The sequence below is a fragment of the Solibacillus merdavium genome (assembly GCF_014836935.1).
Taxonomy (GTDB): domain Bacteria; phylum Bacillota; class Bacilli; order Bacillales_A; family Planococcaceae; genus Solibacillus; species Solibacillus ferritrahens.
Map to the genome: position 1 here is coordinate 1 of NZ_JACSPW010000006.1, position 115,343 is coordinate 115,343.

Consider the following 115,343-nt stretch of genomic DNA (forward strand, 5'->3'; position numbering starts at 1 on the left):
TGGTTGACACTCAAGCATCATACAAGAGGGCTTTTTTGTTTTCAAGTCCCCGAAAATCCTTCTAACAGGAATGCTCCTGTTTACATTTATTTTACCTTATATTGGGATTATATTTTTAAAACTTTCGTAATTTATTTGTGGGAAAATTGGATTTAATTTTATAATGGATAAAGCTGGTATTAAAAAACAAATTCGTTCGGGGGAAAAATACTTGAGAAAAATCACCTTATCAAATGGGGAAACAGTAGAAGTTGAGTGTCTAAGTTGTGCAATTACAAGCGGGTTAGTTGAACCTGAGGGCGGTGTGGTTGTTGAAACACCGTATTTTCATGCCCATCAAGATGTAGCTTATCCAATTAGAGGGTTAATAATTTTAGCTTCTAAAAGACATATTAAATGTTTAGATGAATTAACCGAGTCCGAAAGATTAGATTACATAAATATTTTATCAAGGATAAGAAAAGCACAAAGAGACGTTTTAGGAATCGAATATGTCTATTATTTTTATAACGAAGACACTACCCACCATTTCCATACATGGATGGTTCCGAGATATGAATGGATGTATGAATTCGGACGTTCAGTAGAGTCAGTTCGACCGGTATTACTTCACGCTAGAAATAAAATGAATGATAAAGGCAATGTTGAAAAAGTTATGGAAGCAATCCGCAATCTTACCGAGGAGTTAAATAAATAATTCAACTGCCTGATTCTTTTCATTCATTCGCAGTATTAGAAGGCTCTCATTTATTCTCGATCGAAAAGTTTTTCTAATATCTTACCGAAATGTTCTAATAAATTTTAAAATGTTCTAATAAAATGAGGATTTGCTAATATATTCTGGAGTTCTTCTAATATACTGCGAAATCCGCAAATAAAGTTACCTGATTTGCTAATAAGTTCATGCGATTTGCTAATAAAATGAAAAATCTTCTAATATCTTAGATCACCGCTGAAATGGGTTCAGCTATTTTTAATATCTGTTGCAATTGTTCTAATATATCCCTCCGATTTGCTAATAAAATGAAAAATCTTCTAATATCTCAGATCGCCATTGAAATGGGTACGGCTTTTTCTAATATCCGTTACAATTGTTCTAATATATCCCTTCAATTTGCTAATAAAACTAAAAATCTTCTAATATCTCAGATCTCCTATAAAATGGGTTCAGCTATTTCGAATATCTCCACCTGATTTTCTAAAAAAAACAAAAACCTTCTAATAACCGCGACCTTATCCCCTGCCCAGCCCCATACCCCGCTCAAAAACTACAAAAAAACTCACTAAAAGCACTTCCACCTTTAGTGAGCTCAAACTCAAACCTACGTTATTATTTTAACCGTTCTTTAATTAATGCTTCCATATCGCTGGCAATTGTCTCGTATTGAACACCGTCTGTTCCTTGGGCTGTGCCGGAATAGTTTTTAACGGCTACTCCTTTTTCATCGACTAGGAAAAATGTATCTGCGTGAATAACTTGATCATTGCCTTCAATTGCTCTAACCGGTGTTTTGAACGAATTGACTGCGAGCTGCTCGATAAATTTCTGGTCGTAGCCTGTAAGCATATGCCATTTCGATTCATTTGATGGATTGTGGCGGCTTAAGTATTCCGTTAAGCGCTCTGGTGTATCGTAGTCAGGGTCTACGGAGAAGGCGACAATTTTATATTGCTCAAGCCCCTTCTTTTCGATCTCATCCTGTACTAGTTTCATATTTTGCGTCATAGGTGAACAAATTGTCGTGCAGCTTGTAAAGATGAACATTGCAAGCCATGGTTCCCCTTTTAAGCTATCTAGCGATACTTCCTCATTACGATGGTCGGTTACTGTAAAATTAGAAATTTCGAAACTTGTCGTTGGTTTAAATTGATAATTACTGCAAGCAGAAAGTACTGTAGCGATTACGAGTACAAATGCTAATGCGATGTTTTTCTTTTTCATTTATCTCTCTCCACTTCCCAAACATTACCTTCATCTTATCGAATGTTGTCCACATTCTCAATAGTTATCGTGCGAAAGGTTATGTGTCAAAATTGTGAAACCGCGCTTCACAACTAATGGCGTTCTAACGGGTTACTAAGAGAGACGAGTGCAGTATGAATCGCTTCAAGCTTTGTTTCAATTCGATATAGCAAATAAAATGAAATAAAGATTGGAAACGTTACTTCCTGAATGATTGCAATCCACTGGTCCATCATAATCACTCCTTCCACTATATAAAAAGCCGGTAAAGCATTGCACTTCACCGGCCTTCCTTTTAGTTGATCAGTTCTATAGCTGTCACATGACGCTCGACAATTTTTGCGGACTTCTTCACGTTGAATAAAAATCCTTCTTTTGAGAATGCTGCCTGATCAATAATTGTTTGCATTGCTGCATTTACTTCAGCTTCCGTTAAATTTGGTTTTGGGTCATTAATATTAATAGTCATTGTACTTCCAGCAGCATTCGCAAATGTTAATTGTAATACTTGTGCCATATGCTCACCTCCGATCCATTAGTTTTTGTTTGTTTAGGCTGTTACACTTTCTTTTTGCGTCTTCACAGATTCGATATAATCATAATCTGTTAACCCAACGATTGTTGTTGCGACATTGTGAAGTTGCTGTGCTGTTGCATTCAACGCCACATTTCTGAAAGTTGAGCTTTTAATAACCGGCTCATTAAATTCATCGACGCCCGTTTGATAGAATACTGTCAATGTTGCGGAAAGGAATCCGAATTCATTCATGTTTATCACCTCCTTGCCCTATATATGTCACGATTTTTCGAAAAAAGGGACAATGACGATGAAAAAATTTACAAAACCTTATATAATAGACAATATTGAGTAAAATTGAGGTGAACATTGTGGGCTTAGAAGGCTGGTTTTTATGGTTTATATTATTTTGGGTTGTCGTGCTAGTTTCGCTTATGGGGATCGGTGGCTTCTTTATGTTCCGCAAATTTTTAAAGGCGCTTCCAAAACAGGATGGAAAATCGGATTTGGACTGGCAAGCCATTTATTTAGATAAAACGATCCATTTATGGGGTGATGAAGAAAAAGAGCTGCTTTCTGAACTTGTAAGTCCCGTACCTGAGCTATTTCGTCAAGTAGCTAAGGAGAAAATTGCAGGGAAAATCGGGGAAATTGCTATTGAGGAGCATGCTACGAAAATTGATTTGGATTTAATTATCCGTGGTTATATTATCGCCTCTCCTAAACGCGACCATAAATTTCTGCGTAAAAAACTGAAGGAAATGGAAATTGATACAACCCATTACGACCATTTATTTGAGGTTTAATGCGTAAAAAGGCTGCCCTTGAAAGTAAATAACTTTCATGGACAGCCTTTATTTATGCAATGATTCGAGACTTTTCAAGCTTTTTGTACTTGATGAGCATACCGATACGCCACGGTAAAATCATGGAGAACGCCAAAATGAAGAACATTCCCGCAAGCTCGCCTATATCAAAGCTTTCTGCAAACAATAATTTTAAAATAATCCGTAAAACCAATAATCCCACTAATATAAAAGGAAATGCCTTGGATTGCTTCATATATACTGAGTCATCCCGTATTTCAAATTTCGACGTAAGTATTAACACTACGGAAAACAATAAGCCTAGAGCCGCCGCTTCCGCTATTTGAATAGGCGCCACACGAAATTCCTCAAAAATAAACATCAATGCCCCTGTTGACATGGCAAATGGAGGAATGAGGATTTTTTTTGTAGATACCGGTTTTTTTTGTGCGCGCAGGCGTATAACCATGACAAACGAACCCATGATGACGGCCATAATCGTCGAACCAATTAATAAATAGTGAGAAGGTATACTGTCAAACATCATATTCCTCCTCTTATGCTGACAAATAAATATTATGTTAAGTTGAGAACATTTGATGCGACCTCTTTTAACTGCTCAGGCTGAAAAGGCTTTGTAATAAAATCTTTGGCACCACTTTCAATGGCGGATTTAATTTTACTCTGCTGACCAAGTGCCGTAATCATGATAATATTTGCATCCGAATGTTTAGCAGTTATTCTTCGGACCGCTTCGATGCCTGTCATAACCGGCATTGTAATATCCATCGTTACCAGATCAGGCAATAGCTGGTCATAAAGCAGAACTGCCTCTTTTCCATTGGCGGCCTCTCCCACCACTTCAAAGCCGTATTCCTTTAATATATTTCCGATTGTAACACGCATGAAAAGCGAATCATCCACAATCAAAACAGTCGGCATTTAACGATCACATCACTTTCCATAGTATAGCATGCTATTTCCAAGCATGGTACTGTTAGAATCCCTTAAAGCCATCGAAAATCGGCAAGAGAATATTAATAATGTACGTCAACCCATCAAAGAACAATAAAATTCCGACCGCTATCATAATATATCCGCCAATTTTAATAATTTTTTGACTATGTTTGCGAATCCAGTTTAATCGTGAAATAAAGAACGACAATGTAAAGAATGGAATAGCAAACCCTAAATAATATGCGAGCATATACCAAATCGCCGAATCGGGATTTGCTCCTCCGAGGGCAATAATTGATGCGAGTATTGGTCCTGTACATGGCGTCCAACCCGCTGCAAAAGCAAGGCCAATCAGCACGGAACCAAAATAGCCGGATGGTCGGTTTTTGAATTGGAACTTACGGTCTTTCATTAAAAAGTCAACTTGCAATAAGCCGACAATCATTAAACCAAACGCAACAATTAAAATCGCACCTACTTGACGCAGTAAATCCTGATACTGGAAGAAGAAGTCTTTTGCTAAAGACGTTCCAAACCCTATTGCAATGAATATGATCGAAAATCCGAGCAAGAAAAATAAAGTATGTAATATGGCACGCTTTTGCATCATTCCTTTTTCGGTTTTGAGCTCATCGAGTGTCATGCCGGTAATGTATGACAAAAACGCCGGGTAAAGCGGTAAGGTGCATGGTGAGATAAAACTTAGAAACCCAGCACCGAACGCTAAGAAGATATTTAAATCTGTATTCATGCTGCATTCAATCTCCTTCACATTGATGCCTCAATCGTACCAAATTTTCCAATACATTACTCACTTTTTTAATGTGAACTTTTTTTGACAGCTGTGTGAGGTATATGTGAAACGAAAAATGAAATGGTTTATCCCTACCGAATCATATCAATGACCAGCAAACTTGAATAAATGACTGATGTAAATAGTATAACGATGAAGATCGTAATTGTTTGAAATTTAATCGACCAACGCCAAACACATTCATGTGGATTTTCTTTTTTCCATCGAAGTGCCGCTTTAAAATTGATAAACCAGCAATGTAAAGTAACGATCAATGAAGGGAAAGTATATAACCCCATTAAAATCCCCACTTGCTGGAACGTTGTCGTCGTATATTTCCCGTAACTAATCACGAAATAAGGAAGTACAAACCAAAAAACGGATGTAAATAATAATACAATTGCTACTACTAAATGGAGCCATAAATATTCACTATGAACTTGCCTGTAATATTTTAATGCTGCTTCCACATTCATCACCAATCCTATTCTTTTTCATTTACTATTCCCACTAATATAGGCAAATGAAACGAGAAAAGTGATTGATTTTTATATTCATGTGAAAAATTACCTCTACAATTCATCGATGAGAGTTGAAAAGAACTAAAAAACTGAGGTTAATTCGTATAAATCTCTGTTAGAACGTAAATTCCATTCCGGCTCAAATCGATTAATAATTGCATTTTTCAAGCTATTCATTTCCTTTTCATCCTCCATTGGATAAATAGCAAAATGGACGTCATTGTCCGGCAGCATTAACGTAATATTCGCATTCACATGACAATGAGTAGCCGTGCCGTCTCTGAAGCAGCCTTTCGCATATATATTACCTATATGTTGATTAAAGCGCTCTTTAAAGGTCCGTGCGCAAACCCCGCAAAATTTAAGCTCATTATTGACGATAATTGTATATATCCCTTTCTGCTTCAGTAATTCATCTTCCCCGTTGACGATAAAGCGTGTATATGTAAGATCTCCATAATTGTTTAGAAATTGCTTATAAAAGATGTTCCCCTCATCTTTTAATTGCTTTAACGCCTTTCCAGCTGGCCAATCTATAACATGCTGTGCATGCCGGCTCGCTTCCTCCTGTAGATGTTCGTATTTTTTTTGCAAAGTAAGTTCATTCAACGTTTTTTTATCGAAACTTACGAATAAATTTTCAATCCCCTGTTCTAGTACAAGCAATTCAACTTTATTAAATTTAATCTTTTGCCCTTTTACTTGAATATGCATATTAGCTCCCCTTTCTATATAAATCCCCCATTTACTTTAATTTCTATATAAATTTACAAAATCCTCTAAATATTTAATTTCTACTGTATTAGTACAATAAAAAAGCGACTCGCTCTATTTGAACGAATCGCTTTTTCATTAAAAATTCTCTTTATCGAATATTTCAAGATCTATAATGCGCGCACCTTGCTTTGTAATAGCGGCTTCCAGCTCATCAACTGTAGACTGTTTAGCACCTTTAGTCAAAGTCATGATAACACGGCGCAAATAGGTAGTATCGTCATCCATCGAGAACACACAATGTAATGGCCATACCTTTTTAACTGCCGTTAGCACTTTAATTAATATGCCATCCGTATCCGGTAGCGCAACTGTAATCGCACAGCTGCCTGTTCTGTAACCCCATGCTTCTTCCAATAGCTCGAATACTTTAGAATGAGGTAAAATGCCTGAAAAATTGCCTTTTGTATCAACTACGGCTAGGTATGGTAGTTGCTTAATGGAGTGAAACACTTCAAAAAACGAACTGTTTTCATGAATGAAAGCATCGGCTTCTTCTGTTAGTACCTTTACCGGTGACTTCATATCGCCATCTTTTAATTTATGTTCGAGCAATTCTACTTTATAGATATTGCCGATAAATTTTTCGCCGGCTTCGTCCAGCACGGGAATGCATCGGTAGCCATTCTCATTTAATTGACCAAGTACATCTGAAATCAGGTCAGTTTCTTTAACATAGCTTACGTCTTTCTTTTTAACATACTTTTGTTTAACAAGCATTGTGTTACCTCCTTTGGTGTTCTATCTATTATTTTAATAGTAGATTCCTAATTACGAAAGTTATTTTTTGAATATTTTGTAAAATAAAACGATACGTTATTTATAAAGTTCATAATATATATACGCATATGCTAAATCGAGACATTTCTGATAGTTTGTCAGGTTGTTTTCCTTATTATTGACCGAGGCAAAATAGATGGCCTCCAATGCGCTGCCGTTCCTTGGATATTGCTCTCGGATTCTTGAAAACACCTTCGCACACAGCTCATCGGTAACCTGTTCAGATAATTGGATAATATAGCCGATTGTGGAGGCGTCAATTCTTGTGCTGGTAATAATCGCCTGTTTCATTTCCTTCATCATTTCTTCATTAATTAAATAAAGAATGTCATTAATGCTATCCTCTTCGCATGTTAGTATTTTGCAATCCACCAATACTAGTGTATGCCCATCATTGTCTATATTACTCAATAGACACTTTCCTGCAAGTTTAAATCGCGATAACGGAGAAAGGAAATGTTCATCCTGTTCATACTCATTGTTATAGGCAGCTTTAATATACTTTTCCATATAGCGCTTGTCAGTTTCGATTTTTCGGTAAAACCGCGCATGAAACTGCTCCATTTCCCGAGAGATGCTATCCTCATTCAGCATTCTATATGAGTCGGTAATGAACGTATAGCATTCCTGAACTAAATCTTTATTTCTTTTTAAATTCATGCAGACGACTAGCACTTCATGCAGCAACTCTATTGCTGTTTCATATTCACCTTTTTGATAATGTATTTTCCCCCGAAGTACACGGATATGTAAATCAATGCGGGAATCCTTTTCCACTTCATATCCGGTAAAATAGCTATTATATACACTTTCAGCATACTGAACTTTATTAAGATGGAGCGATATTTCAATATGAGCAATAAATCGTGTTATGAAGTATCGCTCATCATCTACTGATCCCATCTTAAAAAAGACTGCTGGGAGTTTACTCATTTGCCATAATATATCACTCGGCAAAACTTCCTTCTGTGCTGAAGTGTAGTTATTCATAGCAATTGACAGCAAGGAGTAATTTTCAGATTGGAGTGCATAGCTACTCGCAATTTTATAAAAGTTTTTCGCCTGTTCGAAATTCAGACTAAAATAATAGCAATGACCAATAACCAAATAGAATATGGTTAAACAATCTTTTAAGTTGTCCTTGAAATAAGGTTCCTGATCTATTAGACATTGTAGCAACTTCATATTATGGTTCGACAATATAAACGGCTGACTATCCAAGAGTATGAAGTCATTGATTGTTTCGATATCGCCCTCTTGAATGATGTATGTAAAAATTGACTCAAACGCCTCAAATTGGGCTTCACACGATGGAAATTGTTGTGATCGATAAAATTCAAGCTGATGTATTGTATTCAATCGTTCTACCATGGATTCGCGGACCTCCTACTCCTTTATAGCTACTAATTCAAATAGCTCTCTTTTTGTAATTGTAAATTGATCCATAAAACGTATTACTTTTAATTTCCGTTCTGTATAGGTCGCTTCATTCTGTTCCAAGTATTGGCGCATACTTTTAATAATCATTGTTTCGATTAGTACCAGTTTCTTAGGGTAATGTTCATAAGATGAAAACCGATCATTGAAAAGTTGCTTCGAGCTGTTTTCAAATTTCATGTATAAGTCGCATTCCTCTTTTGGCAGTACATCGAGCAACTCACTCAAAAAGTCCAAAAACAGATTCACTGTGAGAACAGCAGCCATTAAGGCATTTGTATATGACCCGATTGTCGTTTTCTTCAATCGTTTAAATTTTGAACTGATCAGGACTTCATTCATCATAAAATTCCGCAATAAAAAGAGTAGCGCATGCTCGGAATTTATAATAGGTACTTCCTCGAAATAATAGTAAACCCAAATGTCACTTAAACTAAAATTCGCGAATGATAATGAATGGAAGTCTGGATGGATTAAGTGATAAAAGTAATCATAGTATTCAAGTTTTGAAAATTGGTTATGCTGTTGCTCGTTTAAAAGAAATAAAGAGTTGGATGCTTCAAAATATTTCAACTATATATCACCTCATCAATCATTTTATTCCATTATAATAGTTTTTTAACAAAAATATAAAAAATATTCGAAAACAAAAGGACATACCAGAAAGTAATAAACTTTCTAGTATGCCCTATATAATTAATACGCTAAACCGAATAGCGCTTTAATATGCGTCATATAACGAACATTTGAAGCTTCTTTCATTAGTGAAGCAGGTAATCCTACTAATTGAGTATTGTTAGCACCAATTGTAGCGATACCGTCTTTACGTCCTAAAGAACCTAAAGTACCTGAGTTTGTGAATTTGAATTCTTTTAAATCCGCACCTTTAATTTGAGCGAAGATGTTATAGCCTGCTACTTCACCTTGCTGCCATGCTACTTGTGCAGTTGGTGCATAAGTTGGACGGTCGCCCGGGTTAGGAATGTGTGCTGATGCATCACCGATTACAAATACTTCTGGGTGAGAAGTTGATTGTAGGAAATCGTTGATTGTCGCTTTACCGCGGTCTGCCGCTAAACCAGATTCACCTACGATTGGAAGTGGTGCTACCCCACCTGTCCATACCAATGTGTTTGCCACGATTGGTTCACGGTCTTTTAACTGAATAACATTGCCTTCTACACCTGTAACAGGAGTTGATGTGATAAATTCAACACCACGTTTTTGTAATGAAGTTGTCGCACGCTCGATTAAGTTATCCGGGAATACTGGTAAAATTTTTGGACCTGCTTCAACTAGCTTGATTTTTAGGTCTTCGAATTTCACGCCGTATTTCTCAGCTACTTTCGGGAAGTGGTCAACGATTTCACCAACAAGCTCAACACCTGTTAAACCGCCACCGCCGATAACGATTGTCGCGTCTGCTTCATCTTTAGTTTTAGCGTATGCTTTAATACGAGCTTCGATATGCTCGCGAATAGCGTTTGCTTCATCTACTGATTTTAATACGAAAGAGTTTTCCTCTAAGCCTGGGATACCGAAGAATCCAGTTTGGCTACCTAAGGCAACTACTAACGTATCATATTGTAAAGTTTTGCCGTTAGAAAGTGCAACTTCTTTATTATCTACATTGAAGCTGTTAACTTTTGCGATTTCAAGGTTAATATCCAAGCCTTTGAAGATTTTTTCAAGTGATAAAGATACAGCACCTTCTTTAATTGTTCCACCAGCAAGACGGTGTAATTCTGTAATAATTTGATGTGTTGGGAATTGGTTTACGACTGTAATACGCGCTTCATTAGTTGTTAAAAATTTGCGAGCTGTTTGTGCAGCTAATACACCGGCAAACCCAGCACCTAAAATAACGATTTCTTTAGTTACCATGATCAATATCCTCCAATAAATAGATTATGCAATTTATTTTGTTTCTTTACGTTCAGCAGCTACTTGTAAAAATGCGTTTGCAAAACGTAATGCCCCTTGTACTTGAGGGTCTTTCAACATTTTTAATAAGCCAAAAACACCTACTGTTTCATTGCTTACTTCAGCACGGTCTTTCGCTTCAATTGCAGTTTGAGCAATAGATTTTGCCGTTCCTACTACTGGACTTGCCATTTCAGTAACTGCAGCTACTGTATCATTTTTCAGCGTTTCATCTGTTGCAACACTTGTTGCGAAGTCATACGCTTTTGTTAATAAAGTTGTCATTTCAGCTAATTTCGGTAAATTATCTACCAACGTAGTTAATGAAGCCTGTACCTCTGGCTTTAATAGTTGGTCTAATACGTCTAATTGTTCTTGCGTAACAGACACTTTTTCTACCTGCTGATTGTTCATTTCTGACATAATAACTCTCCTTTGCCAACACCAATATTTTTTCTAACGAAAGTTCATACTTAATTGTAATTACTTTCACATTCCCATTCATTAAGCAACGATAGCACAAAGAATCGCTTGTTACAATTAGAAAAATGAAATAAAATTAGGAAAAGTTAATTAATCGAATATTCTGTAATTTAATCCGATTAAAAAATTTTATTTTTATGTATTTTAAGAGATATTCTTGGTTTTTTCGGGTTGAATTATTCTTTTATATTTTATTTTCATGAAGTATTTTTTTGCGATAATTTTTTTGAGGTAAATAAATTTATGCTGTAATTAATAAGAAGAAACTTATAAATGCGGAGTGCAACAACTTAGAAATACTTGCGCAAAGATCTTAATCCAAACCGGAAATGAGGCGGAGCAATGTATTATAAAGAGTTATATGTAACCACTGAAAGTAAACCGTTTCCTGCGACGATTCGAAACTATCGGGAAGAGGATTTCGCTGAATTAATCCGCATTCAAAAGGAGTGTTTCCCCCCTCCATTCCCCGAAGAATTATGGTGGAATACGGAGCAATTAAAAAATCATACTGAACTATTTCCAGAAGGTGCATTGTGTATTGAAGTGGAAGGAAAACTGGTTGGCTCTATGACAGCCTTGCTTGTCGACTTTGATATGAATGAACCGCACCATACATGGGAGGAAATAACAGACAACGGTTATATTAGAACTCATAATCAAAACGGCAATACACTTTATGTAGTTGATATTTGTGTAAGTCCTGGCTATCGTAAGTTAGGCTTAGGAAAATGGCTCATGTTATCGATGTATGATATAGTCGTCCATCTCAAGTTGGAAAGATTATTAGGAGGAAGTCGGATGCCCGGCTACCATCGTTATGAAAAAGAGCTTACACCAGAATTATACGTTCAGTCAGTAGTTAACGGCGATATAAAGGACTCTGTCATCTCTTTTTTGCTGCACTGTGGACGTATACCTGTTCAGGTCATACCCAATTATTTGCAGGATGAAGAATCCTGTAATTACGGTGTTTTAATGGAATGGAGAAATCCGTTTAAATAGGTTTATTACTTGAGCTATTTTTGAGTGTTACTTATAATCTCTACTCTGTTTCCAAAAGGGTCTCTAAACTCAAAACGTTCAAAATTGGGAATAGGTACTGAATCTAATATTTTTATATCATTTTCAACTAATAATTCTTTCCAATAGGATACATCTTCTACCTCATATGCTAAATGGGCTTTCGTTGATAATCTGTTAAATCCATCTTCTGTTCCTACATGCACCTGTGTACTACCAACTTGTAACCAAAAGCCCCCTCTTCCTTGAAGTGAATCTGGCTTTTTAATTTCTTCTAACCGTAAGACATGGCAATAAAAATTTTTTCCTTCTTCTTCGGCACCTTTTGGTATCGTAATTTGAGCATGATGTAATCCAAGAATCATATATATCCCCCTAAATATTAAGACTGTAATTTTATTATATGTTATATGGTATATAAATAAAATTATGGGTTATTTATGAAAATCCATAAGTATTTCTTATTGAAGTATGAATGCCGTCCTAAAATAAGGGGAGATTGTTCCGTTATTTAAATGATGTAGCTCATTTTCAGGTTAAATAAGGGAACGTTTTACCGTTATTTCAAATAAAATCGTGGAATTTCTTGTTTTTTAGATCAATAACGGAAATCCCTTCCCTTATTTTTACTATTTTTTATTTTATTTTCGAAATAAGGGAAATTCATTCCGCTATTTATCTCATTACACAATTCAATCTCCCTACCCTATCACCAAGCAGTACAGACTTCATTAGAAAATCTTATTTTTATGCAAATTATATATAACTACTAATTCCTACTAAATAAAAAATAGACACATCTCCATTGAAGAAATGTGCCTGAAATGAATTTTCATATTTAATTTCGTAATCAATAAAATCTCTCGGAAGCTCTATACCTTGGAGGCTACTCCAATAAAAGTACCTATCCATATACCCGCTAAAATAATAAACGATATAATTCCAAGTCCCATTCCTTCCCAGCCACCAACGCCAATAATGCTATAAATAAATACTACAATACATATTAGACTTATTACAGTAGAGATAGAAAATATAGATTTTCTTGAAACTTTACGGGATGTAATAAATATCCCTATTGCAGCCACAATTCCGATTAGCAATAAAGGCGTCCATCCATCCAACATCAAAATATCCATTTAATTCCCCCTTATAGAAAATTATAACATTACAGTTTACCTTATTCATTTATTAGTTATATTTTCTATTTGATTTTCCCTTTAACTAGTCCTAGAAGTCGTTGGCTCGGAATAAAATGCAAGGAAATCATTTTCTTGGGGGGCTATTCATGAATTCTATTTTGACGTATGTCTTTTTAGGCATATCTATGGCTGCAACAATTGGACCTGTAAAAACCGTTTTATTAAATACGGGTTTGAAAAATGGCTTTTTTCATGCCTGGTTTTTCAGTCTCGGTGCCTTAACAACTGACGTCATTTATATGTTTGTTGTTTATTTCGGGATTGGACAATTTATTGATTCGGAATTATTGAAAACGATACTTTGGTCTTTCGGCTGTTTTGTCCTTTTGTATACAGGTATAGAAAATCTTCTATCGCTACATAAAATTGAGATGGATTCAAATACCAAAAAAAGAACACGTCTTAGACAATCGATTATGTCCGGTTTCTTCATGTCGCTGCTAAACCCGCTAACGATTCTTTTCTGGCTTGGGATATATGGCTCCATCCTTGCAAAAAATGCTGGTACAACTACAATCTATCAAATCATTATACTTAGTATCGCCATTTTAGTTGGTATTATTTTAGTGGATTTCCTTATGTCCTTTTTCTCCAGTTTCGCGCGAAAATTATTATCCACGAGGCTTTTGAAAATCGTTTCCTTCGTTTCAGCCATATTAATGATCGGATTTGGACTTTACTTCGGCAAAATGGCTTTTCATTTGTTATTTTAATGCATACGGACAACACTTAAATTGTTATATGAAAATCTTGTCAAATAATTAAGGCGCATAAAATGCCCGAAATGTAACCATACCTTAATAAATAATCAAATTAGTCGAGGTGTGGTAATGGACAAAAGTAAGGTTCAAGTAAGTGTCTGGTGCATTGTCAGTTTAACTTCAATTCCTCTAATCATGACGCTGGGAAATTCCATGCTTATACCAGTGCTCCCGATACTCGAAGACAAGGTCGGGATCACATCATTTCAGTCAAGCATGATTATTACAAGCTATTCTATTGCGGCAATTTTCCTTATACCTGTAGCAGGTTATTTATCAGACCGATTTGGAAGGAAAATGGTAATATTACCTAGTTTAATCCTCGCTTTAATCGGTGGTCTTATTGCCGGGTTTGCTTCCTGGAAAATGGATGACCCGTACATGATGATCATTATTGGTAGGGTTATTCAAGGAATAGGTGCGGCCGGAGCAATGCCGATCGTAATGCCACTTGTAGGTGACCTATACCAGGATGATGATGAAAAAATAAGCTCCACCTTAGGAATTATTGAAACGTCCAATACGTTCGGGAAAGTGTTAAGCCCCATTTTAGGTTCAATATTTGCAGCTATTTTATGGTTTCTGCCCTTCTTCTCTATTTCAGCGCTTAGTTTAATTTCTATTGCACTTATTTTTTTCTTTGTTAAAGTCCCTAAAGAAAAAGATGAACCCGTAAAATTCAAGAAATTTTTAAGTAATACGAAAGAAGTTTTCAAAGAGAAAGGCAAATGGTTGTATACCATATTTTTAAATGGTGTACTCGTTATGCTGATATTATTCAGTATGTTATTCTTCTTATCCGACAACCTCGAAAAAGTTCATGATATAAAAGGTGTTAAAAAGGGTTTTGTACTAGCTATCCCACTTTTACTATTGTGTATTTCTTCTTTTATTTCTGGTCGTAAAATTAAAGGCGACTTGAAAAGAATGAAAAAAATAATTATTATTTCGTTAATTGCTATGTCTACAAGCATTGTTTTCGTAGGTTATACAAGCAAAAACCTCATTCTTTTGCTCATAGTAACAAGTATAGTCGGCATCGCCATTGGAGCACTCTTGCCTGCACTTGATACAATTATTACAGATAACATCAGAAAAGAACTAAGAGGCACAGTTTCTTCTTTTTATAGCTCAGCGAGATTTATCGGTGTTGCAGCCGGTCCCCCTATTATGTCACTCGTCATGAAAGACTATCTCAATGTCAGTTATATTGTGGCAGGTGTATTAGGATTTATCCTATTATTTGTTGTATTTAAATGCATTAATGTCGAGGAAATTGAAAAATCCAAAGAAACAGCATAAAAAATAAGGACCTGACAGCTTTTGCGGCTGGAACGGTCCTTAAAATTATTGAGCTTTCAAACTGAACAGAATAAGGGAAATGCCGGCAAAAAGACATATTATTCTAGTCATTGAAATTTTCTCTGCCAGACCTAATAGAGCTAGTCCAGTTGTAACGATTAGAACAACCGGACCTACTAAGGCTAACATTGTATTGATATAAAAGGCCTTTTCCAAATCATTGAATTTAAACATTAAAGCGGCAGCCGTCAATTCAATACTTCCTGAAATAAGTCTTAAAATAATGATAATAAGAAGCGCCTTTTCAATAAATGGAACCACATCCCCTGCTATTATTCATTCATAACATATGCAGCTAACCACGAATTTATATTAGCTCGAGACCATTCTCTTTTAATCAGCAGATTCCCATACCTATAAGCATCACCATCACCCCACAATTACATATAATTCCTATATAACGTATAAATAATTCTCTTAAAACATAAAAATTCCTCGTTAATATAATAGAATAATTAGTTCATTTAATTCCAATTAATGTTAAAATATTAGCGGTTAAACCAATATTACCCATTGCTAGGATGCATTATAAATATTCGTTTTAGCCATTCATCATGGAGAAAGAAGGTACAGTAGTTATGTTCAAAAATTGGACGTTATTCGAAAAGGCTTGGTTAATCGTTTCAACAGCTATCATCCTCATTCTTAGTATATTATGGGACGATACGCTCCTAGGAACGATTTCATCTATAGCCGGCATTATTTGTGTTGTATTAGCAGCTAAAGGGAAAATCGGAACATATGTAGTCGGGGTAGTTCAATGTACGACATACGGTTACATTGCATATGGCTATGGATTATATGGTGAATCCATGCTGAATTTGTTATTCTATTTACCTATTCAATTTATCGGATTTTACTTATGGTTTAAAAATAAGAAATCCCCTGATGAAGCTGCTTACGGGGAAGAAATTTATGCAAAAAGACTAACAACGAAACAATGGCTATATACGGGTGCCGGAATACTAGTTGCATATATTTCATATTCGCTATTTTTATCAAGAATAGGCGCAAACTTGGCGGGGCTTGATGGTTTGGCCGTTGTTTTATCGGTAGTAGCTCAAATTTTAATGATTATGCGGTACGCTGAACAATGGATTTTATGGATTATTGTCAATGTCATTACGATTGCCTTATGGGCGATTATTTTAGTTCAGCAAGGCGGCAATGATTGGACAGTATTTGTCATGTGGTGTGCATTTTTAGTTAACTCAATTTACGGATATATTAACTGGATTAAAATTAGCAAGGCGCAAGGAGCTGTATAAAATTGAACTTTGGAGTACCAATCAGCGAATATAAAAATAAAAAAATCGGATTATATGGCGGTAAGTTCCTACCATTCCACAAAGGACATTTAAACTGTATTTTTGAAGCACAGTCTCTCGTAGATATTTTGTTCGTTGTCGTTGGTTATGATGATGTCTATGATAAAAGTTTATGTGAAAATACAGGCTTTGAATGGGTATCGAGTCGTGTCCGTGAACGCTGGATTACGAAGGAATTGAAGAATTTTAAGAATATACGTGTGCTTTCGCAATATGAAAAGCGCTCGGATGATTACATGAATGATGATTCCATTTTTGATTCGCACAAAGAGCTGCTATCTAAAATTGGCGGCAAAGTGGATGTAGTGTTCAGCAGTGAGCCCGAATATGAAGAATATTTCGCAAAATACTTACCGCAGGCAAAGCATCACATTATTGATACCGCAAGATCAGCATTCAACATTTCTGCAACAGAAATTAGAAAAAACGGTATTTTTCATTCTTGGAATTTCTTACCGCCCGCTGTTCGTGAACATTATGTAAAACGTATTGCTATTTGCGGCATAGAATCGGTCGGTAAGTCGCATCTTACTAAAATGTTAGCGAAGCACTTCGAAACTAACCATTTGGAAGAGTATGGTCGGTTATATTATGACGAAATCAATGGGTACGCCGATATATCGGAGCCATCGGACTATGCAGACATTGCAGCAGGTCATGTACATCTGATGAATGAGGCCAGCAAAAAATCCAACAAGGTGTTGATGGTAGATACCGATTTAGTTTATACACAATTTTTCCATTTCATGGAGACCGGTGAGTATCACGAATTGGTTGATACGATGCTGAACTTGAAAGTAGAGAAAATCGATGAATATATCTTTATCGAACCCCACAACTTCCATGAGCTGGACGGCACACGCAGACCGGTTACGGATGTTGAGAGACAGAAGCGTAATAATCTCCTGAAATCGATATATGAAATGTATGGCATTAAACTGAAAATTGTCGATGAAATAGATCGAAATAAACGGTTTAATCATTGTAAGGAGATCGTAAGCAGCAGTATAACTGGGCATTAATAAATTTACCGCGGATTTTTACATTTCAACAACGGCTACTCCCCTGTAGACGCTTGTTGAAATGTTTTTTAATTAAGCAAAATAAGCGGAGATTTTACCGTTATTTGTTGACTGGAGCCGTTATCTTGCAGAAATAAGGGGAGATTTTCCGTTTATTTGAATTAAAAGCTTTCATTTTTATGTTTTTTGAACGAATAACGGTAATTTCTACCGTTATTTTGGCCTTTTTTTAATTTATTTTCTGAATAAGGGAAATTTCTCCGTCTATTTCATCAGTTACCTGCCCTACCCGTAGATGCATCCGGGTCAGATCATCCCACTACCGCTTATAAATTATTTAACCGCTATCCAAATTGTCCATCTGTCTTTTTCCACGATGTTTTGATCAGACGAGATTGCTTCATCTATATACTCAATTAATAATTTTAATTCCTCATCCGTTAGCTCGTGTAATATACTTCTTCCTGTTCTCTCACTTAAATCTTTTAGTAATTGCGCTTTATTTGTATATTCTTTTCTAGTTTCCCATAACTTAATTTCCTGAATCTCTGTAAATCCAACATCAGTAAGTGTTTCTATGACAAATTCACTGCTGTATCTCCGTTTCGTCTCGCTCTCAATTAATTGTGGAAAGCGTTCAAAAAAATATCCCCTAATATGATTCGCATCACCTTTTAATAAACAATCTTCCGGTGTCCGGTCCTGGACGATATAAATTCCTTTTTCTAGCAACAGTCTATAGGCCTCTTTGAAGCACATTTGCAAATCCTGTATATGATGGATTAACGCTCTTTCCAAAATTAAATTGTATTCGTTACTTTCTAAATCAGTTTGTAGCGCATTCCCTAATTTGAATGATATGTTTGGATACTCGTTACAATTTTCTCTAGCAGCTTTCAGTATTTCCTCGGAATAGTCGACCCCTGTAACAGACATTACGCCCATGTCAGATAACGCTTTCGAGTAAATCCCCCCACCGCAGCCTATATCCAATGCTTTAGGAATATTGTTGAAATTTACTAACTCCTTCATAGCATGAATCCATGAACTATCTGCCTTTCGAGTTGAATAAGAATATCTGTTTTTTTCATTATGAAAATCAATTCCCACTATAAATCCCCCTTGTCTTTTATTTCTCCGCTCTGTTTGTATAATACTTCAACAAAAAAAGCGCTGAATCCTTTTTGGATCAACGCACTTAAAAGATTACTATAGGGGCTAAAAGAAATAATACCAAGTTCCGTCTCCTTACGTTATGGATAATTAAATTCTTAGTTATCGCTTATAGCCTGGCTGTTCCAAACTAATAGGATTTGGATTACTGAGTACCCATTGCACTGCCAGTTCGCAAAGTCTCGTAGGATCATTATTACCGTTATGCAGTTCTTTCACTAATGTTTTGACCTCCTGAAGAGTTGCGGGATGTAAAGGCGTACCCATGCTAAAGTATTGATCTAAGCTGTTAAGCATTTTACGAAATTGATTATCCCAGTTGACACCACCATTATCCAATATTTCATAGGATACTTTACCGGTAATACGAATCACTTCACCCTGTACAGTTTTCGCATGCCCTTGTGAAGGAATTAATAAATTCCATAGTTCATTATGTTGCGCCTGCCATCCTTTTGTTTTAACTGTTATTGGAGAGGAGTCATCGTGAGTTATCCGTTTCTCTACTGGAGGAACATCAAATAGTTCATATAGATGTAAAAGTGCCTCATCTGTTTGATTCAAAAATTCTGGATTAAAGCCTTCTCTGTAAAATTCAAACTCATTTCCAATTCGCTTAATAGAGTCTTTCATTTTCTGCGTTTTAGTTGCTCCAGCTTTAAGCAAGATGTCAGCAACTTTCGCCATATTGACGATATCTATGTTTCTACAAAACGACAAAGCTTTTTCTAAAGGCGTCTGTTTCTTTTTATTTTCTGCACTGATATTTGCACCTTTGGCAACTAATATGGATACTGCATTTGGATTAAATGAACCTGCTGCGGCAAATAAAGGTGTTTCGTTTTGATAATCATTTGCTTCTATATTTGCACCTAACTCAAGAAGCAATTCCGTATTACCGCGCCAACTTTTTGCATGATTATGTAGAGCTGTTTTTCCGTAACTGTCACTAGCATTTATATCCGCACCCTGTTCCACAAGCCAGCGAACAAATTCATCCGGTATATTGAAAAAGCTTAAAGCAGTTGATTTACTGTAACCGCCACGGGCATCTAATTCGCAATGCACAAATACTTCTTTTAATGCTGAAATATCACCCGCTTCAATTAGTTCACTGAAATTTTTCGGTAAAGTTTTTTTCTTCTTCCCCATCCCAGCATCTCCTCAGTTCAAATTTTTAAAATTACGTTAGTTAACACTTACATAATACTCCCAAAGAAAATGCTATAAATCGAATTTCAACTTTACTATCTTGGCAACTTCTTCAGCACTTAAGTTCGTATTGTTAATCTTGATGTAATTTTGGAATAAAATTTCATCTTCTAAAGAATTTAGTCTATGTTTCTCCATTGTGCTTCTCAAGTCATTTTCAGACCATTCAATATCTCTTTTTTTAGGTTTATGCTCCAGCCTATTTTGGGTTTTATTCCGCTCAAGTCTCTCGTCTAAGTCAGCTTCCAATTCTACATAATAAACAGTGCCTCCTCTGGACTCGAAAAGCTGGGAAAGTTGCTTTACATAATCCCAATCCGACTCCTGATCAAACATCCAGACGTAAGTAAAGATCATTCCATACAGATTACTTTTTGAAACCTCTTCAAAAATCTCCTGACGAAATAAATTTACTAATCTTTTCCCTTCTTTTGTACTGTAATCAAAAAAATGAGTAACTAAATCAATTGTCATATGGTTATGAAACAGTTTTAAATCTGTTATTTTAGCTAGCTCCTGCCCAACTGTCATTTTACCAACCGCCTGTGGTCCAAATATATGTATCAATTTCATAAACTTCCCCCTAATTCAATATAGTACAACTTCAGTACTCCAATTCTATAGCATTTTCCATATATTACAATTCTTTTTTATAAGGAAAATTCCTTCTTCCACTCATCTGCTGCATTAGTAGTAAAAAATCACCAACCCTCGTCATTATACAAATTTCGCTCTCATTTAAATGAAACAATAATTCTCCTAGTTATTTTGCCTTTTCTAAATTACAATATAACAAAATGGAAGATTTAAACATTTATAGAATGATGTAAAAAGGAGCGCGTTAATGCGAAAATTAACTTTAATAGTATTAGTACTTCTGTTTTGTTGTGCATCAGTTGTGTCTGCAAATGAGGATGTGTTAACACCTTCAGGAATTCCTTATTCTGAACTGAAGGACCGGGTGGATGAATATGTTTCTGAATATATTGGGACATCTTCTGCTGGAGCTAATGTATTAATTATTAAGGACGACGAAATTATCATGAACACGTCCTATGGCTTCGCAAATATTGAAAATCAAATTAAAGTTACACCAAATACTGTGTTTGAGTGGGGTTCTGTTACGAAGCTTCTTGTATGGACCAGTGTCATGCAGCTTGTAGAGCAGGGAAAATTAGAATTAAATGAAGATATTCGCACGTATTTACCAGAGGGATTTTTAACTAAACTACAATATAATGCACCTATTACGATGTTAAATCTTATGCACCATAATGCCGGGTGGGAGGATCGTTTTATCGATTTATTCTATAAATCAGCAGATGAAATAAAACCTTTGGAGGAAATGCTTCACATTGTTACGCCTTATCAAATTCATGAACCAGGAACTATAGTTGCCTATTCCAACTATGGTGTAGCACTGGCCGCTTTCATTGTCGAACACCTCACTGGACAGCCATTTTATGAATATGTAAATGAACATATATTTTCTATTTTAAATATGAACGACACATCGATTCACCCTAAACAGCAAGATAACCTAAATATAGCTACAAAAAGAGATGCAGTTCTTGGATATCGTAGTAGTGAAGGTGAGTTAAGTATTTCAAAAAACGAGCGTATCTTTATTGGTTTGTATCCAGCAGGTAGTGCAATTGGTACTATAGGGGATTTAGCTAAATTTATGATGGCCCTTATGCCAGGAGATGGTGAGAATAGCGCGTTATTTCAAAGTAACAGTACATTGGATGAAATGTTAACGACGAGTGATTTCTATAACAATGGTTTACCACGAAATGCCCATGGTTTTTGGAGAGGTCTTTATGCAGTAGATGTATTAGGGCATGCAGGAAATACTGATAGTTTTTCTAGCAATTTTATCTTTTCCAATGAAAACAACTTAGGTTTAATTATCATGACCAATCAACAGAATGAAGTAGAGCTTAGTTATGGCTTACCAACACTCCTATTTGGAGAATATTCACCAACAAACGTAACTCAATCCATGCCCAATGTAGAGAATCATAAGGAAGGTTACTATTGGGCGAGGCAACCTTATAAAGGTTTTGGCAAACTATATGGAGTATTCACCCTTAATAGATTTGAAGTACCAGGTCCAAACAAAATGAATGCTTTTGGAGGGACGTATAAACAAATTTCCCCTTCTCTCTATCAATCTACAGATGGTTCTAATGATTATCTTCATGTAACGTTGAACAGTGGTCAATTTGAAAAAATCTCAACGCTAACAAGTGATATGTTACCGATCTCTCAAAGTTCAAAAATCTTTAAGCTGCTCAGTATCGTAGCTATAACTTTTAGTATTCTTTATTCAGTTATTACACTCCTAATCAGTTTCATCCAATCCATAAAAAACAGAAATAAAACAGCTCACACTGCAATTTCGAAAAAATGGGAAACGATACTACTTTTAGCGAATATCATACCTGTTATAAATGTAATCATTTTATTTTATAGAACACTAAATTACACTCCTTATGCCCAACTAAGAATTCATTTTTTGATTAATTATGCATATGTGTTCGTAGTTGCAGTTTGTATAGCAGCACAGTTACTAGAGTGGCGAAAAAAGACGATACTACGTGGTCAAAAAATTCGCATTGCACTTTGTTGTTTCTCCTCACTGCTAATTATCATCTTAATTTTCGGCTGGGAGCTTTATTATTAAACTGAAAAGGATAGATAAAGTTGATTTCTATACTCTACTATCCTTTCTTACCTTTCCAACTCAATATATTCTCTTAGTAATTTCCACTCATTACTTTCTTTTCTCCATACAAACATACATTGAGCATAATAAGGCACTCCATTTATTAAATTGGTTTCCCTGCCCAAAACTAATATTTCATTTTCATTATTGCGTTTAGTAATTGACACAGCTTCAAAGCTTTTCTCGGCATTATCCATTTGTCTTAGTACGCTGTTAAGATCATAGTCATAGTAATATACATCCGGCTTATCTAAATTTGAATGTGCCCAATACCCTACAAAGCTCTTTGACATATAATCTCTAATCCCATCACTGTTCTTACTAACAAAACCATCATTCCAAGCCTTAAAATAACTATTTAACAAATCCTTCACGAAGTCCATTCTTATTCCCCTTTGCTTTGATTCCTCGATAGTAATAATTTCAACAAAATGAGCATTAATCCTTCTTTTATCAACACCCCATTTGCTTAAGTATACAATTTATCTCCCTATATAAAAGGCACTTTTAATGAAAAAAGAGCCGATTCTTGTAAGAGAATCGCGCCCTGTATCGACTACTAATTAATTTTATTTTCTTACTAGTTGAGGAAAAAACTTCATACAATTTTAAACAAAGGAGCATGAAATTATTATGTTCCTTTGTTTTCCACTTCACCCTTCGACCAAATAACCAGCCGCGAATAGGGCATTTAAATTCTCTTGGTGCTTTTGCTCATTTCCTTCTTTCGCTATTACTACTTCTCCGAAATACGGTTTTCGATACAGATAAACGAGTGTAGAACCACACTTACTAATATAAGCATTTTTATAAATATCTAATTGATACCCTAACTTATTCAACATCCGACTATCAACAAAATCATTTACTTGCAACATATTTAGTATCAACATGGCTAGTTCCCCCATTTCTTGTTCAGTTTCAACAATTACTTTCTTTAGCAGACTAGGCGTCTTCGCAAATGGTTCATAATAAAAACTACCGTAATCCTTATTACAGAATTGCATTTAAGGTATATCATATGCTTTTTAATAGCTCTGCAATACCTTTCAAAATTTGATGTTATTGCATTGTTAATTTGATAGAGCAATTATAAACCGTTTCTATACCATACCCAGTTTTTGAAGAAAATAGGCAATCCCTTATGAATAGTTGATCTAGCCCTATTGCTGAAAAAAACGCAATTTTGCTTCAAGAATCGTGCCAATTAGAGGCCTTAACAATTTTGTTGTTCTTTAATTAAATCTAAAAGACCTTTAGGAACAAGTCGTAGTTCATCGTTTTGAAACCTACTTATAGGTAATCGCATAATTTTGAAGGTGTTCCCGTCACTTTCCTTACCTTCAAACAATGCCTCTGTATAAAAAGTTGAATCAACAAAGTCGGCATCATATACTTGGACAATCTCATGACCTACTTCTTCGTTAAAAGTGAAAATATTTTCAACCGTCCCTAAATATGTAAGATTAAAAATTTCGGTTTCAATTTCTTCTCGTACCTCTCTCATTAATGCTTCTGTGCTTTTTTCTCCGTATTCAATTCCGCCTCCTATAGGACGGTAAAAATACTCACCTTTTACTGAATCATAGCCCTCTGCAACAAGAATGGAGTCGTCTTTTTGAAATATACAAATAACCAGTGCTCTTATTATTCCTTTTTTCATTGTAATCCTCCAAATTATTAATCAATAATCTTTAGTTGTTTCGATTCACTTACGAATAATTCCTTCTTTTATTCCACTTATTCGACCAATCATGAAAACGAGCGCGAGTCCTTGTTACAGAATCGCACCCGCATATTGGATAAGAATTATCATTCTGGAACCTTTAATTTCAGGCAAAAGCTACTTATTTAGGGGAAATACAATTGGGTCAATTTCGTATGGTGCCATTACAGGTACCAATGGTCTATTTCCATCGCTGTCTGATTTACCAACTGTTAAAACATGAACTGTTGGTGTAATAGTGATGGACTTTGCTCTATTATCAAAATCACCTAGAGTTAATCTAGGAAAGCTTACATTACCGAGAAAATCAGTACTATGACCAGTATCTCGATAGTGAATGAAGTTTTGTTTATTTCCTAAATCATCTGTTACATTATATTCAATAAGTACACCTCGGAATTCATCATCTTCCTTCGAAACCAGACGTTCGTCTACCAATTCCGATAAATAAAATGTACTCGAGATAGGCGTTTCAGTCTTTTTTATAAGTGTTATTGCTACCCCAGTGTCTTCAGTGTTGTAACCGGTTCCGATTAAATTTTCCGTTTCGCTTTCTAAAGCCTGTAAAGCGAATTGATAAGACCATTCTCCAGAATTTTGTTGTTTCCCATTATTCAAATTTCTAACTGAGTTCCCTTCCCATGAAACATTTATTTTACTAGGCTTAGGACCTTTGATTAATTCATTTACATAAAGAACGGCATACTCATTCTCACCAATTTTTTTAGTTAAATAGTTTTCAGAGTATCCATTATGTTCATACGCTCCATTAAATTCTTCTACTATGAAATCTCCTTCTAAAATTGGTCTTTCTCCTAGATCCTTTTCACTTTCAATTGTATATGCTATTGCAACATTTTCACCGTCATAAACTGCATCTGTTAAGGTAATATTTATACCATTACTTTCTTTTGAAATACCGATATCAGTCGAATAATTGCTATACTCTCCAAAAACATAACGATCATCTTCATTAAACAATTCAAAAACACTACCGATAATTGGCAACTTGGCAGCATAGGTTGGAAATGCAATACTTAAAGTGAAACTAGAAGCTAACAAAAGGGATGCAGCAACGGCTATATTTCTGAATAAGTTATTTTTCTTTTTGCCTTTCAGAACATTTTTTTTAATTCTAGCCTTTTCCAATTCGTCTACATCCATAGGTTCAATGTCCATTTCGATTTTTAAATCGTTTAATTTACGATAAAATTTTTTCAAGAGAAAACGCCTCCTAAACGTAATTGTTGAAGTCTTTTTTTACCACGATATAAGCGATTATCAACTGCTGCCTTTGTTAAGCCTAGTTGATGAGCAATTTCTTCATTTTTCATATTTAAAAAATATTTCATAATGAAAATGTCATGATCTATCTGATCCAATTTTTCCATGAGTATTAATAATTCATCCATCATGTACTTAGAGAAAAATTCATCCTCTGCCGATTTCACTTCGGAGCCATTCACGGTTAATTCGACAACCTTTGGTGAATTTACCGATCTCCTTTGTATATCAATCGCTTTAAATTTGGCAATCGTACAAATCCACTTACTGAAGTCCTCTTGGTTTCCTTGAAACTGCTTTGCATTTTCAAATGCTCCTAGAAACGTATCGCTTATACATTCCTCAATAAGCTGCGAGTCCTGGAAGGATATTAACGCATTATATATAATTGCTTTCACAATCCCAATATATTGGTCAATTACAAATACAAGTGCATCTTCTCTTCCCTTCTTAAAATACTTGATAAAGTTCTCACTCGTAATCTTCATACAATTAACTCCTTTGTCTTTGTAAGGGCCCTACACTTAATACATCGTATAAACCTAAAATAATTCTCATTATTCTAATTTTTTTATTTATGGAAACGCTAAAACATAAAAGATGAGAGATATCGAGCATAATATGAGCCTTTAATAAAAAAACACTTTCCTTATTTCAAGGAAAGCGCATGATTGTTGTTGAGTGATGTTCGAAAATGATTAACTAAATCAATCGTCATATGGATGCATTTTATTTAGTCAGCAAGTCTTATTGAAAACGTTTTTTTGAATACAATATTGTGGAAAAGCATTTCACCGACATCGAATGTAAATCTTTAAGATGATAGACTTCGTATTATACTCATAATCTGCAAATTAAACTGTAATATTTTCATCTGTGACGTAAATCACCTTTTCATTCGCCAAAGCAACACTTAAGATACGATAATCATCATTAACCCAATTCGCTTCAAACAATAGTACTACGTATCTTTCTTCTTCAATACCATCTAGTTCTTCTTTCATTACTTTATGATAGAGGTTTGAATCCGTAACTCCCCCATGAAGTTCTGTTTGAAGAGCAATTTCAAAAAGTTCGGTACTTTCTATGATATCATTAGTATTTTCGAAATATTTAAAACTCGCTGTATAGTCAGTGTCATCATGACATTCATTCTGATATTCAATGATAGAATGTATTATATCTGGGGTTATTCTATCTAAATTTTCTATAAAAGATTGATATGCTCGACAATGTTCCTCGTTGATTTCATCATCAAAAGTTATTTTCACTTTTTTTTCTAATCCTGAAAACTTTATAAGTCTAATTGCTTCGTATTCCTCAAATTCATTTAACTCTAACTCTCCGAATATAGGGTGCAATAAATCCATAAATAAGCTTCCTCCTTAAAACTAATAGATGTTTCTAAAATTCTATTCCACCACCGGGAAAAACATAATAAACAGAGCTATCTCTAATTCTTTTAATTAACCCAACTTTATCATTTTCTATTATTACTACTGAACCTCTATCCCGCATATCCGTAACCTCTTTTCATTCAATTCTAAAAAAATCCCTATCCTTAAATGAAAACAAGCGATGTTGCTCTCTATGTAATTACATAACTACTAATGTTTAATTTGGGGACGTTATTTTATTTTCATGATTAAATTTCTGTGCTGCCCATTCTTCTCGCAAGATGCCCATTTTAATCGAATCATAGTAATTTCCTTCATAATAACGAACTTTACGAATGCGCGCTTCTAATTGCATCCCTAATTTTTCACCTACGCGGATCATCCGTTCATTTCCTGACCATGTAGTAAAGCCAACGCGAACTAAAGGCATTGTGTTAAATAAATGATCAATCCATAGTTTTAAAGTACGGGTTCCCAGCCCCTTCCCCCAGTTTCCACCTTCGTAAAAAAGAATACCCATCTCTAGCCATTTTGATGGTTCATGTTCCCAGTAATATGACACCGTTCCGCACAACACATCATCAACTTCTACTACCCACACATTCGATTGATCTATCCAATCTCTACCGATGGGTAAAAATTTATCAAAAGATTGTGTTTCATGGGGATAATAAGGAGCATTCCATTTTTTCCACTCTGGCTTTTCTTCTTTGTATTCCAATTCCCAAATACGAGGTAAATCCATTTCTTCTATCGGTCGAATGATTAAGTTTTGATCTTTATACAAGTTAAATTTCCTCTTTTCTTATAAATTTGTTCTTACACTTATGAATTGAAGAGAAATCCCGCTACATTCCACATTATACCATTTATTATCTTTTCTTGGTCCAACACCATAAGTTGGGGAAGACAAATTTGAAAAATAAGATTTTCTTATGAAGTCCGCTCTGCTTTGATATAAAGTGAATTTCTGCAAAAATGAAGATATAAAATATATTAGTTCCGCTCTCTGCCTCCTCGAGATAGCGCAAGCGGCATAATAGAATGTTTTACTGTTAAAGTAATTATAGATTTTAACGTAGTGTATTACTTTGAGTTGGAGTGGTTGGGGAGGGCGATTGAATTACGTAATGAGATAAATAGAGGAATGAATTTCCGTTATTTTTAAAATAACATAAAATACAGTAAAAATAAGGGAAGGGATTTCCGTTATTGACCTAAAAAACATGAAAATTTATGATTTTATTTACAATAGCGGTAAAATGTTCCCTTATTTATCTTAAAATGAGCTACATCAATCAAATAACGGTAAAATCTCCCCTTATTTTATGTTGTCCTAAGCATCTTTTTGATCAAACGCCATCTAAAACAGTTAACAGCGCAATTGTTATACAGGACATCATTATTGTAAATGCTCCCGTCATTAAGTAGACATTTACCTGAAAATCCTTATCGTTACGGGATTTATCGATTATTAGGGCCAAGTTTAAGCAAAAAATAATCGCTAAAACTGGTGTACCATATACAGCCATAAAAATAAAAAACATTGTGACCTCCAAATTGCTATGTAATATTTTACAATTGTAGCATAATGGTTTTAATACTAAAACCAGTGTAATCACTTCTTAACGCTAAAAAACGCTCACCTGTTGATCAAGTGAGCGCTGTAAATTACGGGCTTTCTTTTACCTCAATTGGTTCATCTGTGCCTTCCTGTTCTCTCGTTTTATGATAAAGGATTGTTATAACGAGGATAATTCCCGAGGCAATCCATATTGCTTTGTATTCCAATGTCGTACTGAAGTAGGTTCCAATTAAGGCTCCACCGATAAAAGAAAGGATGATGGCTGAAAAACTTATAAATTTTTTCATGGCTTCTTTATTCTGATTGGCAAACGCCTCATAGGAAGCTGAAGATGCTGTTCGTAAATTCCCTGTCGTAATGGTTGAGTTATAGCTCCATTTCCCCAGTTTGTTAAATGTTGCAATCTGTAACGAAGACACAAATGCCACGCTTATTGTAATGATCATATTAGGAACACTTCCTGGTAACCAACCGACGATAAATAAAATCACACATTCTAAAGCCAAAACGAATCGTCTGTGCATATCCAGTCGATCTTTCATATGCTCGGCAACTAAAACGCCCGCTATAAAAGCCACGAATGGTGGGATATTTTGAAGTGCTCCGTTATATTCCGGACTCGCAGCCCGCACCGCAAACAAGACTGTATTTCCGGTCTGTGCTGTCGCAAATACCCCGTCTCTGGTGATATACGTATAAGCATCCAAATATCCCCCGACTAGAGCCAGTATCATACCCATAACTAAAGAATTAGGTGCTAATGAGTACCACCTTTTCGTTTTATCCTTCATTTACTTTATCTCCTCACACAAAATGCTCTAATAATATTGGGCAGGCTTGAAGAACATTATTATTTAATTGGCATTATTCCACATGCAGCTGCTAATTATTCGAAATAGAGTTATTAACTAAATCAAATAATTCTTAAGTGCAAACTATGCTGACGACAGTATTTAATACCCCGTTCATCGTGTGTTCATAATTAGTCTATATACTAACGCTATCAACAATATTAGGAGGCAATTTTATGAACTTAGCATGGAAAGAGATGAAGAAAAATAAAAGTAAATTTTTCATTTTTGGACTAATTGTCCTTTTAATTAGCTTACTGACATTTATGATAGCAGGGTTAGCAAACGGATTATCTCAAGATAATGCAGCACTAATTAAAGAGCTACCAGATGGACAGTTTTATATGACAACCGAGGCAGAAGATAACTACGCCCTATCAAGAATATCAAGTACACAGCAAAAGGAGCTTCTTCTAAAGTATCCAGATGCTACGGCCCTTTCTATTCAAATGGGTATGTTCCACAATGCTGAAGGTAATCAGCAGAGTGTGGCCTTTGTAACAACAACCGAATCCGATATCTTCCCTAAGGTCGCTGCAGGTGAAATGATTGTAGATATTTCTTTAAAAGAAGAAGGGTTTAAAATTGGTGATATTTTAACGAGTAATCAATTTAGCGGTCAGTGGGAAATTGTTGGTTTCTCCGATCAAACCAAATTTAATCACGCAGCTGTAGCCTTTATTCATCAAGAGGATTTCACAGAAATGTACCGAACAACTGATCTTCAACTACTGTATTTAGCAGATGAAGAGGTAAAAACAATTGATGGCTTAACTATGTATTCGAACAAAGATTTTTTAAATACGATTCCTAGTTATTCTGCTGAACAGCTTTCGCTTAACATGATTATTTGGTTTTTAGTTGTGATTAGTGGCATGCTATTTGCAATTTTCTTTTATATGATGAACGTGCAAAAAATAGGTTTATATGGAATTTTGAAAGCAATTGGAGTAAAAACAAGCACATTATTTATCATGATGTGGACGCAAATGCTCCTAATTTCAGCAATTGCTTTAAGCATTTCCCTTTTGTTAAGCCAACTATTTCAAAACTTTGCTCCACAAGGTATGCCCTTCCATTTAACACTGAATACGACCTTATTATTTGCTGCAATATTTTTAGTCATTGGCTTTTTCGGAGCAACATTATCAGGGCTTCAAATTAAAAAAGTTCAACCTTTACAAGCAATACAGCAAGGAGAGATATAATATGAGTTTTTTTACTATACAACAATTAGAAAAATCATTCACTGTCGGAGAAACAAATGAAATGATTTTAAAAGGCATTGACCTGCCCCTTCATAAAGGTGAAATCACAGCACTTGTCGGAGCTTCTGGGTCAGGGAAAAGTACTTTATTAACAATTGCCGCTGGGTTACAATCTGCGTCAAATGGACATATTTATTTTAATGAGCAAGACCTAACAAGCCTTTCCCAGGAACAGCTTCGCCAAATGCGGGCCGAGCAATTTGGCTTCGTTTTTCAGTTTGCACACTTAGTACCGTTTCTTACAGCAGAAGAGCAGTTATTATTAATGTTGGATGTTGCAAATAAGAAAAAAAATAAAAAGGATGTCGCTCGTGTACTAGAACTTGTAGGAATGACACATCGAAAAACTGCGTATCCTTCTTCACTTTCTGGTGGTGAAAAACAAAGAATAGCAATTGCTCGTGCCATCATTCATGAACCAAAAATATTATTTGCAGATGAACCGACAGCTAGTCTTGATTCAAAACGTTCCAGTGAAGTTATGATGCTTCTTCAAAGTTTAACAAAAACATTAAACTTAACAACCTTACTTGTAACACATGATGAAGAAATGCTTCGTTATGTTGATAAAACTGTACACATGAGAGATGGTAAAATTCTGGATGAACAGCTTTCATAAAATAGATTTCAAAAATACTGTAACTTATTTAAAATAGCGCAGCTTATGCTGGGCTATTTTAAATAGAGGTTAGGAGTTTAGACGATGACTACCATTTTAGTTGTTGATGATGATCCGCATGTACGCGACGTCATTACAATTTACTTTTCCAAGATAGGCTATCAAGTCCTGAATGCAAAGAATGGTATGGAGGCACTTCAGCGGTTGAAGACGCATACGATTACAATTGCAATTGTTGATGTGATGATGCCCTATTTAGACGGCTATGAGCTTACTAAAGCTATTCGTAATTACTATAATCTTCCTGTCATTTTATTAACAGCCAAGGGACAACTTGAGGATAAGGAAAAGGGGTATGTAGCTGGAACGGATGATTATGTCGTAAAGCCTGTTGATCCAAAAGAATTACAGTTTCGTGTAGAAGCGCTCCTTCGTCGTTACGAAGCAACTACACCTTCAGCTACTTACCATTTAGGTCCACTTACAATTTTATATAAAAGCTATGAAGTCATTATAAATGAACGGACATTATTGCTACCTTTAAAGGAATTTGAGCTATTGGCCTTTTTAGTCAAACATGCTACACAAGTGCTAACACGCGAACAAATAATTGAGGAAGTATGGGGTATTGATTATAGTGGTGATGAACGGACGGTTGATGTACATATTAAGCGATTACGTGCACGACTCTTAAAATTAACACCGCGAATTCAAATTAAAACCGTTCGTGGTATTGGCTACTCCATAGAGGAAATTCAATGAAATCATTATATGCAAAATTTGTCATAACAACGGTTGTCATTATGGTATTCAGCAGCATAGTGGCCTTCTTTTTTTCCAACCTGTATTATCAACAGTCCTTAAAGCCTCAAAATGATGAGAAGACAACACTACTTGCTGTTGAATTGGCAAATTATATTGAAACTCATCCAGAACTTGAGTTACACGAGTATTTACAGCACTCGGCATCACTCGGTTACCATATTATGGTTTTTAACCGTGAATTGCAATCTACTACATTTCAGGATCCATTTCGTGACACATCTATTGAAGATGCAACAATTCAGCAGGTTCTAGATGGTACTATTTATCATGGGATTTTACAATTTCCCCATCAAACATTTGTGACTGGTTTTTTTGCAAATGAATTAAAAAACTCAATAGGTGTTCCGCTTCAGTATCAAAGTGAGACTTACGCATTATTTGTAAGAACGAATATAAAGTTGTTATTTAATGAAATGCACTTTTTATTTGCCACAATATTATTATTAATGATTATCCTTAGCATATTACTTGTTTTATTATGTACGAAGTTAATTGTTAAACCTATTACAAAGTTAACCGAAGCTACCACTTGTATTGCAAAGGGAAAATACGATATTAAGCTAGATATTAAAAGACTTGATGAACTCGGACGATTATCACAAAGCTTTATGCAAATGTCAAAACAGCTTTCACAAGTTGAAGAGAAGCGTAAAGAATTCATCGCAAATATTTCGCATGATTTCCAATCACCTCTCTCAAATATTAAAGGCTATGTCACATTAATTGAAAAAGAGCATCCAATAAATCAAAAATATATTAATACAATCCATCATGAAATTACTCGACTGTCGACTATGACGAATCAACTTTTACAGCTCACAACGCTCGATCAGCAAGACCTGCCTTTAAAACCTAAATTATTTTCAGTAAGTAAACAAATCAAACAGCTGCTCCAGCATTATGAATGGCAAATTCAACAAAAAAATTTAATGCTTAGCTATTCTCTACCTGAAGTACAAATCTATGCAGATGCAGAATTGTTAAATGCGGTGTGGGATAATTTACTATCAAATGCGATAAAATATACAAATGAGTTTGGGTCCATTGATATTGAGCTTATTGAACAGCCAGAAACTGTTACTATTACATTTGAAGATAACGGCATTGGGATTAGTGAACACGACCAACAGCAAATTTTTGAACGCTTTTATCGGGCTGATTCATCGCGTACACGTACGATTGAAGGTATAGGATTAGGGTTATCAATAGTAAAGAGTGTATTAACACTGCATAATGGAACCATACATTTTACAAGTAAACCAGGAGTTGGGACAACCGTTACAGTGACAGTGACAAAAACCATCGAGTGAACACCGATGCTTTAAGATATTTTCACATTGTAAGTATTTATGAATCAGCCTCTTCCTAATCGTTGAGATTAAGAAGAGGCTGATTCCTTTATATAGAAAATTATCCAATCTCCTTAATGACTTAGAATTGCTAAAAAGGATAAGCCTATTACTTATGCTTATCCTCATACAATCCTTATTCAGTTAAATGTAGTTAACTCTTGTTTAACAGCTTGCAAAAAGTCTTCCTCAAATCTATAAATGTGTTTACCTACTGTCTTCCCTAATGGTATGACGTCCGAAAACATTCCTTCATTTAAAGGCAACGATTTTATAGAATTAATCTCTCTAGGATAATCTACTAAATGATCCAGGGGTGTATTGGTTTCTATTTGAGAAAACAACTCTTTTAATTTTGCTTTTGGAATTTCGTTTTCTGCCTTATTCATTACAGCGTTTATTAGATTTATTAAGTTTTCATGATCCAGGTATACCCCATCTGTCGCAGCCATCATTAATGATAACACCTGCTCCCCGTTAAAATAATGTGTACCCTTTTCGAAATCAAAAGCCGCCTGTGTTACTCCTCTTAATCGAATATCTTTTTGTATTTCATACTCAATCCCATTCATCGATTCAATTAACTCTGAAACGGTTTTTAAATCAAGCACTGCATAATAATCAATTGGTATATCAAAAAACTTTGAAGCCGTCTTTTTTACATTTTCAGCATCGCCAAAAGAATAGGCAAACAATAATTTATCATAATAAAATGTTCCATCCTCATTCTCCGATATCGGGGCATAAGTATCATTAGGAAGCGAGACAACTTTTATCAACTTTTTATCTTTACTATAAGTAAGTAAAAGATTAAGGTATATTCGATTATCCATAACTTCGGACTTTACCGTAATCAACGAGGTAGAAAACTCGGCTTCCAAGGCGTTTGATTCGCTTGCAACACCTTTGTTCGATTCTTGACTCAAATTGCTACTATTAGATCTTTCAATAAAATCCCCGGAAAGCATTGATGGAAAAAACAGAATCATACATAAACCGACTACCAATAAAGATACTGTTATGGGAACGAATTTTTTTGAAAAAACATTCTTTTGAGTATGAGAATTCTCGTCCTGTTTACGGATTTCTTCAAATACTGCATTACGTTCTTCCTTCGTAAATGTCAGGTGTTGATGAGACGAATTATGAATTTTTTCTCGTAATCGTTTATCTTCCATGAAGTTCTGCCTCCTTTAACATTGATTCTAATCGATGCTTCGCTCTTCTTAACCTGGTCTTTACGGTATTAACCGGAATATCTAATACATTGGCAATTTCCTCTGTCGATAAAGAATCATAATAATAAAGATAAACTACTTCCCGATACACCTTTGGAAGAGAATAAATCGTATCTTTTATTTCTTCATTATTGTATTTGTCGATTACCTTTTTTTCAGTTGATGGTAATATAGACTTCGCAGTTTCATTGATAAAGCTTTTTACCTGCACCATTTTATAATTCCAGCTTTTTAAATAATCCTTACATTCGTTAATCGTAATTCGATAGAGCCATGTTTTGATATGAGCATCGTACCGAAACGAATCAATGTTTTTATAGCATTTGATAAACGTATTTTGTACAAGATCCTTCGCAGTTTCTACATCCTTTACATAAGAAAATGCCAGCCGAACCAGCTCATTGCCATATTCAATCATTATTTTTTCTAATAGAAAATCCTTTTCCTCCCTGTCCAATTGACTCCCCCTCCCTTTACAACCTTCTTCAAATTCTGCTATTAGACGATTACCAATTTATATTAGGTTCAATTTCCCAAAAAATCTTTATAGTTATTTTAATATATATTTCCCACAAAAAAATCATCTCTCCTCTAAGAAAAGTTATAGAGGGAAGATGATTTAAACCTGTTATGAAAGGTCGATTTGTCAAATATATCGTTATTTTCATCGCTACACTGGGATTATATGTTAAAATTAATAAAAGGGGTGTCTGAATGAGCAACGTTTCTAACTATTTTAAAAAAATAATTTGGGTTATAGGATTAATAATATTAGTAAAATTAAGTTTCGATTTCAAAATTCATCTGCAACAAACGGCACAAATGGAGTTCAATATTGTACCTGTTCTTTGGTATGATGTAATGATTTCACTATTGTTGGGCTGGTATATTTCTATACTGCTAGTACAAAAGTGGTCAGTAAACGTTAATCATGCTTTATTATGGTGTGTAGCGGTTCCTTGTTTAATAATTTTATTAATCTATCCAACGGTTGTAACGCTGGCAGTAAATAAACTTATACCGGAAAGCTTTTCTTACAGCTTTATTACAGCTTGGTTCTTTAAAGTAGCGATGCCTTCCCCAAACGTAGTTGGCATTGTTGCAGGAATGACATTGGCAATAAGCATTTTCAGTAATGATTCCAAAGTGGCCAAATAGCGGTTTCAGTTTTATAGTTTACTTTTTCTTTGAGATTTAATAAACGTTTTAAATATTTCAATTCCTATATATAACGAAATGAAAAAAATGTTAGAGCAAATAATTTTGAGACAGTGTGTTCCCTCATTAAAAACTGTGAAAATGACAGGTACATAGCTAAGGATAAAAGAACAAATTCTAATAATTTCTTGAAATAATGCATGTGCTTAACGTTTCGTAATATGATTAGGTTCATAGTCGATATTCTTTTTAATTTTGTTAAGATCCTTTTCTATTTTAGAAATAAGCATATGTATCTCTTCATTTTCTGAAGCGGTAAAAGTTTCACCTCTTCGTATATTTAAAATCACCGTTTGATTGACCAGTCTCAAACAAGATTTAATAAAGGCCAAATCCATTTTGATTGCTTCTTTACTTGTATCAATCCCATCCATTTATACCACTCCCTTCCATAAATTATATAACATTATATAGTAGGAGTGTAAAATGTATGTCACAATAACAAATTTAAAAATCTATGGATAAACGAATCATATCTCTGCATTGTATACCGTTCTCAAAAATTTCTTCCTCGTAATGCTTAATAAAAAAATCAAAATCAATAGCGATAATTCGAAAACCACATTTCTGATATAAAGCTAATTGACTTAAACTTGAATTTCCTGTCCCGATTTCGATTGTTTTATATCCTTTACTCTTTGCAACACGTATTGCATCAGTGACCAATAATTTCCCCATACCTTTACCTTGATGTTCTTCAGCCACTGCTACATTTACTAATTCAACGGTTTTAGGTCTTGTTGGTAATAATACATATACTCCAACAACTTGTTTTTCGATTTCGGCTATATAACATTCGCCTCTCGTAACATATTCTTTAACTATACTTTCTGAAGGATCCGCCAATAACAGTAACTCCATTGGAATTATATCTTGTTTCTCCAGTTTTCTTATAATCAATGTCGATTCCCCCTTTTTCAACCATTATTCCATTTTCCGATTCCTACGTGAACATATTATTTATATTCCTCAATTTTATTGCGAAAAAATCTAATATAAAACTGTTTTAAACCTTTAGATTTGGTTAAGTTTATGTGGTAAGTTTAGAATTCTTAAGATATTCTTAAGAATTCTTATCAGTTTTTATTAAGTTTTATGCGCTATGCTTGGTTTAAAGGAGAATTATTATATGAAAAAACTAATTTTTGTACTTATAGTTGCCGTTATAGGCTATCAATTTTTTATGGGTAAACAAGTAGCTGCTCCAGATTTACCACAGCAGTTATCCCTAGAACCTTATGCAATTTCGAGCGGAAATCTTGTACTCGTCAATCGGGACATTCAGCTAAAGCAGGACCCGACCAATTTAGCGCCAATCCCAGCTGATATCGCGGAAAATGTTATTGTTAATTCAGAATTTCTACTCGAGAATCAGGCAATAAAGCCGCTCAAGCTACTTTTCGATGCAGCAACGAATGATCGAATTGAACATTTTATCATAAATAGTGCGTATCGCAGCGGTAAACTGCAGCAGCAGCTTTATGAAAAGCATGGAGCTGACTATGCGTTGCCATCCGGCTATAGTGAACATCAGACTGGCTTATCACTTGATATTGGTTCAACTGCCGGAAAAATGGAGAATGTCGATGAAGGTAAATGGTTGGAAGAACATGCAGCGGATTTTGGCTTCATCTTACGTTACCCGGAAGACAAAGTTGATGTGACTGGTATCAACTACGAACCATGGCATTTCCGCTATGTTGGCCTGCCCCATAGTTTGATCATGAAGAAGCAAAATTTCGTGCTGGAGGAATATATTACTTTTCTTAAAAAAGAGCAGTTTTTTACGACGGAAGTAAATGATACTACTTATTTCATCCAATATACCGACAATGAGACAACGGTTAACATACCCGATACTGCAAACTATAGAGTATCCGGCGATAATGAAAGCGGATTTATCATTACATCTATTATAGAATAATTTTTGGAATTAAAAATCGGCCATTTGCATTTAAGCAATGTGGCCGATTTCTTTTAGTTAGACACTTTTCGCATAAGCGATATGCTGTTTTCTTGCTTCGTGAACCTTTGATGCAGAAAAGATAAATACCGCGAGCCAGATGCAGAGGAATGTTACAAATTCTGTTGTAGTAAAGGGCTCTTTGTATAGAAAAATCCCCAGTAACAAACTGATTGTCGGCGATAAAAACTGGATGAAGCCCATTAAGTAAAGCGGAATTTTTTGTGCGCCCTTCGCAAAGAAGATAAGCGGAATGGCTGTAACAATACCACTACCGATTAAGAATAAATTCGTCTTCCAATCGATGTGCATAAAAGCAATTTCCGTCGTTTGCATTAAGTAAATATAGCTGATAATTGCGATAGGTAATATAAATAAAGTTTCAATCGCTAAACCTCGCGTTGCATCAAGCGGAATTTTCTTTTTGATGACACCGTAAGAGGCAAATGATAAGGCCAGTGCTAATGAAACCCATGGAATTGTACCACCTAAAAATGCCTGGTAGCCAACGCCAACTGCAGCAATCAGTACAGCAACAGTAGTAGCTTTAGAAATTTTTTCTTTAAAGAAAATCAGCCCGAACAATACGGAAATGAGCGGATTAATATAATAACCTAAACTCGCCTGTAGTAGATGATTGTTATTTACTGCCCAGATGAAAATTCCCCAATTGATGGAAACCACAACAGACGCGATAAATAGTAAAATAAAATTCTTCTTATTCTTCCATAGTATCTTTATATCGGAAATCGTTTCTTTATATTGGCGGATAATTAATATAAAGAGCGCTGTAAACACGAATGACCAAATAACTCGCCCTACCAATATTTCCATGCTGCCAACATGATCGATTTGCTTCCAATAAAGTGGGACAATCCCCCACATGAAATAGGCACCCATTGCAAACAGGATACCCTTTTTTTGTTCTGACATTATTGCACCTTCTAGTATTTTTATATTTCAATTATAGATGTCGGAATTAAGGAAGTAAATGTTGATGTGTGGGGCAGGTGCTTTTATTCGCCACTTATTTTGTGATAATCGCCAGTTCTTCCTACATATTAGCCAATCACTCTAACTTTATCGTCAATTCAACATCGATATTCGTCACCTAGCACCTTATATTCGCCACTTTCATTTTTATTAGCCACTTCAGCGCACTTATTCGTCATTTCAAACCCGATATTCGTCACTTAACACTACATATTCACCCTTTTGAATGCTGGGGAAATTATTCGCCACTTATTTTGTGATAATCGCCAGTTCTTCCCACATATTAGCCAATCACTTCAACTTAATCGTCAATTCAACTTCGATATTCGTCACCTAGCACCTTTTATTCGCCACTTTCATTTTTATTAGCCACTTCAGCGGACTTATTCGTCAGATCAACACCTATATTCGTCACTTAACACTACATATATGCCCTTTTGAATTGCGGGAGAAATTATTCGTCACTTATTCTATGATATTAGTCAATTCGTCTAACTTAATCGTCAATCACTCTAACTTAATCGTCAATTCAACACTGATATTCGTCACCTAGCACCCTATATTCGCCACTCCTAAGCACTTATTCGTCATTTCAAGCCCGATATTCGTCACTTAACACTACATATTCGCCCCTATCCATCTCCAACACCGCTCCACTAATGGAATAAAGTCATATCCACCCCCGTACATCTTAGGAATGAATATGACTTTTCAATTCAACTAGCTACTCTACTATCCCATTTTGCAGCAAATACATTTTCTGATATAAGCCTTTTTGTGCAATAAGCTGCTGATGTGTACCCCGCTCGATAATTTCACCTTTATGCAACACTAAAATCTGCTCTGCATCTTGAATTGTCGAGAGTCGGTGCGCGATGGCGATAGTCGTACGGCCTTTTCGCATTTTCTCCAATGATTGCTGAATGCCGACCTCTGTTTCCGTATCGATCGCTGCAGTCGCTTCGTCCAATACTAAAATTTTCGGGTTCGTTGCAATCGTTCGTGCAAAGGCAACTAATTGACGCTGCCCGCTTGAAAATGTAGATCCACGCTCCGTCACACGGCTTTCATAACCATCTGGAAGGGCTTCGATAAAGTCGTTCGCCTGCACAAATTCAGCTGCTTCCTTCACCTTTTGTAAAGTCAACTTTTCATTGTACAAACGGATATTCGAATCGATCGTCCCGTAGAATAAAAATGGATCTTGCAACACTAAGCCCATTTTGTCACGAAGCTCCTGTTGTTCAAAATCTTTAATCGATTGGCCATCTATTAAAATATCGCCGCGCTCAAACTCATAAAAGCGCATAAGTAAATTGATAATCGAGCTTTTCCCGCTGCCTGTATGACCGACGAGTGCAACCGTTTCACCAGGATTGACTGTAAACGATATATTTTTCAGTACATCCTGTTTCCCATCATAGCTGAACGACACATTTTTAAACTCAATATGACCTTGTGACACGGTAACAGCCTTATTTTCCTGTGCTGGCTCCAGCTCTTCGTTATCAAGGAGTTCAAATACACGTGAAGCAGCAACAATTGCCTGTTGGAACAATGCCAACCGTTCCATCACTTGATTAATCGGATCAAAAAAACGGTTCATATAAGTAATAAACGCATACACAACCCCTACTTCAACCGCTGTTTCAAACGATGTCCACCCAAAGTAAAACAGTAAAACAATTATAGCCGTGAAGTATACTAAATCAATAATCGGTCTAAGCAGTAGACTATTCATTTTCGTATTCGCCATCATCGATTGGAAATGCTCTTCATTGACACGGTCAAATTCGTCATTAAAGCGCTTCTCTTGACGGAAAGCCTGCACAATGCTCATGCCTGACAGTGTTTCTGATAGTTTCGCATTAAGCTCACTCAATTTTTCGCGCATACGCATATACACGACCGCACTCATTTTGCGGTACAGCCAAATAATATAAATAATGACCGGCAATAGTAGCAGCATATATAGCGCAAGCTTTGCATTAAGGAAAAACATCGCACTGTATACACCGACAATTAAAAATGCTGCCTGTACAAAGCTAATTAATACCGATACGAACATATCCTTAATCGCTTCGGTATCATTTGTCGCTCTTGATACAATGGAACCTGCTGGTACTTTGTCAAAATAACGCATTCCAAGCCTATGGATTTTCGAAAATACATCTATCCGAAGTTGCTGTATGACCTTTAACGCAAGCTGCTGAAATTTAATGTTTTGATAATAAGTAATGAAGACGTTTAATAACTGGATCATGAAATAACTAATCCCCAAAATTAAAATCGGTGTCATATCAAAATTACCGATCATTAAATGGTCATCAATATATACTTTGATTAAATACGGACCGATTATATCCCCTATTACAGTAAGCACAAGCAGGAACAGCGCAATCGCCAATAACTTTTTATGAGGCTTTAAATATGTAAACAGCCGTTTCAAAACAATTTGCTGTTCTTTACTTGAAATGGTATTTGTATCATTCGCCATGACGATCGCCTCCTTGCTCGACTAATTGCTCTAGTTGCTGTAGCTGATACATCTCATAATAGGTTCCTTGTAGAGCCATTAAATCTTCATGCGTACCTTTTTCGATTATCGTACCATCTTCTACAACGATAATGACATGCGCTTGTTGAATCGCACTTAGACGGTGGGATGTAATAATCGTTGTCGCATCTTTACGCTCTTCCTTTAAGGCATGTAAAATTGCTTCCTCTGTCCGTGCATCCACTGCAGACAGAGAATCATCTAAAATTAGAAGCTCTGGTTTCATTAATAGTGCACGGGCTATTGAAATTCGTTGCTTCTGCCCACCGGAAAGTGAGACACCACGTTCACCAACAAGGGTGTTATAACCATCTGTGAAGCTCAAAATATCTTCATCTATATTTGCCAGTCTCGCTGCAGCACGCACTTCTTCCAAACTAGCATTCGGATTGGCAAATGCAATATTGGAGTATAGTGTTGCAGAAAATAAGAAATGATCCTGAGGGACATAGCCAATTGACTGTCGTAAATATTCTTTCTTGTAATCGTTTATATTGTGGTCGCCAAATTGAATCGTACCTTCATATCCTTCAAATTCACGAAGCAACAGCTTTAATATCGACGTTTTCCCTGCACCTGTTTTCCCTACAATACCTAGCGTTTCTCCACGCTTTAATTCAAAGTGCATATCCCGTATCGTTGGGGACGCATCTCCTGGGAAAGTAAATGATTGAACGTTAAAAACAAGATCCCCTGAAGGATTTTCCATAATGGCATTAGGCTTGTCGTCAATATCAAACGGTGTATTTAATATTTTTTCGATACGGTCATAGGAAACACTACCTCGCTCGACAATATTAAACAGCATCCCAATCGCCAGCATCGGCCAAATAAGAATGCTTAAATACGTAGTGAACGTAACTAAATCCCCGACAGTCATTGCCTCTTCTAGAATAAATTTTGTTCCGAAGCCGAGACTTAGCATAAAGCTTAAGCCTACGACAAAGCTGATTGTCGGATCGAATAAAGAATCGACCTTCGCCACACGCATATTTTTCTCTACTACTTCATCCGAAAGCTTAGTAAAATCAGCTACATCTTCAGATTGCTGACCGAACGTTTTTAACACTTTCATGCCGCTAATACTTTCCTGTGTTTTGTCATTCAAATCCGAAAACGCAGCCTGGGCATGGCGGAAACGTTCATGCAATAGTTTGCCATAATAACTCGTCGATAGCGCAACTAATGGCATCGGAATTAATGCAATTAACGTCAAACGCCAATCAATGGTAATCGCCATTGCTAAAATAACAAACCCGCCTGTTGTAATCGAGTCAAATAACGTTAAAACTCCACCGCCAGCTGTTTGCTGTACTGCACTAATATCATTTGTCGCATGGGCCATTAAATCGCCGACACGATTTTTTTGATAAAATGACGGGGACATTTGCGTAAAATGACGATGTAGCTTTTCACGCAATGTACGTGCCAATAAGTTGGAAGAACCGAAAATCATTTGACGCCAGTAATAGCGCAACACATACATTGCGATCGCTACAACTGCAATGATGGCAAGCCATTTGAATAGGCCTGATTTCGTTAATGTTTGATCCCCAATTTCATCGATAGTATATCCAATAATTTTTGGTGGTACGAGCTGTAGAATCGCTACAAATATAAGCATCAGCAACCCGACTGTATACTGAAACTTCCGCTCTTTAAAAAACCAGCCTAATTTCAAAAACACCTTCATTTTTTCACCTTCTTTTTTTACTCAAGTTCCACTATTTTAACAAATTTTATAATTTTCGGATATATTAAAAAGAAATATTTTTTCGGATTCCGAATTATTTTTTTAGTGCAACGAAATTAAATATAGAATTAGCCGATTTTCCACCAAGCTAAGCTTTCTTTTAAACATGAAAAACATAAGAAACACTTCATTTCTATCCTTGTATATTTAGATATTTCCACAGCTTTTTGTCCATACTAAATTTATCACTCCATTCTCAGCAATTTTAAATCCAAGTGTATATAGGATGTTCTCCACTGCGATTGGGAACGGGTTAATACGATTATGAAAGGAAGTTTAGTTAAATGATGAAACAACTATTACTCGCGCTTGCAGCTACATTTTTACTATTTGTACCTGGAGCTAACGCACACACGTACTTGGATTCAACAAATCCGGCTAAAGGCGCGACTGTTACAGAGGATTTGCGAAAGATTGAATTAAAGTATTCAGGGGAAATTGAAGAAGGCAGTATTTTTAAAGTACTGTCCAGTGACGGCTCCGAAATGCCCATAACTTCGATCACTTTAAATGATGGGGTCTTAACAGGTACATTAGCTTCACCTCTTCCTAACGACACTTATATAGTTGAATGGAATAGTATTAGTGAGGACGGACACCCGTTGACAGGTACATTTTCCTTTACAGTAAATACGGCAAAAAATCCTAATAATCAAGAGACTGCGGCAGATACAGTGGAAAAATTGGATTCCAATGTAGACTCCATTGTCGATACATTAAAAGATGAAACCGATTCCGAGGGCGACAATTCCATCTGGACTCTTATCATCGTTGTTGCCATTATTGTTCTTGTATTAGTTGTTATTACGATGTACAGCTATAAAAGATGGTTAGTTAAGCGCAAAGGAAATAGTTAATTATTTTTCCTATTGGAGGAATGCCTTTTCAATTGGGCATTCCTATTTGTCGCGCTTCTTTTATCAATTCACACGCTTTCTTTATATAGAATGCTCCAAAATTTGTTCCATAACTACATTACTTTATAAAAAGGAGTTTCTTATGACAGACAAATTAATCCAGGCTATTTCAGAACATTCCATGCCACTGGACAATGCAAGTTTAAATAAAATAGTAGAGGCTGTTGGAAATGCCAAAATTGTAATGATCGGCGAGGCATCCCATGGAACATCGGAATTTTATACTGTGCGTGCTGAGCTCTCGAAAAAGTTAATTGAACAAAAAGGCTTTCAACTCATTGCAGTAGAAGGAGACTGGCCATCCGCCCAAGCAGTGAATCGATATGTAAAGGGCTACAGTACAGAAAATGGGACAGCAAAAGAGGTTTTAATGAAAGCCTTCCATCGCTGGCCGACATGGATGTGGGCCAATGAAGAAGTCGCAGAATTTACAGAATGGTTAAAAGAGATTAATACCCATCGCGAACATAAAGTAGGCTTTTATGGTATCGATATGTACAGCCTGTTTGAATCAATTGATGAAGTACTGAAATTTTTATCGAATAATCCGCAGCATCAGGTTGATCTGGAACATGCCAAAAAGGCTTTTTCCTGCTTCGAACCATACAACAGGAGCCATGAGCACTATGCCATTTCTGCCGTTCAATTTTCTGATGCATGTATTCATGAAGTGACGGGCTTGTTAAGCTCATTGCGTAACCACCAAGATCATTTTTCCAGTCTGCAAGAATCAGATTTAAATGTCGTGATGAATGCCCTCGTCGCAAAAAATGCAGAATCGTACTATAGGGAAATGATGTCGGATGAAAAATCGTGGAATACACGCGACTATCATATGGTGGAAGCAATTCATGAGCTGCACAAATATCACGGAGAAGAAACGAAAATCATTGTTTGGGAGCATAACACACATATCGGTGATGCTTCCGAAACATCGATGAAGGATGAGCAACTCATCAATGTCGGTCAAGTTATCCGTGAGCAATATGGAAAGGAAAATACCTATGCAATTGGCTTTGGCACATATGAAGGCACAGTAATTGCTGCTGACCGTTGGGGAGACCCTTTTGAAATCATCACAGTCCCACCGGCAAGTTTAAACAAATGGGAAGGCCAACTTCACGCAGCAAGTCCGGACGATAAAGTACTTTTATTTACGAATGAAAACAGACAGTTATTTAATGAATGGATGGGTCACCGTGCAATTGGCGTTGTTTATGATCCTGCTTACGAGGCATACGGTAATTACGTTCCTTCGAGAGTAGGTAGCAGGTACGATGCATTTATTTATATTGATCAAACGACTGCTTTGCGTCCTTTATAGTAAGGGTAATGTGCCCCAGGAGTTCTACTGGGGCGCTTCCACTAGTTCCGCATAAATTATTTCCCCTTCACCGCTCTGTCAACCAATCATAAAAAGGCACTGGTCGAGTACTTTGCTGCTGTTCCACCACTTCTCTTATAACAGGACGTGTAATGGCCTTTTCATATGCTCCTTTATAAATCGCCCGTAATGTTGTACGAATCGATAATTTCCCCTCATGAATATCTTGAATTATTCGCCACATTGCATCCTTTGCGATTGTAAACTCCCGTTTGTTTTGTATCGGTGTCGCTAAAATTGCTGCTCGTAACCCATCTTTTAACTCGTCATTTATTGGCAAGCTCTTCATGAATTCATATAATATTTTTTGCCACTCGTTCATTTGATCAACTGTATATTTATATATTTCATGTAAAGAGCTTGTTTTAAAAAGATTAAAAGAAATAGTTTGTTGTTCTGAAAAATTGTCAATTCCCGCTATTTCATTTACTTCTTCAGCTGGGACCCGTTCGGACATTTCCGATGGGACATGTAAGATTTGATAAATATTCGCCCCTTTTATCCCGTTCAATTTCGTGCTAGCAACGACTCTTATTATCCCAAGTTCGGCTGCTTTTTTAACCGCGCGATAAACCGTTTTCGTACTGATTCCCACACTATCAGCAATTGTCTTAGCCTTTAAATGAGCCGCCCCTGGATATGCAAGTGCCGACTGCGCGATGCGTAAAATGATATTGCGCTCACTATCCGTTAAATCATTCGCTGCAAGGTGCTGTGCCACTGCCTCATCCATTTCCGCTACTGTGTTGAATGTTTCATAATTTTTTAAATAATCGAATACCATCATTTGCATCTCCCTTCACCATACATATGTCAAAAAAATTGGTGAAAAGGGACATGCTTTTGAAAAAAAACCAAAATTTTTTGAGCACAAAAAAAAGCTAAACCTGAGTTCATACAAGTTTAGCGTTTCATTTAGTTTTCTCGTCTTTTTTTCCTTGCCAAATATACGAGCAGGATAAGCAGCAACATCGTTTGAACTAAAAATGCAATTGCATCCCAAAACGCCGCACGATCCCCTGCCCCCATAATATTCAAATAAATGGTAGTAAACATATAATAAAGCTGTGGTATAAAATACAAAACTGTCAAAAATAACGTTAAAAAAACTCCAATTATGTAAAACACACTATATATACGAATTAAATTCCATTCATCCTCGAACATCTTTTTATGGTCCATCTTTGATTTCTTAAAGAATGAACTTAAATAGATTTCGCCGCTCTCCATTAGGTTATAGCACCCCGTTGCATTTTCTACTACATAATATACATCTGTTTTCATATAGAAGCAGCATTGATATACGGTCTTAATAAAAATGTCCAACACGATGATGCTAAGGATTCCTACAAAATATGCATCCGGAAAAAGAAGCATAAAGACAAATGAAAGGAAAAGAATGACCTGTTCAAAAGACATGCCAGCAAGATATAAGATATTCCTCTTTTTAGGGTCGAGCTTCCAAGCTTGAGTCAAGTCAGTTTCAAATACAATAAATATGAGCCGATTCCCGATACTTAAATTAGCCGGTAAATCATGCGACCTAATGGCAAGGATATGCCCGAATTCATGAATTACAATTAACACTAAAGAAATCAATAGATATGTAAGGACATTTAGCACCATAGAGTCGAACAGGAATATATCTTTGTAATGAGGGAAAAGTTCTGGATTCAGTATAAGAATAAATATGTTCGCTGCTAGCAGAAGTAAGTATACCTTGTTTATTTTTCGATTAAAAAACAAACGTCCAACCCATTGTGGAATCCATAAAAAACCACCTTCAGATTTAGCCTGCTTCTCTTTTCCTCTATGTACTTGCACCCCATCTACTTCTTGAACAAGGCCTAACTCGACCAATTGTTCCACAAATTCTATAATATCTACTTCTTCCTCAGGATAAAATTCTTTTAAAACTTTTTCAATCTCGGCCATCCCTTCACCTTTATCCAAACGTCTGATTGCATCAACACTTATCTCAGGCAATTCAAAGAAGTCACCGGAAATCGGCTCCTCCACGATGTAATTTTTTTTATCTTTTTGAATGGATAATGGATATAATGTTATTTCGGATTCCAAGGATACCTTCAACGGATAACCTCCTTTATAAATTAAAATAGGATGCTAAAATTATAGCATCCTAGGGTCATACCGTACTTATCCTCTCGGTATAAGGAAACACCAGAAGCAAGTAACTTTAATTTTATTTAGTTTGCGAATTTTCACTCTTTTTTCCTCCTCTCAAGTCCACACCCTTAGAATACGTTTTAGAAATTTGTAACCAATCAGGGTATATCTGTTTAAATAATTCTGTAAGTTGTGGATCGAATTGACTCCCCTGTCCATCAACTATTCGTTCATATGCAACTTCAAATGGAAGTGCAGGACGATAGGATCTGGAAGAAGTCATCGCATCAAACGCATCGGCAACCGCTGTAATTCTGGCAAGAAACGGAATATCTTCCCCAGCCAGTCCATCTGGATAACCTTTCCCGTCCCATCTTTCATGATGATGATAGATTACGTCAATATTATCAGCAATCCCCTCAACATCACGAATAGCTTCAGCTCCAACAACCGGGTGTGTTTTAATAATAGCATATTCCTCGTCTGTTAATCCACCAGATTTTGTCAAAATAGAATCCGGTATATTAACTTTTCCAATATCGTGTAATAGACAAGCATAATAAAAATAATTTAATTCAGAAGGTTTAAATTTTCCCGTCGACTCTGCCATGCTCATCGCGTATGCAGCAACCCGTTCACTATGCCCTCGTGTGTATGGGTCTTTTAATTCAAGCGTTGCAATTACCCCTTTCACAATACCTTCTAGTTGTTCGTCATACGAATATTTCAATGCTTTAATATAATTTAAAATACGATAAAGTAGAAGAAAAGCAATAAATGAACACACCATCATAATAATAATCGGAAAAATAACAACTGGTTCTTGTGTAAATATACCAACTAAAATATATTTAAGAATTAGACCGTATGATACAAAATATGTAAATTTTTTATTTACAAATATAGGTGAGAACAGAATTATAATAATTTCAACTAAGTTTCCACTCGTATACACAAGAGCACTATCTTTATAATAAAATATATCAGAGATTAGATTAGTAGAAAAATAACCAAAAAACACTATATATTTCACATATTCTATTTTATTTTTTTTAATCAAATAGATGGACAAAGGTATAATCCCAGTAATAACTCCATATTTCACATACATAAACTCGTACCATATCGTACTGGCAGTACCTACATCGAGCCATGGAAATGTTGGGAATAATTTATAATAAAAAATATCATATATATAAAACACAGTATAAAATAGAAATAAAAAAAGGATTGTTGAACGTTTTTCTTCTTGTAACAAAGATGTTTTCTTCATATTTTACCTCGCAATTTTTTTACCAATCAATAGACCTTATGTTGCATAGCCCAATTATAACATGATTTTAGAATTTAGTTCTATATGTCTAAATACTATTTTTCCAATATTTCATTAATTTAATCTATTAATATGTATTCGTTAAATGGATAAGTAAAAGAACCCATTTTATTTCCATTGAAAGGGAATCTTATATTACAATACTACTTTTATTACAAACCCACCCAATTCTTATTTTACCTTTTAAACGAGAGTTTATAAGAACCCGTTTAAATCGATAAAAAACTTTAATTGAAAGCGCAATTTTCTCTAATAAATATAAAAAAGCCCTAACCGCGAAACGCGATTAGGACCTAGTACTCTCGATAATACCACCTAATTTTACAAATAGCAATCATTATTTAACTATACCAATTATCTCTATTTTAACATTTGATTAACTCTCTCTATCCGACGCTTTATTTTTACCTATTAAAACGGATACTCCCTTGGGTCTGTCTGAACGGAAATCCATTTCGTTGTTGTAAATTCATGAATTGCCCATTCCCCGCCATATCGACCTAAGCCTGAAGCTTTTTCTCCGCCAAAGGCAACAATTGGTTCGTCATTTACCCCCTGATCGTTGACGTGAATCATTCCCGTTACAATTTGTTTCGCGACTTCAACACCACGTTCAGTTGTACCGGCATGAACGGCACCGCTTAGTCCATAGTCACTGTCATTTGCAACGCGAATTGCTTCTTCTTCGCTATCTACAACGATTACGCCTACCGCCGGACCAAAGATTTCTTCCTGTGCAATCGGCATATCATTCGTGACATTCGTCAAGATTGTAGGAGCTAATACATTTCCCTCAACTTCACCTTTCAAAGCATATTCTGCTCCTAATGCAATACTTTTGTCGATTAAATTTTGTATTCGTTTGATTTGTTTATTGTTGATTAGAGGACCAACAACAACATCCTCATTTTTGGGATCTCCATATTTAATCTGGGATGCCTTATCCACAAAGGCCTTCATAAACGCTTCGTATGCTGGGCGCTCGACAACAATTCGATTCAGCGACATACAAATTTGTCCGCTATTCAGGAATTTCCCAAAGGCTGCAGAAGCTGCTGCTCGTTGTACATCGGCATCTTTTAGTACAATCATGACATTGTTCCCACCAAGCTCTAAAGCTACCCGCTTAAGATGTCTTCCGCAAAGCTCCCCAATATGCCGCCCTACAGGAGTAGAACCAGTAAAAGAAATAATCTGCGGAATGGGATGTTCAATAAAAGCATCTTTAATTTCAGAAGAGCTACAAACCGTAATATTAAATAAGCCTTTTGGAATTCCAGCCTCCTCAAAAATTTCCCCTAGAATGAGACCCCCTGAAATCATTGTTTGCAAGTCTGGCTTAAGCACTACCCCATTACCAGTTGCCAAAGCTGGCGCAAGGGAACGCATTGTTAAATGAAATGGGAAATTGAATGGACTAATAATACCCACTACCCCTGCAGGATTGTGAAATACTCGATTTTCCTTCCCAGGAATGATAGATGGCATGATTTGCCCGTGCATTCGAAGAGGGAATGTAGCGGATTCTTTCATAATTCCTATTGCGGCAGAAACTTCAATGTTTGCTTTCGTATAGGAAGCCCCATTCTCCTCTACTAATACCTTTACAATTTCATCTCTTCGTCTTTCTACTATTTGTGCAGCCTTTTCTATAATAGCTTGTCTTTGATAAGGATTAACCTGTTCCCACTCTTTTTGGGCTTCTTTGGCAGCTTGATATGCCTTATCTATATCCTTTTCATTTGCCAATCGAATTTCCGAAATCGTTTCCTCGTTATAAGGATTCTGATCTACATACACTCTGTCGCTATTTCCTTCTATCCATTCGCCACCAATATATTGTTTATTAAATTTTTTATACATAAGTACCATCCTTTCCAAAGCCTTTTGCTGCATAACTTAAACTTATCTTTTACTTCAACACTTCTTCCCGATTAGTATTAGTAATAATCCTCACTCCATACATTGTTTTCCTCTTAAGGGCTTACAATTTCCCACGTTTAATACAAGAGAAATTTCACAAAAATGAAAAAGCGCTTTAAATCCTATGATTCAAGGATTTAAAGCGCTCTTTAATTAATTCAAAATAAAACTAGCGAAAAGTAAAAAGATGGATTACTCCACTCCTGCATTAGAAATAGAGGCTTTATTAAGCCGCTCTTGACGTTTTGCTGGGTCGAAACGGCGCTCCAGCCAGCCCAAACCTATATCTACAATGACCGCCATTAACGCCGTCGGAATTGCACCGGCCAATATTATAGCTGTACCATCCGTTGCGTTCGTACCGCGGATAATGATATCTCCTAATCCGCCCGCACCGATGAATGCGCCAATTGCCGTAATCCCTATTGCTATAACTAGTGCAATACGGATACCTGTAATAATTATCGATAAAGATAACGGCAGTTCGATCATATAGAGAATTTGTCTACGTGTCATCCCCATACCGCGCCCCGCATCCGTTAAACTTTTATTAATGGTAGTAATGCCAGTATACGTATTTTTAATAATCGGTAGCAATGAATAAAGGAATACCGTTGCGATAACCGTTGATTTTCCTAAACCGAGTACCAGCATAATCATGGCCATTAAAGCTAGTGCCGGAATCGTTTGAATAATATTTGCCAATGTAATGATAAACCCTGCTAGCTTCATATTCTTGGCGATAAAAATGCCGATTGGAATTCCAATAATTGCAGCAAGCAATACACCGTATACTGAAATGTAAAAATGCGTAAAAAATAATTCAAGTACATATAGACCATTTTCCTTGAAATAATAGAAAAGCTGTTCAAATGTATTTAATTGCGATAAATCTTCCATTAGTCACCCTCCTCATTACTGAAATAATTATTTGCGATCAGGAAATTTTCTGCTACTACAGAGGGTTCTAATAAATTATTATCTGATAAATAGTTTAATTCCTGCATTTTATCTGTAGAAATTTTGCCAACTAAACGCTGGAGAATGCCTTTTAGTTCTGGCTTTGCCTCTAAAATTTCATTCGTTGCAAGCACGCTTGTTTCATAAGGTGGGAAGAAGTTCAAATCATCTTCAAGAACCTTTAAGTCATATGACGCAATACGGCCATCTGTTGTATACCCAAGGACAGTGTCGATTTCACCTGCTTGTACAGCATCATACACTAAACCAATTTGCATTGGATATGTACGTTTAAACTGAAATCCGTATTCCCGGACAAAAGCCTTAAAGCCATCACCTTCACGACTTAGCCAAGATGTATCAACACCTGCTTCAATATCAGCAGCGATTGCAGCCAAGTCACTGATTTTATTGAGGTTATATTGTTGCGCTGTTTCTTGCGTTACCATAAACGCATATGTGTTTTCGAAGCCATACGAGTCAAAGAAAGTTTGATTGTATCTTTCCTGAAACGCTTTTTGCACAAAGGCCAATGCCTCGGCTGGGTCTTTTATAAGTTCCGCATTTAAAGCACCCGTTATGTCTGTACCTGTATAACGTGTTGCAGAGATGTTTGCGTCACCTTTGATCATTGCTTGGTGTACAACAGTACTGGAACCAAGGTTATTAATAATTTCTACTTGTTCATCTGAATAATATTCAATCATATGTTTGAGCATATAGCCCATAATTTGTGATTCAGTTGTGACAACACTTGCAATCTTAATTTTCTCAGTATTGCTTGCCTGATCACCGCCAATCGAACAGCCAGCAAGAAAACTTAATGCCAGCAGTATACTCCCGAATAAAAGAATCGTTTTTTTCATCCTGTTAGCCTCATTTCTCTACTTTTAGTCCTTTTGGTGTTGTCCAAATCTCTACTTTAGACAATATAAAATCAGTGAGCAGTGCCAATGCCGTAACAAGTACTGCACCGCCAATAATTAGTTCTGTTTGATAGAGGTTTAAACCGTTAAAAATGAAATCACCTAAACCACCAGCCCCGATATACGATGCAAGTGTTGCCCAAGCAATGACGTAAACAGCAGATAGTCGTACACCTGCCATAATGACCGGGATTGCTAGAGGCAATTCCACCATCCATATAGACTGCAATGGCGTCATCCCCATACTAATGCCCGTTTTACGCAAATCGGCATTGACAGATTTCAGTCCGATATAAGTATTGTTGAGAATTGGAAGTAAAGTATAAATAAACAAAGCAACAATTGCCGGTACTTTCCCAACACCTAAAAATGGAATCATAATAGCTAAAATGGCTAAAGAAGGTAATGTTTGGAAAACACTTGTAATGGCTAATACAATTTTTGCTATTGTTTTGGTTTTAGATAAAAATATACCAAGAGGAATCGCGAAGATTACACCAAGAAATAATGCAATAATGGAAATATAAAAGTGTTCCCATGTTTTTAATAGTATGTCACTGCTGTTTTCAGTAAAAAAGGCTATCATTGAACATTCTCCTCTCGAGTTACAAGAAGAGCATTTTTATTTTCTTCCTCGTCGCCCCAAATCGTGTCATAAATCGTATCAACAATATTAGCACGGGTAATTAATCCGATTAGTTTGTGGTCGTTGTCGACTATCGGGATGTTTTGAAGGTTCCGTTTTAAAATACGGCGGACAGAATCCTGAAGTTTTGTCCCGGTTTTAACGTATATAACCTCTCGTTGCAATACTTCATTAATACTTTGCTGTGTTCGTTGCGGACCTGTAAAACTATCAACGTTTAAATAACCTATCAAACGTTTGTCAGCATCTGTCACGAATAACGTATCAACCCGTTTTGATACCATCAGACGAAGTGCATCGTCTAGACTTTTTTCAATTGTAATGGAGATAGGCTGTATCATTACTTCATCTACTATTTTGACGCTTGGTTTATTTTGAATTAGGCGGTGGGAGCCAATAAAATCGCGTACGAAATCATTTGCGGGGTTTGCTAATATATTGTCTGGTGTATCAAACTGAACTACTTTCCCTTCGTGCATAATGCAAATTCGGTCAGCCAGCTTGATCGCTTCATCCATATCATGTGTTACAAAAATAACGGTTTTGCCAAGGCGCACTTGCAAATCTTTCATTAGGTCCTGAAGTGTGTCACGTGTGATTGGATCTAATGCACCAAATGGTTCATCCATTAAAATGATGTCCTGATTTGCCGCCAATGCACGTATAACACCGATTCGCTGCTGCTGACCACCGGATAATTGGGCAGGATACATATCCAAGTATGAGGTAGGTAGGTTTACAAGTCCGATTAAACGTTCAGCTACTTTGTCCTTTTCTTGTTTATCCCATTTTAGGAGTTTTGGTACGAGGGTAATATTCTCTCGGATGGTCATATGTGGCATTAAACCTATTTGCTGAATAACATAGCCAATTTGTCTGCGAAGCTGCACTGGATTCATTTTGGATAAATCCATTCCATCCATCATGATTTTGCCACTGGTCGGCTCAATCATGCGATTAATCATACGGAGTGCGGTTGTTTTACCACTGCCGCTTGTTCCGATAAAGACGATAAATTCGCCTTGTTCAATATCAATACTTAAATTGTCTACCGCCTTTTTGTTACCACGGTAAGTTTTCGTTAAATTTTGTATGGATAGCATACAATACCACTCCTTTTCATCAAAATTAGAATTTTAAAACCCCTTAAGGATTTCACATAATTCTTATATTGCTTAAGCAACCTGCATTAAAATACCCATTACAAGCAGATTACAAACCATTACAAATGTTTCGTACAATCGAACGGGATAATTAATATATTGCTCAAAAGTAACAACTTAACATTTAAATTAAGTTGCTTTACAATCTATTATATAATATAACTGAAAAAATAAAACCATCAGTTAGTTTAGTTTTTTATCAGATTAGACAATGACAAAATGACTAATCAAATTATTTTGTAAGACATTGATGAACTAAATAAATTAAAAAGGAGCATTTCGAATATCGAAAATGCTCCTTTAGACGAATTCCGTTAAACTGGAAAGTCAATGTTTCCTCAATTATTTAATTTGGCTTAACAAGAATTTTTACTTGATTTCGTTCTTTTAACAAAGCATCAAATCCTTCTTCAACGACTTGATCTAGTTTAATTTTTTTCGTAATAATTTTCTCAGCTGAAAAATATCCTTGTGCCATTAAACTAATTACCGCTGGAAATACATCGCGGTATCCGATAATTCCTGTTACATTGCGTTCGTTTAGTACAATATCTTTTGGATCAACAGAAGCTCTATTTTCAAAAATACTTACAATCATCGCTTCTCCACCAACTTTCACGGCATTAATGGACTGCGTTAATACTGGATCGACGCCGGAAACCTCAAAGGATACATCTACTCCACCATTGGTACGTTTACGGATTTCCTCTACTACGTCGACTTCTTTTGGATCTATGACAGTTGCGCCAAATTCCGCTGCCTTCTGCTTTCGTTCCTCAGAAACTTCACTTACAAAAACTTCGGATGCCCCCGCAGCTCTTAATGCTTCTATTATTAATAAGCCAATTGGTCCTGCCCCGAATACAGCCGCTTTATCTCCTACTTTAAAAGTACTTTGCTTTACCGCGTATAACGCAACGGCAGATGGTTCTACGAGTGCTCCCTGTTCAAAGGAAACGCTATCAGGAATTTTATGAAGCATGACTTCAGGAACATTCGCATATTCTGAAAATCCGCCGCCTCCTCCAGCTAAGCCAAAGAACCCCATTTTTACACAAAGGTTATATTTACCCTGTTTACAGGACTGACATTCACCACAAGCATAAATCGGTTCGACGACAACACGATCACCAACCTGGACTTTTGTTACACCCTCACCGACTTCTACCACATGTCCGGAAAATTCGTGTCCCAATACAATCGGTGCCTTGTCGCCACTTAACGGGTGTGTTTCTATTGGAATAAAGATTGGCCCTGCCGTATATTCGTGTAAATCGCTCCCACAAATTCCGCACCACTCCACTTTAACCTTAACTTTACCCTTCTCTGCCTTTGGTTCTTCAATGTCCTCTACTCGTATATCTTTTACACCGTGCCATCTTAATGCTTTCATGTACTTAGCTCCCTTAGTAAAAATAATTTAAAACCAAACTTTTCTTAGTATTGGCTATTTTGATTATTATTATTTGGTTTTTATTTTTAACTTTAAGTAAACATGATCCGCAGAATTACAAAAGAAGATCCTGCCTAAATATTTAGACAGGACCCTCGATGTTTATTTCAACATTGTTGTTTTTAAAAACTCTTGAGTTCGCTCCTCTTTCGGATGTTCGAAAAATTGCTCAGGATCGCCGCGCTCGATAATTTCCCCATCGTTCATATACACAATCCAATCGGCTACTTCTCTAGCAAATCCCATTTCATGCGTAACAACAACCATCGTCATTCCTTCATTAGCCAGTTCTTTCATCGTAGTTAAAACCTCTCCCACAAGCTCTGGGTCAAGTGCTGAAGTCGGCTCATCGAAAAGCATGATGTCTGGTTCCATTGCAAGTGCTCTTGCAATGGCTACCCGTTGCTTTTGCCCGCCTGATAGTTTATTAGGGAAGACATCGGCCTTATCTTCCAAGCCTACTTTTTCTAGTAATTCTTTTGCTTTAGACGTTGCGACTTTTTTGTCAACGCCCTTTACCATAACCGGAGCTTCAATAATATTTTCCAAAACGGTTTTATGAGGGAATAGGTTGAAATGCTGAAACACCATTCCGACCTTTTCTCTAATCTTATTCAAATCGTCGTTGCTAGGATCGACTTCTTTACCTTCTATAATAATACTGCCACTATCTTTTCTTTCTAAAAAGTTTAGACAGCGAAGAAGAGTACTTTTCCCTGAACCACTTGATCCTATTAAACAAACAACATCGCTTTCGTAAACGGTCATGTCGATATTTTTTAATACATGCAACTCACCAAATGACTTATTCAATTGGTTTACTTTAATCATTTCCTTTGCTTCCATCGGTCTTGCCTCCTACCTATCGCTAATTGCTAATTTCTTTTCTAATCGGTTTACTATGAATGTTAACAATGCTACCAGTACTAAATAGTAGACTGCTACAATGAGTAAATAAGTCATTTCATCAAAATTATTGGACCCTAGTGTTGTCGCTACATTAAAGAGTTCATTCATGGAGATAAATGCGGCCAACGAAGAATCTTTCAAACCGATAATAAATTGGTTACCAAGAGGAGGTAGCGCTCGGCGGAATGCCTGCGGAAGAATAATTCTTCTTAATGTCAGAACTTTGGTCATCCCTAAAGAGCGTCCTGCCTCCATCTGACCTTTGTCGACTCCTTGGATTGTCCCACGAAGGATTTCAGAAATATAAGCGCCATTATGTAATGCCAAAGCAAGTGAAGCAGCCCAGAAATCTGGAATCAGGAAAATCCCGCTAAGTCCGAAGTATAGAATAAAGATTTGAACAATCAACGGTGTTCCTCGAACTAAAAAAACATATACATCTGAAATGAGTTCTAATACTTTTATTTTAGAAATTTTCATTAAAGCAAAGAAAAGTCCAATTACGATCCCTATCAGGATGGATACAACCGTCAGCTCTAATGTTAGGAGCATGGCTTTAAGAAAAACATCTTTTGTGTCTATTAATACTTCAAAAAAATGTGAAAAACTTGGCACTGTACATACGTCCTTTCTTCTTTAATAAATTGAATTATTCCGGTTTTTTTGTAATGTCCTCACCAAAATATTTCATACTGATTTTTGTGAGTGTTCCATCTTCCCGGAGATTTTCCAGCGCCTCGTTAACTCGCTTCAAAAGGTTCGGGTTATCCTGTGGCAGTACAATCGCTTGTTCACTTCGCTCAATTAACTGTCTACCCTCAATTTTAAAGCCTTCTTTTGCAGCATTTTTACCGGTAACAAAATCGGTAATTACCGCATCATGACGTCCGCTGTTTAATGCTTGCAAAGCTGTGATATCGCTGTCATAGGTTTTTATATTGTCTGTATACTTGGAGGCAGTATCAGAATAGGTTGAACCTTTTGCTACTGCTACTTCCTTTCCCGCTAAATCGTCAACAGTCTCAATTTCACTTTCTGGTCTGGTGAAAATTTGCGGTCCGGAATAGTAATAGGGGGTACTGAATGAAACATGTTTACTTCGCTGAGGATTAATCGTGTGGCTGGCAACAGCTACATCTGCACGGCCAGTTTTGACTCCTTCTACAATTCCTTTAAATTTGATCCGCTTTTGAACAGGCTCAAGACCTAGTTCCTTTGCGATTGCTTCGCCAACTTCAATATCAAAGCCTGACATGCTAAGATCTTCATTATTTACAAAACTAAATGGCTTAAATTCGCCAGAAGCAGCAAAAACAAACTGACCTTTATGTATCAGTTCAGATCCATCGGCAAGCTTCTCTTTCTCGGCACAAGCAGATAAGAAGCAAACCGCGAGTAAACTGAAAATGAATATGATTCTTTTATTAAACTGCATATTTCCTACCATTCCCTTTCATAAATTTATAAGATCTTTTGCTAAGTACCTTACAATAAAAGTGAATACCCCTTTAGGTGTCCACTCAAACAAAAAGTGCCAGACACCTATACGGCACCTGACACTCTTTGCATAATTATTCAATGTAAAATGGTTCGTTTCGCAGATATTATTGCTATAGGTAGAAAATTTATCATTACCGAATCATAAAAAAATAAAATAAAATTCTAAAATATTTAATGGAATTTAGGAGGAAGTCAATTATTTTCCCATAAAAAAACTGCATTCCAAACATTGGAATGCAGAACTTTTGTACATTTTATTGAGCTGTAATTCCGCCATCTACAACAAATTCAGAACCTGTTGAGTAGCTAGACTCGTCCGAAGCTAAGAATACTACTAATTGCGACACTTCTTCTGGTTGAGATACGCGTTTTAGAGGAATATGTTTTGCAAACTCTTCGATAGCCGCTTTAGAATCTTCCTGCATAATCATTGGAGTGGCAATTACTCCTGGGTGTACTGAGTTTACACGAATGCCCATCGGCGCTAAGTTTAATGCAGCAGCTTTTGACATACCACGAACAGCAAACTTAGTATCTGTATAACCTACTGCACCACCAACTAAGCCGTTGATCGATGAAATGTTGACAATAGAGCCGCCGCCAGCTTTCATCATTGAAGCAGCTACTGCTTTCATGCCTAGGAAAACAGATACTTGGTTAATATTTACGATTTTCATGTATTCATCTAAAGACATTTCTAACATGTTTTTAGCCATTGAAATTCCAGCGTTGTTTACTAATACATTAATAGGGCCAAAAGCTTCTTCTGCTTTCTTTATTACATTTGCCCAATCTTCCTCAGAAGTAACATTCTGTTTTACGAAGATGGCATTTTCACCTAGTTCTGATGCAAATGCGTTACCTTTTTCTTCATTTAAATCTGTTAACACTACTTTTGCACCTTGTTCTACAAATGCTTTTGCGTGTGCTGCACCCATACCTTGTGCTGCACCTGTGATTATAGCTACTTTACCTGATAAACGAGACATATAAATTTCCTCCTCTAAATAAGTGATAGTCGACTATCACTTTATCATCTTTACAATAACAATATTTCACACACACGTCAAACTTAAGATTTAATAAAATTTAAAAACATTTCTTTAATTAATTGTAATTGCTTTTTTGGATCAAGTTTTACCGGTAGTTCTGGGTCGTGTTCAGTTAAAAAAGATTCTACCGTAAAGTAACTTATATTTTGAACAACCGTAAAAACATATTCAGGAATGTCTATACCTTCTCGAATAGACTGATCTTTCTCTCCCTTCTTTGCAATAAGATATAACACATGTGCCATTTTTCTTCGAACTTTAATATAATCATGATATTCGTTCGAATCCTGCGGCATTTGTTTATATGCTTCGATTGCCTTGAAAAACTTTATAAACTGATGCTGTGGATCATCAATTAAATCAATATAATACGTTAAAATACGTTCAATTTGTTCATACGCAGACGAAGATTCGCTAACAATCCGTTCTAACTCGAGATTCATTTGCGAAATTATTTCATTATGAACAGCTAATATTAGAAGTTCTTTATTCGCAAAATAACGATAGAAGGTTGCTATGCCAATCCCTACCTCTTTAGCTACGTCTTGTAATTGAACTTGCTGCACATCATTTTTTAATATCATTTCTTTAGCTACCTCGATGATTTGTTCTCGGCGTTGTTGCTTCATTAGTTCTCTTTTATTCAATGGTATTCCCCTCAATAAGCTTATTATAGCCTTATTTTAACATGATGATGCTCTTTTATTTGAGAGCCGTTACTCGGAATAAAAAATAAAATTTTATTTATATAAAACAACATAAAAAAACACCGCAACAATTATAGTAAATCGTTGCGATGTAAATATTAACGTAGTCTTTCTAAATCCTGATAATCTTTCATGTATGGGCCATCTTCTGCCACAGCTGAATGATATAATGCTTTAACAGCAAAGTTCTTCTCAAGACCCATTTCTGATTTTAATTTCTTTAATTCATCATGTAGCTCGCGATGTTCATTTATAAGTTTTAGCATTATCGTTTTATTATATTTCATATAAAATCACTCCATTTAGTTGATCACTTGTATGATGACAACTTTTAAATAATTGAATTCCGGGAAGTTGTGTGGCACCGTAAAATCTTCCGGTAATTGATGCTCTTCCAGAATTTTATAGCGAGTACCGGCATCTTTAAACGCTTTGTCGATAAACGTTTTGAACTTTTTCATATTAAAGCTTGCGTTATTTGTTGAGGCAATGATAACCCCATTGTCATTTGTAATAGCTAATGCATCCTTCAACAACTTCGGATAATCCTTAGCCGTGCTGAATGTCATCTTTTTCGTACGGGCAAAGCTTGGTGGATCAAGGACCACAACATCAAACTTCAAGCCTTTACGAGCCGCATAGCTAAAGTAATCAAATACGTTCATTACTTTTATATCTTGTGATTCAAAGTCAATTCCATTCACACTAAATTGCTCGATTGTTTTCGGCAAGCTTCGTTTAGCCAAATCTACGCTCGTTGTGCCAGCCGCGCCACCAAGTGCTGCTGCTACAGAAAACGCACCTGTATAAGAGAATGTATTTAATACCGTTTTCTCTAGAGAATAGCTGTCTCTTAAAGCTTTGCGTACATTACGCTGATCAAGGAAAATACCTGTCATTGCGCCATCATTTAAATCGACCGCAAAATTCATGCCATTTTCCTGCACAATTAACGGGAACTCACCTTTTTCGCCAGTTACATAATCATCTTGATCGATATATTGGCCGTTCGTATTGAAGCGTAGTTTTTCATACACACCGCGCGTATTGACTGCTTGCTTTAATGCTTCATAAATTTCTTCGCGGAATGAATAAATGCCTTCACTATACCAGCTCACCATGTAAAAACCGTTAAAGAAATCTATCGTCAAGCCACCAATACCATCGCCTTCACCATTGAATACACGGAATGCGCTTGTATCCTCTGATGCAAAGAAATCTGCGCGCTTTTCAGCAGCTTCTCGAATTTTTTTCGTGAAAAACTTAACATCAATCTGCTCTTTTTCTTTACGGGAAAGAACCCAGCCAATCCCTTTATTTTGTTCACCGTAATAGCCTGTTGCAATATAGCCGCCATTTTTATCGACTAAATGCAGTAGGCTGCCTTCTTCAATTGATACTTCATTAGTTACAATCGCATCTTTTAAAATGAGTGGATAGCCGTTAGTTAAATCTTTAATTGCTTTTGCATCTACTTGTAGTTCTACTTTTTTTCTCATGTTTTCATCCTTACTACTGTTTTTCGTTCAAAAAAAGAGAGATTTGTGTATACAAATCTCTCCGTACTTCTTTAGTTTACTACGAATGACGGACAATAGCTACTCACACCATTAAGTCGTCACTTTAAATACTGTTTTCATTTTTTCAATAATACCACCCGAAGAATATGTTAAAACACTTCGTTTGTAGAATGATAGGCTCAGGAAATATAACGCTAATACAGTACCCAACAACAAGCCGAAGCTAATAATTGGTTCGATCGCACTTATATCTGTTGCACCTAAACGCATCGGCATAACCATTCCCGAAGTAAATGGAATGTACGAGAATACTTTAATTAGCATCGTATCTGGATTGCCCATACCTGTAAGCATTACATAGAACCCTACAAGAGTCAGCATCATTGCCGGCATCATCACTTGACCTGCTTCCTCTACCTTTGAAACAAGTGAACCGAATAGTGCCCCGATGATTAAATACATAAAGATTGTTAAGAATAAGAATCCCATAACATACAGGAAATAGCCGATTGACATCGAATCAAGCAAGTTCGTTACGATGGACCATTTATTACCCCCGTCCGAGAAGCGGAGCAGTAACAGCAAGCCACCAAATAGGATGATAAACTGTGTAAGTGCTACTAAAAATACACCAACGATTTTCGAACGGAAGTGGATTTCAGGCTTTACACTTACAAGTAACATTTCTAGTGCACGTGACCCTTTTTCTGAAGCCACGTCTGTCGTAATAATTGATAAATAGGTTGCGACAAAAATATAAATAATAATACCGATTGCATATGAAATCCATACACCAGCCATTTTTTCATCAGCGGACTTCCCATCTGCTGCTGCTTCATTAATCGAATTTAATGTAATAATTGGTTCAGATGATAATAAAAGTTGCTGTTGCTCCGGTGATAAATCTAATTGACTCATCGCATAAATTTGACCTGCTTGGCTTAGCATACCTTGAAAGCTTTGCTGATCATTTAACGGTAACGGGTCATAGGATTCAATTTTTGCTGCCAGTTTTCCGTCTGCATCCGTTAATGTAAAGGCCGCATAATAGTCCCCGTCTTTTAATTTCTCGGCGACTTCACCTGCTGTTACATATTCGTATTCGTAATCATCTGTATTTTGCAGTACTTCCGATACATCAAAATTTGTTTCATTTACAACTGCAATCGTGTCAGCATCGCCAGAGAAAATCAAGTCTCTTATTTCAGACCAGTACATAATCCCCGCAAGGACGACTAAATAAAGTAATGTAGTTAATATAAATGATTTAGCTGATACTTTTTGTTTATACAGTTGTTTGACAAGTACCATAAATTTAGACAAGACCAGCACCTACTTTCTCTTTGAAAATCTCATGCAATGATAAATAATCCAAACTGAACTTTTCCATATAGCCTCCATTGGAAAGTAAATCGAAAATAGCAGGTGCATAAGATTCGTCTTCCAAAGTCAGTACTGCCTGTGAGTCACGCTCCATTTTCACATGAACTACACCAGGGAACTTGCTTAACTCTTCAAACGATTTGTCTGTTCGCACTGTTAATTTCGTTTTGCCGTATTGCTTTTTCAAATCGAGCAATGAGCCGGAGAACAATGATTCACCACGTTTTAATAAACATAGATGATCACACAGCTCCTCGACATTATCCATTTGGTGACTTGAAAATAAAATCGTCATTCCTTGATCACGTAAATAAAGAATCGCATCTTTCAGCAACTCCATATTAACTGGGTCCAGCCCACTAAACGGCTCATCCAAAATTAAAAACTTCGGTTTATGGATAAAGCTTGCAATAAGCTGTACCTTTTGTTTATTACCTTTTGAAAGTGTTTCTGCTTTTACATTGCGCTTTTCTTCCAGATCAAAGCGTTGAATCCAGAAATCGATATCCTTTTTAATTACCGCTTTATCCATACCGTGAAGCTCACCGAAGAAGTACAATTGCTCTTCAACTTTCATTTGTGGGAAAATGCCGCGCTCTTCCGGTAAATAGCCTAAAATATCACGATCGACGGATTTAATCGGTTGCCCGTCCCACGTAATTAAGCCTTCCGTCGTATCCTGCAAATCCAAAATCATACGGAATGTCGTCGTTTTTCCAGCTCCATTTTGACCGATTAACCCGAAAATTTCACCTTTTTCAATTGTAAAATTAAGCCGGTCGACTGCCACAAAATCTCTGTATCTCTTTGTAACATCTTTTAGTTGTAACACCATTCTCATTTCCCTCCTTAATTTTCAAACATAGCCATTTCTTTTTTTAAAATACGTTTTCGCTTTATAACATTGATTGTCGGAACGATTAGTAAGAGCACAGCGAGTAAATTCATAACACTGATGAAGAAATTTAAATCATACGTAAGTTCCACCAACGCAAACGCACCATTAGTACAGACCGCCAGGAAATTAATAAATATTAATAGATAATATATCGACAGCATTCGATTGAAATACGTTAACTTGGAAGACGCATCACTATATAATTCAAATGGTCCTTTACTTTTATGCCGGCGAAAATATAGCCAGTTTAAACGTTTCTGAACAAGCTCGATTCCAGCGCTTTCCGTAAAGTCCAAGTATTCTTTCACATCTTTTCCTTTAAGAAAGTGATCAAGTACTTCTAGACGGTACTCGTATTCACCTTCCTCTCCCTGCTCAAAATAATAAAATGAAAATCGTATTTTTTTAAGATGCCAGCCCTTACTTGCCATGTCATTAATCCATTGCTCTTCTTTCGAATCATCAAAGAAAAACTTAAATATACGCATCACATATCCCCTTTGCTTATATCGTTTCATAAAGCACTTTAATGCGGGAAGTTTCCAATTCGCCAAGATGTGATGACATACTCCTTTTTACGTGCTTCCCTCGTTAAAGTTTCAATATTTTGTAAAAATTTTCTCCCGGATCAGGTAAAGTAGCGACCCTATTATTTTTCATACATTGCTATTTCTCTTTTTAAATTTTGTTTACGGTAAACTGTTTTTGCTAGCGGGTATAAAAGTGCAATGAAAACCCCTGTGTTTAGGCCGGCTATAAAGCTATTAAAGCGTAGGCTTTCATCAAGCAGCAAAACTGATCCATTTATGATAGCGGCAATTAAATTTAATACCGCCAAAGTGCTATATATAGTAAAAATGCGATTTATATATGACAGCTTCGAGCTTTGATCGCTATACAGCTCAAAATTCCCTTTACTTTTATGCTGACGGAAATACACCCAGTTAAATCTTTTTTGCACAACCTCTATCCCTGTACTTTGAACAAAGTCTAAATACTCATTTGCCGCTTTACCGTAGCCAAATCCTTCAAGCATTTCTGTACGATACTCATATTCTGCTGGTTCACCCTTGTCAAAGGAATAAAGCGGAAAGTTGAAACTTTTGAAATGCCAACCCTGACTTGCCATGTCATTAATCCACTGCTCTTCTTTTGCATCATCCATAAAAATCTTAAACTTGCGCATCACAAATCCCCTTCCGCTTTTATAATTTTTCTCCCATTGTTATAGAGCTCTTTAATGCGGGTAACTTCAGCTTCAACAATCTGTTTGCCAAGCGATGTAATGACATACTCTTTTTTCCGTCCTTCCCCCGCTAAAGTTTCAATAAATTTCTTTTCCTGTAAATTTTTCAGTGCACCGTACGTTGTTCCCGCGCCTAACTTTACACGCCCATCGCTCCATTCCTCAACGATCTGCATAATACCGTAGCCGTGGCGTGGTTCATATAGTGCCAACAAAATATAATAAACCCCCTCTGTTAAAGGTTGTTGCAACAAAATCCCCCCGTTCTATCGACATCTGATATATCGGCTCTTGATATATAATATATCGGACGCTGATATAGTGTGTCAACAAAATTTTGGAAATAAAGATAAAAACTGATATACCAGCAGAAAGTTACTTGCGGAAACATCCAGTGGGGACATGTATCGTTGAGGGAAGCACCAGCTGCCCCTTTATTTCCCGATAAATCCATTTTTTTCATATACGTTTTCCAGGTTCAATACTTGGTTCATTTGACAGCGTGATCGTTAGAATCGGTAGCGAACAATAGCATCGCATCACGCAAAATAAGCGGAGATTTTACCGCTATTTGATGACTTGGGCTCTTTTATGCGGAAAATAAGGGAAGGTTTTTCCGTTATTTCAGTTTTAAGCGTTCATTATTGCGTATTTTGAATGAATAAGGGAAATTTCTTCCGTTATTTGGGCACATTTTTCAGTTTTTTTCTGAATAAGCGGAATTTCTCCCCTTATTTTTTAGATTGGGTGCTTAATGTGATTTCCCAATCGTTAAGAATGAACTGTTTTAAAAAATAAGCGGAGATTTTACCGCTATTTGCTGACTTGGACCGTTTTATGCGGAAAATAAGGGAAGGTTTTTCCGTTATTTTAGTTTTAAGCGTTCATTTTTGCGTTTTTTGAATGAATAAGGGAAATTTCTTCCGTTATTTGGGCACATTTTTAAGTTTTTTACTGAATAAGCGGAATTTCTCCCCTTATTTTTTAGATTGGGTGCTTAATGTGATTTCCCAACCTTTAAGAATGAACTGTTTAAAAAATATGCGGAGTTTCTACCGCTATTTGCTGACTTGAACCGTTTTATGCGGTAAATAAGGGAAGGTTTTTCCGTTATTTTAGTTTTAAGCGTTCATTTTTGCGATTTTTGAATGAATAAGGGAAATTTCTTCCGTTATTTGGACACATTTTTAAGTTTTTTACTGAATAAGCGGAATTTCTCCCTTTATTTTTTAGATTGGGTGCTTAATGTGATTTCCCAATCGGTATGAACGGACTCTCTTCGTGCCAGATGCGGGGATAAGCATTTTCTTCGCGACTAGTTGAGATAAAACTTTTCTTGCGGTTTTGTCACTTAGCTTCAAACATGCGAAGACTTCTTTCGGGAAAATGGCTTCCCCTTTTCGAACTGCCAGCCGAAGAACTTCCTTTTCGTAATAGGTCAATTCTGTCCGGTCCAGTTCATCACCCAGCCATTGTCCAATTACTTGCTGCACAATCTGTTGACATCGCCGAGGCTTCTCTTTCACTTGGTCATAAGAAAAACGAATTACCTTCCATCCGTCAATTACTAATTGATTTTGGCGTTCGAGATTGTCTGCAAATTGCCATCTACTTATATTCTTTAAGTGGGGACCATACCCGTCAATTTCAAAGCATATCCGGATACCGGGACGGATATAGGCAAAATCTAAATACCTTTTGCCGTCTTTAAAATCATCCACTTCATATTCAGGATGAAGGTAATTAAAATGGTAATAAATCGGCCACCACACTTGTTTTAAAAACAGCATTTCCGCCTGATTGTGACCTTCTTTTAATCGGCGCAGCCTTTCTCCCGTTCTCGACTGTATGTGTGTATTCAAAAAAACTTGATATTCTTCTTCAAAACTCATAGAAATTTCCCTCCAGTATAAATTTTAATGTAGATAAAAAGTAAAGGATGAATGTGGAAGCTGTTTGAGGCTCGTTCCAGGGGTAATACGGAGATAACTATTTTCAGTTTAATAATCCCCATAAATTTGTCAATCTTTATAACCAAAAAAACCGATTCCCTGTTAAGGAAACCGGTTTTTCACTATACTGCTATTTTTTATAGTAATCGACAATCCCGTTATAAATGGATTGTGCATAGATTTCTACATACTTATCATCTACTAATTTTTTGCGGTCTTCAGCATTTGAAATGAATCCAAGCTCAACTAATACAGAAGGGATAATCATATTGCGCGTTACATAGTATTGCGCTTCTTTAACGCCGCGATTTTTCATATTCGCATTGTTTACAATTTCTGTATTAATATATGTGGCAAGCTTTTTATCTTCTTCATACTGGTCACCCGTTGTAATGCTATAGTACGTTTCTGTTCCTTTTGCACTTGAAGATGTTGCAGCATTTACATGAAGGCTTACATAAATTTCACCAAACTTGTCCTGCGTATATTTCACACGCTCTTGTAATGATGGATACGTATCGCCTGTACGTGTCATGTGTACTTTCGCACCGTCTGCTTCAAGCTTCTGTTTTACAAGATTAGAAACTTTTAATACAATCGCTTTTTCCGTATGACCTGAGTTAACGGCACCTGGATCCTTACCGCCGTGACCTGGATCCAGAATGATAATACGGTCTTTTACAGCACTGCCTTTTTCATTCATCAATTTGATATATGATTTATGAACATAGCCTGTATCTTTACCTGCTGTTACCTTTGCCCAATAACCGTTAATCGAATGAACCGCAATAACTGAGCCTTTTGATAATTTTTTTATTGTCTTGGATGAGCCTGATGCTGTTTGACGCATATTTAAGCCCACAACTGTCACTTTACCAATTGTATTTGTTGTCGCGATTGGATGATCATCTACATCCGTTTTTGGAGGTTCTACAACAGATCCCCCTACAACCGTCGTACTTTCTTTTACAATATAGCCAGGTACTCCGTCGACAGTCGTTAAATAATAGCCGCCGATTTCTTTATAAACAGACAATGCTGTTCCAGCTGAAATTTGCGTAATTTTTTTTGAAGAAGAAGTTGGTTTGTAATACAGGTTCAATGTTGCATTTGCTGTGACAGCCTTAATTGATGGACCTATTGAATTACCATCTTGTTCAAGGAATTTGGCATATGATTTACTAATATAGCCGTAATAGCCTTGATAAGATACTTTCAACCAGTTTCCTTCTACTGCATAAACAGATAATTTACCGCCCGTATTAACTCTTCCAATAACTGTACTTGACGTATTCGGACCTGTACGGACATTTAAGCCATCAGTCGTTACAGATACTAGACCGATTACTTGTGTTACATCGACTGCATCCAGTTGTTCCGGTAATGCAAGACGGTATTTATCACTTTTTGCCCGCGCGACAAATGACGCAAACTGTGCTCGAGTAACTGAGCTTTTTGGCATATATTTGCCATCATTTCCTTTTGTAATCCCGTTATAATAAATTGCTTTTATATACGAAGCATATGTATTCGATGTCGTTACATCTGGGAAAACAATCGCTAAGTCCTTGTAGTCATTGACATTTAAATTGAAAGCCACTGCTAATACATGGCTCATTTCTTCACGTGACAGGGGTGCATTAGGAGAAAATTTTCCAGACTTTGCAGAAAACAATCCAAGCTGTTTAGCTCGTTCAATATAAGTGGATTGCTCTGTACCGACCTTAACATCCGAGTAAGAAGATTTACTTACTTTCAGTGGACTCTTACCTGCAGCAATCACTGCCATTTTCGCAGCTTGTGCACGAGTCACACTCATGTTTGGTTTGTAGTATGTTTTGCCCTTTTCCTGATATCCTTTAATTGCGCCTAAGCTAATTAAGTATTGGATCTCTTCGTAAGTGGCATCGGTTGTCGCAACATCTGCAAATACTACTTTAGCTGATGTCGGTGTAACAGCTAGTGTACAAACGAGGAAGATTGCAACAACCAATGTAATCAATTTTTGATTCATTGTTTCCCTATCCTTTCATAAGCTGTCTCCATCATTGTATAGTAGAAATAAGGAAATAAATAGAGGTAAAACCATATTTAATATCAAAATCTTGTTACAGTATAGTTACAAAATGATTACATCCTATAAAATTTATGTTTATAAAGGAAAATAAACGGGTAAAAAGTACATTTCGCATCCTCTAAAATTAGGTATTTCCGCCGTTTTTTAGCTATTTTAGAAAGTCAATCCTAGGATTCCAATTTTCCTACGATTGTTTCTGCAATCTAAAAATAAACCCAAAAATATCATTGTGATAGTATAGACGAAAAAGAATTTTTTCATCATTGTTACTAGAAAGGAAGATTCGATTGGAGAATTCGTTATTTTTAGAGCGTTATTTTTCAAATTTGAAGCTAATGCCCGGGTTATTATATTCATGGGAACCTGCAATTCGCTTTGAGCTGGGAGATCCAAATGAACACGATAACAAGAAATACATAGCAGGAAGTAATGAACGTGCCGCAACGTTATATAACAATTTGCATAGACCCGATGACGAATGCATCATAGTCATGGATGTATTAGAAGTAGATTTGAAACGAAAAAATTTAACCCCTTTTTTAAATAGAAGCCAACACTTTCGTATCGATATGACTACATATGAAATGGAAGAGATTTTAATTTACCGCTTTGAAATAGCATGCAAAGCTGATGAGATTGCAGTTTTAAAATTATTGCGGGCGGTTGTTAATTCAGATTTAGGCGTGAAACCGAATATCCCTCACCGTGTATACATACTGAATAAACGCACCCAGACCATTTTCCATGTATATGATGACCGGGGTTGTGATGTTTTAGGTAGTAATGTTGAAACGCTCAGACCATTGTATGAGCAGTACAATGATTGGATTTTGGATTATGATAGAGAAGCCATCACTCGTATGTTTAAAGGATAGATAGAAGCTGAAAGTATGGGCACATCCACCTTTCAGCTTTTCCTTATTGAACGATAAACTCAGCTGCCAAATGATAGATTTCATCCGTCTCTTTGGAATTACGAAAATCCTTTAAAATACGATATTCACGTTATCTAGAACACCGTAATATCCTTCCCAATCCACTACCCATTCTACTGATTGTAACGGTGCTACATTGTGTCCTAAATCAATAAAACTGTAAGCGTCCTCAAGTATTGGAACCTCATACCAATTGTCCCCGATTTTCTTTTCAACTGAAAAATATTGCCCATACAGAAATCGCTCACTTGAACGATTCTCAATTATTACTGTTAATCCAGTAGGTGTAACAGTTCCGGATATTGTACTCATCGTTACACCATCCAGACTATTAACAGTCACAAAAGGTGTAGGCTCACTATTCGGTTTTTGTGAGCAAGCTGTTAGTAGACAAATCACTATAGTTAATCCTATAACTATTTTTTTCACATACCTCGCCCACCTTTATATAGAAAGAACTTTTTATTGAATTTGACCATTTATCAGAATATTATTAACAGTAAGGAGGCTGTTCAATGAAAACCTTTGCTACTTGCTCACTGCTATTAGGAATCATTTTTACGTTTATAGGCGTATTACCGTTCATTTTTTCCTATCCCTTCAACAATGGTCCTCATTCAGGTCCATCAAATGTTTGGGAATTAATTCTTATGATTTCACACGACGGCAAGGGATGGTATTTGATAATTGGAGTTACCCTATTTTTATTTCCAAACTTCTTGGTATTTAAAAGAAAGAACCTAAACTAAAATCACCAAATTCCTCTTTTAGTAGAGGATTTTTTTATGTACTTTTCTAAGAAAAAGGCTGAAATCCACCTTATTAGTGAATTTCAGCCTGAATCATTATTCTATTGAAGTAAATCCTGTGCAAAGCTAAGTTCTACATAGGTTTTATTTTCTTCCAGTAATACTGGTGCTACTTCAAAATAATGCAGCGCACGATTGTGGCCATATGCTTTTTCACCGCGCGTTACTGTGTAAGATAATGCGCCTTTTGAAAGAATTGCCCCTTTTCCTGTAGAAGTAACTTTAAAGCCAAGTTCTTCTGCCACAAGACGTAAAGGTACCATGATTTTTCCATCGACTTCCTTATAATCCCCTCCAATAATAGCCTGGATTTCCGGTGCGATTTCAGGTGTTTCTACTTCCTCAGCATCATCAAGCTTTGGAAATACGACAATTTTTTCAGGTGAAGTTTGTGCAGGAATACTTCTCGTTGTCGGTCCGTAAAAGACAGCGGCACTATATTTTTTTAAATCTTTCGCATCTACTTTTTCACCTTTTGTATTTACGATGACAGATTTTTCGTTTAAGTTCAGCTTTAAATCGCCATCATCACTTAACCCATTGTCATCAAATTGCGCAACCTTTACTGAGCCAGCTGCATCTTCTTTTTCCACAATCACCACTGCCGGTGAGTATTGAGGAGGATAAATTAAAATCATTGGCTGGTCGGCATAGATATAAATTGAAGTTGTATCCCCGACCTTTAACTCCGCCTCATTACCTTGTTGATCAAAAACGAGTGTTTTGTCAGTAACATGGAAATAGAACATATTTCCATCTACTTCAACTGTATAAAGCTTTGATGTTTCTAGTTGTTTAACTTCCGTAATTTCTCCTGAAAACTTAGCAAATGCCGCTTCCTTCACGACCTGCTCAGCCCCTTCTTTGTTCAGTGGCTGCTCTGCTCCGGCAGTCATCGTTCCTAATAAAAATGCAGATAATGCTAACGGTACTATTTTTTTCATACTATTCCACCCTTTCGGTAAGTTCATTACATTAGTCGATTCATTTCCATAAAGGTTACAAAGAAATTTTATTTTTTTGAAATTGCAGTGCGGTGAGGGCTAAATATTCGTATATTGTTAATTTACCCTGTTCAAAATTATCCAACCATATCCTTTGATAAACACCTGTCTGAATACCATGTTCCAGCTGTTGGCGAACCGCTTGTTTATCTTTAAATAAAACTTCCACCGCTTGCTGCAATGCAGGACTGGAAATTATCGTCATTTGCTTTTGTACCGGTGCAGTTACTGACACGAAGCTTTTTAAAGTTTCGGCAATGGCTTCAATAATCTGTTCTTTATTTGCTTGGTATAATCGTACATCCTCCTCGGAGCTGACAAAGCATATTTCAATAAGGATAGCTTTTTTTACTGTTCCTTTTAAAAAGGCTAGATCTGTACGTAACTTGGCTCCCCTATTTTTAAACTTCCCCGCTTTGGCAATTTGTCCACTTAATTTTTGTGCAAACGGCAAAATTGCCTGGTTTATATACAATACTTCCGTGCCGATTCCTGCTTTTTGTTTATTTTTAGTTGCATTAAAATGAATACTCACATCCAAATGCCGTTGTGTGGCGTTATGCTTTCGGATTAAATACGTTAAATTTTGCTGTTGGTTTTTCGATTGGTTATCAAGGATTGTATGGACCAAAATGCCTTTTTCATTCAATTTCCTCTCGAGCTGCTTTACAACTTCGAACGTTTCCTCCCCTTCATCAAGAAAACCCACTGCCCCCGTACCTTTTCCATAATGACCTGCACTAATTGTTAACATGATATTTCACCTCTTTTTTCATATATATGTCCTAATAATTTGAGAAAAGGGACAGCGATTTCATTAATTATATTAAAATAGTTATATACATATGATGTTGTTACACGGCTATGTTAAAACGATCATAGAGTTTTGTATAAAAGTTCGTTACAATGAAGTAATTATATATACTGTGAGGGTTAGGCATGAAAAACAAAAGAATGATTGGGTTTTTATTAGTTGTAAGTGGCTGTTTTTTCTGGGGTATTGGCGGAACGATGTCACAACTACTGTTTTCTCAAGGAATTGAAGTGAGCTGGCTTGTATCAACACGACTAGTTATTGCAGGTATATTACTTTTAATTACCCAGGCAATATTTAAAGATCGCCGTCAAATACTTGATATTTGGCGTCAAAAATACACAGCATTCCGATTAATTATATTTGCAATTGTTGGTATGCTCGCTGTGCAATACACTTATATGGCATCGATTAAAGAAGGAAATGCAGCGGTCGCCACATTACTGCAGTATTTGGCACCTGTCATGATTATTGTATGGGTTACACTTCGCGGTCATTCAGTATTCACAAGAAAAGATGCGGTAACCATTGTGCTGGCCCTGAGCGGGAGCTTCCTTTTACTAACAAACGGCTCGCTATCAGCATTTGCCGTACCTCTTCCAGCTATTATCTGGGGATTGCTGTCAGGTTTGTCGCTTGCTTTTTATACACTTTATGCTATCCCTCTGCTGCAGCGGTTTGATTCACTTGTTGTGGTTGGTTGGGGTATGCTGCTTGCCGGAGTTACGATGAGTTTTGTGCAGCCACCTTGGGATGTTGATATTTCGAATTGGACTGGATCGACAGTCTTTTATTTAATTATCGTCATTATTTTCGGCACAATGCTCGCATTCTGGTTTTATATCGAAAGCCTGCAAACCCTTACTGCTAAAGAAACAAGCTTGCTTGGCAATATTGAACCATTGACTGCCGTGTTGGCAACTGTATTATGGCTAAAGGAACCGTTTGGCAGCTTCCAATGGTTTGGTACTTCGCTCATTTTGGCTATGATGATTTATATTGCGTTAAGAGCGGATCAGACACGGGATACCATCTCGGAATGAAGTCGCTAGAGAAATTTTATTAGAACAATATGATCCGATATTAGAAACTTTGGACTGGATATTAGAAGATTTACGGGTGATATTTGAAGATTTCAGCAGTTTATTAGCAAATGCGACCTATATATTAGAAAACCGCGAATTTATTAGAACTTTTAAACATATATTAGAAGGTTGAACTAAGTTATTAGCATTTTTTCTTTACCGAGATTATTTTAGAACTTTTATCATTATATTAGAAACTTTAACCACGATATCAGAAAATTTCCGGGTGATATTTGATCATTTCGATACCTTATTAGCACATGAAAACGATATATTAGAAAATCTTAACTTTTCATTATTCATTAGAAGATTCAACCCAGATATTAGAAAGATAAAAACCAACTAGACAAAATAAAGCTAGTTGGTTTTTTCTTTTATAAATTTTCAATTGCCTTAAAGACGTCAAAAGCCCCTTCACTTTTGTTCGAACAAACTACTGTCATTTCATTGCTTTCCGGATAATAGGCAGAATGGAAGCTTACCCCCGGATCATAGCCCATTACGTGGTATTTTGTAATGATTGAGTCGTGTATGTCAATCCAAACGCCATAGCCGTAAAATCTGTCATAATCTTCATCTGTGTGGATATATGGTTTAAGCAACTGCTTTGTAACCTGCTCGCTCAATAACTCAAAGTCAAAAAGCGATTTCCAAAAATGGGCCATATCTTTAACTGTTATAAATGCCCCACCGTCTGCCCCGCCTTTAGCAGGCACGGAATAGATATTTGATCTCGATGATCCATCTTCATTGTCAATATAACCTAGTGCAGTATTTTCCGGTAAGGCATCCATTGCAAAATATCCTGATTGTCCCATACCGGCCTTGTTAAAAATTGATTCTACTATATACTCCTCAAAACGCATACTGCTAATTTTCTCAACGACCAGCCCAAGCAGTATATAGCCGGCGTTATTATAATGGAATCGCTCGCCGACACCTAGCTTCATTGGTTCGTGCTGAAATAACGGTAAAAAATCATGCCCGTTACGCATTAAATACATCGGGTAATTCACCCATAATTGTTCAAAATCATCCATCACTTCTTCGTCAAAATAATCCGGTATACCTGCTGTATGTGTGAGTAAATGATGAATCGTAATGTCTGGGTCAAAATGAGGAAATGCAGTATCCAGTACATCCGATAACTTCGATTCAAAAGACAGCTGACCTTTTTCAACAAGCTGACAAATAGCAACGGCTGTAAAGATTTTGCAGCCAGAAGCAATCCCAAAGCGCGTATACTCCTTATTCAATACTGCGTATGATCGATTGGCATAGCCATTACTGAACTGCTGTATTACTTCATCATTTCTTTTTACTAAAACTGTACCCGAAAAATCAATTTCTTCTATAACTGCTTGCACTTTTTCATTAACCTTATTCATTTTCATCTTATTCCCCTTCATATTGAATGATGTAAGATAAAAACTGGTTTACATAGATTTTCTGAATGATATTTTCAGAATAACAAAACTTGGCAAATTAATTTTAACATATTAAACTGAAAATTTAGAAACTATATTTTTATAAATTTTAAATTTGGGAACTTATATGTTTCATCGCCGAAATTTTTATTATAAAAAACGGCAAGTAAAACGAAAAATTAAATCAATGCTAATTGCAGCACAAAAAAGTCGTAATCATCATAAATATTTACATTAATAATTGACTAACTGCTTCACCTTTACTTCAAGGCCAAAACGACGTCATATTACTTTATTATCTTTCAATTTTCAGTTCTCATTCGTTTTTATGTTTTCTATCGATCATTCAATTTCGTTTTTATTTCTTCTAACAATTTATTTTGCTCAACTTGCTTCTCTACAATTTTATCTGTTGATTTTTGTATTGTTGTTGTTATTGACCATAAAAATATCCATAAAGCCACAATAATTGCAAACGTTTCTATAATGAATCACCCCTTTACTGTTTCTTTCAAAAATATCGTAAGTAAGGACGCCAATTTTTCGGGAGCATCCGTATTTACTTCATGACCAGCACCTTTAACTATGCTTATATCTGCATTCGGTAGTTGTGCCGCCAACTGCTCCGCTGCCCTTTTATTCGCTTTATCCTTTTCCCCACATACAACTAACGTATTGCATCCAATCCTCTTCAAACCTTGACTGAAATCCAAGTCTGTCATAGATTCAGTCAATCGAATGAAATCGCTCTTGCTGGAGCCAAGTTTCTGAAAAGACGATTTTGGTATAAACCGAAAAACAATATTTTGTACTTTCAATAATAATTTCGGCATTTTATATTGTGGGGCTATTAAAACAAGAGATTGCACTTTTTCCGGATGATCTATCGTATAATTCAATGCCAAAATTGCTCCAAGCGAAAGGCCAACAAGATTGACGGGTTCTAGTAATTTCTCAATATATTCCGAGAAAGCAGCGTATAGATTTTTATAAGTTAATTCTTGACCCTTCACAAGATCAAACAAATCCGGATGATACATTTGATTTGATTCCCCCATGAATGTAATCGTTTCCTCCCAGCTTGAGGAATTTTGCCCTAAACCATGAACGAAGATGGATGTCATTGAATGGTCCCCCCTTTACCGTTTGTGAGGTATTAATCGTTCCTTCAAACTTTCAGCAATACTTTTCCTTCATAATTCCGGCTTTCAATTAATTGATGTGCTGCTGCAGCATCTTCTAAATTAAAAACTTGTGCGATTGGAAGTGAAAGCTGTTTCGTATTAAAAAGTTCAATTACTTTTTCTGCAACAGGTGCCAGTCGTAATGGATCATGCACTCTTGTAGTGCCTAAGCTAAACCCTTTAATGTTTCTGCAACTGCTGTGGACATCACTTGTTTTCAATTGGCCAATTTTTCCACTGCTGTTTCCAAATTGTACAAGGGTGCCATATAATGCTAAGCAATCTAAACTCTTGCTTGTTATATCACCTGCAACCGAATCGAATATAATGTTTGCCCCTTGATTATTTGTTACGTTCAAAACTTCCTCTGTAAATGTTTCATATGTACAAACCATGTTAGCCCCAAGTTTTTTTACATAACTTGCTTTGCCGATGTTACCAACCGTTCCAATGATGCGTTCAACACCTGCTATTTTTGCTAACTGTATAAGCATCGAACCTACGCCACCCGCAGCACTATGTATTACAATTGTATCAGTCATTTTTACTTGTCCAATTTCATGTAAAAGCATATACGATAAGATGGAAACAGTCGGCATGGCAGCAGCTTGTTCAAATGAAAGCGTGTCAGGAATTTTAAACACTAATTTTTCATTAGCACGAACATATTCTGCATAGGCTCCCCCTATAGGAAAAGCAATGACTCGGTCCCCAATTGAAAATTTTGAATCGGGAGCAGTTTCTACAATGGTCCCGGCAGTATCTAAGCCTAATGTTAAAGGAAACTTCCCCTGACCTTTATTGCCGATTCGCTGTTTTATATCTGCATAATTGACACTTGTATAGGAAACTTTAATTACACATTCTCCATCTCCTATTTTCGGTTGTTTAATCTCCGTGTAAGTAAGAACATTTGCATCCCCAAATTCATTTTGAATAATCGCTTTCATCGATAGACCCCCTTACATAATAACCATATTTTAGCATAATAGGTCGAACCGTATTGGAATTCATTTGGAGCACAGCAAAAAACACCATTTTTCTCTTAAGGAAAAATAGTGTTTGTTTTTTAATTTAATATCATGCGCTACATAAAGATACTGCAATCAATGTGTCTCCGTCTTTACCGCTACTACAAATGCTGCAAGTACAGAGAGGAACACGACAATAAACGGTGCGTAGAAAATTAAAAAATCCATCATAAAATCCACTCCCTATACATGTGTTTCGTCTTCTCCAGAAATATAGCCTTTATGAAAAATAAATAATTTAAATACTAAATACATTGATGGAATGAGTAAAAATAGTCCAGCAATAAAGGCTAATACAAGTGCGATGGCCATCGATTCATTTGTAAAACTATCGTGAATCGTTAAATAAGGATAAAGCAAATAAGGGTAATGAGAAATGCCGTAAGCAAAGAAAGCTGTGGCAAATTGTAAAATCATCACAACTACCGATAGACCATAGCTTTTCTTTCTCCAAATGAGCCAAATCGTTATTATAAATAAAATGCCGGATACGATAAATAGCCATGTAAGATCTAGAATATTTTGATAGTGCCAGCTATTTGTATTACGCATTTCTAAAATAATCCCCATGGCACTGACGATTAAAGGAATAGCCCAAATCAGTGCATATTTACGCATCAAATCACTTGCCTTTAAATCGCCTGCTTTATTGGCATACCAATTTAAAAAGACTGCGGAAATATAGAGAACAGCGGTAAGACTCAATACGACAATTGACCATGCTAGAGTACTTGTGAATAACGCGCTATAGTCAAGTTTCGGACCATTTTCATGCATTGTGACAAAGCCACCCTCTGAAATCGCCAGTACGACTGATAATGACGCCGGGATCAATAAACCTGCTATGCCGTATGCCGTCGCATATCCTTTATGTCCTCTTAACCCACTGTAGGATTCAAACGCATAGTAGCTCCCTCGGATTGCCAGCAAGATTAAAGCAATCGATACCGGAACTAACAAAATTGTGCCATAATAATATGCCGTCTGCGGAAAGAAGCCAACGATGCCAACAAAGAAAAATACTAAAAACACATTGGTAATTTCCCACACCGGTGATAAATAGCGTTTAATTATTTTTGATAAAATATTATTTTTCCCCGTTAAAAGACTATACGCATTGAAAAACCCTGCCCCAAAATCAATCGAGGCGACAATAACGTAGCCAAACAAGAAAATCCATAAAACAAAAATCCCGACGATTTCTAACGACATTATTGTTCACCGCCTTTACGAAGCGCTAATTCTTTGGAAACGGGATTATTTTTAAACATTCTTCGTAATACGACAACGCTTCCGATCCCTAATATTAAATAAACAACAGCAAATGCGATAAACAGCCATTCGACACCGGTTGCTGTTGTTGCGCCTTGCTCTGTGCGCATAATCCCGTATAAAATCCATGGCTGCCGTCCCTGTTCTGCTAACCACCAGCCTGTTTCAATTGCTATAAATGATAAAGGTCCGCCTAATACGATAAGCCACCTGAACCACCGGGAAGTAATCCACTGCCAACCTCTCCATTTTCCGACTACATAGCCCATTGCTAAGAAAATCATTAAACTGCCGATTGCCACCATAATATTAAAATAATAATGGGTAATAAGCGGTGGCCTTTCATCTTCAGGGAAATCATTTAACCCTGTTACTTCTGCATTGAAATTATTACTTATTAAGAAACTCAATACTTTCGGCATACGAATTTCATACTTTACTTCATCCCCGTCGAGTATCCCGAAAAATATTAAATCTGCCCCGGCTTCTGTTTCAAAATGCCACTCGGCTGCTGCTAGTTTTTCAGGTTGATATTCCGCTAAATACTTGGCAGAAAAGTCCCCTACCACTGCTGTCGCAATCGAGAAAATGAGTCCTAACTTCATCATCAGGTTCAGCGATTTTTTATGATAAATGTGGTCCTCACCTTTCAGCAGTTTATAAGCTGCAATCGCCGCTAGTGTAAATGCTACGGTCATAAAACTCGAGGTTAACACATGTCCGACTTTAGTTGGCATAGCAGGTGTAAACATCGCTAAAATCGGTTGAATATTAACGATTTCTCCGCCAATGAGATCAAAGCCCCTCGGTGCATTCATAAACGCATTGACAATCGTAATGAAAATTGCCGACATGAAAGCGCCGATTGCTACCGGAATGAGAAGCAACATATGATATTTCGGATTTTTAAATCGATCCCAAGTATACAAATAAATTCCTAAAAAGATTGCTTCAAAGAAAAAGGCGAACGTCTCCATAAATAACGGCAGAGCAATCGTTTGTCCTGCTAACTCCATAAACTGAGGCCATAAAAGGGATAGCTGCAAGCCAATAATGGTTCCAGTCACAACCCCTACCGCTACTGTAATCGTAAAGCCCCGCGCTACTCTCCGTGCCAGCAATGTATAATGTTCATCGTTTTTCTTATAGCCTACATATTGAGCAATTAAAATGATGAGCGGCACCCCGACACCGAGCGTCGCAAATATAATGTGAAAAGTTAATGTAAGCTCTGTTAGCGCCCTGCTCCAAAACACCGCCGAGTTGTCCATTGTTTTACCTCCAACATCTAAGAATCTGTAAACCATGTGCAAGTTCTACTAAATATCCTCACATCAGTATTCACATCCAGTTTATTAATATTCACCGCTCGCAAAGATTCTCTGCTCCTCAGAAGTAAAAAATGCGTAGTGGATGGTTGCTTTTAACAAAATTTGACTAGTATAGCTAATGAGGAGTTGATATTATGCCATTTCTGCAGCATTTCATGCGCGCTAACCGATCCAAAATTGTTATTTTAATTTTCATCTCATTATTTTTGGGAGGAAGTATTATTTTGCAAAGCTACAGCATTGTAGAAACGGTCAACCTTGTTTTTATGGAAAAGAAGCCTTTTTCGTATACGTATGTATTCTTTTCACTCTTACTATTAGCCATTGTTGTTAGACTGGCTTCTCAATATTCTTTAGGGCGGATCGGCGGAAAGCTGGCGGAAGATGTAAAGGTGACAGTTCGGGAAAAGTTAATGCAGCATTGGTCTTCAACGACAATGGAAAAACACGTCTCTTACCAAACCGGCGAGAAGGTCACACTACTGGTAGACACTGTGGACCAACTGGAAAGTTATTATAGAGAATATACACCTCAGCTTATTAAGACTGTCGTAGTCCCTATTATGATTTTGACTGCTGTGTTTCTCATTCATCCAAATAGTGGTTGGATCATGCTCATTACTGCACCATTTGTACCCATTACTTATATCATCATCGGAATGCAAACGAAGAAAAAATCCGAGGAGCAATTGGATGCACTGAATCGATTTTCTGGTAAATTTCTAGACTTGCTTCAAGGGCTGCAAACGATTCGCTTGTTCGGGCAAAGCAAACAGCAGGAGCAGATTTTAGCCAAGAGCAATGAAGCATTTATGAGCCGGACACTTGGCGTATTAAAAATTGCATTCGCCTCAACACTTTTTATTGAGCTCATTACAACACTTGGCATTGGTTTAATCGCACTGGAAATCGGCTTTCAAATGATTGTTTTTAAAACATTAACCTTCGCGCCGGCATTTTTTATTTTGACATTGGCTCCTGAATACTATAATTCGTTGAAAGAATTAGGCACGGCATTTCATACAGGCAGAGGAAGTTTAGGTGCTGCCGCATTACTGGAAGAACAGCTGAAGGAAGATGAAAAACCTGTACAGTGGGGAAATCAAAAATTAGCAAACGGACCGGTGCTATCTGTTGAAAGTGTGACATTTCGCTATAACAGCGGCTTTACTATCGGCCCCCTGTCATTCACAATCCAGCCTGGACAAACCGCCGCATTTATCGGGAAAACAGGTCATGGAAAAACGACGATATTAAATCTTTTATCAAGTTTAACCGAACTGGATTCAGGGGCCATCTATTTAAACGGTGAACCGCGCAAATCGTACCGTGCAAATGACTGGTATGCACAAACAAGCTATATTTCACAGCATCCGTACATTTTTGCAGGAACACTTCGCGACAATATATGTATGGGCATTCAAGTTTCAGATACGCAAATTTATACCGCATTAAAACAAGCACAATTAACAGAATGGGTTGCCTCGTTACCTGATGGACTTGCTGCCGTGATCGGTGAAGGTGGTATCGGACTATCAGGAGGCGAGAAACAGCGTGTGGCCATTGCACGAGCTTTCTTGAAAGAACCCTCTATTGTTTTCTTTGATGAGCCAACAGCTGGATTAGATGTCGCAACAGAACATTTGCTCAGTACATCCATTGAAAAGCTAAGTGAACAGGCAACCGTTATTATTGCTGCTCATAAGTATAAAAGCATCCGTTTTGCAGATGTCATTTTTATCGTTGAAGACGGGCAAATCGTCAAAGCCGGCACACCCGATACACTGAAAGATCACCCGTATTATAAGGAAATGGTCGAAAGGAGGGTTACGTAATGCAGGAACTGGTCGCAATGATTTGGCAGGATAAAAAAGATGTGCTTCTTGCTTTACTAGCTGGCACAATAAGCGGATTAACAGCGGTGGCTTTATTTGCACAAAGCGGTCTGCTCATTTCAAAAGCTGCCCTCATGCCGCCTTTTTACATCATATTAATTTTAACTGCCTTTCTTAAATTATTCGGTGTAACAAAGTCCGCGAGTAAATATGCCGAACGCTATATTTCACACCGCGTTACCTTTAAGTTTATTAGCATTGTGCGGATGAATTTTTTCAAAAAACTATTGCCTCAAGCACATGTCCTTAACAATTATAAAAGCGGTGATCTGCTAACCCGTATAACAGGCGATGTGGAGCAGTTGCAAAACTTCTTTTTACGCGTACTGTACCCACCATTTATCGCCTTTTTTGTATTTATCGTTGTCATATTATTTTCACTGTTTTTTTCTCCATGGATTTCACTGCTTTTGCTCATTGGCATTGTTCTGACAAGCATTGTCGTTCCATATATATTATTTCGCCGCCGTCCATATTCTACAAGTACATTAGAAAAAAAGGAACTCACGATTTTGGCTACAGAATACTTTTACGGCTACAGGGATTTAATACTGCATCATCAAAATGAATCAAAAGCCGAGGAGTTATCAGCCTTATACAAAGCATACGGGAATTCCCGCAGAAAAGAGCTTGATCAGGAGCAGACTTCTTATTTATGGAATCAGCTCATCGCTTTGTTTACAAGTTTTTCGGTAGTATTTGTCGGAGCTTATTTAACTGCAGTCGGACAGCTGGATGGCCTGTATCTTGCGTTAATTGTGCTAATCTCGCTTACGGTTTTTGAATCGGCTGTCCCGCTCGCCCTCGTTCCTATTTTTGCAAGACACACGAAAAATGCCGTTGACCGGCTTGAGGAAATTACATCTAAAAATGAATCAGATGGAACACTCCATTTAAAGGGTGTTATCCAAAATATTCAATTGCACGACGTCTCCTATTGGTATCCTTCTGCTGCCCGCCCTGCTCTTGAACAGCTCTCGTTAAACATTCAGGCTGGTGAGAAAATAGCCATTATTGGTCCAAGTGGCTGCGGAAAAACTACGCTGTTGCAACTTTTAATGAAGGAAATAAAAAGAACGTCCGGTGAAATTTACGTCAATACTACTGATATTAATGCCATCAGTTCACAGTCGATGTATGCGCATATGAGTACGATGCTGCAGCACAACCATTTCTTTTCGGGAACAATCAAAAGCAATCTGCTAATGGCAAACGATGAAGCATCAGACGAAGCGATACAGAAAGTACTCCAAAAAGCTCAGTTAAACAAAAACCTGGAAGATCCTGTTTTTGAAAAAGGTGGGAATTTGTCAGGCGGAGAAAAACAGCGGTTAGCTTTTGCCCGACTTTTATTAAAAGACAGTGACTTATGGATTGTGGATGAACCATTTACGAGCCTGGATGTTCAAACAGAAAAAATATTGTTCAACACCTTACACGAGGAAGCCGCTAACAAAACCGTTGTTATGGTCACCCATTCCCTAGCAGATTTGGACCGGTTTGATCGCATCTGCGTTATGCTCCGGGGACAAATTGTCGAATGTGGTTCACATCAGCAGTTGTTAGCTAAAAAAGGACTTTATTGTGAGATGCTTAATCAGTAATGAAAAGGGCGTTGATTCTAATTACTGAATCACGCCCTCTGTTAATAATTAATAATTCTTTCTTCAACCTTTATCTTAAGTAGTAGTACCTCATCATCCTGTTGAATGATTTGATTAATGGAATCCTCATCTTGGAAATCGAACGTACGTATTGAGCCGCCTTCCGTTTCTCTATAGATTCCTAAAATTTTTGTTTGACCTAATTCCAATTCTACTTTGTCATTACCAATGGCATATTCCGATCCTCTAAAAACACCCGACTTAGCTTCTTTTTCAATTCTTTCTGGATGGGTTCTAACACTAGGTCCATAAAGGAAAACAAGTGTGTCTTCTTCTGAGCTCGTATTAATCATACCAAAACCCAAATGCCCTTCTTGAACTTTATTAGGACTGTTCCCGTAGGACAATTGCGTTAATGGTTCTGACTCTAACTCACCGTCAATATATCGCTCCACCCATAGATTCACCCAGCTTTTATCAGCATTCGGTAATTTAATATTAAAATCAAACAGGACGCCTAAATTTAAATCATCGAATGTATCCACATATTCTGATTCCGAATTAACCTCGATTGTTATTTTCTCCTCACCTGAAATAGTAGCGCATCCAGAGCTTACTATTAAAATTAAAAGTAAGGCGGAAAACAAAGTAACAGATTTATTTCTCAAAAATTCTCACCCCAGTCTTATGCCAGCATAGTCATTTTTAAAATTTGACACAATGTCATTAAAAATTTCAGTTTTCGTATACAAATGATCACTCCGTTATGATATGTATTTTGTTATTTGAGTAAAGAAATTTTAAAATAGCGGTAATAATTTCCCTTATTTCAAAAATAATCAGAAAATCCTTAAAAATAACGGAAGAATTTTCCCTTATCATGTCTAAAATCATAAAAAAACGTGCTTTTTAATGAAATAACGGTAATTTCTCCCCTTATTTCCGCTCAAATCCCGCCAGTTTTGCATTTAAGGGTAAAAACTTCCGTTATTTATTTCACATAAAAGATTGGCGTTAGAATCTCGGTTCATAATTTTTCAATTCATCCTGAGATAAATTCTTGTACTGAGAATCAATAATCTGATACTCGTACTGTGATACGCGGCCATGTGCAAAATAAAGATATTCAACGTACGGTTCATTTTTAAAGACCACAGCTACATAAAATTCAGGCATTTTGAATCCATAAACCCCTTCAACTTTGGCTATTTCACTTTCATCGTATCCCATTTCCGTAATCAAATAATCCGATACCCTATTTTTATAAATACTTTTATTCACTTCAATATAAAGAAACCGTGCTAGTATTAATCCTAAAACTAAAATAGCGATAAATATAACTACTTTAGAACGTTTGGTCATATTCCCCTCCCTGTTTATACTCCCTTTAATTGAAAAATGCTAAATAGATAACAACAGCAATTACTATTATAAGAAAGAGTATTCCTGTCCCTTTCCAACCCAAATCCCCAATCAAATCCTGAATACCTCCACCATGCATACTAGCAGCTGGATTTCGCTTTAATTCTTCCTGTCTCAATCGCTCTCTTCGTGCTTCGGGAGTTTCATTATTTTTATCCACTCAGTACACCTCCATCAAAAATCTACTTTTTATTAATGATCTTTACCACAAGCTACACAACGCAGATCGGTGTCATTTTCTCCATACATTCGAAGTTCCTTTTCGATATTACACACCTGACATTTTTCAAATCGAATTTGAGGAAGTGTACCCGCTTCAGCTAATGGAACCCACTGTTCTTCATATAATGTTTTAGTCATGCCGTAGTCAATTAAAACTAGATGACCTTCCTCATTCAATCCGTAATTTCCGCTATCTTTAAAATCAAAGCCATCCAGTTCTTTATCAATTACATCGAGGGCAGCTTTTAAATCTTCCGTCATTCTTGAATCCGATTCTAAATCAATATCGTATGAGCAGTAATTGTTTAAAGGGAGTTGCTCATAAAAAGGCTGAACGACATATTTTTCGTTCATAAAAAGAATGGGGGCGATATGCTTTTCTAATCGCTGCATTTCTAATGATTGATACATTTCATATTCATTTTTACTTTGAGCGTATCCAATAGGATGTAAAAATGTTTTAATGACAAGGTTTTCATTACGATAAACTTTTCTTGTTGAGCCGATACCAATCATTTTCGCATTTTTTATAATATCATCAATACTTTCTACCACCTTGGAAATATCCATTTCATCATCACCAAATCATTATGTATTTTCTACGTTCCTTGATACCAACTTTCATCAAATTCGAGGTTTAATGCCTTTCCTAAACATATGCCGAATTTAATAAATCCACATCCTCTTGCTGTAATCATATTGCCATCTTGTACGACTAAATCAGGACAGTAATTTTCCTTCTCAAAAACGCCTAATTTTTCAATCGCTTCCATCGGTAACCCCACCGTATATTTCTTCCCTGTCAGCAAACCCGCATTTGCCAAAAAATACGGAGAACTTGATATACTGGCAACGATTGTTTCTGTTGAAAAGACCTGCTTTAAAAACTCAACTAAGTCCTCTTCATCTAGAAGCGGTTCAATATCCAAACAACCCGGTAACACGATACTATCAATCTCTTCAATGTTAATTTCACTAATCGTGGTGTCAGCTACACAAGTTAATCCAGACTCTCCCCTAATAGGTTGGTTATCCAGCCCCACGGTAACAATGGGCTTGTTTCCTTGCATTAAAATAGATAACGTTACACTTAACTCATATTCGCTAAATTGTGGATACAATATGATGGCTGTTTTTTTCACTATGGTTGTCTCCTTTTCCCCAAGGATCGTTTAAAATTTTTCTCTAACTTTCACGCTAAATTAATGATTATTTTCTAATAAGTATTTCATCATTAAAGCATTCACATTTTTGCATTGTTCAAATGACATAGAAGTCCCTCAAATTCAAAATAATTTTCTAACAAAGCTGTTTAAAATAAACCCTCTATATCCAACAAATTGTAGTTATTTTCAATTCGAATCCTAAAATGGTTCATGATTCGAATCTGTTCTTCCGTTAACTTCTCTTTGTTCCAGTACATATGCATTAAACTATATTCAAATACTTCTTTAAGCTTTATAAATAAAGGGATTTTTTCTAGCATTTCGTTCGCGATATCATTTTCCTCTTTGTAGCCCTCGATGATTGCTTTTGTTATACTCCTTCCATATTCCAGGATGTTGCCACCACCGACAAATGAATACTCGATCGCACTATAAATAGGAACAGCTAAATCAAAAGCATAAAAATGCTTCTCACAATCTTGAAAATCAACCATTGTCAGTTTTAAATCACGATCTACTACTACATTCTCCAACCATAAATCACCGTGTAACAACCCATAATTGGCTTTGTCTTTCGGAAGGTTTTTAATCTTTGTTAAAACCTCGTGTGCAACCTCTCTAATCGCAGTTTCTTCCTCAGGTATATACTTTAGGAAAGCGTACTCCTCATTTTGATGCCAATCATTGATATAGCGTGTCGGATAAGTCTCTTCAAACTTTCTGGAAAAACGATGTAATTTGCCGATTTGCCGGCCTAACGCTTTTAATACATCGGCATTCCATTCTTTTCTTGATAAGTGCTTACCAGGAGCCGCTTCATAAAGAACTGTTAGCACTTCCTTATTATTAATAATGATCTTTTCTACCTCTTGACCATTTATTGAAAGGATTGTTGGGGATACACCTAGTCCTGCTTTATGTAGGTAGTTAGTATAGGCAACCTCTTCTACTTGTTCATCATACCCTTTGTAGTTTGTAACCCTTGCAAAATATTCGCCTTGTACTCCGGTACACCGATACATTTCATTTGTAACGGCTTCCACTTTTATCAAATCCACTCGATAAATCCCGTTGAGCAATTCTAGTATTTTTTGTTCCATAAGAGCTATCCCCCGCAGTAATTTTTATTCTATTCCAATTATTAGGACTAATATGTAAATAATAACATAACCATTTTATGATTATTGGTTTTGTTCAATAAAATGAATCCTTCGCACCGATTCCTCAGAAAAATAAAAAATGCCTCAAACCCTTGATTTACAAGGATTTGAAGCGCCTAACTTATTCTACTTTCTATTCTTCGTCAGCCTGTTCGGCTACTTTATTGATTCTTTCTAACATCGGCGGATGGGAGTAGCGGAACCATTTGACCAGTGTGGACGGATTTACTTCGCCAAGTCCAGCTTTCGTCAACTGTTGAAACGTCGAAATCGCTGCTTCGGGATTTCCCACGAGCTCCATTGCATATTCATCGGCCCGAACCTCCTGATACCGGGAAACCGCATTTGACAATGGATTTGAGAAGAATAACAGGAAAGATGAAATCATTAAAAACAGTGGCAGCGAACTAATATTACTTAATTTCTTAACTTTTAAAATCGATCCATAGCGATTAATCATCCGAGGCATTATTTTTGCAATTAACCAAAGCCCAATAAGCGTCATGAACAAATAGACAGCGATGTTAATATAAATATCTTTTAACAAGTAATGCCCCATCTCATGCGCCATTATAAAGAGAATCTCATCATGCGTTAACCGGTCTAATGTCGTATCCCACAGCACAATTCTAGAATTTTCGCCGATCCCTGTCACATAAGCATTTAAAGCATTCGTCTTTTCCGACATATTCACTTCATAAACATGGTCTGAAGGAATGTCCGCCTGCTCTGCAAGTGAAAGAATCTTCGTCTCCAATTCCTTATCCTTTAACGGATAAAAATCATTATAGATAGGGTCAATCACAACGGGTTGGATGAACATAAGGAAAATTGAAAATGGAACAGTTAACGCCCAAGTATAAAACCACCATCTCTTCGGACTTTTTTTAATAAGCCAATAGAGAACCGACACCGTAATTACCGACATCCCAAAATCAAGCCAAAAATCAATGACATTATCCCGCATCCAGGAGGAAAAAAGCTGAGTACTAATGCCATAGCTTTTACTCACCGTATACTGATAAAAGTCCAGTGGGAATCGTAGGATGAACAATACTAACGAGAGCAAAAATACATACATGCCTGTTCTAAATAGGGACCATTTAAAATGTACAGAACTCCATTTTTCAAACACCCGTGACATTCCAGTAATCAAAATAGCAAAATAAAGCAGCCATTCCAACGGCCCTGCTACAAAGAACAGGAAATTTCTTATCTTTGATAAATCTTCACTTAATAACAACTCCTGCGTTGTAAGAAAAGTACTTGGATCCGCTGCCGATCCTTGAAGAGCATCTGGTATTCCGCTATTTGGACCATGAAAAATATAAAAATACATCGCGACCGCATACAGACCAAATGCAGCAACAGCCATTAAACCCCATTTTTTCGTCATTTCTTCACACCTCAATTCATTCGTTACACTATCTTATTATTGAAGTGGAGAAATCATTTCTAAATAGTTTGTCTATCTCCTTTTTAGTCAGTTCTATACGCTTCGAAATCATCATAAATTGAAAAAAATTCACTCAAACTTATAGTTGAGTTTACAAGGAGCCCATAATCATGCAATTTGCTATTCATTATTTAGAAAACAACACACCTGTACTAAGTCAATGTTTAGAGCGTATCCCCGAGGTTGATGAAAATCTCAAGATCAAAGGTCGTAAAGGAAAAGTAGTCAACGTTGTTCAACTCGAAGACAATAAATATCAAGTCCATGTAGCCCTGGAAAAGATAGATAAAACACCGCTAATGCTAAAAGACGATAAGAAGAAAAAACGTTAATATGTAGGAAATAGCGCGGATAAATACCTGCATGCTATTACGATAAAGATGGCTGGGCTTGCGAAAGGTAAGCATCAGTAATAGAAGCATTATATAAAATAGAAGAAACTCTATAATCTTAAATCGCTCAGACGAATCGAGATGAGATTAACCGCCATCTCGTTAAAAAAATCGTCTGAGCGTATTTATTATGTACACTTTAATTCTTATCACTATATACAATCATCTTTAGGTCATTCTAAAAAATAGCAGAAAAAAGATAACGGGTTCGGTCGATGAGGAGAAAACCCCAAAAACAATGTAAATAACAAAACAATAAACATACTTTTTAATAGTAAATAGGCAATATAGAAGGCAAGCATAAACGCTCAATAGTTTATTCTGAGCGTTTTTTGTAATTTACTGTGCTTGTTTTACTAACGCCTCCGTCGGGTTCATGTAGTTTATACATCCTGAGTCATTACTCCCAACACTAAATATTATTTTAAATGATTGTGCGCCCATACATCGTAGTCAACAAATTGTAGCTTTACTATTTCATGAATATGAATTATATCTTCTTTATGCAATTCAACATATTCCCCCGTATATCCAATCAGAATATCTCAAAGCGCTCCATATAAAATATTTAGCATTTTTGGTTCTATTAAATGTTTAGGGCTACGAAGACAATGTTGGGCAACAAAATAAGAAATTTTGTTTGTAGGATCTATAAAAACATGAACTCCTCCTAACCCACCCCAAGAAAAAGAATTGTCAGGTACTAAACGAAATGCCTTGGCCGCATCCATTACTACTGATACACCTAGACCATAACCAACTCCTTCAGCTGGTATCATTTTTTTGTAGTCTAAATAACTTTTGCCTTCTAATTGATTTGTTCTCATTAAATTAATGGAATTTTCACTAATAATGCGTTCCCCATATTTGCCAATTCCCCCACAGGCCAATGCATCTGCAAATAAAATGTAATCTTCAAGAGTAGTAATTAGCCCACCGCCTCCACTCTCATGCCTCAAACCAATTACGCCTACACAATCGCTGCTAATCCGTCTTAACTTTTCAGTTATTGGATTATACTCATATTGTGGAGCAATATTAATTTTCTTTTCTTCTGCAACAGAAAAACCAGTCGTCTTCATCCCTAATGGCTTAAAAATCTTTTCTTCTAAATACGCTCCGAAGCTTTTACCTGTTACAACTTCAATAACCGCAGCTAAAACATCATGACAAAAACTATAATTCCAACCTTCGCCTGGTTCAAATAACAGAGGTTCTTTTGCAAGTGTCTCTACAAACTCTCTAGTATTAAAATCCAACCCTTTCTCTTCAAAAAGTTTTCGAATTTGCGGCGTATCCCTTTCATAACTTAAGCCCGCTGTCATCGTTAATAAATCAACTATTCTTATATGCTTTGTTGCAGGTGTAATAATAAATGTTCCACTTTTAACATACATCTCTTTAAATTCAGGTAGATACATATACAAGGGATCAGTCAATAATATTTTCCCGTCTTCAACTAATTGTAATGTCGCAATACATGTGACTATTTTAGTTGCCGAATAGATGTTATACAATGCATTGGGTTGCATAGGAACTTGATTCTCAATATCCGAATAACCAGCATCATATCGAAAAATCTCCTCATGTTCACGATAAATGATGCAATCAATACCAGAAAGCCCTAGTTGCGGTACAGTATCCATAAAATCTTTTAATTTCTGAAAAGTATCCATATTTCAATCACCCTTCATCTCATTTTTTAATCTCTTTCCATTAGCTACAAAACTGAAATTTCTAATGTCGACTATTCAATATATGATTTATTATCAAAAAGTAGACAAGCCTTCATATTATGCTCAGAAATAAATTTCAGTCCTGGATTCACTTTACTAAATTGTTCCATTGCTATTGGACATCTCGTATGACATTGTCATTGATTTAACATTCGTTCGTGTCGGAAAAAATGGCACTATGTATTCAGAATAAACTGATTTCAATGGCGGTTGAGACGTTTGGAATTTAGCGATCATTGAGCATGAAGGGATACGATTATGTAACAGTTGGTATGTACTTTTATCACCTAACTCTTCAGATAGTAATAAAAAATCACAAAATAAGCCTCCTTTTAATACCTCCAACAGAATTTTATGGTATAATTTACAAGTACATCGATATAATTGTTTTTTGTATCTTATTAAGGTCTTGTAGCTCAGCTGGGAGAGCACCACCTCGACAAGGTGGGGGTCGCTGGTTCGAGACCAGTCGGGACCATAACGTCGAAAGCCTTTATTTATAAGGGTTTTCGGCTTTTTTTATTCCATAAACAACACTTAAAATAGAAGTCTTTTTATAGTTGCGTGACGGATGTGTGACGGATATCAAAAAAACTGTTTTTGTCAGTGTAATTACTATGGAGTTACTGTAAAATATAACCATAACTTTAAGGAGGATTTACTGCAATGAAAAAAGCAATATTTAGTGCAGCGCTTTTATCAGCCTTGTTTTTAGCTGCTTGTAGTGATGAAGAAGCAACTCCAGAAAAATCAGAACCAATTGAAGCAGTAGATGAAAAAGAAGGGGTAGAGGCTGTTGAAGAAACTAAAACATGGAATGAATCATTAGAAGAAATCATCAGTAGTTCAGATGCTCCGGCAGATAAATTTTATGCTTTAGAAAAAGTAATGATGGATGCTGAAGTAACTGAAGCCGATGTTGATTCGTTTAAACAAGACATTTTACCAGGATATAAAGATAAAACTTATTTGGCAGATCCAACAAATGATTCTGTAATGTTAAACTTTATTTTTAAATCATATATCGTGGAACAAAATGAGACTGACGCTTGGAAAGATTTCGCCTTTGATTTTCATCAAAATGTGAAATATGTATATCGTGGAGTAGATGGCCCTGAAAGTGTGGCTGTAAAAGCTAATGAGGTTCAAATTGATAAAGTGATTAATAATTTATAAAAATGAGCCTTCCAGAATTATAGTGGAAGGCTTTATTCTTTAACGCATTACGTATGGTCTAACTCGATGCTTAATTCCATTAATTTTTACATCCTTTACTGTGTTTAAATTAATAGCATACTCTGAATCTGAGAAATAGATAAACGTTCCATATTCAAAAATATACATTTTAGCTAGAGAAATATGAATAGCACTTTCAAATTCCACAACTTATTTATTTTTTAATTTTAACTGGTATTTATACATATTACTCTCCTCCTATTATCAATCAATCTACAATAAGAACTTGATAAAAGGAAGCCTAATGTCCGAAACTTTCTTTTTAGGGTATTTTCGCAAAATTCGACAAGCATTATTTCTGTCTGCTGGTGTAAGATACTTTATCTCTAATACACGTTTCATCTCTTCACTCACCCAGTTTCTCAGGGCAATATTACTGTAACTTCTTGTTTCATCGTATCCCCTAAACAATATAAAATAATAGGTCATCATTTCATCCGATTTTTGCTTTTCAATTTTACATACCTTCTTATATAAAAAGTCCCTTAACTTTTTAAATTCCTGAAAGGTCTCATTAATTTTGGATTCGTACCATGCGTAAAATATGTCTTTCATTTTTAATTGGGATATGTGATCTCTGTCGCGTTCAAGTGTTTTCAAGAATAATTCCAGAATGATGTACCGGTGAATATCATTGCTTTGCTCCATAAATTCTTTATGCATTTAGCCCACTCGCTTTACTGATTACGGGATATACCGCTAAAACATTGTCTATGGTAAATGTTCGTTTGGCATGTAGTGTAAAACAGTAAGCTTGCACTGTATTGCCTGAAATTTTAATTAATTTAATACGACGCTTAGTAATTGCATCGTCTTTTGCTATGTACATAATATCTATAATTTGGTTGTGCTGCATTGCTATAATGAGTTTCTCCCTCATTTTATTTAACTCCCATCATTTTTCTTAATTTTAGTAATTGATTAATATTATATCTTAACTTTATTCTATACACGAACACTTGTTTGTATATATAATAAAATGAATGTTTGCATTTTGGCAATGTATAATTTTTGGAAATAAAAAAATACCCTCCACAATATTGTGTGGAAGGCAATAGCAAGATTATTAGTATTTTACAATCTTAGGGTCTTTTTCTTATTAATAATATATATACTCAATTAAGCTTCTTCATAAGCTTTTTTCATTTGATTATATAAATCTTTATTATTAAAATCTTGCTTATTAATATGAAGTTGCTCACTTACTTCGTGTAAAAAATACAACCACTCCAAATCATTTTCTTCAATAGCCTCTGAACAAGCTTTCTCCAAATATAAACAGTTAACGGAGCGTTCTAATCCCTTAAGATACTCCAAGGCTTTTAATGCTCCCGGCCAATTTAAATCCTTAAATAACTCATATAATTTTGGTAATGCTAATTCGTTTTCTGGATATCCCACTGATACTACAACATCTACAGCGTTTTCCCAGCATTCTTTCGCATAAGTTTGAAATAATAATGGCAATTGTTCCTTCGAAACTTGAGAAAGAAATTCCTTAGCATCATTTTGAATCTCTTCAGGTAAATGCCAATTTAATTTATATGAATAATAGACAACTACATCATCTTTTACTTCCATAAAAACACCCTTTTTAAATTATTTCACTTTTACAGAAATACCTTGCATCATTTTAGTATATTTATGTGGCTTATTAAGTGCATTTTCTCGAGTAGCAGCCCAGCTTTTTAATTCTGATTTGTTAGTTGGGTAAACAGCAACATGACCAGGCTTATCTTTAATAGCTTTTAAAACTTTTGTTTTATTTACCGCTTCCATAGTCGTCGCTGTAAATGACTTACTAGGCATAGTTAAAGTATAAGATAGTCCATCAAGATCAGTAACTCTTGGAGTCATATTAGTTCCATTTCCACTACCAGTACGATAAATAAATGTTGGATTTTTATCCTTAAATCTTGAAATAAGTTCAGACTTTACTTCATCTTTTGCTACGACAACTATTGAAATTAATGACGCTGCAATAATCATAGCAATTAAATGTTCAAACGCCCAAGTTGCAATTGGAACTAATGGTAAAGCAATCATAAGTGAAATTTCTGATGAATTACTATTACCACTAACAACTTCCCCATTTTGTATTTGTTGTTCTTTTAATTGTTCAATATTTAATTCTTCGCCACTATCTAAATCGCTAGCTTTTGGTAAAAATGTTTCTGTTTCAGTATTATACGATACTTCATATACTACTCCATTTAAAGTTAACTTATATGTTTCTAAATTACCAGAAATGTTGTATTCCACATTATTTTCAACATAGCCATCTAAAAATTGTGTATCTAAATGAATATCATTTTCTACTAAACTTTCTGCTTTTACTACTGCATTATTGAATTGGAAAAAATTAAAAAATGCCATTGTAAAAACTAATGTTAGTATTAACCCTTTTTTCATTATATTCCCTCCTAATTTTTTTACAATAGCAATAATAACAGCTAAAACCGGAAAAGTAAACTTTTTACTAAAATTAGTATATTTTTACTATATTATATATAAATTAAAATTTAAATTAAACCAAGCACTCAACTTAGGGACTTTTATGAATCTAATAATTAAAGAGAATATTTTAACATGAATGTATTGAACGAAGTAAAAAAATTGATTAATAAAAGTGAAAAAGCCCGTTACTACTGGGTTTCCAGTTGTAACGGGCTTATCTTTTTAATTAAAAATATTATTTACAATCGCTGCCTGATAGCTTAGTAATTGCTTATCCGTATACTGAGCGATTTTAGCATCTGTATGAGCTGTTTTACTGATAATGCCTTTGTAAGCTCACGAATTGCATTACGTCCTGTTTCAGTTAACATATCTTTTTCACTCTCCTCTATATTTGGTGCTGGGTTGACAGGCTTGATCGTTACACCAAGATAGCTGTTAATCCCCTCAAATCTCAGCTGTGCTTGCTTTTCAATCTCAAAAGCAATGACTTTTTCGTCATTCAAATTACTTAATAAAGCCGTACTCAATTAAGACGGCAGGAATGCTTGTCTCTCGTAATACCGCAAAGTTAGCACGCTTCAGTCCACGATCACACACCTCTTTTTCTCTTGATGAAATTAGTAAGCAACTTGGAGTCTCAATAAACCATTTAAGAAGTTTCCTGCACCAGACTCCTATTCATTCTAATCAGGCACAACAATATACTGCCCTATTTGTCATAAAAGAGTATCACGAAAATTTAAGAGCATTAGTAGAAATGGGTAAAAGATCTAATGAAACATGGAAAACTTATAATAACTTTTTAATAAGAATAAAAAATTATATAACCTCAAATTGCCCTGACTTACAAATAACAGACTTCAATGAAATAATATTTTCTCATCAAAAATCCGAAGTCAAAAAGTATTCGCCTAAAACTTTAAATAAATACACCGCTATTGCCAAAAGTATTATGACGTTTGCCTATGATATGAATTACACTCCAAAAAACTTAAGTAACAAATTCAACATTGTTGAAGAAATTTTAATCCCTAGACATATAGCAGATAATTATATCCCCAAAATTATCAAGGTTGCAGAATCGTTACCAAAGGCATATAGGTGTAGATCTATAGTAATATTTCTTTTAAGAACAGGCTGTCGAGTTAGCGAAGTCTCAAAAATTAGAGTTAGGGATTTTGATATTCAAAATGAAGTTATATATATAATGAACTCCAAAGGAAAAAAAGATCGAGTAATACCAATGTTTAAAGAAGTAAGAGAAGAAATATTGAATTATTTGAACAAAAGTGGGATGGTAAATTGGGATCCTAATTGCAATGGATATTTATTTGCAAGAGATGAAGGCATAGTAAGGTCAAGGAAATTTCCTGTTAGAACAATTGAACAATTAGTAGAACGTATAAGATATAAGCTACCAGAAATTAATTATTTAACACCTCATATTTTTAGACATACTTTTGCAGTAAAATGTCTTAAATTAGGTATTAGCCTACATCAACTAACTCTTATATTAGGCCATTCAAATCCTAAAACGACTATGATTTATACTCAACTATACGACAAAGATTTAAAAGAATTAATTACAGAAAAATTTCCATTCCCATTTGAAAATTTGCTTAGTGAAATTATCACAAAAGAAAATACATGAAACCATTAATTAAAGAAATAGAAACTTTCAAATCGAATGTTCGTTTAGCTGACTGCCAGTATCCACCGGTAGACATCGAAGTCAGTAGACGGCTGAAGGACGCCGGTAACTATATCGGCATCGAGGTGCTTGATTCCATCATCGTTAGTTATGACAACGAAGGTCTTTCATTAAAGGAAAAAGGGTTGATGTAACAACACTGACTTAAACCCCGAACGGGGTCACTTTTTATAAAGTGTCCACCATTTGGGGTCCAGGTCATAATTCAACTAGGATGATTGTTTTTCATTGTTATTTTATTGAATAAATATTTTCAAGAAATTAAATAACACATATAATGTTGAGTAAGAATTAAACTAACGCACCCGATAGTTAATGGGTTTTAATTTTAGATTTATTAATATAAAGCATATGAGCAGAACAAAGGGTATTTGATTATCTATTTCTTATCATATGCTAAGAAAACTCCCCCATTTTCGTAATTGTAATATAAAGAAAATTTAACTTTATCATTCGGATTACTTGTTATTACATTAGCAGATGTAAAAGCTTTGTTGTAAAGTTCTATAACCTCTTCTCTTGATTTCTTAAGTGCCTCAGCATGTCTCTTTATTCCTTTTTCAGTGTTTCCCAAGAATTTAATAGTATACACTGGAACATCATTATAAAGATTGTTATCATATGCGATTTTATAATGATTGATAGTTAAATTTCTTGTTAATTCAGTTACATTCTCTTGACCCTTAGGTAACATGATTTCATTAACCGAATTATACTGTGTCGGTAATAGGGTTTTTAATGAATCAGGAACCACTGACGTCATTGCTTCTCCTTTATACGCATACTTTAATTCTCCAGTTAAAAAGTCAAAATATAATGCATACTGAACAGGGTCACCCCCCTTACTCTCTAGTAATATTCCAGTTTGGTATGCTAAATTAATTAAAGTAATAACTTCTTCTCCTGATTTTTCAATTTTATCTGAAATACCCATAACTAAGTCAAAAAGTTCTCCTCGGTTATTAACAATTTTAGCTACTCCTTCGATATTCAGTTCATTACTTTTAACTGCTTTTTCATATTGTGTTTTTAAAGATTGGGTTAAACCGGTTGCACCTAGTTTCTTGTTGGGTACTTTAATTTCACTTAAATCCTTTAGGTTATTAGTTTTTATGTATGCTCCAACATACCATGGAGAAAGCTTTTCCCCATACATGCTATCAGAGTACTGCATTTGAGTTACTGTCTTATAGTCGAACATTATTACAAATGCTCTTTTTTCACCTTGAACATCAAGAGAAGATATTGGTTTACCCTCTAAGAATGATTCATTAATAATGTCTATAGTTTGTTTCATGGGCAAACCAAAGGTACTATCTGCTAACTGAGCAATTCTTTTTTTCAAATCAAACTGATAAATTTGTTTCATTTCCCTAGACATTCTTGTTCCGGTATATATAGAGTTACGAACTAACACTGCAATCTTGTTAAATTCCGGCTTCATTTTTTCACTAAATTCTTCTGCATTTGCATAACCCTGTGGGACGTATTCACCATCACTATATTTGAAGGGTTCAAGATATTTCAGCAACTGTTCCCCATCCATTGCTCTAACCTCTTCCTCAGTAACTAATTCCCAATCCTTAGCTTCTGAAGTTTTCAATGCTCTATGCATGAATACTGCAAAATGTGCACGTGAAAGGGATTCATTTTCTCGAAAAGTTCTATCTTCAAAACCAGTTGTTATCCCATTATTAATTAATGATTTTACATAAAACTCTAATTCTTTAGATACATCATTTAAAGACTTCGTATCTTCATTAGGATACAAGCCAAAAGAAAGGGATAATATTTTTGCCATTTCCCCACGTGTTAGAGGTTTATCAGGGTGTATAAGACCCTTATCATCTGACTCTAAAACTCCTGCTTGCATTAATTTTTTAATATCATCATAATATGGGTTTTCTATTCTAAGGTCATTAGGTCTACTGAATACCTTTACCGCCGATAAATCCACTACACGATTAATTAATGCAGATGCGTGTTTACGTGAGATTTGCTGTGTCGGTTTAAATGTACCGTCTTCATACCCACTGATAATTCCTTGTTTAGTCATTTCTTTTATGATTCCATGGTAAGGATTGCTCTTTGGTACGTCCTTAAATTCTCCTTTTTCTACATTTGCTTGGGCATTTAAAGGAATTGAAGTAACGATTATGGGGGTTGCTATAGCCATACTCATGGCCATTAATAATATTTTTCGTTTGCTATTGCTTTTCATCTGTTTATTCCCCTTAACTCTTTGTGTATATTTTTGTTTTATTCTAGGTTTGAATTATAAACTAGAAAATCATTGGATCGGATGCGTAACGTGGATAAACTACAGTATTATTTAACTGATTGGTATAATACGAAAATAAAGAAGGGCCGCCAGCAAAACCCCTGACTGCTCTTCCATTAAAACGGAATATTAGGTAGTTTTTCTAATATTAAGTATCGCTTCATATCTGGCAAAGCCATGCTGTATTTAGCATCGGGGTCACTCATTCTTGAAGTGACCCCTAAAAGCTAGACACGGTTATTTCAACTAGGCAGCTTGGCTAAACTGAGTTCGGTACTGTACCGTACTCAATTTTAAATTTGCCTTGATTCTTTATTGTGGTATTAATTCATTAAATTGCTCGATAATTTTGAATTCCTTAAAAGGAATTCAGATTTAGCGGCACCATCCCACCCTTTTACGATATAGACGAAAGATATACTGTTTATTTCTATCTTAACTACCAATCAGGAAACGTATAGACCGGTTCATTTAACGATGCAAACTCCGGTATGTACTGACCAATATAGTTTAAACATGTAAAATGGAACGAACCGTCTGCTTGCTTTCCTTTCACACGCGACATGGCGATAAATAATGCATGCTGTACCGTTTTTAGAGACGGCGTATCACGCTGTTCAATCAGTCCATCTTCGCGATACGTTGTAGACGGAGCATCTAATACTAATACAACATTCGGTGTTTCCCATCCTTTATAGCTATGATAAGAGCATACTTTTAGGCGCCCTGTTCCACCTTGAAAGCGCCATTTTTCAGCACGGCGCGCATCGACTGATTTTTTCTTCTGTAAATCATAGACGTGTGATACACGCGCACCACGGTGTTGAAAGAAACGAACAATTTCAGCGCCTGTCTCTTCGTTCGTTGTTAAAATCGTAATATCCTCTATTGGATTCGTTTGAAGCAGCGTTAATACGACTTGTTCAATTTGCTGTAATTTTTCATTGCGCCAAATTGCTTGATGATTTAAAAATTCAATTTCATCAAAAAAGCTGCCTTGCTCATTAATTTGTGCAACCTCAATTTCTTCCCCCTGTATATGGAACATTGCCTTTGCTGTTTCAATTTTTTCAATAATTTTTTTCGGCAGACGGTATGATTGCTTAAGCTCAATTGGCTTTTTCTTAAAGCCAAGCGACTTTCGTTCTTCAGATTGCTCTAGCCATTGCCCGTGCCCGTATAAATTTTGTGCTGGATCATAAAAAACAGCAAATTCGCCCTCTTGTGTATAGAGCTTTTGTAAAAAGTCAAGCCAGCCAGCTTGAAAGTCCTGCCCCTCATCAATTAGTATCGTATCGTATAAAAAATCAACATCATGCTGAGGCAGTATATATTGTTTAATCTGGGAAATCCAGCCTGCAGTAAAATCTTGCTCTTCCTCCTCTTCATCAGCATTACGTTCAATATCTGCACTTGCTAACAAGTTTTTTAATAAATCATGAAAATGTAAAATCGTTAAATGCGGCTTTGCCTTTTTATAGTTCGTTTCATCGCTTTGTTGGCTGCACATATCACGTATATAATGGCGCAGCGTAATGTTATACGTTAAAATAAGGACATTTTCACCCCTGGTAGCAGCCTGCAATGCCTTTTCCGTTAGCATTAACGTTTTGCCTGCACCGGCAACTCCCTTATAAAGCAGCTGCTTAGCTGGCTGAAGCTCAGAATATTTCGCCTGTTGATTTGATAACTGCACTTTATTTGCACGTTCTAAATCATAATCGGAATAGCTAAGGACGCGATGGAGGTCATCTGTTAATCGCTGCAATTGATTGCCTTCCGCAAAATTCGAACGATCGCATGAAAACGCAAATGTATGAGTCTTTGCGGATAAGCGATTTGTTGGCTCAGCTATATACGCGACATCTTTACGTGTCCAAATTTTGGTATAGGTTGGGTTACCGCAAAATGTGCGCGCTTGTTGGTTTGTCGCATTATGAAAATACACAACCGTTTCAATACAACCAAAATAGGCATCATTCGCTTGAAATGCTTCAGAAAATTCAATGCTCGCGCGTAGCTCATTTTTTAATAGCGACTCGCGGTAATGAACCACTTGCTGCACCGGGTTTTTCTTGATTCGCTGTCCGTTTGTCCCCCTTACATAACCGTTCGGCAAATACGTAGACGAATTCAAGTCGTAATCCTTCACCTCAATAATAACAATCCCCTTTTTCGGATGGAACGCGATAAAATCCGGCTTCATCGAATTAATTTTTGGCTCCTCATAGACAGTCCAGCCATCGAAGCGACGGCTCTCAAATAAAGCTAATATTGCCGTTTGGTTTTTTTTCTAATAATACTTCATCAATTCCATATAGAATAAATCCATTAAACTCTAAACCATTTACCATCTTTAAAACATTACTATATTCAGTTGGTAAATCTTTTTGCAACTCCTCCTTAACACTTAATTTAAATTTAGCTAACTCTACTTCACTAGCACCTGAATTTATTTGCTCACCGTATAATTTTTTCTCTTCTATTATTTCTTCTAATTTGATTTTCCACATTTTTTTAAACCTCCTAATGTTTTTCAGGATACAATTTCCCTGAAAGCCTTTATTTATAAGGGTTTTCAGCTTTTTTTATTTTATAAATTACTCCTGAAAATGAATCAATTTTATTGTTGCGTGACGGATGTGTGTCGAATTTTTTTAAATCAATAGGAAATGATTTTTGGAGCATCCGGCCTCGATCATCAATGGCACAAGCGAATATTTGTGCTTCGCAATGTCGATACCGATTACTAGTGTATTTTCAGAAACTTGATTTATTTAATTTATTAGATAGTCCTCTCGTAGATGAATGAGTCAATTTAGACGTTGATACTCAAGCATCATATAGGTTGGCTTTTTTGTTTTCAAGTCCCTGAAAATCCTTCTAAATTTAAAGGCAGGTAGAAGAAAGCGAAGATATGCCTAAGGATAATAGAAATGTTGGTAACTGATGATATTGTGGTTATTTGCTGAAAGTAATAAGCGTTACTTAGGACATACATTTTAAAGTAATTTGTACGCACTCTATAATTTGGGGAAACATCATATAAGGCTTATAAGTATTACCTCTACTCTCTAAATAAAAACCAATTTATTCGGCACTCCCCCCACTAAAAAAGCCTTAAAAGAAAATAAAACTCTTTTAAGGCTTCTCATTACTAGACGTTATTGATTTTGTCTTTATAAACTTTTAAAATTGTTGTGTTTAAATCACTGATTTCTGAGAAATGCCATTCAAAGGTAGTTATAATTCTATGAAGTTCAAATAACATTTTTTCTATTTCATCAGCATCATTCATATCCAATGAACCAAAATTGTTTAATATAGTATCTAAATCTCTAGTTAACATTCTAAAATCCTCAAGGTTCTCGTATTGTTCATCTAAATCTTCTTTATTTACAATATTAATACTTGAATTAAGTTTATCTAGTATGTCCAATATTCCTTCTAACTTTTTATCCATATAAATTCCTCCACTATTATTTCCACCCCTTAACTACTCGTCCAAGTGCTTTTTTAGTCTTATCAGGGTTTAAAGTACCATCTAAATTCAAAACGTATTTCACATTCCCTGTCTTATCTATTACTTCTAAATGGTCTTTGTGTAATGCGTCAAGATAAACTCCATAACCCTTTTTCAGATATTGGTTATCAGTTTTCTTTTCTATCTTATATATTGATTGTCCATCGTACTTTACTTTTGATTTTGATAAGGATTTACTTATTAATTTTCCAAATTCCATATCAAAAAACTCATTCATATTTGAAACAGGTTTAACAATACCCTTAGTAACAGCTTTCTCTGTTACTCCACTTTCAGCTTTCGCCATTGTAATCAGTTGATCCTTCAACTGCACACCATTTACCACATTATAAGGTATTCCTCCTGGTATAGCCAACTGAGGACGTGGAGCATATGGCAAGAGATTGGCAAGTGAAGCACTCGCATGATTAGTAGCGGAAATGATTGTTGGAACAGCTGATTTAGCTGTAGTGGTACCTGTCTTTACGAGGGCGTTGGCACCTTTTGTTCCTACAATAGAAGTTACCACCGTCCCTGAAGCGTAAGCAACCCAATGGGCACGCGAATTGGCATCCCCATTGACCATATCTTGCTCATAGGATTCCGAGATAGCCGTTTTAATGGTGTTAAAAGTGGCTATTGGATTTGAGACTGCATTCACTATGCCATCGACAGTTGCTTTTGGATTTGTGATTGTATCCCACAGACCTGTCACGAAATCTTTTCCTGCATCAAAAAGACCTGTTCCAACTCCTTTAACAACTTCTATCCCCGTGTCTATTATGGTATCGTTACCCTCCATATCCATGGAATTAACTCCGGATATTGTGGAAGTTGCCAAATTGGTCAAAAGTGGGTTGCACGAGGTTAAGGCTGCCCATTGATTAGATTGAAATTGGATATCAGTTAGCCCGTCTTTAAACAATCCTTCTAAATCAGTAAGCCAGGTTTTCATTGTCTGTATATCTTGTTCAACAGGATATAGTGCGTTCGTCTGAGTAGCATCAAATTCGTAAAGCTGCGTGACCGTGTCATCACGTCTCTTTTTCGAATAAATGACTCCCTCTTGCAGTCCACTATCATCAAGACGTGGTAGCCTAATAATGTCATTCACTTGATCCATAATGCTATTTGTCTCATCTGTTAAATTAGATGTTAATCGGCTAACCAACGTAAGTCCCTGTTCAAGTTCACCCTCAAGGAACTGTTCCAATATGTAGCCTGCCGAATCAGGTTCGAGTGAGTAAAGAGCAGTCTGCATCTGTTGAAGAACATGTTTAAAATGTTCAGAAAACAACTGAAAAAATTGAAGAAATGGTAAGTGACATTCTTCATAAAACGAACGAATGGCATTCCCTCCTCGCCCTTTCAATGATTCCTCCAACTGGGTAAGTTCTTTAATTGCTTTTTTTATCCTTTGCATTTCTACTTCAAGACGATGGAGCATCTCCATATTCCTTTTTAACCCTGCATGTAATTCTTCAGCATCTAATACCTTCATACACTCACCACCTTAATTGACGATTATCAGTAAAACAAATTGTCTTTTTTTTATATCTTGGTGTCACAATAAGTTTACAAGATTTAATTACGTTCCTACCATATGTAAACATACCCATTAGGCTATAGGACTTTAATCCAACTTTGATGTATAGAAGATAAAGCAAGTTCCTAAGAAGGCAGCAATAGTATACAGAATAATAGAATTATGGATGGAGAGGTTTGAGACGCTTGGAATTGATAGTAAGGTTAAATTACCACACCCATTAAATCTAATGTTAAACATTAAAGTAACTTGACTGTAAAGAAGAATTAGATAAAAAAATAACTCACCATACAAGTAAGTCATTTTAAATATAGAGTATTTTTGAAGATTTCTGTTTTATGGTTATTAACCGCCAATACTTATGATACGGTTCCTCACTCTGCTAATCTCATTTTTATTGCCTTCATTTTAACTTCTACTGGATAACTCACTCTTGTTCCCATAGAAAAAACACCTCCACGTTGTCATATAGGTTTAATACCCGTTTTTCAACGTAAGGTGTTTTTATTTGTCTCACTTTTTTAGGTCAATGCAAATGTTTAGGGCTTTTTAGTGAGTGGTCTAAACTATGAATTAAAATGGTTCTGGAATTGTAATGGGCTCACCCCATTGTGTGAATGTATTACTAGTTGTTTCAGAAATGCCTGCAATATTACCAGTAGAAACGTAGTATGCACCTAAATATTCATCAGTAATCCATAGCTCAACATCTGAAAGTGTCATGCCTTCTAAGTTGACAGGGCCTTCTGGGACAAGTTGCCAAGCTGTTTTAACAAATGCCTTATTATCAGGTACTTCTCCAAACTCAATCACTTTCCATTGCGATACAGCTGCTAAATATTGCGTAATCATGTACGGATGAGAAAAAACTCTTGTCAATTTGATTGTATTTGTTGCAAGTATGACATCCATATCTTCAGATGTATCATCCTCTTCAATCCATTGCCCTTCCTGTTTCAACCAACCTGTATTTTCATGAATAATAATACTCATATCTTCATTTTCCACATGCATCGAATATTGTGGATCAAATTTAAAATCGACATTTGAGGATTCGGTAGAAGTTTGTGCAAATTGTGATCCGGTTTTTACTGCCAGCATTGTTTCCATCATACAATGGGCGAGCTCACCGCCGTTAATAAGAGCATCCTTCTCAAATTTAATCGTGTTGCACTGTTGTGGTGTTTCAAAATTTGTTGATGTTTCATCATTCGTAGGTTTTGTCGATTCGGTGTTTTCTGGAGATGTTTCAGTAGTGTTTGGCTCGCTATTTTCTTCAGGTGCTGTTGTGCCGTTTTCTGAGTTACAAGCTGATAATAAAAATAAAGTCAACATTAGAAAAAGAATGAGTTGAGGCTTGCATTGTACGAGAAGTTTTTCATACAAATTATTGCGAAAGAATTTCAATCCATTTAGCTCCTTTTTCAACTAGATTTTATTACGTCTTCATATTATAAATTATTTGAAATTAATAAAACATAAGGAAATAGTCAAATACATTGTGGAGAGAATCAATACTATAGTAGGAAGGACGGAGGTACTTGGATTTGTCCGCAGTTTTTTTCAAATTATTTAGTGTTACTTGGGATAGTGTTGTGAAAAAAGTCTGCTAATATAAGGAAATGCGAACCCTATAAAGAGCTCGCATTTTTTGTTTATTAAAGTGCTTCTACTTTTGCTAGAACTTTCGCTAACACTTTGGCCATTTGACCTTTTGTTACGTTTTCTTGTGGCTTTAATAAGCCATTATCGCCACTTACTGCACCAATTTCAATCAGAATTGATACATGTGGTTTCGCATAATCAGATACTTTTGAAGCATCCTTGAAATCACCTGTTAAATCATTAGACGCTTCAATACCTTTTGCTTCTAAAAGGTTACTTAATACCGCAAACATTTGTTGACGTGTGATTTTTCCGCCCGGATTGAATGCACCACTTTCACCATTCATCAAACCTAAATCAGCTAATGCACCTGCACTTCCCGCATACCAAGTACTTGAATTAACATCAGCAAAGCTTGTAGCTGTTTCATTTAAACCTAGTGCGCGGACTAATGTTCCTGCAAACTGAGCACGTGTCATGTTTGCAGTTGGATTAAATTTGCCGTTATCTCCTGTGAAGATACCGCGTTGTGCTAACATTTCAATGTCTGAACGGAATTGATTGTTGCTAATATCAGTTAAATCTATGTTCGCATCAACGAATACTAATTCACCAGCTTTATGCAATTGCACAACGATCTTACCGTCTTTAATTGTATAGGCTACAGCTTCTAAACCATTTGCAGTACGGATTTTTAATATCTTATTAGCATTTTCAGTAAGAACCGGAATTGTAATTGTAGCTGCTCTCGTATTATTTAATTCTGTACTGGTAATGACTAAATTCCCTGTTTCTTTATTAATTGTTATCGTTACTGAACCTTCAACTAATCCAACCGGTAAATCTAACTTGACTAATTTTAAAATGTCTTGTTCCACACTTGGCGTTTCAGTAGGTACTTCTAAAGGCGGTGTTGTTTCAGTGTTATCAGCCGGTGGTGTTACTGTATCTGTTGGTGCTGGAACAGATGGTGTTGGTTGTGTCGGCACTGTTGGTGTCGGATTAACTGGCGCTGGTTGCGTTGGCTCTACTTCCACGTCACCATTACCCGGTGTTGGATCAACTGGTGTCGGGGCTGGCATAACAGTTAATGTTGCCGCATTCGATGTTGCATTTCCAACTGCGTTTGTTACTACGACCGCATAAATGCCTGCATCACCCGCTTGCACATTGTTAATTGTCAAGCTCGCCCTTGTTGCCCCTACAATATCTGCTCCATCTTTTTTCCACTGATAGCTTAAAGATGTATCACTTGTTGCTGTAACAGTAAATGTTGCACTGCCTCCTGCTATTATCATTTGATTACTTGGCTGTGTTGTAATTTCCAGTGCGACTGGGACTGGCGTAACTGTTAATGTTGCCGTATTCGACGTTACATTTCCTACTGCGTTTGTTACGACTACCGTATAACTGCCTGCATCACTTATTTGCACATTGTTAATTGTCAAGCTTGCGCTTGCTCCCCCTGCGATATCCACTCCACCTTTTTTCCATTGATAGTTTAATGGTGCATCGCCAGTTGCTGTAACAGTAAATATTGCACCGCCTCCCACAGTTATTGTTTTATCACTTGGTTGCGTTGTAATTGTTGGTGCGACTGTCGCGGGCTTGATAGATAATGTTGCCGCATTCGATGTTACGTTTCCTATTTCGTTTGTCACTACTACCGTATAGTCACCAGCGTCACTTGTCTGTAAATTATTAATTGTTAAACTAGCACTTGTTGCTCCTACAATATTTATTCCACCTTTTTGCCATTGATAGCTTAATGTTGCATCGCCAGTTGCTGTAACCGTAAAGGTTGCACTGCCTCCTGCTGTTATCGTTTGATTACTTGGCTGCGTTATAATTGTTGGTGCTGTTCCTACGGTATAGACTTGTCCCACTGTATAACCTGTTGCAATCGCAAGTCCATCTCCATTAACTATCCCTGTTCCAGAAGGTTTTAAATCCAATCGAAGTGTTCCCACACCTGTTATGTCGTTAACCATTACTTGAAAGATTGTTCCGCCTCCAACCACTGATGCGATACGACCAGATGCATTCCCTGTTGTTGTTAATATGAAGTCATCGGAATCAACTCCCGTTACACTTTCACTGAATGTTACTAGATAAGTAATACTTGTTGCATTTGTTTTTTCATCAAGAGGTAAATTTCGATTAATATTGATTACCTTTGGTGGAGTACCACTAGCTGCTTGTACCCAATTCTTATTTGGAATCATGGTACCAAACGTTAAGAATAAAACTACTAGTAGCAAAGTTATTTTCTTTAATGCCTTATCGTTCATTTCTATTCCTCCTTTCCAATATTTCAATAAAAACTTACTAATCTTCTGTTCAATTCTCAAGTTGCAATTTTACATTTCCATTATAATACATCATCTAACATTAATAGCCAATATTATTACTGTATAATATTATTTTTGTTTAGTCCTATTCACGTTAATTTCAATCACTTCGATATCTAGGATTTCAAACAATAAGAATGAGCACTTACCCAATTCGGCATAATTTAAGCAACGAAACTAAATTAACTAGGATGTGAATGCCCTAGGACTAACGTAAAACAAATCAGCTTTTTTACATTTATAAATAGTTACTGATGTTAAAAAATCCCTGTTGGTTTGATATGACAACACAATTTTCTAAAACAGATAATACAGATAAATAAAAAAAGAGTAATACAAACCACTTGTTTACTCATCCGCAATTTGTCCGCAGAATTATTTTTTTGTGCTTATTTATTTAAATGAATTAATTTATCCTCTCTTAAAAACCTTATTAAATCAGGCTTATTTAACTTAATTGAATTTAATTTAACTCGTTTTATTTAGCCGGATAAATTCGACAAGGTGGGGGTCGCTGGTTCGAGACCAGTCGGGACCATCAGTTTAGTAAGCCAACAAACGTTGTTATAACAGCGTTTGTTGGCTTTTTCTTTTGGAACAGTTTCAGTCCAGAACCACGAATTTCAAGCCATGCTCACAAAATGCTCACGAGATTTTTTCCAGTGCTTTTTCAAAAACATCTGCTAAATCATTATCTTCATTTGGAACGAGATGAGCATATGTTTCTAACGTGATTCTAGCATTCGGATGACCTAAGCGTTTTGACACCTTCACAACATCAATACTATTAGAAATTAAAATGGATGCGTGTGTATGACGAAAATCATGGAAGCGAATTTGTGTTACGCCAGAAGTGGTAATCAGTCTTTTTAATGCTCGTAACACATTTCGTGGATCTTGTTTTGATCCAGTTTCCGTACATATCACAAGATCTTCCTCCTGATATTGTTCACCAAGTTGTTCTTTCCAAATTTCTTGTTGTTTGCGATGGTTAACTAAGGCTTTCACAACCATATCTGAAATTGGAATGATTCGATTCGATTTTCGCGTCTTAGTTGACGTTAAAATATAACCCTTTTTCGGAATATAAGCTAACGAACGTTGGACATGAATCGTTTTATTAATAAAATCAACATCGCTCCATTTTAATCCTAAAATCTCGCCTCTTCTCAATCCAGTATAAATGGCAAGTAAGAAAGTTAAATAATGTCTTTCTCCTTTACAGTGTTCAAGAAACGTATTGATTTCATCATAAGACCAAATTTTCATTTCTTCTTTTTTCACAGCAGGCGGATCAGCGTCGTTAACTGGATTGTATTTAATTCTCTTCCATTTAACCGCTTGATTGAATGCTTGATTTAAAATTTGATGCATCTTATGAATATAACTCGAACTATACTCTTCATTAATTTTAAAATTATAAAAAGCATCAATATCCTCTGTCGTAATTTTCGATAAAGGTTTATTTGCAAACGGGTTCTCTCTTATTAAATGTTTATTGATTAAAGATTGAGCATTAGATGCCGTTGTTTCTTTAATCCGTTTTTCAAAGTGAGATTTAAACCAACTTTCAATAAAAGAAGCGAAAATTTCCTTACTTGGTTCTACATAACCTTGTGCATCAATTTCCTGAAGCACTTTGTTAAGAGCTGCTTGTGCATCTTTTTTGCGTTTGAAACCACCTTTTGTTTTTTGTTTACGCTTACCAGTAAAAGGATCTCTTCCAATATCAACTACATACTGATCGGTATTTCCTCTCTTTTTCACACTGCCTTGCATTATTATTGCTAACCTCCATTTAATCTTGTGTATTAATAAAGGTAAGCAAGTGATCTACTTTCATTTTGACCACTTGCTTCCTGTTTTATAAGCCACACGCCTGTTGCTGTGAAAGCCAATCAAAAAATTTATCCTTTAAAACTCGTTTGCAACGACCAATTCGAATCAATGGAAATGAAGTCTGTTCCATCAATTCATAAGCAGTTGGTTTGGAAACCATTAAAATTTCGGCTATATGTTCAGCAGTCAAAATCACTGGATAATCTTCAAGACTTTTATGCATTGTTTACATGTCACTCCTTTCGAAAAAGAAAAAACCGCAGATGAACATAACCACCAACATAAATGAAGTGGTTATATTCCCTGCGGTTTTCGCTTAGTAATGGAATTTAATATTTAATTTGAAAAGATTATATCCTAATATTTTTCCTATTCTAAGTACTTTTTTTAATTATTTTTGATAGAGTAAGTTATTCTAAAAATACCTGTAGTCGTGACCACAAAATTGTTGCCGAATTCTAAAGTAAACATCTCACCTAACGGGTTCGGTTGATGAGGAGAAAAATATTAAAAATAATGTAAATGTAACTCTAATTTAGCATTATATTTAGACAGTAAATTCTCTATATAAATGGTGATTAAAAATGCTCAGATTATTTCTAAGCGTTTTTTTATGAAATATTTTACTCTAAATGGGGTTACTTCGAAAAATGCGGATTTACAACGATAAGGATATGCATGATTTTATGCAAGAAAACCCATGACGCAGCATTTCCAAAAACACGCTCAAACTGTTATTGGAACTAGGTTTGTAGAAAAATACATAAAACCGCGTATAAACAATATTACATACAAAAAGCCATAAACGTTGATTTAACAATATCTCTGGCTTTCTGATGTATTCCCAAACTTTGATTTGGGAACGTTTATTTCATTGAGTCTGAATAGTTATGCGTCTGATTTTTAATTGTTATTTTTTATTTATAAACTTCATAATGAAAAGAATAATAACTAAAATCATCAGAAATATTCCAAGATAAAGCAAACCTGTTCCTAAAGGATAGTTTAATGCAAGTTCTTTTTGAAGTTCTAATAGCTCTGGTTTACTTATAGAATCGAAATCTTGTAAAGGTATAAGAATCGTTTGTAATAGAAACCCAATCACTATTAAACAGAATGATAAAAAACCCATAATGAAAAGCGTTGTTTTATGGAATAAATACCGCATAATATCACCTCAACTTATACTATTTCCTACATAGACATTATTTCTTAATAAAAGTTGTTGAATATATAAACGCACCCAAAGCATAGTTTGTGTACTTATTGTTCACAAACAGCCAAAATTTCCCTATTCAATTGAATAAGGGGGATTGGTTCCCTAAGTGACATTTGGGAACGTTATTATTTATGCTTTATCAATCAAATAAAATAATTAAGTTTTGTTTTTTAATCTTTTTTCGATATATATCCAAGCATAATAAATGAACCAAGCAATCAGAGGAATTAACATTAGATAAGTAAGCTCATTTGCCGTAAAATAGTATATTAAAAGTAAGCCTATTATTAACACTGGTACGAAGATAATAAAATACTTCTTTTTATGCACCATGACACCAACCCCTTCACATTTCATAAAAATAATTTTAACATATATTACCAATAGAATAACCGAAAAATGGTTGTTTTTGACGAAAAACAAGACTTAATATATGAGGGTAATCTGAATAACTTTGAGGTTTGTGGTGAAGGTAAGTACTACATTGATGGAAAGATGTTAAATAAATTCAATATCCCGAGTAAATTATTAAATTTATTTAAATCGCACATATTTGATTTTGAAAATTTAGACCTGATATTACACGCTACTTTTATTAGCGAAAACGAAATAGATATTAATTGCGAAATAAAGATTACACTAAGAAAAGATGGAATTAAAGTTGTTTCAGGTTACATCATAGGAAATAAACCGTTATTAGTCTACGTTGATAGCGAACCGATTGAAATCAATATTCTTGGCAATCATAATGCAAAGGCTTAAACCATCTATTTCAGTTGATTTTAGGGTACGGGATTAATATGATTACAAAAAATATACTGTATTATAGATAGTAGACTAATCCTATTTCTAAAATAGACTGACTGCTCTTGTGGACAGCTTTTACAATTTTTTTAATTGCGATTTTTTACTACGTGTGCAATATAGCTAACTATCCAGAATACTTCCGGATATTTGGCTATTCGTATTACATAATGCAAAAATGCATGAAAATTAACATCCATTTGAGTACACTAAACAAAACCCTTTTTTATAGCTCCTTTCGTATGTAGTCGGTTGTCCAGACCTAACTATATTGTACGATTGGAGTTTTTTTATTGTCCATAGCTAAAAGCTTTCCGGAATCCCCTGTACAGCAGAGGGGTTTCAAACCTACAAAAAAGAACCCTTGAAGGCATATAGCCATTCAAGGTTCTCCTGATACATGTTCTAAATATAATTATTTTTCTTCTTCATACGCTAAGGCAATCTCCACTACTTCTTCTGGTGATAAATCCTCTTCATTCCAAAAAATTAAGTCACTAGGGGCTGGATGAGGAACATTGTCTTCTAAAATTTCTATATATCCGCTTACTTCTTCATCAGACAGCTTAGGATTACATATTTTATTTACTAGTCCAACTAATTCATCTTTAGATAACTTTTTTCTCATTTTTTCCACCTTCTCCACTTCTATTTCTCCCCAAAATGATAAGCAGGGCCTAAAATATTTTGGTGCATTTCTTAAGTCTTTACCTATATCCTTAGTAACTATTGATTATCTCTTAAAAACATTCACATTATATTATGAATACCACTCATCGTCAGAAAATTTCTCGCCATCTTCAGTAGGCTTTATATTGTATATGTCTATGAACCTTTTTATTTCTGACCTTAACAACACTAAATCCTTACTCTCAATTACAAAGCCCCTATGGTTATTCCAACCCATATCAACTTCTAAATTTATATCCAACTCCCTACACCAATCAATAAAATCATACATAATCATGGTAAAACAAACGTTAAATTTATGAACTGAAACCCAAATACCTATTCTTCCATCTTCAAGATCTTGTTGTCGTAATTTTAAATCTCCATCTAAGAACCATTTAGTATGTTGTTTTTGCTTCTCCTCAAGCATTAATTCGTCTCCTCCTATTCTTTGTATAAACCTGTAAGCACATTCATTGTTAGCCTTGTTCTTAAGCTACCATAAATCACTTCTTCCCACGACCAATACTTCCCAAAAAATTGTAATGATTCACCAAATACTTTAGCTAACTCATTATCAACTGATGTCCCTATTTGTGATTAGGCCTTGATTTATATATAGAGTATAAGAGTACCGATTTATCCTTAACATTATAAATTTACGCTTGCTAACCAAAATGCTAAATCCCAAGATGTCATTAGATCTTTGCTTTACTTCATCATTATTATACCAGAATAATATTGACTACTTTTTTAAATTATATTAATATTATAACAATTTACTAGAGGAAAGGATTTAAACAAAGTAGTTAATCAAGCAAACAGAGCTTATTTCTATTCGTAAGTAACGTATCCATTCATGGGTTTGTTATTTTCGGAAAATTCATAATATAATTAATGTTATATTTTAGGAGGTATTTGAAAATGAAACAAACGACAAAACAATACATTATTGATAGGATGTATAAAGGGTCTCAAGGACTTGCAAACGCTGTTCTTGTCACACTAGGTATTGGCCTACTGATTGAAACGTTCGGAACTTTTACTGGTTGGGAAGGCTTTACAACTATCGGTAAGGCAGCACAACTTATGCTTGCGCCTGCAATTGGTGCTGGTATAGCTTATCAACTAGGTGGAAATACATTAGTTATTTTCAGTGCGATGGCATCTAGTACGATCGGTGCAAATGCCCTTCATATGAATCAGGATGGAGCCTGGATTCTTACTACAGGGCAACCGATAAGTGCCGTATTAGCTACCATTATTGCTGTTTGGGTAGGAAAACGTATTGCTGGTAAAACGAAGTTAGATATGCTCGCTATTCCATTTTCAGCTATATTGATCGGTGGTGTCGCAGGTGTAGGATTAGCAGCAGTTACTACCCCACTTTTGGAGCAGTTAAGTAGATTTATCGCAAACTCTGTTTCAGGATCTCCTGTGATAGGGTCCATAGTTATCGCACTAGTCTGGAGTATTTTCCTTATGTCTCCGGCCTCTTCTGCAGCGATTGCCATTGCCTTACAACTTGACCCAGTTTCGAGTGCCGCTGCACTGATTGGATGTACGGCTCAGTTTGCCGGATTTACGGCGATGTCTTTTAAACAAAACGATTTTGGTGCCAATATTGCCCAATCATTTTTAACACCAAAAGTACAGTTGCCAAATCTCGTTAAAAACCCACTTCTTGTTATAGGGCCATTTCTATCTTCCGTCATTTGTGCGCCAATCGCGATATTTATGTTTAACTTTGAAGTTCCTTATACATTAGCTGGACTTGGTCTAAACTCATTTATTGCACCTTTAAATATTCTTGCAAACCAAGGTGTGATGGTTCTAATAATGTATATTGTACTAGGCATCATTTTACCAGTGGTCATTTCTCTTACTGTTTATCATTTACTAAAAGCTAGAGGACTAGCTAAGACAGGTGATTTACGTTTGGAAATTCAATAATCTTTAAATTTTTGACACGGATCTTTATCATCTTTTTGTGTCTGACAATCTTTTCTTTTTTCTACATTTTAAAATTAAAAGAGTATTAATCCTTCTTGAGACGATACCGTCGTTAATTTTAAGATTAATTAAAATCTTATTAAATCAACGTTCCCCATACTGATTTAACTGAGCTAAACTAGCTTAATTTGGTCAATTCTATCGATAAGATGGGTGGCCAACATCCAATAAGCCCGCAAACGTTGTTATATCAACGTTTACGGGCTTTTCTTTTTTAAATCACACCTGAGTTTTTGGATTTGTCCGCATTTGTTCGCAAGATTTTTTCAATTATTTAGTGTTACCTTGGATAGCTTTGTGAAAAATGTCTGCAATGTGATTTTAGGGTTGGCGTGATTTAATTGCTTGAAATTTTAACGATGTCTACACCTTGTGAACTAAGGATGGATGCATGTGTGTGCCCTATATCATGAAAACCAATATTAGGTACTTTTAGCTGCGCATCTAAAAAAGGTTATATTTGGGTTAATTGTGTGGACACATCGCATGCAATTACTGATTGGATAATGTCTAAAAGCTCATTTTTATTATTAAGAAGATAAAAATGATTTCCATTAAACGTATGGAAGCTATTAATCTGATTAATATAGCTTTTCCAACTTTCCATTGACTCTCTTGTAACGGAATCATTTAAACCTCTAAAAAGAGTAGCATTCGTCCTTAATTTTAAA

At 35.9% G+C, this 115,343-nt stretch carries 120 protein-coding genes, 1 tRNA gene and 1 pseudogene (1 of these 122 running past the window's edge); 27 read left to right on the forward strand and 95 right to left on the reverse strand.

The annotated features are described in order from the left end of the window. Positions 1-211 precede the first annotated feature (211 nt). Positions 212-697, forward strand: coding sequence for an HIT family protein (locus H9632_RS07595; protein WP_191703520.1), 486 nt, complete (start codon positions 212-214; stop codon positions 695-697). 633 nt (positions 698-1,330) lie between these two features. Here the strand turns inward: H9632_RS07595 and H9632_RS07600 are convergent. The 4 genes from H9632_RS07600 to H9632_RS07615 form a co-directional block, all read right to left on the reverse strand. Beyond that, entirely contained in the window at positions 1,331-1,942 is a 612-nt protein-coding gene (locus H9632_RS07600) for an SCO family protein (RefSeq protein WP_191703521.1), read from the reverse strand. A gap of 113 nt (positions 1,943-2,055) precedes the next feature. Next, positions 2,056-2,196, reverse strand: coding sequence for a YvrJ family protein (locus tag H9632_RS07605; protein ID WP_191703522.1), 141 nt, complete (start codon positions 2,194-2,196; stop codon positions 2,056-2,058). Positions 2,197-2,258: 62 nt separating this feature from the next. After that, positions 2,259-2,480, reverse strand: a complete 222-nt coding sequence (locus tag H9632_RS07610) for a DUF2922 domain-containing protein (protein WP_191703523.1) — start codon at positions 2,478-2,480, stop codon at positions 2,259-2,261. Between the two features lie 33 nt (positions 2,481-2,513). Then, complete coding sequence (locus tag H9632_RS07615) at positions 2,514-2,732, reverse strand: DUF1659 domain-containing protein (protein WP_191703524.1); 219 nt, start codon at positions 2,730-2,732, stop codon at positions 2,514-2,516. A 119-nt stretch (positions 2,733-2,851) separates the two neighbouring features. On the opposite strand from H9632_RS07615, the gene H9632_RS07620 reads away from it, so the two are divergent. Beyond that, a complete protein-coding gene (locus tag H9632_RS07620; protein WP_191703680.1) occupies positions 2,852-3,286 on the forward strand; it encodes a DUF2621 domain-containing protein in 435 nt (144 codons plus the stop codon). A 52-nt stretch (positions 3,287-3,338) separates the two neighbouring features. Here H9632_RS07620 and H9632_RS07625 read toward each other — a convergent pair whose 3' ends face one another. From H9632_RS07625 to H9632_RS07670, 10 genes are all read right to left on the reverse strand, one after another. Beyond that, positions 3,339-3,830 carry a CcdC family protein gene (locus H9632_RS07625; protein WP_191703525.1) on the reverse strand — a complete coding sequence of 164 codons (492 nt, stop codon included), beginning with the start codon at positions 3,828-3,830 and terminating at the stop codon, positions 3,339-3,341. Between the two features lie 32 nt (positions 3,831-3,862). Beyond that, the gene (locus H9632_RS07630) at positions 3,863-4,228 is read right to left on the reverse strand and encodes a response regulator (protein WP_191703526.1); all 366 of its coding nucleotides are present in this window, start codon (positions 4,226-4,228) and stop codon (positions 3,863-3,865) included. 55 nt (positions 4,229-4,283) lie between these two features. Beyond that, positions 4,284-4,994: a cytochrome c biogenesis CcdA family protein gene (locus H9632_RS07635; protein ID WP_191703527.1), complete on the reverse strand. Its 711-nt coding sequence runs from the start codon at positions 4,992-4,994 to the stop codon at positions 4,284-4,286. A gap of 134 nt (positions 4,995-5,128) precedes the next feature. Beyond that, the gene (locus H9632_RS07640) at positions 5,129-5,512 is read right to left on the reverse strand and encodes a hypothetical protein (RefSeq protein ID WP_191703528.1); all 384 of its coding nucleotides are present in this window, start codon (positions 5,510-5,512) and stop codon (positions 5,129-5,131) included. Between the two features lie 126 nt (positions 5,513-5,638). Further along, on the reverse strand, positions 5,639-6,271 hold the full coding sequence (locus tag H9632_RS07645) for a GIY-YIG nuclease family protein (protein WP_191703529.1): 633 nt from the start codon (positions 6,269-6,271) through the stop codon (positions 5,639-5,641). Between the two features lie 138 nt (positions 6,272-6,409). After that, positions 6,410-7,051, reverse strand: a complete 642-nt coding sequence (gene cbpA, locus H9632_RS07650; protein WP_191703530.1) for a cyclic di-AMP binding protein CbpA — start codon at positions 7,049-7,051, stop codon at positions 6,410-6,412. A 96-nt stretch (positions 7,052-7,147) separates the two neighbouring features. Beyond that, entirely contained in the window at positions 7,148-8,482 is a 1,335-nt protein-coding gene (locus H9632_RS07655) for a dehydrogenase (RefSeq protein ID WP_191703531.1), read from the reverse strand. A 15-nt stretch (positions 8,483-8,497) separates the two neighbouring features. Next, positions 8,498-9,121, reverse strand: coding sequence for a serine protease (locus tag H9632_RS07660; protein WP_191703532.1), 624 nt, complete (start codon positions 9,119-9,121; stop codon positions 8,498-8,500). Between the two features lie 123 nt (positions 9,122-9,244). Then, complete coding sequence (locus H9632_RS07665) at positions 9,245-10,432, reverse strand: NAD(P)/FAD-dependent oxidoreductase (protein ID WP_191703533.1); 1,188 nt, start codon at positions 10,430-10,432, stop codon at positions 9,245-9,247. 33 nt (positions 10,433-10,465) lie between these two features. Further along, the gene (locus tag H9632_RS07670) at positions 10,466-10,894 is read right to left on the reverse strand and encodes a DUF1641 domain-containing protein (protein WP_191703534.1); all 429 of its coding nucleotides are present in this window, start codon (positions 10,892-10,894) and stop codon (positions 10,466-10,468) included. 402 nt (positions 10,895-11,296) lie between these two features. Here H9632_RS07670 and H9632_RS07675 point away from each other — a divergent pair, with 402 nt between their 5' ends. After that, positions 11,297-11,959: a GNAT family N-acetyltransferase gene (locus tag H9632_RS07675; protein WP_191703535.1), complete on the forward strand. Its 663-nt coding sequence runs from the start codon at positions 11,297-11,299 to the stop codon at positions 11,957-11,959. 14 nt (positions 11,960-11,973) lie between these two features. On the opposite strand, the gene H9632_RS07680 is transcribed toward H9632_RS07675, so the two are convergent. Next, positions 11,974-12,342: a VOC family protein gene (locus H9632_RS07680; RefSeq protein ID WP_191703536.1), complete on the reverse strand. Its 369-nt coding sequence runs from the start codon at positions 12,340-12,342 to the stop codon at positions 11,974-11,976. Positions 12,343-12,849: 507 nt separating this feature from the next. Next, positions 12,850-13,116, reverse strand: a complete 267-nt coding sequence (locus tag H9632_RS07685) for a YesK family protein (RefSeq protein ID WP_191703537.1) — start codon at positions 13,114-13,116, stop codon at positions 12,850-12,852. A 149-nt stretch (positions 13,117-13,265) separates the two neighbouring features. On the opposite strand from H9632_RS07685, the gene H9632_RS07690 reads away from it, so the two are divergent. Together H9632_RS07690 and H9632_RS07695 are read left to right on the forward strand one after the other, a co-directional pair. Next, the gene (locus H9632_RS07690) at positions 13,266-13,892 is read left to right on the forward strand and encodes a LysE family transporter (protein WP_191703538.1); all 627 of its coding nucleotides are present in this window, start codon (positions 13,266-13,268) and stop codon (positions 13,890-13,892) included. 117 nt (positions 13,893-14,009) lie between these two features. Then, positions 14,010-15,242 carry an MFS transporter gene (locus tag H9632_RS07695; RefSeq protein WP_191703539.1) on the forward strand — a complete coding sequence of 411 codons (1,233 nt, stop codon included), beginning with the start codon at positions 14,010-14,012 and terminating at the stop codon, positions 15,240-15,242. 45 nt (positions 15,243-15,287) lie between these two features. Here H9632_RS07695 and H9632_RS07700 read toward each other — a convergent pair whose 3' ends face one another. Beyond that, positions 15,288-15,563, reverse strand: coding sequence for a YqhV family protein (locus tag H9632_RS07700; RefSeq protein WP_191703540.1), 276 nt, complete (start codon positions 15,561-15,563; stop codon positions 15,288-15,290). 317 nt (positions 15,564-15,880) lie between these two features. On the opposite strand from H9632_RS07700, the gene pnuC reads away from it, so the two are divergent. Both pnuC and nadR read left to right on the forward strand, forming a co-directional pair. Next, complete coding sequence (gene pnuC, locus H9632_RS07705) at positions 15,881-16,570, forward strand: nicotinamide riboside transporter PnuC (protein WP_191703541.1); 690 nt, start codon at positions 15,881-15,883, stop codon at positions 16,568-16,570. Between the two features lie 2 nt (positions 16,571-16,572). Beyond that, positions 16,573-17,652, forward strand: coding sequence for a multifunctional transcriptional regulator/nicotinamide-nucleotide adenylyltransferase/ribosylnicotinamide kinase NadR (nadR, locus tag H9632_RS07710; protein ID WP_191703542.1), 1,080 nt, complete (start codon positions 16,573-16,575; stop codon positions 17,650-17,652). A 333-nt stretch (positions 17,653-17,985) separates the two neighbouring features. On the opposite strand, the gene H9632_RS07715 is transcribed toward nadR, so the two are convergent. From H9632_RS07715 to H9632_RS07725, 3 genes are all read right to left on the reverse strand, one after another. After that, a complete protein-coding gene (locus H9632_RS07715; RefSeq protein ID WP_191703543.1) occupies positions 17,986-18,762 on the reverse strand; it encodes a class I SAM-dependent methyltransferase in 777 nt (258 codons plus the stop codon). A gap of 165 nt (positions 18,763-18,927) precedes the next feature. After that, on the reverse strand, positions 18,928-19,977 hold the full coding sequence (locus H9632_RS07720) for an ankyrin repeat domain-containing protein (RefSeq protein ID WP_191703544.1): 1,050 nt from the start codon (positions 19,975-19,977) through the stop codon (positions 18,928-18,930). Between the two features lie 72 nt (positions 19,978-20,049). After that, the gene (locus H9632_RS07725) at positions 20,050-20,610 is read right to left on the reverse strand and encodes an AAA family ATPase (RefSeq protein WP_191703545.1); all 561 of its coding nucleotides are present in this window, start codon (positions 20,608-20,610) and stop codon (positions 20,050-20,052) included. Positions 20,611-20,881: 271 nt separating this feature from the next. Between H9632_RS07725 and H9632_RS07730 the strand changes: the two genes are divergently transcribed. Then, entirely contained in the window at positions 20,882-22,726 is a 1,845-nt protein-coding gene (locus H9632_RS07730) for a serine hydrolase domain-containing protein (RefSeq protein WP_191703546.1), read from the forward strand. Positions 22,727-22,773: 47 nt separating this feature from the next. On the opposite strand, the gene H9632_RS07735 is transcribed toward H9632_RS07730, so the two are convergent. The 10 genes and pseudogenes from H9632_RS07735 to H9632_RS07780 form a co-directional block, all read right to left on the reverse strand. Next, entirely contained in the window at positions 22,774-23,151 is a 378-nt protein-coding gene (locus tag H9632_RS07735; protein WP_191703547.1) for a nuclear transport factor 2 family protein, read from the reverse strand. Positions 23,152-23,421: 270 nt separating this feature from the next. Beyond that, positions 23,422-23,775 (reverse strand): hypothetical protein, encoded by a 354-nt coding sequence (locus H9632_RS07740; protein ID WP_225223738.1) that lies wholly within the window; start codon positions 23,773-23,775, stop codon positions 23,422-23,424. 209 nt (positions 23,776-23,984) lie between these two features. After that, entirely contained in the window at positions 23,985-24,431 is a 447-nt protein-coding gene (locus H9632_RS07745; RefSeq protein WP_191703549.1) for an NUDIX hydrolase, read from the reverse strand. 180 nt (positions 24,432-24,611) lie between these two features. Continuing rightward, positions 24,612-25,715: a DUF4179 domain-containing protein gene (locus H9632_RS07750; protein WP_191703550.1), complete on the reverse strand. Its 1,104-nt coding sequence runs from the start codon at positions 25,713-25,715 to the stop codon at positions 24,612-24,614. Continuing rightward, a complete protein-coding gene (locus H9632_RS07755; protein WP_191703551.1) occupies positions 25,712-26,266 on the reverse strand; it encodes a sigma-70 family RNA polymerase sigma factor in 555 nt (184 codons plus the stop codon). The genes H9632_RS07750 and H9632_RS07755 overlap by 4 nt, the downstream gene beginning before the upstream one ends. Positions 26,267-26,632: 366 nt before the next feature. Then, positions 26,633-27,148 carry a DUF6985 domain-containing protein gene (locus tag H9632_RS07760; protein WP_191703552.1) on the reverse strand — a complete coding sequence of 172 codons (516 nt, stop codon included), beginning with the start codon at positions 27,146-27,148 and terminating at the stop codon, positions 26,633-26,635. A 40-nt stretch (positions 27,149-27,188) separates the two neighbouring features. Beyond that, positions 27,189-27,296 (reverse strand): annotated as a pseudogene (locus H9632_RS07765) (DNA mismatch repair protein MutT); the annotation flags it as partial. Positions 27,297-27,392: 96 nt separating this feature from the next. Then, entirely contained in the window at positions 27,393-27,962 is a 570-nt protein-coding gene (locus tag H9632_RS07770; RefSeq protein ID WP_191703553.1) for a GNAT family N-acetyltransferase, read from the reverse strand. A gap of 565 nt (positions 27,963-28,527) precedes the next feature. Then, a complete protein-coding gene (locus tag H9632_RS07775; RefSeq protein ID WP_191703554.1) occupies positions 28,528-28,722 on the reverse strand; it encodes a hypothetical protein in 195 nt (64 codons plus the stop codon). A gap of 124 nt (positions 28,723-28,846) precedes the next feature. Continuing rightward, the gene (locus H9632_RS07780; protein ID WP_191703555.1) at positions 28,847-29,551 is read right to left on the reverse strand and encodes a YoaK family protein; all 705 of its coding nucleotides are present in this window, start codon (positions 29,549-29,551) and stop codon (positions 28,847-28,849) included. 236 nt (positions 29,552-29,787) lie between these two features. Between H9632_RS07780 and H9632_RS07785 the strand changes: the two genes are divergently transcribed. The 4 genes from H9632_RS07785 (at position 29,788) to H9632_RS07800 (ending at position 33,633) form a co-directional block, all read left to right on the forward strand. Further along, on the forward strand, positions 29,788-30,819 hold the full coding sequence (locus H9632_RS07785; protein WP_191703556.1) for an FtsX-like permease family protein: 1,032 nt from the start codon (positions 29,788-29,790) through the stop codon (positions 30,817-30,819). A gap of 1 nt (position 30,820) precedes the next feature. Beyond that, the gene (locus H9632_RS07790) at positions 30,821-31,498 is read left to right on the forward strand and encodes an ABC transporter ATP-binding protein (RefSeq protein ID WP_191703557.1); all 678 of its coding nucleotides are present in this window, start codon (positions 30,821-30,823) and stop codon (positions 31,496-31,498) included. 84 nt (positions 31,499-31,582) lie between these two features. Further along, positions 31,583-32,260 (forward strand): response regulator transcription factor, encoded by a 678-nt coding sequence (locus tag H9632_RS07795; RefSeq protein ID WP_191703558.1) that lies wholly within the window; start codon positions 31,583-31,585, stop codon positions 32,258-32,260. Then, positions 32,257-33,633 carry a HAMP domain-containing sensor histidine kinase gene (locus H9632_RS07800; protein ID WP_191703559.1) on the forward strand — a complete coding sequence of 459 codons (1,377 nt, stop codon included), beginning with the start codon at positions 32,257-32,259 and terminating at the stop codon, positions 33,631-33,633. The genes H9632_RS07795 and H9632_RS07800 overlap by 4 nt, the downstream gene beginning before the upstream one ends. Positions 33,634-33,812: 179 nt before the next feature. Here the strand turns inward: H9632_RS07800 and H9632_RS07805 are convergent, their stop codons facing one another. Together H9632_RS07805 and H9632_RS07810 are read right to left on the reverse strand one after the other, a co-directional pair. Continuing rightward, positions 33,813-34,850: an LCP family protein gene (locus H9632_RS07805; protein WP_191703560.1), complete on the reverse strand. Its 1,038-nt coding sequence runs from the start codon at positions 34,848-34,850 to the stop codon at positions 33,813-33,815. Beyond that, entirely contained in the window at positions 34,840-35,367 is a 528-nt protein-coding gene (locus H9632_RS07810) for a sigma-70 family RNA polymerase sigma factor (RefSeq protein WP_191703561.1), read from the reverse strand. Before H9632_RS07810 ends, H9632_RS07805 begins: the two co-directional genes overlap by 11 nt. 257 nt (positions 35,368-35,624) lie before the next feature. Here H9632_RS07810 and H9632_RS07815 point away from each other — a divergent pair, with 257 nt between their 5' ends. Beyond that, positions 35,625-36,068 (forward strand): hypothetical protein, encoded by a 444-nt coding sequence (locus H9632_RS07815; protein ID WP_191703562.1) that lies wholly within the window; start codon positions 35,625-35,627, stop codon positions 36,066-36,068. A gap of 206 nt (positions 36,069-36,274) precedes the next feature. On the opposite strand, the gene H9632_RS07820 is transcribed toward H9632_RS07815, so the two are convergent. Both H9632_RS07820 and H9632_RS07825 read right to left on the reverse strand, forming a co-directional pair. Then, the gene (locus tag H9632_RS07820; protein WP_191703563.1) at positions 36,275-36,502 is read right to left on the reverse strand and encodes a phosphoglycerate mutase; all 228 of its coding nucleotides are present in this window, start codon (positions 36,500-36,502) and stop codon (positions 36,275-36,277) included. Between the two features lie 73 nt (positions 36,503-36,575). Then, positions 36,576-37,028 (reverse strand): GNAT family N-acetyltransferase, encoded by a 453-nt coding sequence (locus H9632_RS07825; protein ID WP_191703564.1) that lies wholly within the window; start codon positions 37,026-37,028, stop codon positions 36,576-36,578. A 229-nt stretch (positions 37,029-37,257) separates the two neighbouring features. Here H9632_RS07825 and H9632_RS07830 point away from each other — a divergent pair, with 229 nt between their 5' ends. Beyond that, on the forward strand, positions 37,258-38,052 hold the full coding sequence (locus tag H9632_RS07830; RefSeq protein WP_191703565.1) for a M15 family metallopeptidase: 795 nt from the start codon (positions 37,258-37,260) through the stop codon (positions 38,050-38,052). 57 nt (positions 38,053-38,109) lie between these two features. Here the strand turns inward: H9632_RS07830 and rarD are convergent, their stop codons facing one another. From rarD to H9632_RS07845, 3 genes are all read right to left on the reverse strand, one after another. Continuing rightward, the gene (gene rarD / locus H9632_RS07835; protein ID WP_191703566.1) at positions 38,110-39,024 is read right to left on the reverse strand and encodes an EamA family transporter RarD; all 915 of its coding nucleotides are present in this window, start codon (positions 39,022-39,024) and stop codon (positions 38,110-38,112) included. Positions 39,025-39,808: 784 nt separating this feature from the next. Next, positions 39,809-41,581, reverse strand: a complete 1,773-nt coding sequence (locus H9632_RS07840; protein WP_191703567.1) for an ABC transporter ATP-binding protein — start codon at positions 41,579-41,581, stop codon at positions 39,809-39,811. Continuing rightward, positions 41,571-43,334, reverse strand: a complete 1,764-nt coding sequence (locus H9632_RS07845) for an ABC transporter ATP-binding protein (RefSeq protein WP_191703568.1) — start codon at positions 43,332-43,334, stop codon at positions 41,571-41,573. The genes H9632_RS07840 and H9632_RS07845 overlap by 11 nt, the downstream gene beginning before the upstream one ends. 344 nt (positions 43,335-43,678) lie before the next feature. Here H9632_RS07845 and H9632_RS07850 point away from each other — a divergent pair, with 344 nt between their 5' ends. Together H9632_RS07850 and H9632_RS07855 are read left to right on the forward strand one after the other, a co-directional pair. After that, entirely contained in the window at positions 43,679-44,251 is a 573-nt protein-coding gene (locus H9632_RS07850; protein ID WP_191703569.1) for a copper resistance CopC family protein, read from the forward strand. Positions 44,252-44,393: 142 nt separating this feature from the next. Further along, positions 44,394-45,635, forward strand: a complete 1,242-nt coding sequence (locus H9632_RS07855; protein ID WP_191703570.1) for an erythromycin esterase family protein — start codon at positions 44,394-44,396, stop codon at positions 45,633-45,635. 67 nt (positions 45,636-45,702) lie between these two features. On the opposite strand, the gene H9632_RS07860 is transcribed toward H9632_RS07855, so the two are convergent. The 23 genes from H9632_RS07860 to H9632_RS07970 all read right to left on the reverse strand — a co-directional run bounded on the left by H9632_RS07860 (position 45,703) and on the right by H9632_RS07970 (position 69,407). Then, positions 45,703-46,482 carry a helix-turn-helix domain-containing protein gene (locus H9632_RS07860; protein WP_191703571.1) on the reverse strand — a complete coding sequence of 260 codons (780 nt, stop codon included), beginning with the start codon at positions 46,480-46,482 and terminating at the stop codon, positions 45,703-45,705. Between the two features lie 128 nt (positions 46,483-46,610). Beyond that, positions 46,611-47,786, reverse strand: a complete 1,176-nt coding sequence (locus H9632_RS07865) for a PqqD family protein (protein ID WP_191703572.1) — start codon at positions 47,784-47,786, stop codon at positions 46,611-46,613. 112 nt (positions 47,787-47,898) lie between these two features. Beyond that, positions 47,899-49,095 carry an HD-GYP domain-containing protein gene (locus H9632_RS07870; RefSeq protein ID WP_191703573.1) on the reverse strand — a complete coding sequence of 399 codons (1,197 nt, stop codon included), beginning with the start codon at positions 49,093-49,095 and terminating at the stop codon, positions 47,899-47,901. Positions 49,096-49,566: 471 nt separating this feature from the next. Continuing rightward, positions 49,567-51,018: an aldehyde dehydrogenase family protein gene (locus H9632_RS07875; protein WP_191703574.1), complete on the reverse strand. Its 1,452-nt coding sequence runs from the start codon at positions 51,016-51,018 to the stop codon at positions 49,567-49,569. Between the two features lie 252 nt (positions 51,019-51,270). Further along, the gene (locus tag H9632_RS07880) at positions 51,271-51,978 is read right to left on the reverse strand and encodes an ABC transporter permease (protein ID WP_191703575.1); all 708 of its coding nucleotides are present in this window, start codon (positions 51,976-51,978) and stop codon (positions 51,271-51,273) included. Further along, on the reverse strand, positions 51,978-52,904 hold the full coding sequence (locus H9632_RS07885; RefSeq protein ID WP_191703576.1) for an osmoprotectant ABC transporter substrate-binding protein: 927 nt from the start codon (positions 52,902-52,904) through the stop codon (positions 51,978-51,980). The genes H9632_RS07880 and H9632_RS07885 overlap by 1 nt, the downstream gene beginning before the upstream one ends. Positions 52,905-52,914: 10 nt before the next feature. After that, a complete protein-coding gene (locus H9632_RS07890; RefSeq protein ID WP_191703577.1) occupies positions 52,915-53,550 on the reverse strand; it encodes an ABC transporter permease in 636 nt (211 codons plus the stop codon). Continuing rightward, positions 53,547-54,713, reverse strand: a complete 1,167-nt coding sequence (locus H9632_RS07895; RefSeq protein WP_191703578.1) for an ABC transporter ATP-binding protein — start codon at positions 54,711-54,713, stop codon at positions 53,547-53,549. The genes H9632_RS07890 and H9632_RS07895 overlap by 4 nt, the downstream gene beginning before the upstream one ends. A gap of 406 nt (positions 54,714-55,119) precedes the next feature. Continuing rightward, complete coding sequence (locus H9632_RS07900; RefSeq protein ID WP_191703579.1) at positions 55,120-56,166, reverse strand: 2,3-butanediol dehydrogenase; 1,047 nt, start codon at positions 56,164-56,166, stop codon at positions 55,120-55,122. Between the two features lie 162 nt (positions 56,167-56,328). After that, the gene (locus H9632_RS07905; protein ID WP_318247683.1) at positions 56,329-57,072 is read right to left on the reverse strand and encodes an amino acid ABC transporter ATP-binding protein; all 744 of its coding nucleotides are present in this window, start codon (positions 57,070-57,072) and stop codon (positions 56,329-56,331) included. A gap of 12 nt (positions 57,073-57,084) precedes the next feature. Beyond that, positions 57,085-57,750: an amino acid ABC transporter permease gene (locus tag H9632_RS07910; protein ID WP_191703580.1), complete on the reverse strand. Its 666-nt coding sequence runs from the start codon at positions 57,748-57,750 to the stop codon at positions 57,085-57,087. Between the two features lie 34 nt (positions 57,751-57,784). Continuing rightward, positions 57,785-58,570 carry a transporter substrate-binding domain-containing protein gene (locus H9632_RS07915; RefSeq protein ID WP_191703581.1) on the reverse strand — a complete coding sequence of 262 codons (786 nt, stop codon included), beginning with the start codon at positions 58,568-58,570 and terminating at the stop codon, positions 57,785-57,787. 319 nt (positions 58,571-58,889) lie between these two features. Then, positions 58,890-59,624: a glucose 1-dehydrogenase gene (locus H9632_RS07920; protein ID WP_191703582.1), complete on the reverse strand. Its 735-nt coding sequence runs from the start codon at positions 59,622-59,624 to the stop codon at positions 58,890-58,892. A gap of 83 nt (positions 59,625-59,707) precedes the next feature. Next, the gene (locus H9632_RS07925; protein WP_191703583.1) at positions 59,708-60,334 is read right to left on the reverse strand and encodes a TetR/AcrR family transcriptional regulator; all 627 of its coding nucleotides are present in this window, start codon (positions 60,332-60,334) and stop codon (positions 59,708-59,710) included. A gap of 158 nt (positions 60,335-60,492) precedes the next feature. After that, entirely contained in the window at positions 60,493-60,681 is a 189-nt protein-coding gene (locus H9632_RS07930) for a hypothetical protein (protein ID WP_191701867.1), read from the reverse strand. Positions 60,682-60,696: 15 nt separating this feature from the next. Next, positions 60,697-61,893, reverse strand: a complete 1,197-nt coding sequence (locus H9632_RS07935) for a class I SAM-dependent rRNA methyltransferase (RefSeq protein WP_191703584.1) — start codon at positions 61,891-61,893, stop codon at positions 60,697-60,699. Between the two features lie 111 nt (positions 61,894-62,004). Then, positions 62,005-63,246 (reverse strand): ABC transporter permease, encoded by a 1,242-nt coding sequence (locus tag H9632_RS07940; RefSeq protein WP_318247684.1) that lies wholly within the window; start codon positions 63,244-63,246, stop codon positions 62,005-62,007. Continuing rightward, entirely contained in the window at positions 63,230-64,132 is a 903-nt protein-coding gene (locus tag H9632_RS07945; protein WP_191703586.1) for an ABC transporter ATP-binding protein, read from the reverse strand. Before H9632_RS07945 ends, H9632_RS07940 begins: the two co-directional genes overlap by 17 nt. Positions 64,133-64,146: 14 nt before the next feature. Beyond that, positions 64,147-64,683, reverse strand: coding sequence for a DUF2812 domain-containing protein (locus H9632_RS07950; protein ID WP_191703587.1), 537 nt, complete (start codon positions 64,681-64,683; stop codon positions 64,147-64,149). 161 nt (positions 64,684-64,844) lie between these two features. Further along, complete coding sequence (locus tag H9632_RS07955) at positions 64,845-65,381, reverse strand: DUF2812 domain-containing protein (RefSeq protein WP_191703588.1); 537 nt, start codon at positions 65,379-65,381, stop codon at positions 64,845-64,847. Beyond that, positions 65,381-65,692 (reverse strand): PadR family transcriptional regulator, encoded by a 312-nt coding sequence (locus H9632_RS07960; protein WP_404829011.1) that lies wholly within the window; start codon positions 65,690-65,692, stop codon positions 65,381-65,383. Before H9632_RS07960 ends, H9632_RS07955 begins: the two co-directional genes overlap by 1 nt. Positions 65,693-66,670: 978 nt before the next feature. After that, positions 66,671-67,333 carry a DNA-binding response regulator gene (locus tag H9632_RS07965; RefSeq protein ID WP_191703590.1) on the reverse strand — a complete coding sequence of 221 codons (663 nt, stop codon included), beginning with the start codon at positions 67,331-67,333 and terminating at the stop codon, positions 66,671-66,673. Between the two features lie 190 nt (positions 67,334-67,523). Next, positions 67,524-69,407, reverse strand: coding sequence for an N-acetylmuramoyl-L-alanine amidase (locus H9632_RS07970; RefSeq protein WP_191703591.1), 1,884 nt, complete (start codon positions 69,405-69,407; stop codon positions 67,524-67,526). Positions 69,408-69,757: 350 nt separating this feature from the next. Here H9632_RS07970 and H9632_RS07975 point away from each other — a divergent pair, with 350 nt between their 5' ends. Then, on the forward strand, positions 69,758-70,345 hold the full coding sequence (locus H9632_RS07975) for a DUF3885 domain-containing protein (RefSeq protein ID WP_191703592.1): 588 nt from the start codon (positions 69,758-69,760) through the stop codon (positions 70,343-70,345). A 111-nt stretch (positions 70,346-70,456) separates the two neighbouring features. On the opposite strand, the gene H9632_RS07980 is transcribed toward H9632_RS07975, so the two are convergent. From H9632_RS07980 to H9632_RS07990, 3 genes are all read right to left on the reverse strand, one after another. Next, positions 70,457-70,834, reverse strand: coding sequence for an immunoglobulin-like domain-containing protein (locus H9632_RS07980; RefSeq protein WP_191703593.1), 378 nt, complete (start codon positions 70,832-70,834; stop codon positions 70,457-70,459). A gap of 421 nt (positions 70,835-71,255) precedes the next feature. Next, positions 71,256-72,158 carry a stalk domain-containing protein gene (locus H9632_RS07985; RefSeq protein ID WP_191703594.1) on the reverse strand — a complete coding sequence of 301 codons (903 nt, stop codon included), beginning with the start codon at positions 72,156-72,158 and terminating at the stop codon, positions 71,256-71,258. A gap of 55 nt (positions 72,159-72,213) precedes the next feature. Next, entirely contained in the window at positions 72,214-72,972 is a 759-nt protein-coding gene (locus H9632_RS07990) for an N-acetylmuramoyl-L-alanine amidase (RefSeq protein WP_191703595.1), read from the reverse strand. 185 nt (positions 72,973-73,157) lie between these two features. On the opposite strand from H9632_RS07990, the gene H9632_RS07995 reads away from it, so the two are divergent. After that, positions 73,158-74,075, forward strand: a complete 918-nt coding sequence (locus tag H9632_RS07995; protein ID WP_191703596.1) for an EamA family transporter — start codon at positions 73,158-73,160, stop codon at positions 74,073-74,075. Between the two features lie 416 nt (positions 74,076-74,491). Here H9632_RS07995 and H9632_RS08000 read toward each other — a convergent pair whose 3' ends face one another. From H9632_RS08000 to H9632_RS08020, 6 genes are all read right to left on the reverse strand, one after another. After that, a complete protein-coding gene (locus H9632_RS08000) occupies positions 74,492-75,511 on the reverse strand; it encodes a serine hydrolase domain-containing protein (RefSeq protein ID WP_191703597.1) in 1,020 nt (339 codons plus the stop codon). A gap of 524 nt (positions 75,512-76,035) precedes the next feature. Continuing rightward, a complete protein-coding gene (locus H9632_RS08005) occupies positions 76,036-76,668 on the reverse strand; it encodes an alpha/beta fold hydrolase (RefSeq protein WP_191703598.1) in 633 nt (210 codons plus the stop codon). Positions 76,669-76,712: 44 nt separating this feature from the next. Then, entirely contained in the window at positions 76,713-77,678 is a 966-nt protein-coding gene (locus H9632_RS08010) for a quinone oxidoreductase family protein (protein WP_191703599.1), read from the reverse strand. Positions 77,679-77,834: 156 nt separating this feature from the next. Further along, a complete protein-coding gene (gene cydS / locus H9632_RS19120) occupies positions 77,835-77,930 on the reverse strand; it encodes a cytochrome bd oxidase small subunit CydS (RefSeq protein ID WP_404828892.1) in 96 nt (31 codons plus the stop codon). Between the two features lie 12 nt (positions 77,931-77,942). Continuing rightward, on the reverse strand, positions 77,943-78,971 hold the full coding sequence (locus H9632_RS08015) for a cytochrome d ubiquinol oxidase subunit II (protein ID WP_191703600.1): 1,029 nt from the start codon (positions 78,969-78,971) through the stop codon (positions 77,943-77,945). Beyond that, the gene (locus H9632_RS08020) at positions 78,971-80,302 is read right to left on the reverse strand and encodes a cytochrome ubiquinol oxidase subunit I (RefSeq protein WP_191703601.1); all 1,332 of its coding nucleotides are present in this window, start codon (positions 80,300-80,302) and stop codon (positions 78,971-78,973) included. The genes H9632_RS08015 and H9632_RS08020 overlap by 1 nt, the downstream gene beginning before the upstream one ends. A gap of 194 nt (positions 80,303-80,496) precedes the next feature. On the opposite strand from H9632_RS08020, the gene cydD reads away from it, so the two are divergent. Beyond that, the gene (gene cydD / locus H9632_RS08025; RefSeq protein WP_191703602.1) at positions 80,497-82,197 is read left to right on the forward strand and encodes a thiol reductant ABC exporter subunit CydD; all 1,701 of its coding nucleotides are present in this window, start codon (positions 80,497-80,499) and stop codon (positions 82,195-82,197) included. After that, positions 82,197-83,861 (forward strand): thiol reductant ABC exporter subunit CydC, encoded by a 1,665-nt coding sequence (gene cydC / locus H9632_RS08030; RefSeq protein WP_191703603.1) that lies wholly within the window; start codon positions 82,197-82,199, stop codon positions 83,859-83,861. Before cydD ends, cydC begins: the two co-directional genes overlap by 1 nt. 41 nt (positions 83,862-83,902) lie before the next feature. Here cydC and H9632_RS08035 read toward each other — a convergent pair whose 3' ends face one another. The 7 genes from H9632_RS08035 to H9632_RS08065 all read right to left on the reverse strand — a co-directional run bounded on the left by H9632_RS08035 (position 83,903) and on the right by H9632_RS08065 (position 89,227). Further along, entirely contained in the window at positions 83,903-84,529 is a 627-nt protein-coding gene (locus tag H9632_RS08035; RefSeq protein WP_191703604.1) for a hypothetical protein, read from the reverse strand. Positions 84,530-84,875: 346 nt separating this feature from the next. After that, on the reverse strand, positions 84,876-85,223 hold the full coding sequence (locus tag H9632_RS08040; protein ID WP_191703605.1) for a DUF3139 domain-containing protein: 348 nt from the start codon (positions 85,221-85,223) through the stop codon (positions 84,876-84,878). Between the two features lie 25 nt (positions 85,224-85,248). After that, on the reverse strand, positions 85,249-85,443 hold the full coding sequence (locus H9632_RS08045; protein WP_191703606.1) for a DUF6366 family protein: 195 nt from the start codon (positions 85,441-85,443) through the stop codon (positions 85,249-85,251). A 32-nt stretch (positions 85,444-85,475) separates the two neighbouring features. Continuing rightward, positions 85,476-86,075 (reverse strand): protein kinase, encoded by a 600-nt coding sequence (locus tag H9632_RS08050; RefSeq protein WP_191703607.1) that lies wholly within the window; start codon positions 86,073-86,075, stop codon positions 85,476-85,478. 29 nt (positions 86,076-86,104) lie between these two features. Next, positions 86,105-86,647, reverse strand: a complete 543-nt coding sequence (locus H9632_RS08055; RefSeq protein ID WP_191703608.1) for a DJ-1/PfpI family protein — start codon at positions 86,645-86,647, stop codon at positions 86,105-86,107. 170 nt (positions 86,648-86,817) lie between these two features. Further along, entirely contained in the window at positions 86,818-87,771 is a 954-nt protein-coding gene (locus tag H9632_RS08060; RefSeq protein WP_191703609.1) for a phosphotransferase enzyme family protein, read from the reverse strand. A 193-nt stretch (positions 87,772-87,964) separates the two neighbouring features. Then, a complete protein-coding gene (locus tag H9632_RS08065) occupies positions 87,965-89,227 on the reverse strand; it encodes a M48 family metallopeptidase (protein WP_191703610.1) in 1,263 nt (420 codons plus the stop codon). Between the two features lie 170 nt (positions 89,228-89,397). Between H9632_RS08065 and H9632_RS08070 the strand changes: the two genes are divergently transcribed. After that, positions 89,398-89,619 (forward strand): hypothetical protein, encoded by a 222-nt coding sequence (locus H9632_RS08070; RefSeq protein ID WP_191703611.1) that lies wholly within the window; start codon positions 89,398-89,400, stop codon positions 89,617-89,619. A gap of 605 nt (positions 89,620-90,224) precedes the next feature. Here the strand turns inward: H9632_RS08070 and H9632_RS08075 are convergent. Then, positions 90,225-91,355, reverse strand: coding sequence for a serine hydrolase domain-containing protein (locus tag H9632_RS08075; protein ID WP_191703612.1), 1,131 nt, complete (start codon positions 91,353-91,355; stop codon positions 90,225-90,227). Between the two features lie 465 nt (positions 91,356-91,820). Here H9632_RS08075 and H9632_RS08080 point away from each other — a divergent pair. Together H9632_RS08080 and H9632_RS08085 are read left to right on the forward strand one after the other, a co-directional pair. Next, positions 91,821-91,893 (forward strand) — tRNA-Val (locus H9632_RS08080). Between the two features lie 188 nt (positions 91,894-92,081). After that, the gene (locus H9632_RS08085; protein WP_191703613.1) at positions 92,082-92,591 is read left to right on the forward strand and encodes a hypothetical protein; all 510 of its coding nucleotides are present in this window, start codon (positions 92,082-92,084) and stop codon (positions 92,589-92,591) included. Positions 92,592-92,864: 273 nt separating this feature from the next. Here H9632_RS08085 and H9632_RS08090 read toward each other — a convergent pair whose 3' ends face one another. The 6 genes from H9632_RS08090 to H9632_RS18830 form a co-directional block, all read right to left on the reverse strand. After that, positions 92,865-93,314, reverse strand: coding sequence for a hypothetical protein (locus H9632_RS08090; protein WP_225223739.1), 450 nt, complete (start codon positions 93,312-93,314; stop codon positions 92,865-92,867). After that, positions 93,307-93,531, reverse strand: a complete 225-nt coding sequence (locus H9632_RS08095; RefSeq protein WP_191703614.1) for a transcriptional regulator — start codon at positions 93,529-93,531, stop codon at positions 93,307-93,309. Before H9632_RS08095 ends, H9632_RS08090 begins: the two co-directional genes overlap by 8 nt. A 239-nt stretch (positions 93,532-93,770) precedes the next feature. Further along, entirely contained in the window at positions 93,771-94,232 is a 462-nt protein-coding gene (locus H9632_RS08100; RefSeq protein WP_191703615.1) for a chalcone isomerase family protein, read from the reverse strand. An 18-nt stretch (positions 94,233-94,250) separates the two neighbouring features. Beyond that, positions 94,251-95,063: a hypothetical protein gene (locus tag H9632_RS08105; RefSeq protein ID WP_191703616.1), complete on the reverse strand. Its 813-nt coding sequence runs from the start codon at positions 95,061-95,063 to the stop codon at positions 94,251-94,253. Between the two features lie 305 nt (positions 95,064-95,368). Then, the gene (locus H9632_RS08110; RefSeq protein ID WP_191703617.1) at positions 95,369-95,614 is read right to left on the reverse strand and encodes a hypothetical protein; all 246 of its coding nucleotides are present in this window, start codon (positions 95,612-95,614) and stop codon (positions 95,369-95,371) included. A gap of 1 nt (position 95,615) precedes the next feature. Then, positions 95,616-95,708, reverse strand: coding sequence for an N-acetylmuramoyl-L-alanine amidase (locus H9632_RS18830; protein ID WP_318247685.1), 93 nt, complete (start codon positions 95,706-95,708; stop codon positions 95,616-95,618). 373 nt (positions 95,709-96,081) lie between these two features. Between H9632_RS18830 and H9632_RS18835 the strand changes: the two genes are divergently transcribed. Further along, a complete protein-coding gene (locus H9632_RS18835) occupies positions 96,082-96,762 on the forward strand; it encodes a tyrosine-type recombinase/integrase (RefSeq protein ID WP_225223751.1) in 681 nt (226 codons plus the stop codon). After that, entirely contained in the window at positions 96,759-96,956 is a 198-nt protein-coding gene (locus H9632_RS08120; protein ID WP_191703618.1) for a JAB domain-containing protein, read from the forward strand. The genes H9632_RS18835 and H9632_RS08120 overlap by 4 nt, the downstream gene beginning before the upstream one ends. Before the next feature lie 245 nt (positions 96,957-97,201). Here the strand turns inward: H9632_RS08120 and H9632_RS08125 are convergent, their stop codons facing one another. The 9 genes from H9632_RS08125 to H9632_RS08165 all read right to left on the reverse strand — a co-directional run bounded on the left by H9632_RS08125 (position 97,202) and on the right by H9632_RS08165 (position 110,190). After that, positions 97,202-99,043 (reverse strand): S-layer homology domain-containing protein, encoded by a 1,842-nt coding sequence (locus H9632_RS08125; RefSeq protein ID WP_191703619.1) that lies wholly within the window; start codon positions 99,041-99,043, stop codon positions 97,202-97,204. A 499-nt stretch (positions 99,044-99,542) separates the two neighbouring features. Continuing rightward, complete coding sequence (locus tag H9632_RS08130) at positions 99,543-101,378, reverse strand: nuclease-related domain-containing DEAD/DEAH box helicase (RefSeq protein WP_191703683.1); 1,836 nt, start codon at positions 101,376-101,378, stop codon at positions 99,543-99,545. After that, positions 101,362-101,616, reverse strand: a complete 255-nt coding sequence (locus H9632_RS08135) for a YrhA family protein (protein ID WP_191703620.1) — start codon at positions 101,614-101,616, stop codon at positions 101,362-101,364. Before H9632_RS08135 ends, H9632_RS08130 begins: the two co-directional genes overlap by 17 nt. Before the next feature lie 644 nt (positions 101,617-102,260). Continuing rightward, positions 102,261-102,566, reverse strand: coding sequence for a hypothetical protein (locus H9632_RS08140; protein ID WP_191703621.1), 306 nt, complete (start codon positions 102,564-102,566; stop codon positions 102,261-102,263). 16 nt (positions 102,567-102,582) lie between these two features. After that, complete coding sequence (locus H9632_RS08145; protein WP_191703622.1) at positions 102,583-104,127, reverse strand: ribonuclease YeeF family protein; 1,545 nt, start codon at positions 104,125-104,127, stop codon at positions 102,583-102,585. 618 nt (positions 104,128-104,745) lie between these two features. Further along, entirely contained in the window at positions 104,746-105,579 is an 834-nt protein-coding gene (locus H9632_RS08150; protein WP_191701571.1) for a hypothetical protein, read from the reverse strand. Positions 105,580-105,830: 251 nt separating this feature from the next. Next, entirely contained in the window at positions 105,831-108,068 is a 2,238-nt protein-coding gene (locus tag H9632_RS08155; protein WP_191701570.1) for an immunoglobulin domain-containing protein, read from the reverse strand. Positions 108,069-108,773: 705 nt separating this feature from the next. Continuing rightward, entirely contained in the window at positions 108,774-109,907 is a 1,134-nt protein-coding gene (locus H9632_RS08160) for a site-specific integrase (RefSeq protein ID WP_191701569.1), read from the reverse strand. Positions 109,908-109,992: 85 nt separating this feature from the next. Further along, positions 109,993-110,190 carry a helix-turn-helix domain-containing protein gene (locus H9632_RS08165; RefSeq protein ID WP_191701568.1) on the reverse strand — a complete coding sequence of 66 codons (198 nt, stop codon included), beginning with the start codon at positions 110,188-110,190 and terminating at the stop codon, positions 109,993-109,995. 1,395 nt (positions 110,191-111,585) lie between these two features. Here H9632_RS08165 and H9632_RS08170 point away from each other — a divergent pair. After that, positions 111,586-111,948: a hypothetical protein gene (locus H9632_RS08170; protein ID WP_191701567.1), complete on the forward strand. Its 363-nt coding sequence runs from the start codon at positions 111,586-111,588 to the stop codon at positions 111,946-111,948. 457 nt (positions 111,949-112,405) lie between these two features. Here the strand turns inward: H9632_RS08170 and H9632_RS08175 are convergent, their stop codons facing one another. Both H9632_RS08175 and H9632_RS08180 read right to left on the reverse strand, forming a co-directional pair. Next, complete coding sequence (locus H9632_RS08175; RefSeq protein WP_191701602.1) at positions 112,406-112,618, reverse strand: bacteriocin immunity protein; 213 nt, start codon at positions 112,616-112,618, stop codon at positions 112,406-112,408. Between the two features lie 132 nt (positions 112,619-112,750). Then, positions 112,751-113,089, reverse strand: coding sequence for a hypothetical protein (locus H9632_RS08180; protein ID WP_191701566.1), 339 nt, complete (start codon positions 113,087-113,089; stop codon positions 112,751-112,753). A gap of 494 nt (positions 113,090-113,583) precedes the next feature. Between H9632_RS08180 and H9632_RS08185 the strand changes: the two genes are divergently transcribed. After that, positions 113,584-114,612: a PTS transporter subunit IIC gene (locus tag H9632_RS08185; protein ID WP_191703623.1), complete on the forward strand. Its 1,029-nt coding sequence runs from the start codon at positions 113,584-113,586 to the stop codon at positions 114,610-114,612. A 514-nt stretch (positions 114,613-115,126) separates the two neighbouring features. Here H9632_RS08185 and H9632_RS08190 read toward each other — a convergent pair. Continuing rightward, positions 115,127-115,343: the final stretch of a thioesterase II family protein gene (locus H9632_RS08190; RefSeq protein ID WP_191703624.1), read on the reverse strand. The gene runs 500 nt beyond the window's last position; the window shows 217 of its 717 coding nt (coding positions 501-717); its start codon lies beyond the right edge, outside the window; the stop codon is at positions 115,127-115,129.

What these genes read in the sequence shown, in the direction of transcription:
- H9632_RS07625 (WP_191703525.1), bottom strand. Translation starts at nt 3,830, where the DNA reads ATGTTTGACAGTATACCTTCTCACTATTTATTAATTGGTTCGACGATT.
- H9632_RS07755 (WP_191703551.1), bottom strand. Translation starts at nt 26,266, where the DNA reads ATGAAGATTACGAGTGAGAACTTTATCAAGTATTTTAAGAAGGGAAGA.
- H9632_RS07695 (WP_191703539.1), top strand. Translation starts at nt 14,010, where the DNA reads ATGGACAAAAGTAAGGTTCAAGTAAGTGTCTGGTGCATTGTCAGTTTA.
- H9632_RS07630 (WP_191703526.1), bottom strand. Translation starts at nt 4,228, where the DNA reads ATGCCGACTGTTTTGATTGTGGATGATTCGCTTTTCATGCGTGTTACA.
- H9632_RS07800 (WP_191703559.1), top strand. Translation starts at nt 32,257, where the DNA reads ATGAAATCATTATATGCAAAATTTGTCATAACAACGGTTGTCATTATG.
- H9632_RS07855 (WP_191703570.1), top strand. Translation starts at nt 44,394, where the DNA reads ATGACAGACAAATTAATCCAGGCTATTTCAGAACATTCCATGCCACTG.
- H9632_RS08020 (WP_191703601.1), bottom strand. Translation starts at nt 80,302, where the DNA reads ATGGACAACTCGGCGGTGTTTTGGAGCAGGGCGCTAACAGAGCTTACA.
- H9632_RS07785 (WP_191703556.1), top strand. Translation starts at nt 29,788, where the DNA reads ATGAACTTAGCATGGAAAGAGATGAAGAAAAATAAAAGTAAATTTTTC.
- H9632_RS08100 (WP_191703615.1), bottom strand. Translation starts at nt 94,232, where the DNA reads ATGGAAGTAAAAGATGATGTAGTTGTCTATTATTCATATAAATTAAAT.
- cydC (WP_191703603.1), top strand. Translation starts at nt 82,197, where the DNA reads ATGCAGGAACTGGTCGCAATGATTTGGCAGGATAAAAAAGATGTGCTT.
- H9632_RS07685 (WP_191703537.1), bottom strand. Translation starts at nt 13,116, where the DNA reads ATGGATATTTTGATGTTGGATGGATGGACGCCTTTATTGCTAATCGGA.
- H9632_RS07845 (WP_191703568.1), bottom strand. Translation starts at nt 43,334, where the DNA reads ATGAAGGTGTTTTTGAAATTAGGCTGGTTTTTTAAAGAGCGGAAGTTT.
- H9632_RS07795 (WP_191703558.1), top strand. Translation starts at nt 31,583, where the DNA reads ATGACTACCATTTTAGTTGTTGATGATGATCCGCATGTACGCGACGTC.
- H9632_RS07890 (WP_191703577.1), bottom strand. Translation starts at nt 53,550, where the DNA reads ATGATAGCCTTTTTTACTGAAAACAGCAGTGACATACTATTAAAAACA.
- H9632_RS07605 (WP_191703522.1), bottom strand. Translation starts at nt 2,196, where the DNA reads ATGGACCAGTGGATTGCAATCATTCAGGAAGTAACGTTTCCAATCTTT.
- H9632_RS07985 (WP_191703594.1), bottom strand. Translation starts at nt 72,158, where the DNA reads ATGAAAAAAATAGTACCGTTAGCATTATCTGCATTTTTATTAGGAACG.
- H9632_RS08155 (WP_191701570.1), bottom strand. Translation starts at nt 108,068, where the DNA reads ATGAACGATAAGGCATTAAAGAAAATAACTTTGCTACTAGTAGTTTTA.
- H9632_RS07830 (WP_191703565.1), top strand. Translation starts at nt 37,258, where the DNA reads ATGAAAAAACTAATTTTTGTACTTATAGTTGCCGTTATAGGCTATCAA.
- H9632_RS08090 (WP_225223739.1), bottom strand. Translation starts at nt 93,314, where the DNA reads ATGCATAAAGAATTTATGGAGCAAAGCAATGATATTCACCGGTACATC.
- H9632_RS07935 (WP_191703584.1), bottom strand. Translation starts at nt 61,893, where the DNA reads ATGAGAAAAAAAGTAGAACTACAAGTAGATGCAAAAGCAATTAAAGAT.
- H9632_RS08040 (WP_191703605.1), bottom strand. Translation starts at nt 85,223, where the DNA reads ATGACCAAACGTTCTAAAGTAGTTATATTTATCGCTATTTTAGTTTTA.
- H9632_RS07640 (WP_191703528.1), bottom strand. Translation starts at nt 5,512, where the DNA reads ATGAATGTGGAAGCAGCATTAAAATATTACAGGCAAGTTCATAGTGAA.
- H9632_RS07895 (WP_191703578.1), bottom strand. Translation starts at nt 54,713, where the DNA reads ATGCTATCCATACAAAATTTAACGAAAACTTACCGTGGTAACAAAAAG.
- H9632_RS08175 (WP_191701602.1), bottom strand. Translation starts at nt 112,618, where the DNA reads ATGAGAAAAAAGTTATCTAAAGATGAATTAGTTGGACTAGTAAATAAA.
- rarD (WP_191703566.1), bottom strand. Translation starts at nt 39,024, where the DNA reads ATGTCAGAACAAAAAAAGGGTATCCTGTTTGCAATGGGTGCCTATTTC.
- H9632_RS08010 (WP_191703599.1), bottom strand. Translation starts at nt 77,678, where the DNA reads ATGAAAGCGATTATTCAAAATGAATTTGGGGATGCAAATGTTCTTACT.
- H9632_RS07875 (WP_191703574.1), bottom strand. Translation starts at nt 51,018, where the DNA reads ATGTATAAAAAATTTAATAAACAATATATTGGTGGCGAATGGATAGAA.
- H9632_RS07745 (WP_191703549.1), bottom strand. Translation starts at nt 24,431, where the DNA reads ATGAAAAAAGGAATAATAAGAGCACTGGTTATTTGTATATTTCAAAAA.
- H9632_RS08145 (WP_191703622.1), bottom strand. Translation starts at nt 104,127, where the DNA reads ATGAAGGTATTAGATGCTGAAGAATTACATGCAGGGTTAAAAAGGAAT.
- H9632_RS08135 (WP_191703620.1), bottom strand. Translation starts at nt 101,616, where the DNA reads ATGTGGAAAATCAAATTAGAAGAAATAATAGAAGAGAAAAAATTATAC.
- H9632_RS07805 (WP_191703560.1), bottom strand. Translation starts at nt 34,850, where the DNA reads ATGGAAGATAAACGATTACGAGAAAAAATTCATAATTCGTCTCATCAA.
- H9632_RS07995 (WP_191703596.1), top strand. Translation starts at nt 73,158, where the DNA reads ATGAAAAACAAAAGAATGATTGGGTTTTTATTAGTTGTAAGTGGCTGT.
- H9632_RS07860 (WP_191703571.1), bottom strand. Translation starts at nt 46,482, where the DNA reads ATGATGGTATTCGATTATTTAAAAAATTATGAAACATTCAACACAGTA.
- H9632_RS07970 (WP_191703591.1), bottom strand. Translation starts at nt 69,407, where the DNA reads ATGAATCAAAAATTGATTACATTGGTTGTTGCAATCTTCCTCGTTTGT.
- H9632_RS08105 (WP_191703616.1), bottom strand. Translation starts at nt 95,063, where the DNA reads ATGAAAAAAGGGTTAATACTAACATTAGTTTTTACAATGGCATTTTTT.
- cydS (WP_404828892.1), bottom strand. Translation starts at nt 77,930, where the DNA reads ATGATGGATTTTTTAATTTTCTACGCACCGTTTATTGTCGTGTTCCTC.
- H9632_RS07885 (WP_191703576.1), bottom strand. Translation starts at nt 52,904, where the DNA reads ATGAAAAAAACGATTCTTTTATTCGGGAGTATACTGCTGGCATTAAGT.
- H9632_RS07760 (WP_191703552.1), bottom strand. Translation starts at nt 27,148, where the DNA reads ATGGATTTATTGCACCCTATATTCGGAGAGTTAGAGTTAAATGAATTT.
- H9632_RS07930 (WP_191701867.1), bottom strand. Translation starts at nt 60,681, where the DNA reads ATGAAATATAATAAAACGATAATGCTAAAACTTATAAATGAACATCGC.
- H9632_RS08085 (WP_191703613.1), top strand. Translation starts at nt 92,082, where the DNA reads ATGAAAAAAGCAATATTTAGTGCAGCGCTTTTATCAGCCTTGTTTTTA.
- H9632_RS08070 (WP_191703611.1), top strand. Translation starts at nt 89,398, where the DNA reads ATGCAATTTGCTATTCATTATTTAGAAAACAACACACCTGTACTAAGT.
- H9632_RS08185 (WP_191703623.1), top strand. Translation starts at nt 113,584, where the DNA reads ATGAAACAAACGACAAAACAATACATTATTGATAGGATGTATAAAGGG.
- H9632_RS07690 (WP_191703538.1), top strand. Translation starts at nt 13,266, where the DNA reads ATGAATTCTATTTTGACGTATGTCTTTTTAGGCATATCTATGGCTGCA.
- H9632_RS07905 (WP_318247683.1), bottom strand. Translation starts at nt 57,072, where the DNA reads ATGGAAGCAAAGGAAATGATTAAAGTAAACCAATTGAATAAGTCATTT.
- H9632_RS07815 (WP_191703562.1), top strand. Translation starts at nt 35,625, where the DNA reads ATGAGCAACGTTTCTAACTATTTTAAAAAAATAATTTGGGTTATAGGA.
- H9632_RS07900 (WP_191703579.1), bottom strand. Translation starts at nt 56,166, where the DNA reads ATGAAAGCATTAAGATGGCACGGTGTAAAAGATATACGAGTAGAGGAC.
- H9632_RS07610 (WP_191703523.1), bottom strand. Translation starts at nt 2,480, where the DNA reads ATGGCACAAGTATTACAATTAACATTTGCGAATGCTGCTGGAAGTACA.
- H9632_RS08050 (WP_191703607.1), bottom strand. Translation starts at nt 86,075, where the DNA reads ATGGATATTTCCAAGGTGGTAGAAAGTATTGATGATATTATAAAAAAT.
- H9632_RS08060 (WP_191703609.1), bottom strand. Translation starts at nt 87,771, where the DNA reads ATGGAACAAAAAATACTAGAATTGCTCAACGGGATTTATCGAGTGGAT.
- H9632_RS08015 (WP_191703600.1), bottom strand. Translation starts at nt 78,971, where the DNA reads ATGTCGTTAGAAATCGTCGGGATTTTTGTTTTATGGATTTTCTTGTTT.
- H9632_RS07600 (WP_191703521.1), bottom strand. Translation starts at nt 1,942, where the DNA reads ATGAAAAAGAAAAACATCGCATTAGCATTTGTACTCGTAATCGCTACA.
- H9632_RS08165 (WP_191701568.1), bottom strand. Translation starts at nt 110,190, where the DNA reads ATGCATAAAAGTCTTGAAGATTATCCAGTGATTTTGACTGCTGAACAT.
- H9632_RS07790 (WP_191703557.1), top strand. Translation starts at nt 30,821, where the DNA reads ATGAGTTTTTTTACTATACAACAATTAGAAAAATCATTCACTGTCGGA.
- H9632_RS08180 (WP_191701566.1), bottom strand. Translation starts at nt 113,089, where the DNA reads ATGCTTGAGGAGAAGCAAAAACAACATACTAAATGGTTCTTAGATGGA.
- H9632_RS07840 (WP_191703567.1), bottom strand. Translation starts at nt 41,581, where the DNA reads ATGGCGAATGATACAAATACCATTTCAAGTAAAGAACAGCAAATTGTT.
- H9632_RS07730 (WP_191703546.1), top strand. Translation starts at nt 20,882, where the DNA reads ATGCGAAAATTAACTTTAATAGTATTAGTACTTCTGTTTTGTTGTGCA.
- H9632_RS07850 (WP_191703569.1), top strand. Translation starts at nt 43,679, where the DNA reads ATGATGAAACAACTATTACTCGCGCTTGCAGCTACATTTTTACTATTT.
- H9632_RS07950 (WP_191703587.1), bottom strand. Translation starts at nt 64,683, where the DNA reads ATGCGTATATTTAAGTTTTTCTTTGATGATTCGAAAGAAGAGCAATGG.
- H9632_RS07740 (WP_225223738.1), bottom strand. Translation starts at nt 23,775, where the DNA reads ATGCAATTCTGTAATAAGGATTACGGTAGTTTTTATTATGAACCATTT.
- H9632_RS07655 (WP_191703531.1), bottom strand. Translation starts at nt 8,482, where the DNA reads ATGGTAGAACGATTGAATACAATACATCAGCTTGAATTTTATCGATCA.
- H9632_RS07735 (WP_191703547.1), bottom strand. Translation starts at nt 23,151, where the DNA reads ATGGACTTCGTGAAGGATTTGTTAAATAGTTATTTTAAGGCTTGGAAT.
- H9632_RS07880 (WP_191703575.1), bottom strand. Translation starts at nt 51,978, where the DNA reads ATGGAAGATTTATCGCAATTAAATACATTTGAACAGCTTTTCTATTAT.
- H9632_RS07645 (WP_191703529.1), bottom strand. Translation starts at nt 6,271, where the DNA reads ATGCATATTCAAGTAAAAGGGCAAAAGATTAAATTTAATAAAGTTGAA.
- H9632_RS07670 (WP_191703534.1), bottom strand. Translation starts at nt 10,894, where the DNA reads ATGTCAGAAATGAACAATCAGCAGGTAGAAAAAGTGTCTGTTACGCAA.
- H9632_RS08160 (WP_191701569.1), bottom strand. Translation starts at nt 109,907, where the DNA reads ATGCAAGGCAGTGTGAAAAAGAGAGGAAATACCGATCAGTATGTAGTT.
- H9632_RS07965 (WP_191703590.1), bottom strand. Translation starts at nt 67,333, where the DNA reads ATGAGTTTTGAAGAAGAATATCAAGTTTTTTTGAATACACACATACAG.
- H9632_RS08075 (WP_191703612.1), bottom strand. Translation starts at nt 91,355, where the DNA reads ATGGATACTTTTCAGAAATTAAAAGATTTTATGGATACTGTACCGCAA.
- H9632_RS07870 (WP_191703573.1), bottom strand. Translation starts at nt 49,095, where the DNA reads ATGAAGAAAACATCTTTGTTACAAGAAGAAAAACGTTCAACAATCCTT.
- H9632_RS08000 (WP_191703597.1), bottom strand. Translation starts at nt 75,511, where the DNA reads ATGAAAATGAATAAGGTTAATGAAAAAGTGCAAGCAGTTATAGAAGAA.
- cydD (WP_191703602.1), top strand. Translation starts at nt 80,497, where the DNA reads ATGCCATTTCTGCAGCATTTCATGCGCGCTAACCGATCCAAAATTGTT.
- H9632_RS07945 (WP_191703586.1), bottom strand. Translation starts at nt 64,132, where the DNA reads ATGGTGTTACAACTAAAAGATGTTACAAAGAGATACAGAGATTTTGTG.
- H9632_RS08170 (WP_191701567.1), top strand. Translation starts at nt 111,586, where the DNA reads ATGGTTGTTTTTGACGAAAAACAAGACTTAATATATGAGGGTAATCTG.
- H9632_RS07725 (WP_191703545.1), bottom strand. Translation starts at nt 20,610, where the DNA reads ATGAAATTGATACATATATTTGGACCACAGGCGGTTGGTAAAATGACA.
- H9632_RS18835 (WP_225223751.1), top strand. Translation starts at nt 96,082, where the DNA reads ATGAATTACACTCCAAAAAACTTAAGTAACAAATTCAACATTGTTGAA.
- H9632_RS08120 (WP_191703618.1), top strand. Translation starts at nt 96,759, where the DNA reads ATGAAACCATTAATTAAAGAAATAGAAACTTTCAAATCGAATGTTCGT.
- H9632_RS07680 (WP_191703536.1), bottom strand. Translation starts at nt 12,342, where the DNA reads ATGATTCTTGGATTACATCATGCTCAAATTACGATACCAAAAGGTGCC.
- H9632_RS08095 (WP_191703614.1), bottom strand. Translation starts at nt 93,531, where the DNA reads ATGAGGGAGAAACTCATTATAGCAATGCAGCACAACCAAATTATAGAT.
- cbpA (WP_191703530.1), bottom strand. Translation starts at nt 7,051, where the DNA reads ATGCTTGTTAAACAAAAGTATGTTAAAAAGAAAGACGTAAGCTATGTT.
- H9632_RS07615 (WP_191703524.1), bottom strand. Translation starts at nt 2,732, where the DNA reads ATGAATGAATTCGGATTCCTTTCCGCAACATTGACAGTATTCTATCAA.
- H9632_RS07635 (WP_191703527.1), bottom strand. Translation starts at nt 4,994, where the DNA reads ATGAATACAGATTTAAATATCTTCTTAGCGTTCGGTGCTGGGTTTCTA.
- H9632_RS07820 (WP_191703563.1), bottom strand. Translation starts at nt 36,502, where the DNA reads ATGGATGGGATTGATACAAGTAAAGAAGCAATCAAAATGGATTTGGCC.
- H9632_RS08140 (WP_191703621.1), bottom strand. Translation starts at nt 102,566, where the DNA reads ATGGATAAAAAGTTAGAAGGAATATTGGACATACTAGATAAACTTAAT.
- H9632_RS07665 (WP_191703533.1), bottom strand. Translation starts at nt 10,432, where the DNA reads ATGGTAACTAAAGAAATCGTTATTTTAGGTGCTGGGTTTGCCGGTGTA.
- H9632_RS08125 (WP_191703619.1), bottom strand. Translation starts at nt 99,043, where the DNA reads ATGAAAAGCAATAGCAAACGAAAAATATTATTAATGGCCATGAGTATG.
- H9632_RS07720 (WP_191703544.1), bottom strand. Translation starts at nt 19,977, where the DNA reads ATGGGGAAGAAGAAAAAAACTTTACCGAAAAATTTCAGTGAACTAATT.
- H9632_RS08065 (WP_191703610.1), bottom strand. Translation starts at nt 89,227, where the DNA reads ATGACGAAAAAATGGGGTTTAATGGCTGTTGCTGCATTTGGTCTGTAT.
- H9632_RS07920 (WP_191703582.1), bottom strand. Translation starts at nt 59,624, where the DNA reads ATGTCTCGTTTATCAGGTAAAGTAGCTATAATCACAGGTGCAGCACAA.
- H9632_RS07780 (WP_191703555.1), bottom strand. Translation starts at nt 29,551, where the DNA reads ATGAAGGATAAAACGAAAAGGTGGTACTCATTAGCACCTAATTCTTTA.
- H9632_RS08005 (WP_191703598.1), bottom strand. Translation starts at nt 76,668, where the DNA reads ATGACATCCATCTTCGTTCATGGTTTAGGGCAAAATTCCTCAAGCTGG.
- H9632_RS07675 (WP_191703535.1), top strand. Translation starts at nt 11,297, where the DNA reads ATGTATTATAAAGAGTTATATGTAACCACTGAAAGTAAACCGTTTCCT.
- pnuC (WP_191703541.1), top strand. Translation starts at nt 15,881, where the DNA reads ATGTTCAAAAATTGGACGTTATTCGAAAAGGCTTGGTTAATCGTTTCA.
- H9632_RS07955 (WP_191703588.1), bottom strand. Translation starts at nt 65,381, where the DNA reads ATGCGCAAGTTTAAGATTTTTATGGATGATGCAAAAGAAGAGCAGTGG.
- H9632_RS07990 (WP_191703595.1), bottom strand. Translation starts at nt 72,972, where the DNA reads ATGTTAACAATTAGTGCAGGTCATTATGGAAAAGGTACGGGGGCAGTG.
- H9632_RS07775 (WP_191703554.1), bottom strand. Translation starts at nt 28,722, where the DNA reads ATGTTTTTTATTTTTATGGCTGTATATGGTACACCAGTTTTAGCGATT.
- H9632_RS07915 (WP_191703581.1), bottom strand. Translation starts at nt 58,570, where the DNA reads ATGCAGTTTAATAAAAGAATCATATTCATTTTCAGTTTACTCGCGGTT.